We start from the raw sequence: 115,343 nt of genomic DNA, 5'->3' as shown, positions 1-115,343 counted from the left end.
GCTGCCCGGTCATGAGACGGTCGGCGCCGGGGAGGGGCCGGTGAGGCCCTTCTCCGCCCGCCAGCCGTCCACGATGGCCGCCTGGAGGCCGAACATCTCGGCCTTCTCGTCCGGCTCCTCGTGGTCGTACCCCAGCAGGTGCAGCACTCCGTGGACGGTCAGGAGCTGGAGCTCCTCGTCCATCGAGTGCCGCGTCGGCGCGTCCTCGCCCTGCTTGGTGGCGACCTCGGGGCACAGCACGATGTCACCGAGGAGCCCCTGCGGGGGCTCCTCGTCGTCCTTCATCGGCGGACGCAGCTCGTCCATCGGGAAGGACATGACATCGGTCGGGCCGGGCAGGTCCATCCACTGGATGTGCAGCTGCTCCATGGCCTCGGCGTCCACGACGATCACCGACAGCTCGGAGAGCGGGTGGATCCGCATCCGCGTGAGGGCGTAGCGGGCGATGTCGAGGATCGCCTGCTCGTCGACCTCGGTTCCGGACTCGTTGTTGACGTCGATCGACATGGTGCGCTCTGACTACTTCCCGTTGCGGTCCTGCTGGCTGTCGTACTTCTCGTACGCGTCGACGATACGGCCGACGAGCTTGTGCCGGACGACGTCCTGGGACGAGAGCCGGGAGAAGTGGACGTCCTCGACACCTTCCAGGATCTCCTGGACCTGGCGCAGTCCGCTCTTCGTGCCGTTCGGCAGGTCGACCTGGGTGATGTCACCCGTGATGACGATCTTCGAGTCGAAGCCGAGGCGGGTGAGGAACATCTTCATCTGCTCGGCGCTGGTGTTCTGCGCCTCGTCCAGGATGATGAACGCGTCGTTGAGCGTACGGCCGCGCATGTACGCCAGGGGCGCGACCTCGATCGTGCCCGCCGCCATCAGCCGGGGGATCGAGTCCGGGTCCAGCATGTCGTGCAGCGCGTCGTAGAGCGGGCGCAGATACGGGTCGATCTTCTCGTAGAGCGTGCCCGGCAGGAAGCCGAGGCGCTCGCCCGCCTCCACGGCGGGCCGGGTCAGGATGATCCGGGTGACCTGCTTGGACTGCAGGGCCTGGACCGCCTTGGCCATGGCGAGATAGGTCTTTCCGGTACCGGCGGGGCCGATGCCGAAGACGATCGTGTGCTTGTCGATCGCGTCGACGTACCGCTTCTGGTTGAGGGTCTTGGGGCGGATCGTGCGACCACGGCTGGAGAGGATGTTCTGGGTCAGCACGTCGGCCGGGGTCTCGTGGCCGTCCTCCGCTCTGCCGTTCTCGCTCGCCCGGAGCATGGCGATCGAGCGTTCCACTGCGTCCTCCGTCATCGGCTGACCGGTGCGGAGCACCAGCATCATCTGGTCGAACAGGCTTTGGATGAGCGCGACTTCCGCCGGGGTCCCCGTGGCACTGATCTCATTGCCCCGGACATGGATGTCGGCCGCCGGGAAGGCCTTCTCGATCACGCGCAGCAGCGAGTCACCGGATCCGAGCAGCATCACCATCGGGTGCTTGGCAGGGACCTTGATCTGGGCACTCGTCTGCGCCTGTGTGGGTGTCTGAGTCATGGGCCGGCTCTGTGGCCTGCACATACCTCCCGTTGCAGGGTTCTCGCTGCTCGACAACCTCTGGATACCCAGCGTACGACCTGGCGCTGACAGCGCCGAGAGGTTTTCACGGGGAAGCGCCCGTGGTGCCCGGTGCCGTCTCGCGCCTGCGGCCCGTGCATGGCTGGTCGCGCAGTTCCCCGCGCCCCTTTTGCGCCAGGGGTTCGTCTGCGGACCGGTGGTGGGTTGCTCGCGCAGTTCCCCGCGCCCCTAGGGGGTTGTGCCTGCTCCGGACCGCCAGGAGCGCCTTGAGGGATCGCCCCGAAGGGGCGCATTGAAGGGGCGCGGGGAACTGCGCGGGAAGAGGCCACCGGCCCGCAGACGAAGCCCGGGCACACCAGGGGCGCGGGGAACTGCGCGACCAGTCACCCACCGGGCCGCGGGCGAAGACCTACGCCGGGCGGCGGAAGCCGATCGTGGGGACCGCGCGGCGCAGGGGCCACGGCCGGGCCGCGCCCGGGAGCAGGGGCTCCAGGAACTCGTAGCGGCGCAGGGCCGCCGGGTCCTGCCCCGACCGCGTGCGCACGGCCTGCCACCACGCCGCGATCTCCGCCCACCCCGGCGCCGAGAGCGACCCCCCGAACTCCTGCACCGAGAGCGCCGCCGTCAGGCCCGCGAAGGCGAGCCGGTCCGCCAGCGGCCACCCCGCCAGCGTCCCGGTGACGAACCCGGCCACGAACACGTCCCCCGCCCCGGTCGGGTCGAGCGCCTCCACCGCGATCGCGGGCACCTCGGCGGTCTCCCCGGTCGAGCCGTCCACCGCGTACGCGCCCTCCGCGCCCAGCGTGACCACCGCGACCGGAACCTTCTCGGCCAGCGCGCGGGCGGCCGCGCGCGGGCAGTCGGTGCGGGTGTAGCGCATCGCCTCGCCCGCGTTGGGCAGGAACGCCTCGCAGTGCTCCAGACCGGTCAGCCCGGCCAGGTCCCAGTGCCCGGTGTCGTCCCAGCCGACGTCGGCGAAGATCCGCGCGCCGTGCCGGGCGGCGTCCGCGATCCACTCCTCGGTGCGGCCGGGCACCAGCGAGGCGATCGCGGCACGCGCGCGTGGCGGCACGGCGGGCGCGGACTCCTCCGGCGGCGCCTCGTGGCCGTGCGACACCATGGTCCGCTCGCCCTCGTACGCCATGGAGACGGTGACCGGCGAGTGCCAGCCGGGCACGGTCCGCGACAGCGAGAGGTCGATGCCCTCGCCCTGCTCCAGGGCGTCCCAGCAGTACTCGCCGTAGTGGTCGTCCCCGAAGGCGGCCGCCAGCGAGGTGTGCAGCCCGAGGCGGGCCAGCGCGATGGCCATGTTGGCGACCCCGCCGGGGCTGGACCCCATGCCGCGCGCCCAGGACTCCGTACCGCGTACGGGCGCGGAGTCGAGGCCGGTGAAGATGATGTCGAGGAAGACCGTGCCGGTCAGGAAGACGTCGCACTCCGGGTCGCGGGGCCGGCGCACCTTGTCCAGCGGGTCGACGCCCGCGGTGTGGCCCCACTGGTCGGCGCGGTCCTGCTGCTCTCTGCTGGATGTGGTCACGGCGAGCTCCCCGTTCGCGTACGGATGGGGCCAGTGTGCCCGATCCACCGCGCCGGGGAGCCGCGCCCGGAGGTCCGGTGAGCGGCGGGTGACCGCTCCTACCAGCGCGGCAGGGCCGGCGTACGCCACTGCTCGTGGCCCGGCGCCAGCCGCATCGCGGCGGCGTCGTCGCGGTCGCGGAAGGTGCCGTCGTCGGCCAGCCAGCGCCGGTGGAGGCGGTCGAGCGCGTCCCGGTCGAGGGTGACGCCGAGCCCGGGGGCGTCCGGGACGGCGAGCCGCCCGTCCCGGAAGACGTGCCGGTCGACGACGACGTCCTCGCTCTGCCACGGGTAGTGGCTGTCGCACGCGTAGTCGAGGTTGGGGACGGTCGCGGCGACCTGGGTCATCGCGGCGAGGCTGATGCCCATATGGGTGTTGGAGTGCATGGACAGGCCCACCCCGAAGGTCCGGCAGATCGCGGCGAGGTCCCGGGTGTTGCGCAGCCCGCCCCAGTAGTGGTGGTCACTGAGGACGACCTGCACGGCACCGCTGAGGAACGCCTCGCGGATCTCCGGGAACGTGGTCACGCACATGTTGGTGGCGAGCGGGACCGAGGTGCCCGCCGCGACCTCCGCCATCGCGCGCGTGCCGGACGCCGGGTCCTCCAGGTACTCCAGTACGTCCGCGAGCTCGGCCGCCACCCGCAGCGAAGTGGCCGCGCTCCAGCCGCCGTTCGGGTCGAGCCGCAGCGGACGCCCCGGGAAGGCCTCGGCGAGCGCCCGGACCGCGGCGACCTCCTGCTCGGGCGGGAAGACGCCGCCCTTCAGCTTGAAGGAGCCGAACCCGTACTCGCTGACGAACCGGCGGGCCTGCGCCACGATCCCGGCGGGGTCGAGGGCCGCCCCCCAGTCGTCCTTCTCGCCCGCCCCGCCCGGGTGTTCGGCCCACCGGTAGAAGAGGTACGCGCTGTACTCCACGCTGTCGCGGACCTTGCCCCCGAGGAGCCTGTGGACCGGCACGCCGAGCGTCTTGCCGAGCGCGTCGAGGCAGGCGACCTCGAAGGCGGAGACGACGGAGAGCCGCAGCTTGTCGGCGCTCTGCACTCCGCGCAGCCCGCCCACGTCGACGGAGTGGTCGACGCGGGCCTGATTCACGGGCAGCTCGTTCATGAGGGTGAACAGCCCATTGAGGTCGGAGAGCTCGTGCCGGGCGGCGAGGAGCACGTCGGCGTACGGCCGGGCCAGCTCAAGGTACGTGGTGTCGCCATAGGTCTCGCCGACGCCGGTGACCCCGCTGTCGGTGACGACTTCGACGACCAGGCGCGGGGTGTACGGCTGGTGCACGCCCTGGACGTTGAGGAGCGGCGGGTCGGAGATGAGGACGGGGGTGAGCCGGACGTCGACGATCGCGGCAGCGGCAGCCAGTGCATCCATGGGAACGCAGCCTAGATATGTGAACAAGAGGGGGTCAAGGGAGGGGAAGAGCGCGGCGAGCAGAGCCCAGGCCGACCAAAGGTCGGCAGCTACCCACCCACCCCACCCCCAAACAATTGGTGACTCAGATCACAAACGACTGTCTTTCGTCGGCTCGGGACGGCTTGATACAAATTGGGCCGCGTTCCCGTACGAGGCACTTCCGTGACAACACCGGGCGCATCCCCCCTCTTTGTACCTCCCCCGCACCTTCTGCCCGCTCGGGCACCGCTCCCTGGAACGCCCATGTCCGCACGCCCTCGTGCCGCCTGGCCTCTGGTCGCCGTCTTCACGGCCGGCTATCTGGCCGCGTATCTCCTCCCGACCGTCGTGGGCCGCCTCTCGTCAGGCCTCGGCCTGGCGCCCACCCAGGCCGGACTCATCGGCTCCACCCTGCTGTTGAGCTCGGCGGCGGCGGGCTTCACGCTGGCGGCGCGGGTGGAGCGGTACGGCGAGCGGCGCCTCGCCCGCCTGGGCCTGCTGCTGGCCCTGGCCGGTTACGGGTCGGCCGCGCTGACCACTCTCCTGCCGCTGGTGGTGGCGGGGGCGGTGGTCGGGGGCTTCGGGTCCGGTACGGCCACGGCGGTGGCGGCGTCGGGGATGGCCGCGCGGCGGGACCCGCACCGGCTGACCACGTTCGGGCTGCTGTCCGTCTCGGCGACGGCCGGGGCGCTGTATCTGACGATCCCGCGTCTCGGGGGCGGTCACGGGCTGCCGTTCGCGGCGATCGCGCTGGTGGCCGGGCTGGTGTGGCCCGCGACGACCCGTCTGCCGGGCCCGGGCCCGTCCCGTGCCACGGGCCCGCTCTCCACCCCCCTGCCGCACCGGCGGGCGGGCTCGGTGCTGGCGGGCGGGATGCTCTGCTGGTCGCTGGCGCAGAACGCGCTGTGGGGCGTGAGCGGCCGCATCGGCCTGACCCAGGCTGGCCTGACCGAGGTCACGGTGGGCGCGGTGTTCGCGGTGGCGCTGCTGGCGGGGCTGCTCGGGGTGACGGCGGCGGGGGCGCTGGGCGCGCGGCTGGGGCGGGCGGTGCCGATCGGGCTGGGCACGGTGGTGATCGCCGGGTGTGTGGTGCTGAGCTCGTCGGCGCGGGGCCTGGCGTCCTTCGCCACGGGCGAGATCCTGTGGAACGTCTGCTACCCGGTGGTGCTCTCGTACTTGATCGCCCTGGCGGCGTCCCTGGACCCGCGCGGCCGCTGGGCGGTCCTGGCGGGCTCGGCGTCGTCCCTGGGGGTGGCCTGCGGTCCGCTGACGGGGAGCGTGCTGTCTTCCGGGGCGGGGTACGGGGGGATGGGGGTGGTGCTGGGGGCGGCGCTGCTGCTTCTGGCCGCGCCTCTGACAACCCTGGCGTCCCGCCGCCCCCCGGTCCCCCCACTCACCCCTCAGCCCCTGCCGACCCCCACAGGCGGCGAGTTCAGCCTCTCGGTGTGACGAGCCTTCGTCCGCGGGCCGTCTGTGGCTGATCGCGCAGTTCCCCGCGCCCCTAGCCACCTAGGGGCGCGGGGAACTGCGCGAGAGGCGGCCACCGGCCCGCAGCCGACGAACTGCCCAGGGGCGCGAGGAACTGCGCGAGCGGCCCGCCACTCACCCGCAGACAAAGACCGGGCACAAACAGGGGCGCGGGGAACTGCGCGAGCGGCCCGCCACTCACCCGCAGACAAAGACCGGGCCCCGGGGCGGAGCCCCCGGCCGCCCGCCAGAGGGCTTCAGGAAACGGGCGGGGTGGGGAACTCGTACGCGGCCACCTCCGCCAGGTACCGCCCCCGTTCCCCCTCCCCCAGGAACGCCGCCAGGAACGAGTTCCGGGCCAACCCCCGCAGCTCCTCCGAAGACAGCGACAACGCCGCCCCGACCGCGTCGAAGTTGTCCCCCGCGTACCCCCCGAAGTACGCCGGATCGTCGGAGTTCACCGTGCACATCAGCCCCGCCTCCATCATCCGCCGCAGCGGATGCGCCGAAAGCGAGGACACGGCACGGAGCCGGACGTTCGACAGGGGGCACAGGGTCAGCGGGACGCGGTCGCGGACCAGCCGGGCCACCAGCTCCGGATCCTCCAGCGCCCGCAGCCCGTGGTCCACCCGCTCCACCCCCAGGACGTCCAGCGCCTCGGTGATGTACGACGGCGGCCCCTCCTCCCCCGCGTGCGCCACCTTCCGCAGCCCCAGCGAGTCCGCCATCGCGTACACCTCGCGGAACTTCGCCGGCGGATGCCCCACCTCCGCCGAGTCGAGGCCGACGCCCACGATCCGGTGCAGATGCGGCCGTGCCGCCTCCAGCGTCTCCAGCGCCGACTCGGCCGACTTGTCGCGCAGGAAGCACAGGATCAGCCGCGTCGTGACGCCGTGGCGCGACTCGGCGCGGTCCAGGGCGCGCCCGAGGCCCTCCACCACCGTCCCGATCGGCACACCCCGTGCCGTATGCGCCTGCGGGTCGAAGAAGATCTCCGCGTGCCGCACCCCCTGCGCCGCGGCCCGCGCCAGATACGCCTCCGCCAGCGCCTCGAAGTCCTCCTCCGTACGCAGCACCGCCATCAGCGAGTAGTACAGGTCGAGGAAGGACTGCAGGTCGTCGAAGAGGTACGCCTTGCGCAGCTCCTCGGTGTCCGCGTACGGCAGCCGCACACCGTTGCGCGCGGCCAGCTCGAAGGCCAGCTCGGGCTCGAGCGTGCCTTCGATGTGAAGGTGGAGTTCGGCCTTGGGGAGGGGCATGGCAGTGCTTTCTGAAGGGGCCGGGGGAAACGGCGAAGGTTCGTGATGCGAAAAAAAGGACTACGGCGTACGTCTCGGCAGCGGCACCCGCGTCAGATCCGCCGCGATCGTCAGCTCCCCCTCGAACCCGGCGCGCCGCGCCTGCCGCTCGAACTCCGCCGGGTCCGCGTACCGCTGCGAGAAGTGCGTGAGCACGAGATGGCGCACCCCGGCGTCCCGGGCCACCCCGGCCGCCTGGCCCGCCGTCAGATGCCCGTGGTCCTGCGCCAGCGTCACGTCCTCGTCCAGGAACGTCGACTCGATGACCAGCATGTCGCAGCCCTCGGCGAGCGCCGGCACGCCTTCGCAGAGCCGGGTGTCCATGATGAACGCGAACCGCTGGCCGCGCCGCGTCTCGCTGACGTCGTCGAGCGTCACCCCGCCGAGCGCGCCCTCGCGCTGGAGGCGGCCCACGTCGGGGCCCGCGATGCCGTGCTCGGCGAGCAGCGCGGGCAGCATCCGGCGCCGGTCCGGCTCGGTGATCCGGTAGCCGTACGACTCGACCGGGTGCGAGAGCCGCCGCGCCTGGAGCGTGTACGCGTCGGTCGCGGCCAGCACCGCCCCCTCGCCCTCGACCGGCGTCTGCGCCAGCTCGACCGTCTCGCGGTAGGCCGTCGCGTACCGCAGGCGGTCGAAGAAGTGCTGCCCGCTCGCCGGGTAGTGCGCGGTGACCGGGTGCGGCACCCGGTCGAGGTTGATCCGCTGGATCACCCCGGCGAGCCCCAGCGAGTGGTCGCCGTGGAAGTGCGTCACGCAGATCCGGTCGATGTCGTGCGCGGCCACCCCGGCCCGCAGCATCTGCCGCTGGGTGCCCTCGCCGGGGTCGAAGAGGATGCCCTCGCCGTCCCAGCGCAGCAGATAGCCGTTGTGGTTGCGGTGCCGGGTCGGGACCTGGCTGGCGGTGCCGAGCACCACCAGTTCACGTACGGACAAGAGGGGTTGCCCGCCCTATCCCGGCGGCCACTGGAGACCGCGGCCGCCCAGCAGGTGGGCGTGCGCGTGGAAGACGGTCTGCCCGGCGCCGCTGCCGGTGTTGAAGACGATCCGGTAGCCGCTGCCGTCGACGTTCTCGGCGGCGGCGATCTCCCCGGCCTCGCGCAGCACGTCGGCGGCGACGGCCGGCTCGGCGGCGGCGAGCGAGGCCGCGTCGGGGTGGTGGACGCGCGGGATGACGAGGATGTGCGTCGGCGCCTGGGGGTTGATGTCGCGGAACGCGACGACGGTCTCGGTCTCCCGGACGACGGTCGCCGGGACGTCCCCCGAGACGATCTTGCAGAACAGGCAGTCCGCCTGCGGCTCTCCGGCCACGGTCCTGAGCTCCTCGGTCACGGTGGGAACAATGGATCAGTCAGCTAGGTGCATGCTACTGACGTTTGCCCACCGGACCGCACGCGCCCCGGCCAGCCTGCCCCGGTTCGTCTTCGGCCCCGTCATGTGTTGTGTCCGGTCGTTCGCCCCGTCACTTGCCCCGGAACGACTCCGTCACGGTCACCGTGACCGTCACCGTCGGACGGCTGCCCGGTTTTCCGGGCGGCCTGGGCGTGTTCTTGGTGGGGGGCGGCGCGTTGCAGTCGCCCAGGACGCTCGCGTGGAAGACCGTCCGGTCGGCGACCTTCGCCGTCAGATCGCCCCGTACACAGCGGTCCTCGCGCTCCTCCGTCACCTTGCCGGTGACGCTGATCTTCTTGTTGTCGTCGGTGCGCCCCCGGCAGTCGACCGTGGCGACCGTACGGGTCGAACCGGCCGACGGGGTACGGGTCGACGAGCCGCCGTCGATCTTGGCGGTGCAGGTCAGATACCGCACCTTGAAGCCGTCGTGCTCCAGCTTGCTGGTCGCGACCTTGTCCGTGGTCACCGAGACGGTGACCGAGCTCATCCCGCCCACCGGGTCGCAGGCCGCGACCGTGACGGCGGCCGCCCCGGCCAGAGCGAGCGCGGCGAGCGCGCGCCGATGGCGCAGCGGCAACGTTACGTATCTCCTTGCCCCCATCGCGCCAGCGTCCCACCACCGCGCCGGACGCGGTAGACGGCTTTACGACGTCACGAGCGGTTCTGTGGTGTCACGACCAGCGGCCGGTGCGCCCCATCAGCAGCGCGGCCGCCGCCGTGCCCGCCGTGGAGGTGCGCAGCACGCTCGGGCCGAGCAGATACGGCTTGGCGCCCGCCGCCTCGAAAGCCGCCAACTCCTCGGGCGAGACGCCCCCTTCGGGGCCCACCACCAGGACGACCTCCCCCTGGTCGGGCAGGGCGGCGGTGGCCAGCGGCTCGCTCGGGATGTCGCGCCCCTCGTGCAGCACGGCGGCGAAATCAGCCGTGGCCAAAAACGCGACAACCTGCTTGGTCGTCATCGCGTCCCGTACCTCCGGGAACCGCACCCGGCGTGACTGCTTGCCCGACTCGCGGGCCGTGGCGCGCCACTTGGCCAGCGACTTGGCGCCCCGCTCGCCCTTCCACTGGGTGATGCAGCGCGAGGCCTGCCACGGCACCACGGCGTCGACGCCCACCTCGGTCATCGTCTCGACCGCGACCTCGCCCCGGTCGCCCTTGGGCAGCGCCTGGACGACGGTGATGCGCGGCTGCGGCTGCGGCTCCTCCCGCAGCGAGTCGAGCCGGACGACCAGGCGGTCCTTGCCCTCGGTGTCCAGGACCACGCACTCCGCCCAGGTGCCGTGCCCGTCGGTGAGGACGACGTCCTCGCCGGGCGCCAGCCGCTTCACCGAGACGGCGTGCCGGCCCTCGGGTCCGTCCAGGACGTAACGGCCGCCCGGCCCGGACGCGGGGAAGCGGTCGACGACGAAGACCGGGGCGGTCATGACGTACTCCTCATGTGGTTCGGTTTCTCGTTGCGGCCAACGCGGCGCGCGCCGCGTCCAGTTCGCCCGCCAGGACCTCCACCAGCTGCCCGGCGGGCAGTGTGCGGGCCAGCCGGTGCCCCTGCCCCGCCCACAGCGCCATGCCCTGGGCGTCGCCCGCCGCGGCGGCGGCCCGGCGCAGCCCGGCGGTGAGCTGGTGCACCTGGGGGTAGGCGGCCGGGGCGTACGGCCCGTGCTCGCGCATGAACCGGTTGACCAGGCCGCGGGCCGGGCGCCCGGAGAACGCCCGGGTCAACTCGGTGCGGACGAAGAGGGGGTTGGTCAGCGCCTGCTTGTGCAGCGCGTGCGCGCCGGACTCCGGGCAGGCCAGGAACGCCGTGCCGAGCTGCGCCGCGTCCGCGCCGGCCGCGAGCACCGCCGCGATCTGGGCGCCGCGCATCAGCCCGCCGGTCGCGATGAGCGGCAGCCGTACGCTCTCGCGGATCTGGGTGATCAGCGAGAGCAGCCCGATCCCGGAGCCGTCGGCCTGCGGGTCGTCGCGGTGCGTCGACTGGTGCCCGCCGGCCTCTATCCCCTGCACACAGACGGCGTCGGCCCCGGCGGCCTCGGCGGCCAGCGCCTCGTCGGGGGTGGTCACGGTGACGACGGTGTACGTGCCGAGGGCGGCGAACGCGGCGAGCACCTCGGGCTCGGGGCAGCCGAAGGTGAACGAGACGGCCGCGACCGGGTCCTCGCGCAGGATCGCCAGCTTGGCCTCATAGCCGTCGTCGCCGCCGGAGTCGGCGTCGCCGAGCGGGGTCCCGTACCAGGTGGCCTCGCCCGCCAGCTGGTTGCGGTAGACCTCGATGACGGCCGGGTCGGTGTGCGGGGGCTGCGGCATGAACAGGTTGACCCCGAACGGCCGCCCGGTGAGCCCGCGCAGCTGCTTGATCTCCTGGTACATGCCGTCGGCCGTCTTGTACCCGGCGGCCAGGAACCCGAGCCCGCCGGCCTCGCAGACCGCGGCGGCCAGACCGGGGGCGGAGACGCCACCGGCCATCGGAGCCTGCACGATCGGATACCGGCAGAGATCGGTCAAAGCCATGCCCGCATCGTGTCACGGGTGCGGCGTGGGGCCGAATCGCCCACCCCACCGCGGGCTGCGCCCGCGACCCCTCGGCCTGCGGCCGCCCCGGCCCGGTCTTCGTCTGCGGCCCGTGCTGGGTTGCTCGCGCAGTTCCCCGCGCCCCTAGGTAGTCAGGGGCGCGGGGAACTGCGCGCTCAGCCAGCCACTCAGCCGCAGACAAAGGCCGGGCCGAACAACGGTCACCGACCGTTGAACGCGTCCTTCAGGCGGGAGAACAAGCCCTGCTGCCCCGGCTGGAACTGCCCCATCGGGCGCTCCTCGCCGCGCAGCTTGGCCAACTGGCGCAGCAGGTCCTCCTGCTGGGGGTCGAGCTTGGTCGGCGTGGTGACCTCGACGTGGACGATCAGGTCGCCGCGCCCGCCGCCCCGCAGATGCGTCACGCCGCGCCCGTGCAGCGGGATGGACTGGCCCGACTGCGTGCCCGGGCGGATGTCCACCTCCTCCATGCCGTCCAGTGTCTGGAGCGGCACCTTCGTGCCGAGCGACGCCGCCGTCATGGGGATCGTCACCGTGCAGTGCAGATCGTCGCCACGGCGCTGGAAGACGTCGTGGTTGAGCTCGTGGATCTCCACGTACAGGTCGCCGGCGGGGCCGCCGCCGGGGCCGACCTCGCCCTCGCCCGCGAGCTGGATCCGGGTGCCGTTGTCGACACCGGCCGGGATCTTGACCGTGAGCGTGCGGCGCGAGCGGATGCGGCCGTCGCCGGCGCACTCCGGGCACGGGGTGGGCACGACGGTCCCGAAGCCCTGGCACTGGGGGCAGGGCCGGGAGGTCATGACCTGGCCGAGGAAGGACCGGGTGACCTGGGAGACCTCACCGCGGCCGCGGCACATGTCACACGTCTGGGCCGAGGTGCCGGGTGCGGCGCCCTCGCCCGAGCAGGTCGTACAGACGACCGCCGTGTCGACCTGGATCTCCTTGGTCGTACCGAAGGCCGCCTCGTTGAGGTCGATCTCCAGCCGGATCATGGCGTCCTGGCCCCGGCGGGTGCGCGAGCGCGGGCCGCGCTGCGCCGCGTTGCCGAAGAACGCGTCCATGATGTCCGAGAAGTTCCCGAAGCCACCCGCGCCGAAACCGCCCGCGCCACCGCCGCCGGAGGAGGACAGGGGGTCTCCGCCGAGGTCGTAGACCTGCTTCTTCTGCGGGTCCGAGAGGACCTCGTAGGCGGCGTTGATCTCCTTGAAGCGCTCCTGCGTCTTCGGGTCCGGATTCACATCCGGGTGGAGTTCACGCGCGAGGCGCCGGAACGCCTTCTTGATCTCGTCCTGCGATGCGTCGCGGCGTACGCCCAGTACGGCGTAGTAGTCCGTGGCCACTTACGACTCCGCCAGGATCTGTCCGACGTAACGTGCCACTGCGCGTACCGCTCCCATCGTTCCGGGGTAATCCATGCGGGTCGGTCCGACCACGCCGAGTTTGGCGACGGCCTCGCCGCCCGAACCGTAGCCGACCGAGACGACGGACGTGGAGTTCAGCCCTTCATGGGCGTTCTCATGCCCGATTCGTACGGTCATGCCCGATTCCTTGGCCTCGCCGAGCAGCTTGAGGAGCACGACCTGCTCCTCAAGCGCCTCCAGCACCGGCCGAATGGTCAGGGGGAAGTCGTGCCCGAAGCGGGTGAGATTGGCGGTGCCGCCGATCATCAGCCGCTCCTCGGTCTCCTCGACCAGGGTTTCGAGCAGGGTGGAGAGCACCGTCGAAACGGTTCCTCGGTCCTCCGGCTCGAAGGACTCCGGCAGATCCTGCACCAGCTGCGGGACGTCCGCGAAGCGGCGCCCCACCACCCGGCTGTTGAGCCGGGCCCGCAGATCGGCCAGCGAGGTCTCGCCGAACGGCGCCGGGCAGTCGACGAGCCGCTGCTCGACCCGCCCGGTGTCCGTGATGAGCACCAGCATCAGCCGGGCCGGGGCCAGCGACAGCAGCTCCACGTGCCGCACGGTGGACCGTGTCAGCGACGGGTACTGCACGACGGCGACCTGCCGGGTGAGCTGGGCGAGAAGGCGGACCGTGCGCGCCACCACGTCGTCGAGGTCGACGGCGCCGTCCAGGAAGTTCTGGATGGCCCGCCGCTCCGGCGACGACAGCGGCTTGACGCCCGCGAGCCGGTCGACGAAGAGCCGGTAGCCCTTGTCCGTGGGGATGCGCCCGGCGCTGGTGTGCGGCTGGGCGATGAAGCCCTCCTCCTCCAGGACGGCCATGTCGTTGCGCACGGTCGCCGGGGAGACGCCCAGCGCATGCCGCTCGGTCAGGGCCTTGGAGCCCACCGGCTCCTCGGTCCCGACATAGTCCTGGACGATGGCGCGCAGGACCTCGAGTCTGCGTTCGCTGAGCACCGCGCACACCTCCTGCTGTCGTCCCTAGGCACTCTGCCTGGCACTCTGTGCGTTCGAGTGCCAGCAATCCCCCGGCCAGTGTACGGCCGACCGGTACACCCCTAGCAAGGGCGGCCGCCCGTGACGCTCGCGGCGCGCTCGAACGCCGCCCCCGGCCGCCCGGGATAGCGTCACGTCATGGACGTCAGATGGGAAGAGTTCGGCTGGGAGCGCCTCGGCGACGGCGTGGGCCGCCGCCGGCTCCCGGGGTGGGACGCCACGGCCGGTCTGGTCGCGGGCGAGGACGCGGTCCTGCTGTACGACACGGGGTCGACGCTGCGCGAGGGCGCCGAGCTGCGCGCCCAGGCGCAGGCGCTGCTGGGGCGCCGGGTGACGCATGTCGCACTCAGCCATCCGCACTTCGACCATGTGCTCGGCACGGCCGCGTTCTCGGGAGTCGAGGTGTACGGGGCGGTGGGCATCGACCGGGTCCTCGACGGCGACGAACTGCGCGAGGACGCGGTCCAGCAGGGGGTGCCGCCCGCGCGGGCGGCCGAGGCGGCGGACCTGCTGGTGCTCCCGCAGCACTTCGTGAGCGGCGAGTGGACGCTGGAGCTGGGCGGGCGGCAGGTGCTGCTGGCGAACGTGGGCCCCGGCCACAGCGGCCACGACCTGGCGCTGCTGGTGCCCGCCTCGCCCGGCTCGCCCGAGGTGGTCTTCTGCGGCGACCTGGTCGAGGAGTCCGGGGAGCCGCAGGCGGGCCCGGACGCGGTCCGCACCCGCTGGCCCGCCGCCCTGGACCGGCTGCTCGAACTGGGCGGCGAGGACGCGGTGTACGTGCCGGGGCACGGGGCGGTGGTGGACGCGGCGTTCGTCCGGGCGCAGCGGGACCGGCTCGCGGCGCGATTCGGCGTGTCGTAACGCCGTACAGCCATATGGGCACATCACCCGCCCGTATTCTCATCCGAATGCGCAGCTACAGCCCGGACCTGACTCCGCCCTGGAAGAAGGGGACCCCGGCCCCCGAGGTGCCCGCCGAGCTCGACCTGGTCGTCGAGGAGGTGACGACGGGGTTCTGCGGGGCGGTGCTCCGCTGTGAGGCGGGGACGGTGACGCTGGAGGACCGCTTCGGCAAACAGCGGGTGTTCCCGCTGGATCCCCGCGGGTTCCTGCTGGAGGGCAAGGTGGTCACGCTGGTACGCCCGCCGGCGCCCGCGCCCGCGCGCCCGGCGCGTACGGCCTCGGGCTCCGTGGCGGTGCCGGGAGCGCGGGCGCGGGTGGCGCGCGCGGGGCGCATCTACGTGGAGGGGCGCCACGACGCGGAGCTGGTGGAGAAGGTCTGGGGCGACGACCTGCGCATCGAGGGCGTCGTCGTCGAGTACCTCTCCGGCATCGACGACCTCCCCGCGATCGTCGCGGACTTCGCGCCCGGCCCCGACGCGCGCCTGGGCGTCCTGGTCGACCACCTGGTCCCCGGCTCCAAGGAGTCGCGCATCGCGGCGGCGGTCACGGGCGAGCACGTCCTGGTGGCCGGGCACCCCTACATCGACGTGTGGGAGGCGGTGAAGCCGGGCTCCGTGGGGATTGGTTCCTGGCCGGTGGTGCCGCGCGGGACGGACTGGAAGACGGGGGTGTGCCGGGCGTTGGGGTGGCCGGAGAACACGGGGGCTGCGTGGCAGCGGATCCTGTCGGGGGTCCGCTCCTACCGGGACCTGGAGCCGGAGCTGCTGGGCCGGGTGGAGGAACTGATCGACTTCGTGACAGCCCCCACCCCGCCCCTTCCCTGAACCCTCCGGGGGTGGGTGGGGGTGAAGGTGGCCTCCCGGGGGCTACGCCCCCGGACCCCGTTCGCTTCGCGTTCGTCCGCGGCCCGGTGGTGGGCTGGTCGCGCAGTTCCCCGCGCCCCTGAAGGAACGGGGCCTCCGGCCCCTGTTCCCCGCACCTCTCACCGCCGCCCAAGCCGCACCCCCTAGGGGCGCGGGGAACTGCGCGACCAGCCGTCGGCGGCCCGCAGACGAACACGGGCCCGGGGTTTGGGGGCAGAGCCCCCGGCCGCCCGGCAGAGGGCTTTGGGGAAGGGGCGGGGAGGGGACGGGAAAGGTCAGTCCACCAGATCCCGCACCACCCCGTCCGCCAACAACCTCCCCCGCAGCGTCAGCACCGCCCGCCCCGCCCCGTACGGACCCGGCTCAAGGAGCCCGTCCGACAGGGCCCGGCGCGACGCCGCGAGACCCGCCGGACGCAGCAGCGACAGCTCGCAGCCCTCGCGGAGGCGCAGCTCCAGCAGGATCCGCTCCACGCGGCGGTCCCCGGCGGACAGAACCTCACGCCCCGCCCCCGGCGTACCCCCACCCGCCAGCGCCGCCGCATACGCGCCCGGATGCTTCACGTTCCACCACCGCACGCCCCCCACATGGCTGTGCGCCCCGGGACCCGCGCCCCACCAGTCCGCCCCGCGCCAGTACAGCTCGTTGTGGAGGCAGCGCCCCGCCTCCGTGGTGGCCCAGTTGGACACCTCGTACCAGTGGAAGCCCGCCTCCGCCAGCACCGAGTCCGCGATCAGATAGCGGTCCGCGTGGACGTCGTCGTCGGTCATCGGGACCTCGCCCCGGCGGATCCGGCGCGCCAGCTGGGTGCCCTCCTCGACGATCAGGGCATAGGCGGAGATGTGGTCGGGACCGGCCCCGACCGCCGCCGCCAGCGACTCGCGCCAGTCGTCGTCCGTCTCCCCGGGCGTGCCGTAGATCAGGTCGAGGTTGACGTGGTCGAAGCCCGCCGCCCGCGCCTCGGCGACGCACGCCTCGGGCCGGCCCGGCGTGTGCGTACGGTCGAGGATCTTCAGCACGTGCTGCTTGGCGCTCTGCATGCCGAAGGAGACCCGGTTGAAGCCCCCGGCGCGCAGCTCCTCCAGATACGCCCGGTCCACCGACTCCGGGTTCGCCTCCGTGGTCACCTCGGCGTCGTCCGCGAGACCGAACTCCTCGCGTACGGCCGAGAGCATCCGGACCAGGTCGGCGGCGGGCAGGAGGGTGGGCGTGCCGCCGCCGACGAAGACCGTGCGGACCGGGCGGGGGTCGTCGCCCAGGACCTTGCGGGCCAGGCGGATCTCGTCGGTCACCGTGGCCGCGTAGTTGTCCCGGGAGGCCAGGACGCCGCCGGAGCCGCGCAGCTCGGTGGCGGTGTAGGTGTTGAAGTCGCAGTACCCGCAGCGCGTGGCGCAGTAGGGAACGTGCAGGTAGAAGCCGAGCGGCCGCTCCCCCGCGCCCTCCAGGGCGGAACCGGGCAGCGCCCCGTCCTCGGGCATGGGCTCACCATCGGGCAGTACGGAAGGCATGGCCCCATTGTCCGCCACCCCGGGCGGTACCCGGGCACGCCCTCGGAGCCCGTCCGGCGTCGGGGGCGGACGGGGAGCGAGGACAGGCTCAGCGGGCCTGGAGCACCAGCAGCGCCAGGTCGTCCTCCGGGGGCGTCGTGCCGAACGCGTACACCGCGCGCTTGACGCTCTCCGCGACCCCCGTCGCCGTCATCCCCACGCACCCCGCGAGCACCTCCGCGAGCCCGTCGCCGTCGTCGAACATCCGGCGGCCGGAGCGGCGCTCGGTGACCCCGTCCGTGACGCACAGCAGGGTGTCCCCGGGCATCAGCCGGAAGCTCTCGCTCTCGTACGCCGCCCCCTCCACCACGCCGATCAGCACCTGCGGCACCGCCGCCGCCCGGACCGACCCCTCGGGCCGCAGCAGCAGCGGCAGCGGGTGTCCGGCGCTGGCCAGGGTGCACACCACGCCGCCGCCGCGCTCGGCCGGCACCGGCACCAGCTCCCCGTACAGCAGGGAGAGGAAACGCGCCTGCGGGCCCTCGGCCACCTCGCGGCCGCCCGCCGCCGCGACCATCCGCGCGGCCGCCTCGGCCGCCTCCACACCGTCGTCGACGAGCAGCTTGTTGAGGCGGTCGAGCACGTCGTGCACCGCGTACCCCTCGCGGGCGAGCAGCCGCAGCCAGGGCCGGACCAGGCCGGTGACGACCGCCGCCTCGGGGCCGCTGCCCTGGACGTCGCCGAGGGCGAAGCACCAGCGGCCGTCGGCGCCGGGGAACAGGTCGTAGAAGTCGCCGCCCGCCACGCCCTCGCCGCTGGGCTGGTAGACCAGCGCGCTGTCGACGCCGGGGATCTCCGCCACACCGGCGGGCAGCAGCCCGCGCTGGAGGACCCGGCTGATGGTGACCTGGCGGGTGTACTGGCGCGCGGCGCCGATCGCCAGCGCCACCCGGCGCACGAAGTCCTCGACCAGGCCGGTGACCTCGTCGGGGATGCGCGCCGTCCCGGCCCGCCCCAGCATGAGCACGCCGACGGCCCGGCCGCCCGCCACCATCCGGTACGCCAGCGCCGCCCCGTCCTCGTCCTCGCGCGGCCCCGGCCACGGCATCGGGACGGGCCCGCCGCGCGCCGACTCCGGCAGCCGGGGCGGCTCCTTCTCCAGAACCGCCCGCAGCTCCTCGATGCCGGACTCGCGGGCGTGCCACACCCGGGCGAGCCGGGGCTCGCCGACCGGGCCGCCGGCCTCCGGGTCGAGCCAGATGGCGCACCAGTCGCAGAGCCGGGGCACCAGCAGCTGTCCGGCGAGCGCCGCGATCATGTCCTCGTCGAACTGGCCCGCCAGCAGGTCGGAGGCCTCGGCGAGGAAGGAGAGGGCGCCCCGGTTCACCCAGTCGCGGTCCTGCCCCGGGGCGCCGCGCGGCGGGGCGGCCAGCAGCCCGGCGGCGCGCAGCCCGCGCTGGAGCCGCTCGTCGGAGCCGGGGTCCGCCTCGCGGCGGGCGGCCTCGTCCGCGTCGAGCAGGAGCCGCGCCCAGACGGTCTTGAGGCCGGTGCGGTAGGTGATCCCCCAGCACTCCGCGAGCGCGGCCACCAGATGCAGCCCCCGCCCGTGCTCCGGTGCGCCCGGCTCGCGCACCCCGCGCGGCTCGTTGCGTACGACCCGGGAGGGGTGGTGGTCGGAGACCTCGACCACCACCGCGCCCGGCTCGTCCCCGGCGGGCGGCTCCAGGCAACAGACCAGCTCGACGGTGGTGCCGGCGTGCACCACGGCGTTGGTGACCAGCTCGTTGACGAGTATCGCGGCGTCGTCGGCGGCCCGGTCGTCGAGCCGCTCGGCGCCGGGCGCCCCCTGGCCGGTCCAGTCGGCGAGCGCGGCCCGTACGAAGCGGCGCGCGGCGGACGGCGCGAGCGGGTTGCCGGGCAGGCTGGTTCGGGCGGCGCAGGCGGCGCCGCGCTCCGTCGCGTCGGGGGAGGGCGCCGGATGGAGCGGGCGGTTCCCGGTCTCCCGCTGCGTTGGAATGGACCCCACGGTGCGGCTCCTGATCGGTTCTCACATTGCGCACCTCATGACACCGACAGAGTGACAGACTGAGCGTGCGCATAAGCGCCGAGTCACTGAAGTGGGCCGAGATGAACAGAGACAGTGCCGTGCCGCCCGGGGGCGGGGAGTGGATCCGGGCACTGGAGTTGCGTCCGCTGCTGGCCGCGCTGACCGCGCTGCGGGACGGTGACTTCGGCGTCCGGCTCCAGGAGACCCACGAGGGGATACCCGCCGAACTGTCGGCGATCTTCAACCAAGTGGCGGTGCGCAACCAGCACTTCACCGACGAGCTGCAACGGGTGCGCCGCGAGGTGGTCCGGCACGGGCGGCTGGACGAACGGCTCGCCGCGAGCCCCGGGCAGGGCGCCTGGACGGCCGGGGTGGACAGCGCGAACACCCTGATCGACGCCCTGGTCGTACCGGCGGCGAACGCCACGCGGGTGCTGGACGCGGTGGCGGGCGGCGATCTGACCCAGCGGGTCGATCTGCACGACGGGAACCGGCAGTTGCGCGGCGATCTGCGCCGGCTGGGCCGGGCCGTCAACAAGATGGTGGACCAGCTCTCCCTGTTCACCGGCGAGGTGACGAGGGTCGCCCGCGAGGTCGGCACCGAGGGGCGGCTGGGCGGGCGCGCCAAGGTGCAGCGCCTGAGCGGCAGTTGGCGGGACGTGACCGAGGCCGTCAACACCATGGCCTCCCGGCTGACCGCGCAGGTCCGCGACATCGCCGCGGTGACGACGGCGGTGGCCCGCGGCGATCTGACCCGTACGGTGACGGTCGAGGCGACCGGCGAGCTGCTGGAGCTGAAGCTCACCGTCAACACGATGGTCGACCAGCTCTCCGCCTTCGCCGACGAGGTCACCCGGGTCGCCCGCGAGGTCGGCACCGAGGGTCAGCTGGGCGGGCGGGCCCAGGTGCGGGGTGTGTCGGGGGTCTGGAAGGACCTCACCGACAACGTCAACTTCATGGCCTCCAACCTCACCTCCCAGGTACGCAACATCGCCCAGGTGACCACGGCCGTCGCCAATGGCGACCTCAGCCAGAAGATCACCGTGGACGCCCAGGGCGAGATCCTGGAGCTGAAGTCGACCATCAACACCATGGTCGACCAGCTCTCCGCCTTCGCCGACGAGGTGACGAGGGTCGCCCGCGAGGTCGGCACCGAGGGCAACCTCGGCGGGCGCGCCCAGGTCCGCGGGGTCTCCGGGGTCTGGAAGGACCTCACCGAGAACGTCAACTTCATGGCGGACAACCTCACCTCCCAGGTGCGCAACATCGCGCTCGTCTCGACGGCGGTGGCCCAGGGCGACCTCGGCAAGAAGATCACGGTCGAGGCGAAGGGCGAGATCCTGGAGCTGAAGTCGACCATCAACACCATGGTCGACCAGCTCTCCGCCTTCGCCGACGAGGTGACGAGGGTCGCCCGCGAGGTCGGCACCGAGGGCAACCTCGGCGGTCAGGCGCAGGTGCGCGGGGTCTCCGGGGTCTGGAAGGACCTCACGGACAACGTCAACTTCATGGCGTCCAACCTCACCTCCCAGGTGCGCAACATCGCCCAGGTGACCACGGCCGTCGCCAACGGCGACCTCTCCAAGAAGATCACCGTCGACGCGCGCGGCGAGATCCTGGAGCTCAAGGACACCGTCAACACGATGGTGGAGCAGCTGCGGGCGTTCGCGGACGAGGTGACCCGGGTGGCCCGCGAGGTCGGCACCGACGGCCGGCTCGGCGGCCGCGCCCAGGTCCTGGGCGTCTCCGGGGTCTGGAAGGACCTCACCGACAACGTCAACTACATGGCGGACAACCTCACCTCCCAGGTACGCAACATCGCCCAGGTGGCGACGGCGGTGGCCCAGGGCGACCTCTCCAAGAAGATCGACGTGGACGCGCGCGGCGAGATCCTGGAGCTGAAGACCACCATCAACACCATGGTGGACACGCTCTCCTCGTTCTCTTCCGAGGTCACCCGGGTCGCCCGCGAGGTCGGCTCGGAGGGCCAGCTGGGCGGCCAGGCCCGGGTCGAGGGCGTGTACGGCACCTGGAAGCGGCTGACCACCAACGTCAACGAGCTCGCCCTCAACCTCACCACCCAGGTCCGCGCGATCGCCGAGGTCGCCTCGGCGGTGGCCCAGGGCGACATGTCCCGCTCGATCACCGTGGAGACCCGGGGCGAGGTCTCCGAGCTGAAGGACAACATCAACCTGATGGTGTCCAACCTGCGCGAGACGACCCGCGCCAAGGACTGGCTGGAGTCGAACCTGGCCCGGCTCGCGGGCCTGATGCAGGGCCACCGCGACCTGATGGAGGTCGCCGACCTGATCCTGCGCGAGCTGACCCCGCTGGTGAACGCCCAGTACGGCGCGTTCTTCCTGGCCGACCCCGGCAACGAGGGCACCCCGTCGCGTACGACGTCGACGACCAAGGGGCTCGCCTTCATCGCCGGATACGGCTCGGCCCAGGGCGCGACCGTGGACACCACCGGGATGCCGGGCCACGGTCTGGTGCGCCAGGCCGCCCTGGAGAAGAAGCGGATCCTGCTGGAGGAGGCACCGCCGGACTACATCAAGATCAACTCCGGGCTGGGCGAGGCCTCCCCGGCCAGTGTCGTGATCATCCCGATCCTCTTCGAGGACAAGCTCCTCGGCGTGATCGAACTGGCCTCCTTCTCCCGCTTCTCCGACGTCCACCTGGCCTTCTTCGACCAGTTCGTGAACACCATCGGCGTGGCGATCAACACCATCATCGCCAACTCCCGTACGGAATCGCTGCTCAGCGAGTCCCAGCGGCTCGCCGTCCAGCTCCAGGAGCGCTCCGACGAGCTCCAGCGCCAGCAGGCCGAGCTCCAGCGCTCCAACGCCGAGCTGGAGGAGAAGGCCGCGCTGCTGGCGACCAGCTCCCAGTACAAGTCGGAGTTCCTGGCGAACATGTCGCACGAGCTGCGCACCCCGCTCAACTCGCTGCTCATCCTGGCCCGGCTGCTCTCCGACAACCCGGACGAGCACCTCTCCGACCAGGAGGTCCAGTTCGCCACCACGATCCACCGCTCCGGCTCCGACCTGCTCCAGCTGATCAACGACATCCTGGACCTGTCGAAGATCGAGGCCGGCCGGATGGACGTACGGCCCAAGAAGCTGCCGCTCATCAAGGTCCTCGACTACGTCCACGCCACCTTCCGCCCCATCACCCTCGACCGGGGCCTGGCCTTCGAGGTCGCGGTGGGCGAGGACGTGCCGCGCGAGATGTTCTCGGACGAGCAGCGGCTCCAGCAGATCCTGCGCAATCTGCTCTCCAACGCGATCAAGTTCACCTCCTCGGGCCGCGTCGAGCTCCGCGTCAACCGGACCAGGGAGCCGCAGGAGGCGGTGCCGGGCGCGGACGACCTGATCGCCTTCGCGGTCAGCGACACCGGCATCGGCATCGCGCCGGAGAAGCTCCCGGTGATCTTCGAGGCGTTCCAGCAGGCCGACGGCACGACCAACCGCAAGTACGGCGGCACCGGCCTCGGCCTGTCCATCAGCCGTGAGATCGCGGGCCTGCTCGGCGGCCGGATCGTCGCCGAGAGCGAGCCCGGCCGCGGCTCCACCTTCACCCTGTACGTGCCGGTGCGCTACCCCGGCCACACGGGGGCCGAGCCGGAACAGCCCCCGGAGCTCACCGCCGACCCCGCGCACCCGGTCGCCGCCGAGCATGTGCTGCTGCCCGAACAGGACGACGCCTGGCCGACCACCACCAGGCTGGACCAGTGGAAGGAAGGCCGGGCGGGCCAGGTGCTGCCGGGCCGGCGGGTGCTGATCGTCGACGACGACATCCGCAACGTCTTCGCGCTCACCCATGTGCTCGGCCGGGTCGGCATGCCGGTGCTCTACGCGGAGAACGGCCGCGAGGGCATCGAGACCCTGGAGCGCAACCCGGACGTCGAACTGGTCCTGATGGACATCATGATGCCCGAGATGGACGGCTACGAGACGATCGAGGCCATCCGCCGCAGCCCCCTGTGGGCGGAGCTGCCCATCGTCGCCCTCACCGCCAAGGCGATGCCCGGCGACCGCGAGAAGTCCATCGCCCAGGGCGCCAACGAGTACGTGCCCAAGCCCGTCGACGTGGACCGGCTGCTCACCGTCGTCTGCGCCCTGCTCGACCCGGAGGGCGGGGCCGCCGGGCCCCCGGGCCCGGGCGCGTCCGTACCGGAGCAGTCGCGTGGCGGCGGGGAGCCCGCCACCGCTCCGCCGACCACGTAAGGCGGCACGATGAGCACAGCGGCACCGCCCGGCGACCGGGCGAGCATCCTCCTCGTCGACGACATGGAGGACAACCTGATCGCGCTGGAGGCGGTCCTCGGCTCGCTCAACGAGCCGCTGGTACGGGCGCGTTCGGGCGAGGAGGCGATGAAGGCTCTGCTGCGGCAGACGTTCGCGGTGGTGCTGCTCGACGTACGGATGCCGGGCATGGACGGCTTCGAGACCGCGAGCAACATCAAGCGGCTCGACCAGACCAAGAACGTGCCGATCATCTTCTTGACCGGCGCGGAGGGCGACAGCGACTACGCGTTCCGGGGATACGCCACGGGCGCGGCGGACTTCCTCACCAAGCCGTTCGACCCCTGGGTGCTGCGGGCCAAGGTCACTGTCTTTTTGGAGCTGCACCGCAAGAACCGCCAGTTGGAGCGGCTGCTGGCCCGCGAGCAGAAACAGCTCGCCGAGATCGCCCGGCTGCTGGCGGCGATCGAGGAGGAGCTGGTGCGCGGCGACCCCGTCCAGTCGGCGGACCTGCGCCGGCAGCTGACGGCCCTGGAGGAGATGATCCAGGACATGAGACGGGGGCGCTGCTGAGCGCCCCCGTCTTCCGTACGACTCCCGTAGAGGACTCGACTCCCGGAGACGACTCGACTCCCGGAGACGGCTCCCGTACGGCTAGGCCTCGCGCGAGCCCGAGTACATGTCCTCGATCAGGTCCTTGTACTGGCGCTCGACGACCGGCCGCTTCAGCTTGAGGCTGGGCGTCAGCTCGCCGTGCTCCACATCGAGGTCACGCGGCAGCAGCCGGAACTGCTTGATGGTCTGCCAGCGCTGAAGCCCCTCGTTGAGGCGCTTCACATAGCCCTCGATCAGGGCCACCGTCTCCTTGTCGGCGACGACTTCGGCGTACGAGCCGCTGATCCCGTGGTCCTTGGCCCAGCCCAGGATCGCGGGCTCGTCCAGGGCGATCAGCGCGGTGCAGAAGTTCCGGTCGGCGCCGAGCACCAGGATGTTGGAGACGAACGGGCAGACCGCCTTGAACTGGCCCTCGACCTCCGCCGGCGCGATGTACTTGCCGCCCGACGTCTTGATCAGGTCCTTCTTGCGGTCGGTGATCCGCAGATAGCCGTCCGGCGAGAGCTCGCCGATGTCGCCGGTGTGGAACCAGCCGTCCGACTCCAGCACCTCGGCGGTCTTCTCGGGCAGCTTGTGGTAGCCCTCCATGATGCCGGGGCCGCGCAGCAGGATCTCGCCGTCGTCCGCGATGCGCACCTCCAGGCCGGGCAGCGGCTTGCCGACCGTGCCGGTGCGGTAGGCCTCGCCCGGGTTCACGAAGGAGGCGGCGCTGGTCTCGGTGAGGCCGTAGCCCTCCAGGATGTGGATGCCGGCGCCGGAGAAGAAGAAGCCGATGTCGGGGGCGAGCGCGGCCGAGCCGGAGACGGCGGCGCGCAGCCGGCCGCCGAACGCCTCACGGATCTTGGAGTAGACCAGCGCGTCCGCGACCTTGTGCTTGGCGGCGAGACCGAAGGGGGCGCTCGCCCGGCCGGTGCGCCGGAAGTTGTCCTGGGTGGTCTTCGCGTACTCGCGGGCCACCTCGGCCGCCCACTGGAAGATCTTGTACTTGGCCCCGCCGGCCTCCCGCGCCTTGGCGGCGACGCCGTTGTAGACCTTCTCGAAGATCCGGGGCACCGAGGCCATATAGGTGGGCTGGACGACCGGCAGATTCTCGATGATCTTGTCGACCCGGCCGTCGACGGCCGTCACATGGCCGACCTCGATCTGCCCGGAGGTCAGCACCTTGCCGAAGACGTGCGCCAGCGGCAGCCAGAGGTACTGCACGTCCTCGCCGCTGATCAGCCCGGTCGCCGCGATGGCCTTCGCCATGTACGACCAGTTGTCCTGCGGCAGCCGCACGCCCTTGGGGCGGCCGGTCGTCCCGGAGGTGTAGATCAGCGTGGCGAGCTGGTCGGAGGTGATCGCCGCGATCCGCTCCTTGATCGCGTCCGGGTGCTTCTCCAGATACGCGGCGCCGCGCGCCTCCAGCTCGGCGAGGGTGAGCACCCAGCCCTCGGGGTCGGCCTCGACCGGCTCGGCGCCGGCCGCGTCGAAGACCACGACGTGCTGGAGCTCGGGCAGCTCGGCGCGGCGCTCCCGGGCCTTGGCCAGCTGGGCCGCGTTCTCCGCGAAGAGCACCCGGCTCTCGGAGTCGCCCAGGATGTAGGCGGACTCCTCGGCGTTGGTCTGCGGATAGATGGTGGTGGTCGCGCCACCCGCGCACATCGTCCCGAGGTCCGCGAGGATCCACTCGATCCGGGTCGAGGAGGAGAGCGCCACGCGCTGCTCGGAGGTCACACCCAGATCGGCGAGCCCGGCCGCGATGGCGTAGACCCGCTCGGCGGCCCGGCCCCAGCTCAGCGACTTCCACTCGTCGGGCCCCTGGCCGTCCGCCGCCGGCACCGGATAGCGGTAGGCCTCCAGGTCCGGGGTGGCCTCGACGCGCTGGACGAAGAGGGCCGCCACGGACGGTGGCCGGTTCTCGATCAAGGTGTGTGTATCGCTCACGACGTCCTCCGGGCTGGCCTGCGGCAGGGCTGCGGCTGCTTCTTGTTTAACTGGCGAGTAACCATCGGGCCGTGATCAGAGTAGAGCGCTCCCGCCCGGCGCGTAAGGGGCAGCGGAAGGTGGTTTCATAACGAACGGACCCCCACTCCGAAGAGCGGGGGTCCGTCGCGGCACAGGGTGGCTACTCGCCGGTCACTTCTTCTTGCTCGCAGACTCGTCGCTGGACAGCACCGCGATGAAGGCCTCCTGCGGAACCTCCACGGAACCGACCATCTTCATCCGCTTCTTGCCTTCCTTCTGCTTCTCGAGCAGCTTCCGCTTACGGGAGATGTCACCGCCGTAGCACTTGGCGAGGACGTCCTTGCGGATGGCGCGGATGGTCTCGCGGGCGATCACCCGGGAGCCGATCGCGGCCTGGATGGGCACCTCGAAGGCCTGCCTCGGGATCAGCTCGCGCAGCTTGGCGACGAGCCGCACCCCGTACGCGTACGCCGCGTCCTTGTGGGTGACGGCCGAGAAGGCGTCGACCTTGTCGCCGTGCAGCAGGATGTCGACCTTGACCAGGCTCGCGGACTGCTCGCCGGTGGGCTCGTAGTCGAGCGAGGCGTAGCCGCGCGTCTTCGACTTCAGCTGGTCGAAGAAGTCGAAGACGATCTCCGCGAGCGGCAGCGTGTAGCGGATCTCGACCCGGTCCTCGGAGAGGTAGTCCATGCCGAGCAGGGTGCCGCGCCGGGTCTGGCACAGCTCCATGATCGAGCCGATGAACTCCGAAGGGGCCAGGATCGTGGCACGCACGACCGGCTCGTACACGTCCGAGATCTTCCCCTCGGGGAACTCACTCGGATTGGTGACGGTGACCTCCTTGCCGTCCTCCAGGACGACCCGGTAGACCACGTTCGGCGCGGTGGCGATGAGGTCGAGCCCGAACTCGCGCTCCAGGCGCTCGCGGATCACGTCGAGGTGCAGCAGACCGAGGAAGCCGACGCGGAAGCCGAAGCCCAGCGCGGCCGAGGTCTCCGGCTCGTACACCAGCGCGGCGTCGTTGAGCTGGAGCTTGTCGAGGGCCTCGCGCAGGTCCGGGTAGTCCGACCCGTCCAGCGGATACAGACCCGAGAAGACCATCGGCTTCGGGTCCTTGTATCCGCCGAGCGCCTCGGTGGCGCCCTGGTGCAGGGAGGTGATGGTGTCACCGACCTTGGACTGGCGGACGTCCTTCACACCGGTGATCAGATAGCCGACCTCGCCCACGCCCAGCCCGTCGGCGGGCAGCATCTCGGGCGAGTTGGTGCCGATCTCCAGGAGCTCGTGCGTCGCCCCGGTCGACATCATCCGGATCCGCTCGCGCTTGTTGAGCTGCCCGTCGACGACCCGGACGTACGTGACGACGCCCCGGTACGAGTCGTAGACCGAGTCGAAGATCATCGCGCGGGCGGGGGCATCGGCCACGCCGACGGGCGCGGGCACGTCGCGCACCACTCGGTCGAGCAGCGCGTCCACGCCGACACCGGTCTTGGCGGAGACCTTCAGCACGTCCTCGGGCTGGCAGCCGATGAGGTTCGCCAGCTCCTCGGCGAACTTCTCGGGCTGCGCGGCCGGCAGGTCGATCTTGTTGAGGACGGGAACGATGGTGAGGTCGTTCTCCATCGCCAGATAGAGGTTGGCCAGGGTCTGCGCCTCGATGCCCTGAGCGGCGTCGACGAGCAGGACGGTGCCCTCACAGGCCGCGAGCGACCGCGACACCTCGTACGTGAAGTCCACGTGCCCCGGGGTGTCGATCATGTTGAGGATATGGGTCCGCCCCTGGTCGACCCCCTCGGTGGGAGCCCACGGCAACCGGACGGCCTGGCTCTTGATCGTGATGCCACGCTCACGCTCGATGTCCATGCGGTCGAGGTACTGGGCGCGCATCTGCCGCTGCTCGACCACACCGGTCAGCTGGAGCATCCGGTCGGCAAGGGTCGACTTGCCGTGGTCGATGTGCGCGATGATGCAGAAATTGCGGATCAGAGCCGGGTCGGTACGGCTCGGCTCGGGCACGTGGGGAGGAGTCGCGGGCACGCAGGGTCCTGATTCTTGAGACGCCGGGCGTCTCGTCTCGGGCGATGTCGGATCGATACGTAGCCCCCATCGTCCCATGGGAACGGGACTGCGCTCGGTTTGGGCCGCCAGCTGGACGGCTGGTAACCTGGGCAGCTGTGCCTCGTCTGCCCTCTCAGCGGCGAGCGCCACAGCTGTCTGACACATCTCTGATACATCGAACCTGAAAAGGCTCTTTCGTGGCGAACATCAAGTCCCAGATCAAGCGGAACAAGACCAACGAGAAGGCGCGCCTGCGCAACAAGGCCGTCAAGTCCGAGGTCAAGACCGCGATCCGCAAGGCCCGCGAGGCTGTCCTGGCCGGCGACGTCGAGGCGGCCGACACGGCTGTCCGCGCCGCCTCCAAGAAGCTGGACAAGGCTGTCAGCAAGGGTGTCATCCACAAGAACGCCGCCGCCAACAAGAAGTCGGCGCTGGCCTCCAAGGTCGCCACCCTCAAGGCTGCCTGAGCCCTGTCCCGAGTGACCGGCCCCCGGGCCGCTCGCCCGGCCGGCCTCCAAGGCTGACCACTTGATCAACCACCGGACGGGACCCAGCGGGCCCTCTCTTCCGCTCCCACCCGGTACCAGCACCACCGCCGCACGCGGCCTGCGTTCGCCACGCGGGTGCGGCGAACAGCTCCACCAGTTCCACCCGTTCCAAGCAGAACCCCGTTTCCGTCCGGCTGGGCGGGGGCGGGGTTTTGTGTTGGGGGGCGGGCGGCCGGGCCGTTGGGGTTCGGGCGGGAGGGTCGCGGCTGGCTATCTTGCTCGGCGGGGGTGCAGGGACGCAGCCCCGCCAGGGGTGCAGGGGGCGGAGCCCCCGCCGAGGTCCAGGGGCGAAGCCCCGACGAGGACGCGGCTTCGCAAGTTCCCCGCCCCCGCCCCAACCGGGGTGCAGGGGCGGAGCCCCGCCAGGGGTGCAGGGGGCGGAGCCCCCGCCGGGGTCCGGGGGCGGAGCCCCCGGGAAACCACCTCGACCCGCCCCCACCCCCGGAGGGTTCAGGGAAGGGGCGGGGAGGGGCATCCGTCGCCGTACAGCCATCGGCGCCGCCCTCGCCCTGGCCGCGGCCACCACCACCGCCGTCGTCCTGGCCGCCACCCACGACCCCGGCACGCCCGAGACCGCCCCCACCGTCGCCGGCACCTCCAGGCCCCCCACCACCCCGCCCCCCGGCACCAGGGGCGAGACCGGCTTCGCCTGGGCGCCCCCGCAGGGGTGGACGCGGACCGCGAAGAGCCCGTCCAACATCCACTACCACGCCCCCGGCGGAAAACAGGAGATCGCCGCCTCGTACGCACTCGTACGCGGCGGCGATCTCATGACCCAGTGGCAGGAGGCCGAACGCGGCTCCCACGACGTCCCGGGCTACCGGAACATCCGGCTGGAGCGGACCACCTTCAACGGCCGACCGGCCGTGGTCTGGGACTACTACTTCACGCAGGACGGCGACCCGTGGAAGGCCCGCCAGACGGGCTTCGACGAGGGCGGCAAGTCGTACCAGGTCAACATCTGGTACCTGGCCGCCACCGAGGACGAGGCCCTGCGCACCTACTCCGCGGTGACTTCCTCGTTCACACCGCTCTGAGCGACGGGCTGAGCCACGGGCTGGGCGGCGCCCGACGCCACCGCACCCCGCTGCACGAAGTCCCGCACCAGTGCGATGGCGACGACGACAGCCGCCACCAGCAGGGAAAGCAGCACCTGCTTGCGCCCGGCGTCATCGGTGAGCATGTACACCAGCACGAACGAGATCATCGCGATCGTCGCCCACGTCAGATACGGGAAGAACCACATCTTCACCGTCAGCTTCTCCGGCGTCTCGCGCAGGATGATCCCGCGCATCCGCAGCTGCGTGAAGCAGATGACCAGCCACACGAACAGCGCGACCGCGCCGGAGGAGTTGAGCAGGAAGTCGAAGACGGTGTCGGGCCACTTGTAGTTGAAGAAGACGGCGACGAAGCCGAAGAGGACCGAGCAGAGGATGGCCGCCTGCGGCACGCCCCGCGCGTTGGTACGGGCGAAGGCGCGCGGCGCGTCACCGCGCTGGCCGAGCGAGAAGGCCATCCGGGAGGCGGTGTACAGGCCGGAGTTGAGACAGGACAGCACCGCGGTCAGCACGATCACGTTCATGATCTGCCCGGCGTGCGGAATGCCGATCGAGTTCAGCGCGGCGACGTACGAGCCGTCCTTGACGATCGCCGGGTCGTTCCACTTCAGCAGCGTCAGCACGACGAGGATCGAGCCCAGGTAGAAGACGCCGATACGCCAGATCACGCTGTTCGTGGCCTTGGTGACGGCCCGCTGCGGGTCCTCGGACTCACCGGCGGCCAGGGTGACGATCTCGCTGCCCATGAAGGAGAAGACGACCATCAGGACGCCGGTGAGGATCGCTCCCGCGCCCTTCGGCATGAAGCCGCCCGCGTCCGTCAGATGCGCGAACCCGTCACCGGGGTTGTCGGAGCCGGGCAGGATGCCGAAGACGGCGAGCAGCCCGATCACCACGAACGCGCCGATGGCGACGACCTTGATCCCGGCGAACCAGAACTCGAACTCTCCGTACGAGGAGACGGAGACGAGGTTGGTGGCCGTCAGCACGACCATGACGATCAGCGCCCAGCCCCACTGCGGAACCCCGCCGACCCAGCCGTGCAGGATCTTCGCTCCGGCGGTCGCCTCGACGGCGAGCACCACGACCCAGAAGAACCAGTAGAGCCAGCCGATGGAGAAGCCGGCCCAGCGGCCGAGCGCGCGGTCGGCGTACGCGGAGAACGAGCCGGAGGTCGGCCGTGCGGCGGCCATCTCGCCCAGCATGCGCATCACGAACACGACCATCGTGCCGACGAGCGCGTACGAGAGCAGGATGGCGGGACCGGCGGCGGCGATGCCGGAGCTGGAGCCGACGAACAGCCCGGCTCCGATGACGCCGCCGATGGCGATCATCGACAGATGACGGTTCTTGAGACCGGCCTGGAGGCCGCCTGCGCCGTGCGGGGTGCCGACGGTGGAGTCAGACGTTCCGGGATCGCCCGGTCGGCCGTCTTCCTTCGCAAGGGAGGGTTGCGAGGTCATGGACGAATCCTTAGGTCTAAGGGTCGCTCGGGTTACGAACCAACGCATTGAAGCCCGGTACTCCCAGGTACGGAAGGCCTGACTCCGAATCGTGATGAGGGGCACAACGGCACAAGTCGGGAGGAACAAGGTCATCAGTCGTAGGGACGAAGGTCCTCACCCCGATGAACCCTGCCCGGCGGATCGCATGCCACACTCGGGGTCATGCGCGTGTACCTCGGTTCAGACCATGCCGGATACGAACTCAAGAACCACCTGGTCGAATGGCTCCAGGCCCATGGCCACGAGGCCGTCGACTGCGGTCCCCACATCTACGACGCCCAGGACGACTACCCGCCGTTCTGCCTGCGCGCCGCAGAGAAGACGGCCGCCGACCCGGACTCGCTGGGCATCGTGATCGGCGGCTCCGGCAACGGTGAGCAGATCGCCGCGAACAAGGTGAAGGGCGTACGGGCGGCCCTCGCCTGGAGCGAGCAGACGGCGGCGCTGGGCCGCGAGCACAACGACGCCAACGTGATCTCGATCGGCGGCCGGATGCACTCCCAGGAGGAGGCGACGAAGTTCGTCGAGATCTTCTTGAACACGCCGTACTCGGGTGAGGAGCGCCACACGCGCCGCATCGAGATGCTGTCCGAGTACGAGACGACGGGCGTGCTGCCGGAGATCCCCGCCCACCACCCCCAGCAGGACTGACCTGGCCTGATGCCCGAGGGTCACACGATTCACCGACTGGCCGCCGACCACGAGCAGTGGTTCGGCGGCCGTGTCGTACGCGCGTCCAGCCCGCAGGGGAAGTTCTCGGACGGGGCGGCGCTGGTGGACGGCCAGGTGCTGACGTCCGCCGAGGCGCACGGCAAGCACCTGTTCCTGGGGTTCGGCGGGGCCGGCTGGATCCACGTCCACCTGGGCCTGTTCGGCAAGTACGCGCTGGGGGCGGGGGCGCCGCCGCCGGCGACGGAGACGATCCGACTCCGCCTGGTCGCCGACACCGGTTACGCGGACCTGCGCGGTCCGACGACGTGCGCGCTGATCACCGCTCCGGAGAAACAGGCGATACACGACCGCCTCGGCCCGGATCCGCTGCGTCCCGCCGACGACGGCGAGAAGGCGTGGGCCCGGATCTCACGGAGCCGGACGACGATCGCGGCGCTGCTGATGGACCAGAAGGTGCTGGCCGGGGTGGGGAACGTGTACCGGGCCGAGGTCCTGTTCCGCCACGGCGTGGATCCGTACCGGGCGGGGCGGGATGTGTCGCGTGCCGAGTGGGACGCGATGTGGGCGGATCTGGTGGTGCTGATGCGGGAGGGGGTGCGGCTGAACCGGATCGACACGGTGCGGGACGAGCACACGCCCGAGGCGATGGGGCGGCCTCCTCGGGTGGACGACCACGGGGGTGAGGTGTACGTGTACCGCCGGGCGAACCTGCCGTGCCACGTGTGCGGTGCGCCGATCCGCACGGAGGCCTTGGCGGCCCGCAACCTGTTCTGGTGCCCCGGCTGCCAACCGGCCTGATTTTTCCCCACCCCGCCCCTTCCCGAAAGCTCTCCGGCGAGCGGCCTGTCTTTCGGCTGCGGACCGTGCTGGGTTGCTCGCGCAGTTCCCCGCGCCCCTAGGTAGTTAGGGGCGCGGGGAACTGCGCGACCAGCCACCCACGGTCCGCAGACGAACGACTCACCCCCGGAGGGTTTCGGGAAGGGGTGGGGTGGGGCCTAGAACCCGTGGGGGAGCCACGGCGCCACCGGCGTAGTGAAGGCCACGGACGCCTCCGTCAGGGCCCCCTCCCGGAGCTCCCTGACTCGGCCCGCCGCCGCGAGGGACGCCAGCGACACGCCTCCCAGGTACGCCGCACCAAGCTCGCGTACGGACAGCGAAACATCAGCCACATCCGCCGTGCGCGAGCACACCGCCCCCTTCGAGTCCCCGCTCAACCGCCACCGCCCCCCGTTCCACCCACAGAACGCATCCGCCACCTCGAACACCACATCCACCGGAACGGAATAGGTCCGGGAGGCCAGCGCGTCCCCCACCGACACCGGCCGCACATACATCCCGTCCCGCACCCGCACCCCGCACCGCCGCACATCGGACACGAGGTGCAGCAGCGGGTCGTCCACCGGCCGGTTGCCCGCTTTGACCGTCGACGTCAGGTCGATGTCGCAGAGGAAGCGCCACAGAACGGCGTACACCGCCGGGTCGTCCGCGCCGATGTCCCGCAGCGTCACGACCCCCTTCGGCCCCGCCGCGTCCCACACCGGCTTGGTGTGGAAGCGGACGTACCCCACGACCTCCCCGCCCCGCGAGGCGAGCACGCACTGGGCGGGCGAGCCGCCGTCCCGGAACCCCACGGGGTCGAGCAGCGGATGCCGCTCCCAGCCCGGCGTACGCAGGAACCGACCCGCGCGCGTGCCCGCCGCACGCCCGTAGACCGCCTCGCACACCGACGCGGCCTCGTCGACCGGCACGTACCGCAACGTGACGTCGTCCCCGTCCCCGGGCACCTCCACCCGGACCCGGGAGGAGTCGATCTCCAGTGCCATCTGCTGGGTGGCGAGCCCGAACCCGAACCGGCCGTAGATCCCGGCCTCCGACGCCGTGAGCACGGCGAGCGGCACGCCCTCCTCGTGCAGGACGTCCAGCTGCGCCCACATCATCGACCGCAGGATCCCGCGCCGGCGGTGCGTCGCCGCGACCCCCACCGCGCTGATCGCCCCGGTCGGTACGAGGCCACCGCCCGGCACCTCCACCGGCAGCGCGAAGGTCTGCGTGGTCCCGACGACCGTCGGCCCGTCGTACGCCGCCAGGCAGCGCGCCGGGTCGATCACCGTGCGCCAGAAGGCCTCCAGCTCCGGCTCCTCCGGTACGCCCCCGAACACTCTCTCCACCGCCCCGTACCACTGGTCGAAGTCGGCGGGGTCCAGAGCACGTACGTCCACAGTCATACGCCATGACTACCAGCGGGTATGTGATCCGGTCGACCCGATTTCGAACGTACTGCCAGAGGGGTCCCCCTGCGCACGCGCGCGTCCGCTGGATAGGGTCACCGGCAATGGCACGACGCGTGGGAGCGGATTCGTTCAGTGCCCGGTGGCGAAAGTCCGCGCACCGGGCACGCATAGCCCTGCGCAAGTCCGGGGTCGACTACTTCCGGGGCGACGGCTCGGACTGGATCGCCCTCGCGGGCCTCCTCCTCACCGTGCCCGCCATCGCCGCCGCGACCCTCGTCTCACCGGTCTGGTGCGCCCCCGGCGCGCTCGCCCTCCCGATCGTCGCGGGCGGCGTCCTGCTCCGCCCCGCGAGCCTGCTCGGTCTGTACGCGGCCGCGGCCCTGGCGCTGATCGTCGAGTCCGTCCAGCTCGGCCCGTACACCGAGGGCCCCGCCAGGGTCACCCCCGGCACGGTCCTGGTCGTCGCCGCCTGCGGCCTCTTCGGCCTCCTCATCGCCCAGTTCCGCGCCCGCGTCGGCGTGCCCTGGCGGCGCGGCGGCACCATGCTCTTCGACCTGCGCGAACGCATCCGCGTCCAGTCCGCCCTGCCCCGGCTGCCGCGCGGCTGGCACCGCGAGATGGCCCTGCGCCCGGCCGGCGGCCAGTCCTTCTCCGGCGACTTCGTGGTGGCCGCCCGTACGAACGGGAACCGCACCCTCGAAGTCGTCCTCACCGACGTCTCCGGCAAGGGCATGGACGCGGGCTCCCGCGCCCTTCTCCTTTCCGGCGCCTTCGGCGGCCTCCTCGGCTCGCTCCCGCCGCACGGCTTCCTGCCCGCCGCCAACGGCTATCTGCTCCGCCAGAACTGGGACGAGGGGTTCGCGACCTCGATCCACCTCGTCCTGGACCTGGACTCCGGCGACTACGAACTGCTCTCCGCCGGACACCTTCCCGCCCTCCACCTCCAGGCGGGCTCCGGCCGCTGGCGCGAGGTGTCGGGGGAGGGGCCGCTGCTCGGGGTGTACGACGGGGCCGAGTTCCACCCGGTGAAGGGTTCACTCGGCCCCGGCGACGTACTGATGCTGTTCACGGACGGCCTGGTCGAGACGGCCGAACGTGACATCGCGGAGGGCATCGACCGCCTCACGGGCGAGGCCGACCGCTATGTCACGACGGGCTTCGAGGGCGCGGCGTGGCACCTGATCGAGGCGGTGGCGAAGGACGTCAACGACGACCGTGCGCTGCTCCTGATCAGGCGTGACGCGTAAGGCTGTCGACGAACGCGCCGAACGCGCCCGGGCTGACGGTGAGGGCGGCGCCCTCGGGCCGCGTGGAGTCGCGGATGGCGACGAGGTGGGAGACCTCGGCGACCTCTACGCAGTCGCCGCCGCCACCGCCGCTGTACGAGGACTTACGCCACTGCACGTCCGCCAGGTCCTGACTGGTCCCCATAACGATCCTCCATTACGCGAGCGATCAGTGCAGCCGAGTCCTCGGGAGAGAGGGCAGCGGCTTGCAGGCGAGCGTATCCGACCGAACGCTCCCTGATCACTTGCGGGTTGGCGGTCATGTTCCCGGTGTCGTAGCTCTCCGCGTAGAACAGGTCTGGGTGGTCGTCAGCCCGTAGGAGGTTGAACGAGCCTCGGGTTGCCGGGTGTTCGCCAGCAGAGAAGGGCAGCACCTGGAGGTAGATCCACGAACGGCTGCAAACGCTCAGCAGGTAAGCGAGCTGATCTCGCATGACTGCTTTTCCGCCTACCTCACGGCACAGAACGGCCTCGTCGAGTACGACCCACAGCACCGGCGGACTGTCCCGTTCCAGGATCCGCTGGCGTTCGAGTCGAGCGGCCACCACTGTTTCGAGGTCTGTCGGATCGTGCGCGCCCAGCACGGCCCTCGCGTACCCCTTCGTCTGCAACAGGCCGTACACCACCTGCGCCTGGAAGGTGCTGATGTACGTCGCCTGCGACTCCATCTCTGCATACGGCTGGAACCACGTCGGCAGCTGGCTGCGCAACACCAGCCCCACTAGCCGCGAGAAGCGACCTTCCGTACCCAGCGCAGCGTCAATGCGCTCCGAAAAGTTCCTTGTCGGGACCTTGTTCGCCGTCTCGACCTGGCCGATCAGCGAAGCCGCGCAGAAGATGACCGAGCCCAACTGCTCCTGCGTCATCCCGGCCCGCTCCCGCTCCCTCCTCAACTCCGCCCCGTAATAGTCCAGCGGCGACGCGCTCGGATCCAGCGTGCGGATGTTCACCACGGCGGCCTCCCGGGGGCTCGCGGGTTACTTGGGTCACATTGCTGAGCGTAACCATTCGATCTCTCCCCGCGAGGGGAAACGGGTCAACTCCCGTACGGGGGTGGGGCTGGCCCCACCTCCGATCCGCCGGTCACCGCCATCGCCTCCGACCTGCCCGGATCCGTAACTTCGAGGCATCGGGCAACGGCTCGTACGAACGAGGAGAGGTCAGGGCGATGGCACTGCGACGGAGCAAGCGGCGGGCAACACCGGTCGAGGGCGTCGAGGGCGACCCCGGCTGGGCCGTGGAGTTGCGCGGGGTGCGGCGCCAGTACGGGAAGGGCGGCGCGGCCGTACACGCCCTGCGCGGGATAGACCTCCGGCTGCCGCGCGGCAGCTTCACGGCGGTGATGGGGCCCTCGGGCTCGGGCAAGTCGACGTTCCTCCAGTGCGCGGCGGGGCTCGACCGGCCCACGGACGGCTCCGTGCGGCTCGGCGGGACCGAGATCACCGGAATGAGCGAGAACAAGCTGACCGAACTGCGCCGGGCCCGGCTCGGATTCGTGTTCCAGGCGTTCAACCTGCTGCCGTCGCTGACGGTCGAGCAGAACGTCGTGCTGCCGATGCGGCTCGCGGGGCGGCGCCCGGACCACCGCCGAGCCGAGGAGCTGCTGGGGCAGGTGGGGCTGGCGGGGAAGGGGCGGCGACGGCCCGGTGAGCTGTCCGGCGGGCAGCAGCAGCGCGTGGCGATCGCCCGGGCGCTGGTGACCCGGCCGGACGTGGTGTTCGCGGACGAGCCGACGGGGGCGCTGGACACGACGACGGCGGCGGAGGTGCTGGCGCTGCTGCGGAACGCGGTGGACGGGCTGGGGGCGACTGTCGTCATGGTCACGCATGACCCTGGCGCCGCTGCCTATGCCGACCAGGTGCTGTTCCTGGCGGACGGCGGGATCGTCGACGCGCTCACGGGCGCCACCGCCGGGCAGATCGCGTCCCGGATGACGGCGCTGACGGCTCGACCGGCCGCGTACGCCGGGATGGCGGCGTAAGTCCCCCACCCCGCCCCTTCCCGAAAGTCCTCGGCGGACGGCCTGTCGTTCGTCTGCGGACCGTGGATGGCTGGTCGCGCAGTTCCCCGCGCCCCTAGGTGCCCAGGGGCGCGGGGAACTGCGCGAGCAACCCAGCACGGCCCGCAGACAAAAGACGTCCGCTGGGGCGAAGCCCCCGGCCGCCCGCCAGAGGGCTTTCGGGAAGGGGCGGGGTGGGGATTCGCCCGCCGCAGGCGCCCACGCACCCGCACACATCCACGCACAACAAGAGGTGACCCCCCATGACCCCCCGCCCCAACGGCCTCGCCCGCGCAGCGATCCGCTTCAAACCGTCCGCCTTCGTCGGCACCTTCGTCGCCCTCTTCATGGCCGCGATGATCGTGTCCGCGTGCGGGATCCTCCTGGAGACCGGGGTGCGCGCGTCCGTCCCGGCCGAGCGGTACGCGAACGCCCCCGTGATCGCCGCCGCCGACCAGCAGGCGCACTACACCACCGGCAGCGGCGAGGACCGCGAGACCGAGTCCGTCCCGCTGCCGGACAAGGCGCGGCTGGACGCCGCCCTCACCGCCCGCGCGGCCACCGCGCCCGGCGCCGCCAGGGCGATCGCGGACGTCTCCTTTCCCGTACGTACGGGAAATACGCCCGGCACCGCACACGGCTGGGGCTCGGCCTCCTTCACCGGTACCAAGCTCACCTCCGGCAAGGCGCCCCGCAGCGGCCAGGTGGTGACGGGGGGCGGCTCCGCCGTGGGGGACCGGGTCGCCCTCGACACCCCCTCCGGCACCCGCCAGTTCACGGTCTCCGGTACCGCCGACAGCCGCACCACTCACAGCCCCGGCACGGTGTGGTTCGACGACACCCAGGCCCTCGCCCTCTCCGGGCACCCCGGCAAGGCCGACGCCATCGCCGTGCTCGCCAAGCCGGGCGTCACCGCGTCCGCCCTCGCCGACCAGGTCGCCCAGCGGCTCGGGGACGCGGCCGAGGTGCACACCGGGGACGACCGGGGCGCCGTCGAGACGCGCGGGCTCGCCTTCGCCAAGGAGATGCTGAGCGGGCTCGGCGGCTCCTTCGGCGGCATGGCCACCATGGTCGCCGTCTTCACCGCCGCCGGAACCGTCACCCTCTCGGTCGGCCAGCGCCGCCGCGAGTACGCCCTGCTGCGCGCCATCGGCGCCACCCCGCGCCAGATCCGGCGCACCATCGCCACCGAGACCCTGCTGGTCGCCCCGCTCGCGGGCGCGCTCGGCTGCGTCCCGGGCGTGGCACTGGCCACCTGGTGGTTCGGGCAGCTGCGTGACAAGGGCGCGATCCCGTCGGCCGTGGACCTGTCGGTGTCCTGGATCCCGATGGTCGCGGCGGCCGGCGCGGCCGTGCTGACCTCGCTCTTCGCCGGGTACATGGCGGCCCGCCGCCCCTCCCGCGTCAAGCCCGGCGAGGCGCTGCGGGACGCGTCCGTGGAGCGGCTGCGGATCGGCTGGATCCGTACGCCGCTGGGCCTCGCGGCCCTCGGCGGCGGCATCGCCTTCGCGGGCGTGGCCGCCTCCGAGAAGGGCGAGGACTCCGCCAACGCGGCCCTCGGCGTGGTCATGCTCTTCATGCTGGCCGTCGCCCTGCTCGGCCCGCTGATCGCCCGCGCCTGCGCCACACTGTTCGGCCTGCCGCTGCGCGCGGCGGGCGCCCCGGCCTCGCTGGCCGCCGCCAACTCCCGTACCAACGCCCGTCGGCTGGCCTCCGCGATCACCCCGATCGTGCTGGCCATGGCGTTCTCCTCCACCCTCGTCTTCATGCACACCAGCGAGGACCACGTCACCGGGAAGCAGCAGCGGGCGGGCCTCGTCGCCGACCGGGTCGTCACCGGGCCGGACGGCCTCGCCTCGGACGCGGTGGCGCGGGCGAAGGCCACGCCCGGCGTCGACACGGCGGTCGGCCTGACCCGGACGTCCGTCCTGGTCCGCACCGGCGGCAGCCTCCAGTCGGTCTCCACCCAGGGCTTCACCGGCACCGGCGCCGACCTGGCCCGGGTCCAGGACCTGGGCGTGCGCACCGGCTCCCTGGACGCCCTGGTGCCCGGCACGGTCGCCCTCGACAAGACCCTGGCGGGCGATCTGAAGGCACGGGTCGGCGGCCGGGTCGACCTGGTCCTGCCCGACGGCGCCAAGGCCTCCCCGAAGCTCGTGGCCACGTACGACCGGGGCCTGGGACTGTCGCAGATCACGCTCCCGCAGCGCGATCTGGCCCCCCACACGACGACCGTCGGCGCCCCCACCGAACTCCTGCTCAAGGGGAGCGTCCGGGCCGCCGCGCTCGCCCCGCTCGGCACCGTCACGGACGCGGCCGGCTACGCCACCGCCAAGAGCGTCGACCGCGACCTGAACGCCTGGGCCAACACCACCATGGCGGCCGTCCTCGGCGGCTTCGCGGCCATCGCCGCCGCGAACACGCTGGTCATGACCGTCCTGGACCGCCGCCGCGAGCTCGGCACCCTGCGCCTGATCGGCACCACCCGCCGCCAGGTCATGGGGATGGTCCGCTGGGAGGCCCTGCTGGTGACCTCGGCGGGCCTGGTGCTGGGCACGGCGATCGCGCTGGCCACGCTCATCCCGATGATGAACGGCCTGACCGGCGAGAACCCGTACATCCCGCCCTTCCTGTACGCCTCGTTCGCGGCCGGCGTCCTGGGGCTGGGCCTCGCCGCCACGGCGCTGCCGGCCCGCGCGGCCCTACGCTGAGCCGCATGCTCACACTCCCCGAGATCGAGGCGCTCGCGCGGGCGGCCCACGCCGCCCAGACCGACAAGGCGGGCCGCCCGTACACCGAACACCTGGCGGCCGTCGCCGAGGGCGTACGCGCGCGTGGCGGCAGCGAGGCCCAGATCGCGGCGGCCTGGCTGCACGACTCGGTGGAGGACGGGGCGCTGACACGCCAGTGGCTGGCGGAGGCGGAACTGGCTCCCGGCGTACGGGAGATGGTCCTGGCGCTCACCAAGGAGCCCGGCGAGGACCTGGCGGCGTACACCGCCAGGATCCTCGCCACCCCCGGTGCGCTGCTGGTCAAGGCCTCCGACCTGGCCCACAACGCGGACCCCGCCCGCCTCGCCGCCCTCGACGGACCCACCCGTACCCGCCTCACCCACAAGTACGCCACCGTCCACGCACTCCTCGGACTCCCGGACCCGTACGCACGTTTGGGGTGATGCATACCTTGGCTATGTGTCAGGCGGCAGCATCTCAAGGGGTGTTGGTGGCACGATGGAGCGTGCGGGGTGTGCTCGGCGGCACATTCCGGGCCGGCAAGGCGGACCGACCAAGGGTGTGATCAGTTGTGGCCATTTCACTGTCTGTGGTGCTGCTGTTGGCGATCGTCCTCGTGGTGATGATCCGCGGCGGCTCCATCAAGACCGGCCCGGCCATAGTCGCCGCGCTCTTCGGGTTCTTCATGGCCTCGACCGGAATGGCGCCGTCGATACAGCGCTTCCTGAACTCACTGGCGGACACGATCAACCAGATCAAGTTCTGAGCCGAGGCGAGTTCCGGAAGGCACCGGGCCCGGTGCGGAAAACACTTCGGGCCCGGTGAGGAAGTCACCGGGCCCGAGGCCGTGGAGCGGGCGACGGGAATCGAACCCGCGTAGCTAGTTTGGAAGACTAGGGCTCTACCATTGAGCTACGCCCGCGTGCGTCGCGTCGCAGGTCAGGAATGACCGCGGCACGAAGAGCATCGTAGCGGTTCACCCCCCGCGCGTGCACACCGCCTCCGGCCGCGCGGCCCGCCGCGGAAAGCGGCCGACGTATTCCCCGCGGGCATGTACCCTACGTGTCGCACCGACGGGGTGTGGCGCAGCTTGGTAGCGCGTCCGCTTTGGGAGCGGAAGGCCGTGGGTTCAAATCCCGCCACCCCGACCAGCGCGTCCTACCCGCTCGATCAGCGCGGATCAGCGCGCCCTCCGAGATTGCCCGGCGCGCCCCGCGCACTCTCGCCATCAGCGCCTTCGCGATCTCCGCGCACAAGATCACATTGTGGGTGGCATCCCGCTTGCGGTTACTATGCAAGCTGCGTGCCCGTGTGTCTGACGAATCCGAGGAACCGGGCCCGATCCGCCCGCGGCCGTCGGCCACCGGGTAGAACCCCCAGAAGTCAGCCACAAGGAGACCGAACCGTGAAGAGCGCCGTGGAGACCCTGAACCCGACCCGGGTTCGGCTCACTGTCGAGGTGCCCTTCGAGGAGCTCAAGGACAGCCTCGACGCGGCGTACAAGAAGATCAACCAGCAGGTCACGGTCAAGGGCTTCCGCAAGGGCAAGATCCCGGCCCGCGTCATCGACCAGCGGTTCGGCCGTGGTGCTGTGCTGGAGGAGGCCGTCAACGACGCCCTCCCGAAGTTCTACACCGAGGCGGTCAACGAGGCCGAGCTGAACCCGCTCGGCCAGCCCGAGGTCGACATCACGGAGCTGAAGGACGGCGAGACGCTGAACTTCACCGCCGAGGTCGACATCCGCCCGACCATCGAGATCCCGGACTACTCGGGCATCGAGGTCACCGTCGACGCCGTCGAGGTCTCCGACGAGGACGTCGAGAAGGCCGTCTCGGACCTGCGTGAGCGCTTCGCCTCGACCTCCCCGGTCGAGCGCGCCGCCACCGACGGTGACGTCGTCACCATCGACCTGGAGGCCAAGGTCGACGGCGAGGTCCTGGAGGACGGCGTCGCCGAGGGCGTCTCGTACACCATCGGCTCCGGCGAGCTCCTCGACGGCATCGACGAGGCCGTCAAGGGCCTGGAGGCCGGTGGCGAGGCCACCTTCACCTCGCAGCTCAAGGGCGGCTCGGCCGAGGGCAAGGACGCCGAGGTCAGCGTCAAGGTCACCCAGGTCGCCGCGCGTGAACTGCCGGAGCTGGACGACGACTTCGCGCAGCTCGCCTCCGAGTTCGACACCCTCGACGAGCTCAAGGCCGACAGCCGCAAGCGCCTCGAGAACATGAAGCAGTTCGACCAGGCCACCCAGGCCCAGGAGCGCGTGCTCGACGAGCTGCTCAAGATCACCGAGGTGCCGATCCCGGAGAAGCTGCTCGCGGACGAGATCCAGACCCGCAAGCACAACCTGGAGCACCACCAGCTCGGCCAGATGGGCCTCGACCTCGCGAAGTACCTGGAGATCCAGGGCAAGACGCAGGAAGAGTTCGACGCCGAGACCGAGGAAGCGGCCGTCAAGGGCATCAAGACGCAGTTCATCCTCGACGAGCTCGTCAACAAGGAGAAGCTGAACGTCAACCAGGAGGAGCTCACCGAGCACCTGGTGCGCCGTGCCGCCTCCTCCGGCATGTCCCCCGACCAGTTCGCCCAGGCCGTCGTCGAGGGTGGCCAGGTGCCGATGCTCGTCGGCGAGGTCGCCCGCGGCAAGGCGCTGGCCGTGGTCGTCGAGGCCGCCAAGGTCGTCGACACCAACGGTGAGACCGTCGACCTGGAGGACGATGAGGACGAGACCGCCGAGGTCGAGGCCGCCGAGGCCGACGCCGCCGAGGCCGACGCCGAGGAGAAGACCGAGGCCTGAGCCCCGGTCCGACCCCGTCCGGCCGAGGCCCTGGCTTCGGTCGGACCCCGTCCGCCAGGCACCGTCTGACCACGGACGACGTACGTGAGGAGGGGCCCGTGACGCAGCAGCGTCCGGGCCCCTTCGCGTACCCGGACCAGCCGTCCGCCCCGCCGGGGCGTGGCCGGTTCCGTACGGGCCCGCGCTTCAACCACCTTGCGCTCCGAGCGAACAGTTCGGGAACCGGGATGGCGTTGTCCTACCTGCGCGTTAGGGTCCATGAATACGGGGGTGGAGTCAGCCGGTGACGAGTCGGCCCCAAAGGCCCCGCCCTCTGAACGAAGACGCTGAGACGGCCGAAGCCGTCAGAGACGAGCAGGTGGATACGTGACGAATCTGATGCCTTACGCCGCCGGCGAGCCGTCCCTCGGTGGTGGCCTCGGCGACCATGTCTACAACCGGCTGCTCAACGAGCGCATCATCTTCCTCGGCCAGCAGGTCGACGACGACATCGCCAACAAGATCACCGCGCAGCTGCTCCTCCTGGCCGCCGAGCCGGAGAAGGACATCTACCTCTACATCAACAGCCCCGGCGGCTCGGTGACGGCCGGCATGGCGATCTACGACACCATGCAGTACATCCCGAACGACGTGGTCACGATCGGTATGGGCATGGCGGCCTCGATGGGCCAGTTCCTGCTCACCGGCGGCACCGCCGGCAAGCGCTTCGCCCTGCCGAACACCGACATCCTGATGCACCAGGGCTCGGCCGGCATCGGCGGCACCGCCTCGGACATCAAGATCCAGGCCGAGTACCTGCTGCGCACCAAGACGCGCATGGCGGAGATCACCGCCCACCACTCGGGCCAGACGGTCGAGACGATCATCCGCGACGGCGACCGCGACCGCTGGTACACGGCGGAGGAGGCCAAGGAGTACGGCCTCATCGACGACATCATGGCCCACGCGGCCGGTGTTCCGGGCGGCGGCGGCACCGGGGCCTGAGCCCCTCTCCCCGGCTCCGTGCGAGCCGGGGGACCCCAGCCCCGGCCCCGAAGCCCCAGAGCCCACCGAACGCCACCAGGATGGTGAACCCCGACATGCAGAACAACCTCTCCGCAAGCGGCCTCTACACCGGCCCGCAGGTGGACAACCGCTACATCGTGCCGCGCTTCGTCGAGCGCACCTCGCAGGGCGTGCGCGAGTACGACCCGTACGCGAAGCTGTTCGAGGAGCGCGTGATCTTCCTCGGCGTGCAGATCGACGACGCCTCCGCCAACGACGTCATGGCGCAGCTGCTGTGCCTGGAGTCGATGGACCCGGACCGCGACATCTCGATCTACATCAACAGCCCCGGCGGCTCCTTCACCGCGCTGACGGCCATCTACGACACGATGCAGTTCGTGAAGCCCGACATCCAGACGGTCTGCATGGGCCAGGCGGCCTCCGCCGCCGCCGTGCTGCTCGCCGCGGGCACCCCCGGCAAGCGCATGGCGCTGCCCAACGCGCGCGTGCTCATCCACCAGCCGTCCTCGCAGACCGGCCGTGAGCAGCTCTCCGACCTGGAGATCGCGGCCAACGAGATCCTGCGTATGCGCACCCAGCTGGAGGAGATGCTCGCCAAGCACTCCACCACGCCCATCGAGAAGATCCGGGACGACATCGAGCGGGACAAGATCCTCACCGCCGAGGACGCCCTGGCGTACGGCCTGGTCGACCAGATCGTGTCGACCCGCAAGACGACGTCGGCCGCGGCAGCCTGACGCAGCCGGAGCCCCTGGCGCGGTGCACTCGACGGCCCCCGTCGAAGTGAACCGCGCCAAGGGGGGCCCGAACGGGGGGCCAGGCAAGGTACCGTCGGATATGAGGCACCAGGAGCCGCTGAACGTGGCGTCTCCCAGGCGAAGGGGAAGCACCTCGTGGCACGCATCGGTGATGGCGGCGACCTGCTCAAGTGCTCGTTCTGCGGGAAGAGCCAGAAGCAGGTGAAGAAGCTCATCGCAGGCCCCGGTGTGTACATCTGCGACGAGTGCATCGATCTCTGCAACGAGATCATCGAGGAGGAGCTCGCCGAGTCCTCCGAGGTGCGGTGGGAGGAACTGCCCAAGCCGCGCGAGATCTACGAGTTCCTGGAGAGCTACGTGGTGGGCCAGGAGCCCGCCAAGAAGGCGCTCTCCGTAGCGGTCTACAACCACTACAAGCGCGTCCAGGCCGGCGAGAACGGCGGCGCCCAGGGCCGCGACGACGCGATCGAGCTCGCCAAGTCCAACATCCTGCTGTTGGGCCCCACGGGTTCGGGCAAGACCCTGCTGGCCCAGACCCTGGCCCGGATGCTCAACGTCCCGTTCGCCATCGCCGACGCGACGGCGCTGACGGAGGCGGGCTACGTCGGCGAGGACGTCGAGAACATCCTCCTGAAGCTCATCCAGGCCGCTGACTACGACGTCAAGAAGGCCGAGACGGGCATCATCTACATCGACGAGATCGACAAGGTCGCCCGGAAGAGCGAAAACCCGTCGATCACGCGCGATGTCTCCGGCGAGGGCGTGCAGCAGGCCCTGCTGAAGATCCTGGAGGGCACCACGGCGTCCGTGCCCCCGCAGGGCGGGCGCAAGCACCCCCACCAGGAGTTCATCCAGATCGACACGACGAACGTGCTGTTCATCGTGGGCGGCGCCTTCGCGGGCCTGGAGAAGATCATCGAGTCCCGGGCCGGCGCCAAGGGCATCGGCTTCGGCGCGACGATCCGCTCCAAGCGGGAGATCGAGGCCAGCGACCAGTTCCAGGAGGTCATGCCGGAGGACCTGGTGAAGTTCGGGATGATCCCCGAGTTCATCGGCCGCCTCCCCGTGCTGACCTCGGTCCACAACCTCGACCGCGAGGCGCTCCTCCAGATCCTGGTCGAGCCGCGCAACGCGCTGGTCAAGCAGTACCAGCGGCTCTTCGAACTCGACGGCGTGGAGCTGGACTTCGACCGCCCGGCGCTCGAGGCCATCGCCGACCAGGCGATCCTGCGCGGCACGGGCGCGCGGGGCCTGCGCGCGATCATGGAAGAGGTCCTGATGTCCGTGATGTACGAGGTCCCGTCCCGCAAGGACGTGGCCCGCGTCGTCATCACCTCGGACGTGGTCCACAACAACGTCAACCCGACCCTGGTCCCGCGCGAGCCGCGGATCGTGAAGAACGACGGGCGCCACGAGAAGAGCGCGTAGCGCGCCTGGGGACGAACGAGAAGGGCGCCCGCCCGGTTGGAGACCAACCGGGCGGGCGCCCTTGTGTCACCAGCTACTTCACCGGAACGCGCGCGTCCTTGCGGACCTTCGCCGTCGTGTCGGCGTTCTCGTCGAGCGAGATGCCCTTCGTGCCGGCCATGAGCGCGGCCGGGTCGACCACGGTGACCATGCCGAGGGTGCTGTGGTCGGCCCAGATGCAGATCGGGAACTGCAGCTCCTTGCCGCCGGTGCTCTTGTCGGCGTTGATCTTGGCGGACTGGCACTTCATGACGGCGCCGTCCAGCCCCGCCGGGGACTTCTTCTCGGGGCTGCCGACAAAGCTGCCCTTGGCGTCCTTGTCCGTCTCGGCGTTCTTCTTGACCTGAGCGAAGACGGCGTCGACGGCCTTCTCCGGATCGGCGATCTGGCCCCAGACACCGTTGAAGCTCATCTGCTTGGCGGGCGTGACGCCCGACGCCTTGTAACTCGCCTTGACCGTCGTCGGGTTCTTGATACCCGCCGCCTCGAAGTCCTTCTTGTCCTTCTCGGTGGTCTTGTCGGACGGGTCCTTCTTGTTGATGCTGTACGCGCCCGCGGCCACGCTGTCCGGCGTGATCAGCTTGTGCGCGCCGTCGTCGGCGACACTGCTGCCCCCGTCGCCCTTCGTCAGGAAGTACACGCCACCGCCGACCGCCGCGATCGCGACCACCACGGCCGTCACGATCAGACCGGTCCGCTTCTTCTTCGGCGGTGCCGGCGGCGGCATCATGGGCGCGCCGTACGGCGGCTGCTGGCCGTACTGGGGCTGCTGGGCCGGGTAGCCGTAGCCCTGCTGGGGCGGGACGCCCTGCGGGGGCTGCTGCGGGTAGCCGTAGCCGGGCTGGGGCTGCCCGTACGGCTGCTGCGGCGGCTGCTGACCGTACGGACCGGGCTGCTGGGGCTGGCCGCCGTACGGGCCCGGCTGGTTGTAGCTCATTGCTGGGATTCCCCCTAGGGATGCTTATCCGATCCCGACATCCTGACGGACGGTCCGGCCGCAGGGCGCATCGGGGGGCCGACCGTTACCAAAGATTCCCGTTTCAGTACCGGCCCGTGACACCCCTAAACTGGGCCCCGTGACCGAGAACACTCAGCAGCAGAACCCAGCGCCCACCACCGAACTGCCGACCCAGTACGCGCCGGCCGAGGTAGAGGGGGAGCTGTATGAGCGCTGGGTAGAGCGCGGTTACTTCGAGGCGGACGCGAAGAGCGACAAGGAGCCCTTCACCGTCGTCATCCCGCCGCCCAACGTCACCGGTTCGCTCCACCTGGGCCACGCCTTCGAGCACACGCTGATCGACGCCCTGACCCGCCGCAAGCGCATGCAGGGGTACGAGACGCTGTGGCAGCCGGGCATGGACCACGCCGGTATCGCCACCCAGAACGTCGTCGAGCGTGAGCTGGCCAAGGAGGGCAAGTCCCGCCACGACCTGGGCCGGGAGGCGTTCATCGAGCGCGTCTGGCAGTGGAAGGGCGAGTCCGGCGGTCAGATCTCCGGCCAGATGCGCCGCCTCGGTGACGGCGTCGACTGGTCGCGTGAGCGCTTCACCATGGACGAGGGCCTGTCCGAGGCCGTCCAGACCATCTTCAAGAAGCTCTACGACGACGAGCTGATCTACCGCGCCGAGCGCATCATCAACTGGTGTCCGCGCTGTCTGACCGCGATCTCCGACATCGAGGTCGAGTACCAGGACGACGACGGCGAGCTCGTCTCCATCCGGTACGGCGAGGGCGACGCGTCCATCGTCGTGGCCACCACCCGCGCCGAGACGATGCTGGGTGACACGGCCGTCGCCGTCCACCCCGAGGACGAGCGCTACAAGCACCTCGTCGGCACCGAGATCGAGCTGCCGCTCACCGGCCGCCGCATCCCGGTCGTCGCGGACGAGCACGTCGACCCCGAGTTCGGCACCGGCGCCGTCAAGGTGACCCCGGCGCACGACCCGAACGACTTCGAGATCGGGCAGCGCCACGGCCTGCCCAACCTCGCGGTCATGGACGAGCACGCGGTCATCACCGCCCACGGCCCCTTCCAGGGCCTGGACCGCCTGGAGGCCCGGTCGGCCATCGTCGCCGCGCTGCGCGCCGAGGGCCGCATCGTCGCCGAGAAGCGCCCGTACACCCACTCCGTGGGCCACTGCTCGCGCTGCAAGACGACGATCGAGCCGCGCCTTTCGATGCAGTGGTGGGTCAAGGTCGGCCCGCTCGCCCAGGCCGCCGGTGACGCGGTCCGCGACGGCAAGGTCAAGATCCACCCGCAGGAGATGGAGAAGCGGTACTTCGACTGGGTCGACAACCTCCACGACTGGTGCATCTCGCGCCAGCTCTGGTGGGGCCACCGCATCCCCGTCTGGTACGGCCCGAACGGCGAGATCGTCTGCGTCGGACCGGACGAGGAGGCGCCGACGGGTGAGGGCTGGCGCCAGGACACCGACGTCCTGGACACCTGGTTCTCCTCCGGCCTGTGGCCCTTCTCCACCCTCGGCTGGCCGCAGCAGACCGAGAGCCTCGCGAAGTTCTACCCGAACTCCGTCCTGGTCACCGGCTACGACATCCTCTTCTTCTGGGTCGCCCGGATGATGATGTTCGGTCTGTACGCGATGGACGGCACCCCGCCGTTCCACACCATCGCCCTGCACGGCATGGTCCGCGACCAGTTCGGCAAGAAGATGTCGAAGTCCTTCGGCAACGCGGTCAACCCGCTGGACTGGATGGACACGTACGGCTCCGACGCCGTCCGCTTCACCCTGGCACGCGGCGCCAACCCGGGCGTCGACGTCCCGATCGGCGAGGACTGGGTCCAGGCGTCCCGCAACTTCGCCAACAAGATCTGGAACGCCACGCGCTTCGCGCTGATGAACGGCGCCACGGTCGAGGGCGAACTGCCGCCCGTCGAGCAGCTCTCGGCGGTCGACCGCTGGATCCTGTCGCGACTCAACAAGACCGTGGCCGAGGTCGACGCGTTCTACGAGGACTACCAGTTCTCGAAGCTGTCGGACTCCCTGTACCACTTCGCCTGGGACGAGGTCTTCAGCTGGTACGTCGAGCTGTCGAAGACCACGTTCTTCGCGGGCGGCGAGCAGGCCAAGGTCTCCGGCCGGGTGCTGGGCGAGGTCCTGGACGTCATGCTGCGGCTGCTGCACCCCGTGGTCCCGTTCGTCACCGAGACGCTGTGGACCACGCTGACCGGGCGCGAGTCCCTGGTGATCGCCGAGTGGCCGCAGGACAGCGGCTTCCGTGACGAGGCCGCCGAGGCCGAGATCGAGCAGGTCCAGGCCGTGGTCACCGAGGTCCGCCGGTTCCGCAAGGAGCAGGGTCTCCAGGACGGGCAGAAGGTCCCGGCCCGTCTGGACCTGGCCGGTACGACGCTGGCCGCGCACGAGGCCGCGATCCGGCAGCTGCTGCGCCTCCAGCCGGAGGGCGAGGCCTTCAGCGCCACCGCCACCCTGCCGGTGGCCGGAGCGTCGGTCGCGCTCGACCTGTCGGGCACCATCGACGTGGCGGCCGAGCGCAAGCGTCTGGCCAAGGACCTGGCCGCGGCGGAGAAGGAGAAGCAGCAGGCCGAGGGCAAGCTCGGCAACGAGGCCTTCCTGGCCAAGGCGCCGGACAACGTGGTCGTCAAGATCAAGGCCCGCCTCGCCAAGGCCGAGGCGGACATCGACCGGATCACGACGCAGCTGGCGAACCTGCCGCAGGCGTAACGAGGCCGTGGAGGGGCCCCGGACCGTTGGACGGTCCGGGGCCCTTCGCGTGCTCAGGCGTGCCCAGCTCCGCGTCACGTGGGTCAAATCACGCGATTAGCCCCCAACAAGGGTCGAAAGTCAGTCATGCGGGGCCGAAAGACCTTGCATGATGGAAGACATGTCCGCTCCGTCCCCCGCCTCCGCGCTGCGGCGCGCGCTGGGTGACGACCGGGCGCTGGACGTGCTGATCGCGCTGGCCGCCTTCGCGCTGATGATCATCGATGTGCCGGGCCTGGCGGCGGCGGACAACTCGCTGACCGGGGCGACCGTGCCGCCGGTGCTCGCGGCCGGCTCGGCGACGCTGCTGCTGCGCCGCCGCTGGCCGTGGATCCCGTATCTGGCCGCGCTGCTCTTCCTCGGCTGGCTGCACCAGCTGACCCTGATCCAGTTCGCCCTGTACTCGCTGGGGCGCTTCCGCGGCCGTCGTACGGCGGTGGTGTCGACCGTGCTGTACGTGGCGGTGGCGTGCGGCCTCTACTACGTCCCCGGCTGGATCGGGCACCGCGCCGAGACCCTCAGCTCGTTCCTGAGCATCGTGGTGCCGATCGGGGTGCTGTCGGCGGCGGTGGGCGTCGCCACGTACCGCCAGGACCTGGTGCGCGAGGTCGAGGCGCTCCAGGCCGTGCAGGCCGAGCGGGCGTCGGTGGCGCGGGACGTGCACGACATGGTGGGGCGCGAGCTGACGATGCTGGCGGTGACGGCGGAGGTACGGGCCCGGCGCGCCGTGGGCGGCCCGCACGAGCAGGACTTCGACTCGCTGGCGGCTACGGCGCGGCGGGCGCATCTGATGCTGAACGAGATCATCGTGACGCGGGCGGACGAGCGGCGCGCCACGCCGGGCCTCGAGGGCCTGCCGTCGCTGGCGGCGGAGACCCGCCGGGCCGGGACGCCGGTGCGGCTGGACGTGGCCTCGGGGGCGTACGGGGTGTCCCCGTTGCGCCAGGCGGCGGTCTACCGGGTGGTGCAGGAGTGCCTCACGAACGCGGTGAAGCACGCGCGGGGGGAGGAGGTCGAGGTGGCGATCGACGTCCGGGGCGGCGAACTCGTCGTCCGCGTCCGCAACCGGCTGTCGTCCGCCGTGCCGTCGGCGGCGCCGGTGTCTTCGGGGACGGGGACGTTTTCCATGCGGGAGCGGGTGGAGAGTATGGGGGGTGCGTTGCGTACGCGGCGTACGGCGACGACGTACGAGGTTGAGGCGACCCTGCCGTCCGGCACGCCGTAATCCAACCCGGCCCGGCCTTTGTCTGCGCCCCGGTGGGTGGCTGGTCGCGCAGTTCCCCGCGCCCCTGGGTAGGACGGGCCGTTCGGGCGGTGCTGCGCGCCCCCTTTTGGGCCCGGTCTTCGTCTGCGGGCCGGTGGCCGCTTCTCGCGCAGTTCCCCGCGCCCCTAAAAGATCTGTGGCTGAGCAGGTTTCCCCGACTCCCGCCAACCCCCTAGGGGCGCGGGGAACTGCGCGAGCAACCGACCACGACCCGCAGACGAAAGCGGGGTCAGGGGCGCGGGGAACTGCGCGAGAAGCGGCCACGACGTGCAGACGAAGGCGGGTTTAGGGGCGCGGGGAACTGCGCGACCAGCCGGCCACCGGCCCGCAGACGGAGACCGGGCCGAGAAGGGGCGCGGGGCGCAGCCCCGTTCAGGGGGCCGGGGCAGAGCACCGGGAAAGGCGCTTCGGCCACTCACCCGGCCCGGGGGGCGGCTCCGTAGACTGGGGGCGTGACCGAGCAGCCCGACCACCGCACCCGCCCCGACGACCCCTTCGACGACATCGTCGAGGCCGAGACCCAGCGCGACCCCGACCTCGCCGTGATCGAGGCCGGCAGCCGCACCCTGCGTACGCACGGCGGCGCGCCGCAGACCGACCCCGTCCCCGCCCGCCCCGCCGACCCCGAGGTCGACAAGGCGCTGCGCGCGGTCGAGGCGGAGCTGGCCGGCCGCTGGGGCGAGACCAAGCTGGAGCCCTCCGTGGCCCGGATCGCCGCGCTGATGGACGTCCTGGGCGAGCCCCAGCGGGCGTACCCCTCGATCCACATCACCGGCACCAACGGCAAGACCTCCACCGCCCGCATGATCGAGGCGCTGCTCGCCGCCTTCGACCTGCGCACCGGCCGGTATACGTCCCCGCACGTCCAGTCGATCACCGAGCGCATCAGCCTGGACGGCGCGCCGATCACGGCCGAGCGGTTCATCGAGACGTACGAGGACATCAAGCCGTACGTGGAGATGGTCGACGCCCAGCAGGAGTACCGGCTGTCCTTCTTCGAGGTGCTCACCGGCATGGCGTACGCGGCCTTCGCGGACACCCCCGTGGACGTGGCCGTCGTCGAGGTCGGCATGGGCGGCAGCTGGGACGCGACCAACGTCATCGACGCCTCGGTGGCCGTCGTGACCCCCATCTCCCTGGACCACACCGACCGGCTCGGCTCCACACCCGCCGAGATCGCCGTGGAGAAGTCCGGGATCATCAAGCAGGACGCCACCGTCATCCTGGCCCAGCAGCCGGTCGACGCGGCCCAGGTGATGCTGAAGAAGGCGGTCGAGGCGGACGCCACGGTCGCGCGCGAGGGCATGGAGTTCGGGATCGTCGCGCGCGAGGTCGCGGTCGGCGGCCAGCTGCTGACCCTGCGCGGCCTCGGCGGCGAGTACGAGGAGGTCTTCCTCCCGCTGTACGGGGCGCACCAGGCGCACAACGCGGCCGTCGCCCTCGCCGCGGTCGAGGCGTTCTTCGGCATCGGCTCCGAGCACGCCCGCCCGCTGGACGTGGACACCGTCCGCAAGGCGTTCGCCTCCGTGGTCTCGCCCGGCCGCCTGGAGGTCGTACGCCGCAGCCCCACCGTCGTCCTGGACGCCGCCCACAACCCGGCGGGCGCCCAGGCCACGGCGGAGGGCCTGACCGAGGCGTTCGGCTTCTCGCGGCTGATCGGTGTGGTCGCGGCCAGCGCCGACAAGGACGTGAAGGGCCTCCTCGAAGCCTTCGAGCCGGTCTTCGCCGAGGTCGTCGTCACCGCCAATTCCAGCCACCGCTCGATGGACGTCGACGAGCTGGCCGCGGTCGCCGTCGAGGTCTTCGGCGACGAGCGGGTGGTGGTCGAGCCCCGGCTGGACGACGCGCTGGAGGCGGCGATCACGCTGGCGGAGGAAGAGGACGAGTACGCCGGTGCGGGAGTCCTCGTCACCGGTTCCGTGATCACGGTCGGCGAGGCCCGGCTGCTCCTGGGAAGGGGCTGACGCCCGATGCGCACGCTCTGCGCTTCCACCCTCATCGGTGAATTCTTCGTCATCGGGTTCGCCGGTCTGGTCGCCATGAAGGACGACAGCCTCACCGTGTCCACGGTGTGGACGGTCAGCGGCATCGCGATGCTGTTCTCGGTGCTCCTGTGCGGTGTGCTGACCCGTCCGGGCGGGCTCCAGCTGGGCTGGGCGCTGCAGATCGCCCTGATCGCGAGCGGCTTCGTCGTCCCGCACATGTTCTTCCTGGGCGCGGTCTTCGCGGGCCTGTGGTGGGCCTCGATCCACTACGGCCGCCAGGTGGACGCGGCCAAGGCCCGCTTCGCGGCCCAGGAACCGGAGCCGCAGGCGTAGTCCTTCGTCCGCGGACAGTGCTGGGTTGCTCGCGCAGTTCCCCGCGCCCCTGGCGGGTACGGGCCGGTCCGGGTGCGAGCGCCTCCCGTACCCCCTGTAGCCTCGCCTCACCGCACACGTATGCCGCAAGGAGCCGTACACCATGACCCAGCGCACTCTCGTCATCCTCAAGCCCGACGCCGTCCGTCGCGGCCTGATCGGCGAGATCCTCGGCCGGATCGAGCGCAAGGCCGGCTGGACCATCCCGGCGATGGAGCTGCGCACCCTGGACCAGGAGACCCTGGAGCAGCACTACGGCGAGCACAAGGGCAAGCCCTTCTACGAGCCGCTGATGGGCTTCATGGCCTCCGGCCCCGTCGTCGTCCTCGTCGTCGAGGGCGAGCGCGTCATCGAGGGCGTACGCCAGCTGGCGGGCCCCACCGACCCGATCGCCGCCGCCCCCGGCTCCATCCGCGGCGACTTCGGCACGATCGTCCGCGAGAACCTCATCCACGCGTCGGACTCCGAGGAGTCGGCCGAGCGGGAACTGAAGATCTTCTTCCCGGGTCGGGTCTGATTCCCTGACCGGGTGTCAGCCATATAGCGCTCATGACCTGGGGCGACCGAAGGAATTTCGGTCGCCCCTCGGCATATGCGGGAAGAAGTCGGGAACGCATCGGTCCGACAGATCGTCACCATTACTAGAGGTGGACCAACGCGCCGTGTCCGTGCAGGCGGCACTACGATGGAGCCTCACGCCCACACAGCACCCACCTCGCCGACCTAAAAAGCCGTCAACGCTCGATTAGGGAAGGCCGGACGCATCCTCATGGGGAGCAACAACATGTCGTTCATCGGCCGTGACATGGCTGTCGACCTCGGGACCGCCAACACGCTGGTGTACGTCAGGGGCCGCGGAATCGTCCTGAACGAGCCGTCCGTCGTCGCCATCAACACCAACACCGGCGGCATCCTCGCGGTCGGCGCCGAGGCGAAGAAGATGATCGGCCGTACGCCGGGCAACATCGTGGCCGTACGACCGCTGAAGGACGGCGTGATCGCCGACTTCGAGATCACGGAGCGGATGCTCCGCTACTTCATCCTGAAGATCCACAAGCGGCGTTACCTGGCCCGCCCGCGTGTCGTCGTCTGCGTGCCCTCCGGTATCACCGGAGTCGAGCGCCGCGCCGTCATCGAGGCCTCCACCCAGGCCGGCGCCCGCCAGGTGCACATCATCGAGGAGCCCATGGCGGCGGCCATCGGCTCCGGCCTGCCCGTCCATGAGGCGACCGGCAACATGGTCGTCGACATCGGTGGCGGCACCACCGAGGTCGCGGTGATCTCGCTCGGCGGAATCGTCACGGCGCAGTCCATCCGCGTCGCCGGCGACGAGCTGGACAACGCGATCATCCAGCACATCAAGAAGGAGTACAGCCTCCTCCTCGGTGAGCGCACCGCCGAGCAGATCAAGATCACCATCGGTTCGGCGTACGACCTGGACAAGGACGAGCACACCGAGATCCGCGGCCGCGACCTGGTCTCCGGGCTGCCCAAGACCGTGGTCATCTCGGCCGCCGAGGTCCGCAAGGCCATCGAGGAGCCGGTCAACGCGATCGTCGACGCCGTGAAGACGACGCTCGACAAGTGCCCGCCGGAGCTCTCCGGCGACATCATGGACCGCGGCATCGTCCTCACCGGCGGCGGCGCCCTGCTGCGGGGCCTGGACGAGCGGCTGCGCCGCGAGACCGGTATGCCCATCCACATCGCCGAGGACCCGCTGGATTCGGTCGCTCTGGGCTCCGGCAAGTGCGTGGAGGAGTTCGAGGCCCTCCAGCAGGTCCTCGACGCGCAGCCGCGCCGATAAGCACGATCGGCAGCCGTCCCCCCAAGTCATCCGATGACCTGGGGGGACCGCCCGTACGGGCCACTGCCAACCCGTACGGCGGATCGTTGATATACAGATCGAACAGATTCCGACGAGGAAGGCACGGCCGCCGCACGTGAGGGACACACGAGAGAGCCGGCTGCTCCTGGTGCTGCTGATCGCCGTAGCGTTCGCGCTGATCACGGTCGACATCCGGGGTGGGGAGAATTCACCGGTGGACGGGGCCCGGCAGGCCGCCGCCACGGTGTTCGGGCCGGTCGAGAACGGCATGGCGGCGGCCGTCGACCCGGTGGGCAACGCCATCGGGGCGGTGCGCGACTCGGGGGAGCGGCACAACAAGATCGCCGACCTCCAGCGGGAGAACGAGACGCTGAAGCAGAAGCTCGGCAGCGACGCCCGCAACCGCTCGCGCCTGAACCAGCTCGACGCGATGCTCAAGACCGCCGGCGAGGGCCAGTACGGCATCAAGGCCGCGCAGGTCATCGGAATAGGAGCGGCCCAGGGCTTCTCCTGGACCGTCACCATCGACGCCGGCTCGCACGACGGCATCAAGCGCGACATGACCGTACTGAACGGTGAGGGCCTGGTCGGCCGGGTCACCACCGTCGGCCCCTCCACCGCCACCGTGCTGCTCGCCAACGACCCGGACTTCACGGTCGGCACCCGGATGGAGAACAGCGACGAGCTGGGCTTCGCCACCGGGCGCGGCGACCGGCCGCTGTCGGTGCAGCTGCTCAACGGCAAGGCCAAGGTCAAGGCGGGCGACCGGCTGGTGACCTTCGGCTCGCAGGCCGACAAGCCGTTCGTGCCGGGCGTCCCGGTCGGCGAGGTCGTCAAGGTCGACCCGTCCGGCGGCGACCTGACCCGGACCATCTACGTCCGTCCGTACGTCGGGTTCACCAAGCTCGACATCGTCGGCGTCGTCGTCCAGGCCCCGCGCACCGACCCGCGCGACCAGGTGCTGCCTGCCAAGCCCAAGCCGACCCCGACGCCCACGGTGACCGTCACGGTCACCCCGCCCCCGCCGGGGAACGGGGTGGGCCCCAACCAGGCCGACCCGAACGTCCCCATCCCGAACGGCGACCCCAACCCGAACCAGAACCAGAACCAGAACGCGGTCCCGGACCCCAACGCGGACCCCCAGCGCAAGCCCAACGCCGTCCCCGGCGGCGATCCGAACGCGAACAACGCCGCCGCCGACGGCGACCAGTAGGAGCTGATCCAGATGCGTATCAACAGGGTCATCCTCTCCTGCGCCCTCGTCGTCGTCGCCCTCGTCGTCCAGGTGAGCGTCCTCGCCCGGCTCCAGCTGCCGGGCGCCGTCCCGGACCTGGTGCTGCTCACCGTCCTCGGCCTCGCCCTCGTCTACGGCCACCTCGGCGGCGCCTTCGTCGGCTTCGGCGCGGGCCTGCTGTGCGACCTCGCCCCGCCCGCCGACCACGCCGCCGGACGCTACGCCCTGGTCCTGTGCCTGGTGGGCTATGCGGCCGGGCTCGCCAAGCCCGACCACGGCCGGCTCCGCTCGGCCACCGGCCCGATGGTCGTGGTGGTCTGCGCGGCCATCGGCTCCACGCTCCTCTACGCGGGCGTGGGCGCCCTCGTCGGTGACACCGCGGCCCGCCATGTCGGCCTGCTGAACCTGCTGTTCACGGCCGCCGTCTACGACCTGCTGCTGGCCCCGTTCACGGTGCCGCTGATCATGGCGCTGGCCAGACGGGCCGAGAACGACCCGCTCGGCGAGACCTCCGGGGGCGGCGGCGCGGCCAAGAACGGCACGAGCATCGCCTCCGGCTGGCTCTCCGGCGGGACCGGGCTGCGGATCGGCAACCAGAAGGGCGGCCTGCGCGTGAAGGCCGCCCGCAACCGCGCGGCCCGGGCCGGCCGCATCAAGGGCGTCAAGCGACTGTGAACGAGGGGGCCACGGCGTGAGCAACATCCCCGAGACGGGACGCACCCCCCGGGTGCAGATCCGGCTCATCATCATCCAGGTCCTCGTCTTCTCCCTGCTCCTCACCCTCGGCGGGCGCCTCTGGTACCTCCAGATCCGCAACGGGCAGGAGTACGAGGACGAGGCCAAGAACAACCATGTGCAGCAGGTCGTCCAGCCCGCGGTGCGCGGGGCGATCCTGGACGCGCGCGGGGTGCCGCTCGCGGACAACGAGACCCGCCTGGTGGTCTCCGCCTCCCGTACCGACCTGACGAAGATGCCCGACAAGGGCAAGGCGGTGCTGACCCGGCTGGCCGCGGTGCTCGGCATGAAGCCGCAGGACGTCATGGACAAGGTGCGCCTGTGCGACGCCAAGACGCCCAAGCCGTGCTGGAACGGCTCGCCGTACCAGCCGATCCCGGTCACCGACAAGGCCACCACCCAGCAGGCCCTCCAGATCCGCGAGCGCTCCGAGGACTTCCCCGGCATCACCGCCGACCCCACCGCCGTGCGCCGCTACACCGCGCCCGGCAAGGCCAACACCGCCCAGGTGCTCGGCTACCTCTCGCCGGTCACCGACGAGGAGATCGACAAGGCGAAGGACACCGACTCGCCGTATCTGCGCTCGGACATGGTGGGCCGCTCGGGCCTGGAGCGCACGTACGACAGGCAGCTGCGCGGCAAGGCGGGCGTGACCCGTTACGAGGTGGACAACCTCGGCCGGGTCATCGGGCAGGCGCAGAGCGACAAGGCCGAGCCCGGCTCCAACATCGTCACGTCGATAGACGCCCGGGTGCAGGCCGTCGCCGAGTACGAGCTGAACCACGCGATGGAAGAGGCCCGCAAGGAGTTCGACAAGAACACCAACGAGAACTACAAGGCCGACGCGGGCGCCGTCGTGGTCATGGAGGCCAAGACCGGCCGCGTCGTCGCCATGGCCTCGCTGCCCAACTACGACCCGAACGCCTGGGTCGGCGGCATCTCCGCCAAGGACTACCAGGCGCTCACCGGCAAGGACTCCAACTACCCGCTGCTCAACCGCGCCATCCAGGGCCAGGCCGCCCCCGGCTCGATCTTCAAGGTGGTCTCCTCGGCGGCCGCGGTCCGCGCCGGGTACCCCTTCAACAACACCTACCCCTGCCCCAGTTCGTACTCGGTCGGCGGCCAGGTCTTCAAGAACTTCGAGTCCCAGGGCCACGGCAGCATCACCATCGGCCAGGCCCTGGAGGTCTCCTGCGACACCGTCTACTACGGCCTCGCGCACGACCAGTGGCTCAAGGACGGCGGCATGAAGCCGAAGAAGGACGCCGCCGACTGGTTCTACAAGACGGCGCACGACTTCGGCCTCGGCTCCAAGACCGGGATCGACCTGCCCAGCGAGGTCCCCGGCCGGGTCCCCGACCGCCAGTGGAAGCAGCGCTTCTGGGCGGCCAACAAGGACGCCTGGTGCAAGCACGGCAAGAAGGACGGCGACTACGTCGAGAAGATCGAGTACGAGAACTGCCTCGAAGGCAACCTCATGCGCGCCGGTGACTCGGTCAACTACTCCATCGGCCAGGGCGACACCCTCGTCACCCCCATCCAGATGGCCACGATCTACTCGGCGATCTCCAACGGCGGCACCCTCTACAACCCCACCGTCGGCAAGGCGGTGATCAGCGCCGACGGCAAGTCGGTCAAGGAGATCAAGCCCAAGTCGCACGGCAGGCTGCCGATGACGCGGGAGACCCGCGACGACATAGACGAAGCCCTCGCGGGCGTCGCCACCCGCGGCACCGCCGCCTGGCGCTTCGGCGGCTGGCCGCAGAAGCAGATCCCGATGCACGCCAAGACCGGCACCGCCGAGGTCTACGGCAAGCAGACCACCTCGTGGTTCGCCACGTACACCAAGGACTACTCGATCGTCATGACGATCTCGCAGGGTGGTACGGGCTCCGGCGCGTCCGGCCCCGCCGTGCGCAACATCTACGACGCGCTCTACGGCCTCGACGACGCCGGCAACCAGGACCTCAAGCGGGCGCTGCTGCCCGAGCCGCAGCAGGCCCTGCCCAGGATCCAGGCCGACGGCTCCATCGACGCGCCGAAGATCGAGCCGTACGACCCGGACTCGCAGAAGGTGCCCGAGAAGAAGACCGGTGAGCAGCAGCTCGCCGCGGCCAACACCGACAACCGGAACGGCGGACGGGGGCGCAGGGACTGATGGCCGGCTTCTCCGTCCAGCGCTACGCGCCGGAGCGCTCCACCTTCGCCAAGCTCACCGCGCGCGACTCGGTGCTGCGCCGGCTCGACTGGTGGCTGCTGCTGTCCGCGCTGGCGCTGTCGTTCATCGGCTCGCTGCTCGTGTGGTCGGCGACCCGCAACCGCACCCAGCTCAACAACGGCGACCCGTACTACTTCCTGATCCGGCACGCCATGAACACCGGCATCGGCCTGGGGCTGATGATCGGCACCATCTGGCTGGGCCACCGCACCCTGCGGGGCGCGGTGCCGGTGCTCTACGGGATCTCGGTGGTGCTCATCCTCGCGGTGCTCACCCCGCTGGGCGCGACCGTCAACGGCGCGCACGCCTGGATCATCATCGGCGGCGGCTTCTCGCTCCAGCCGTCCGAGTTCACCAAGATCACCATCATTCTGGGGATGGCGATGATACTGGCGTCGCGGGTCGACGCCGGGGACACGCCCCACCCCGACCACCGCACGGTGCTCAAGTCCCTGGGCATCGCGGCCCTGCCGATCCTGATCATCATGATGATGCCGGACCTCGGCTCGGTCATGGTCATCGTGATCATAATTCTGGGCGTGCTGCTCGCCTCCGGAGCCTCCAACCGCTGGGTGCTCGGCCTGATAGGGGCGGGCGTGGCGGGCGCGGTCGCGGTGGCGGCGCTCGGGCTGCTCGACGAGTACCAGATCAACCGCTTCGCGGCCTTCGCCAACCCCAACCTCGACCCGGCGGGCGTCGGCTACAACACCAACCAGGCCCGGATCGCCATCGGCTCCGGCGGGCTGACCGGCACCGGCCTGTTCAAGGGCAGCCAGACCACCGGCCAGTTCGTCCCCGAGCAGCAGACGGACTTCGTGTTCACCGTCGCGGGCGAGGAGCTCGGCTTCGTCGGCGCCGGACTGATCCTCCTGCTGCTCGGCGTGGTCCTGTGGCGCGCCTGCCGCATCGCCCGCGAGACGAGCGAGCTGTACGGAACGGTCGTGGCGGCCGGGATCATCGCCTGGTTCGGCTTCCAGTCCTTCGAGAACATCGGAATGACCCTCGGCATCATGCCGGTGGCGGGCCTCCCGCTGCCCTTCGTGTCGTACGGAGGCTCGTCCATGTTCGCGGTCTGGGTGGCGATCGGACTGCTCCAGTCGATCAGAGTGCAGCGGCCGATAACGGCCTGAGCGGCCCTGAGCGCCCGAGGGATGCCGGACCGGCCGCGATGGCCGGTCCGGCGCTCTGTTTAGGTTCCGGATTCGCGTCTAGATTCACTTCATGGCGGAGACGAAGCGCGAGATCGAGCGGAAGTACGAAGCCACCGGCGACGACGTCCGGCTCCCCGACCTCACCAGGGTCCGGGGCGTCGCCGGCGTCGTCGACAAGGGCGTCGTCGAGCTGGACGCCGTCTACTACGACACCCCGGACCTGCGCCTGGCCGTGGACTCCCTCACCCTGCGCCGGCGCACCGGCGGCGACGACGCCGGCTGGCACCTGAAGTTCCCGGTCGCCACCGGCATCCGCGACGAGATCCGCGCCCCCCTGTCCCCGGAGGTGCCCCGCACCCTGACGGCCCTGCTGCGCTCCCGCGTCCGCGACGCCCGGCTCGACCCCGTCGTGCGGCTGACCTCCTCCCGTGACGTACGCCAACTGGTCGACGGGGACGGCACGCTGCTCGCCGAGGTGAGCGTCGACGCGGTACGGGCCGTGCGGCTCGGCCCCGGCAAGGCGGGCGCCACGGCCGCCTGGACCGAGGTCGAGGTGGAGCTCGCCGACGAGGTGGACCCCGACCTCCTGGACCGCGTCGAGAAGCGGCTGCGCAAGGCGGGCCTGCGCCCCTCCGAGAGCGCCTCCAAGCTGGCCCGGGCGCTCGCCGAGACGGCCCCCGACGTGCCCGGCCTGCCCGAGCCCGCCCCCGCGAAGACCTTGGACGAGCACACCGCGGGCGGCCACGTCCTCGGCTATCTGCGCGCCCAGCGCGACGCCCTCGTCGCCCACGATCCGGCCGTCCGGCGCGACCTGCCCGACTCCGTCCACCAGATGCGCGTCGCCACCCGCCGGCTGCGCAGCGCCTTCAAGTCGTACCGCAAGGTCCTGGACCGGACCGTCACCGACCCTCTCGGGGAGGAGCTGAAGTGGCTCGCGGCCGAGCTCGGCGTCGACCGCGACCAGGAAGTGCTCACCGCCCGCCTCCAGAACCACCTGGCGTCCCTGCCCCGCCCCCTGGTGCTCGGCCCCGTCCGGGGCCGGCTGCGGATCTGGAGCGTGGCCCGCCGCTCCGGCTCGCGCCGCAAGACCCTCGCCGTCCTCGACAGCAGGCGCTACCTCGTACTGCTCGACACCCTGGACGCGCTGCTGGAGAGCCCGCCGCTGCGCCCGGCGGCCCGGCGGCCGGTCACCGAGGTGCTGCCCAAGGCGGTGATCAAGGACTACCACCGGCTGGCGGGGCGGATGGCGCACGCCCTGGAACTCGACTCGGGCGAGGCGCGCGACGTGGCCATGCACGAGGCCCGCAAGGCCGCCAAGCGCGCCCGTTACGCCGCCGAGGCCGCCAAGCCCGCGCTCGGCGCCCCCGCGAAGAAGTTCGCCAAGAAGATGAAGTCGGTGCAGACGGTCCTGGGCGACCACCAGGACAGCGTGGTGGCCCGCGAGGCCCTGCGCGGCCTGGCCGTCCAGGCCCATCTGGCCGGGGAGTCCGCGTTCACCTGGGGACTCCTGTACGGACGGGAGGCCGCGGCCGCCGCCGACCGCGAGCGCGAGCTGCCGCAGGCCTGGCACAAGGCCTCCCGGCCGAAGCTGCGCGAGCGGCTGCGGGACTGAGCCGGGGGAGCCGCGGGACCGAGCCGGGGGGCCGCGGGCGGCCGGGGGTACCTCGTGAGCGGGTTACGCTAGAGAGTCGCCCCCTGCCAGCTCACGAAAGTTCGTCGAGATGACTGCCGCCGAGTCCGTCTTCCCACAGCTCGAAGCCCTGCTCCCGCATGTGCAGAAGCCGATCCAGTACGTCGGCGGTGAGCTCAACTCCACGGTCAAGCCCTGGGAGAGCTGCGACGTCCGCTGGGCGCTCATGTACCCCGACGCGTACGAGGTCGGGCTGCCCAACCAGGGCGTCATGATCCTCTACGAGGTGCTGAACGAGCGCGAGGGCGTCCTGGCCGAGCGCACGTACAGCGTGTGGCCGGACATGGAGGCCCTGATGCGCGAGCACAAGGTGCCCCAGTTCACCGTGGACAGCCACCGGCCCGTCGGCGCCTTCGACGTCCTCGGCCTCAGCTTCTCCACCGAGCTCGGCTACACCAACATGCTCACGGCCCTGGACCTGGCGGGCATCCCGCTTGAGTCCAAGGACCGCACCCTCGACGACCCGATCGTCCTCGCGGGCGGCCACGCGGCCTTCAACCCCGAGCCGATCGCGGACTTCATCGACTGCGCGGTGATCGGCGACGGCGAGCAGGCCGTGCTCGACATGACCGAGATCATCCGCGCGTGGAAGGCCGAGGGCCGCCCCGGCGGCCGCGAGGAGGTCCTCTTCCGCCTCGCGAAGACCGGCAACGTGTACGTCCCGGCGTTCTACGACGTGGAGTACCTGCCGGACGGCCGCATCGGCCGGGTCGTACCGAACAAGTCGGGCGTGCCGTGGCGGGTGTCCAAGCACACGGTGATGGACCTGGACGAGTGGCCCTACCCCAAGCAGCCCCTGGTCCCCCTCGCCGAGACCGTCCACGAGCGCATGTCCGTGGAGATCTTCCGCGGCTGCACCCGCGGCTGCCGTTTCTGCCAGGCCGGCATGATCACGCGCCCCGTGCGGGAGCGAAGCATCACCGGCATCGGCGAGATGGTCGAGAAGGGCCTGAAGGCGACCGGCTTCGAAGAGGTGGGCCTGCTCTCCCTCTCCTCCGCCGACCACACCGAGATCGGTGAGATCGCCAAGGGCCTCGCGGACCGGTACACGGAGGACAAGATCGGTCTGTCCCTCCCCTCCACCCGCGTGGACGCCTTCAACGTCGACCTCGCCAACGAGCTGACCCGCAACGGCCGCCGCTCGGGCCTGACCTTCGCCCCCGAGGGCGGCTCCGAGCGCATGCGCAAGGTCATCAACAAGATGGTCTCCGAAGAGGACCTGATCCGTACGGTCGCGACGGCGTACGGCAACGGCTGGCGCCAGGTGAAGCTGTACTTCATGTGCGGCCTGCCCACCGAGACCGACGAGGACGTCCTCCAGATCGGCGACATGGCGGTCAACGTGATCGCCAAGGGCCGTGAGGTCTCGGGCCAGAACGACATCCGCTGCACGGTCTCCATCGGCGGCTTCGTGCCCAAGCCGCACACCCCGTTCCAGTGGGCCCCGCAGCTCTCGGCGGAGCAGACGGACGCCCGTCTCGAAAAGCTCCGCGACAAGATCCGCGGCGACAAGAAGTACGGCCGCTCCATCGGCTTCCGCTACCACGACGGCAAGCCCGGCATCGTCGAGGGCCTCCTCTCCCGTGGCGACCGCCGCGTGGGCGCGGTCATCCGTGCCGTCTACGAGGACGGCGGCCGCTTCGACGGCTGGCGCGAGCACTTCAGCTACGACCGCTGGATGGCGAGCGCCGAGAAGACCCTGCCGTCCTTCGGCGTCGACGTCGACTGGTACACGACGCGCGAGCGCACCTACGAGGAGGTCCTGCCCTGGGACCACCTGGACTCCGGCCTCGACAAGGACTGGCTCTGGGAGGACTGGCAGGACGCCCTCGACGAGACCGAGGTCGAGGACTGCCGCTGGACGCCGTGCTTCGACTGCGGGGTGTGCCCCCAGATGGACACCCACATCCAGATCGGCCCCACGGGCAAGAAGCTGCTTCCGCTGACGGTCGTGAAGTAGCCCGCTTCATTTCCGGTTGATCACAGCAGGCCCCGCACCGCAACGGTGCGGGGCCTGTGGTGCGTCCTGAGGCACATGGAACTCCAGCAGCAGCCGAAGCAGCCCGAGGGCTGTCTGACCGTGGCGGTCCGGCTTCCCGTACGGATCGTGGTCCTGGTCCTGGTGCTCCCGGTCCGGCTGGTCTGGGACGCGGTCGCGGCGGCGGGCCGGGCGGTGTATCGCGGGGTGCTGCGGCCGGTGGGGCGGGCGCTGGGCTGGCTGTGGCGGTACGGGGTCGCCGTGCCGGCGGGGTGGGTGTATCGGTACGTACTCACCCCCGTGGGGCGCGGGGTGTGGTGGGTGGTCGCCGGCCTGTGGTCGGGCCTCGTGTGGGTCCTCTCCGGTGTGTGGGCCGGGATCGCCTGGGTCGGCTCCGGTGTGGGGATCGGGCTCGGGTGGGTCGGCGCGTGGGTGTGGAGGGGGCTGTCGTGGCTCGGGCGGGGGCTCGGTGTGGTCCTCTCCGTGCTCGGAACTGCCCTCGTACGAGTGGGTTTGATCTTGTTTGTGGTACCCGTCGGGTGGTTCTGCCGGCGGGTGCTGAGGCCCCTCGGGCACGCCGTCGCGGTCGTCGCTCGCGAGGTCGGTGCCGCGTTCGGGCACGCGTGGCGGATCGCCGGGCAGGTCTCGCGGGCCGTCGGGCGCGCGCTGAAGTGGCTCGGGTGGCAGCTGGTGGGGCGGCCCGTGCGCTGGGTGTGGCGGACCGTGTGCGCACCCGTCGCGCACTGGGTGCGGGCCGTGCTGTGGGCCCCGGTGAAGCGGATCGCCGCCGAGGCAGGACGCACCGCGCGCGAGGCCCTCGTCTCGGCCCGCGAGACCGTGCGGCGGGCGCTGCGGGCCTGACGCCTGGACAGGTGGGTGCTTCGGCTGCGGACCGTGCTGGGCTGGTCGCGCAGTTCCCCGCGCCCCCGAAGACGCGCCCCTGCGGGGAACCGCGCGACCAGCCCCCTTCGAGCCGCAGCCGAAGTGCCCGCTCCCGCCCGTGCGGAACCCCGCAGCCCGTCCGACGCGTACTCTGGGTAGTACAACTACTGCCTCCGGCGCGGTGCCCGCCCCCGAGATCTCCCTCCGTACGACGGAGGGATGAGCCGGGTGGCGCGCGGGCCGTGACCGGAGGGCCCCCACAGGACAGGTGGGCGGCGCCCACCGCGCCCGCCCCGCACGAGGAGAAGAACCACTGGGCAAGCGACAGCCCGAAGGCCCGCCGCCCGCACCCGCGGTGCAGCGCATCCGACTGCGCTACACCAAGCGCGGCCGCCTCCGGTTCACCAGCCACCGTGACTTCCAGCGCGCCTTCGAGCGCGCGCTGCGCCGCGCCGAGGTGCCCATGGCGTACTCGGCGGGCTTCACCCCGCACCCCAAGGTGTCGTACGCGAACGCCGCCCCCACCGGCACCGGCTCCGAGGCCGAGTACCTGGAGATCGCGCTCACCGAGCACCGCGACCCGGCGACGCTGCTCGCGCTGCTCGACGAGTCGCTGCCCACCGGGCTCGACATCACCGACGCCGTGGAGGCCCGCACCTCGGGACTCGCCGACCGGCTCACCGCCTCCGTCTGGGAGATGCGGCTCGACGGCGTGCCCGTCGAGGACGCCGAGAAGGCCGTCGAGGCCTTCCTCGCCGCCGAGACCGTCGAGGTCCAGCGCCGCACCAAGAACGGCATGCGCACCTTCGACACGCGCGGCGCCGTCGCCGGGCTCCAGGCACTTCCTCCACAGGCTGATAGGCCGGTGGACAAGCCCTGTGCGATACTGCGCCTGGTGGTACGGCACCTGACACCTGCCGTGCGACCCGACGACGTCCTGTCCGGTCTCCGAGCTGTGGCCGACCTGGCGCCGCCGGTCCCCGCAGCGGTGACCAGGCTGGCGCAGGGGCTCTTCGACGAGGAGTCCGGCACGGTGACCGACCCGCTCGCGCCCGACCGCGAGGCAGCCCCGGCCGCTCCACCCAAGGCCGCCGGGACCGCTTCTGCGACGGCGCCTGAGGGAACCTCCCTGGCCCTTTAGGCCTTGGGGGCGGTCCTGCCGCGCAAGGGCACGTCGTTGTAGCGCAGCCCTGGTACTCGGGAGCCACCTGGGTCGGGCCGCGCACTGACCAGGAGACTTTCGCCAGGCCGTACGTACATCGCGTACGGAACCGGCGAGCCGGACATATCAGCTCCCGTGCGGCGCCCGCGCCCCGGACGGCGGCACCCGCGCTCATCGCGCGGACGTGCCGCCGGACCGGAACCAGGCGCGGCGCCCGGGAGCGTGACGGGAGCTACGCCCGCATGCTTGAGAACGAGAAGAACGAACCCGGCGTGACCGGGGACGACAACAACAGCCCCAGCGACACGCTGCCGCCGCGCCGCCGACGCCGCGCCGCGTCGCGGCCCGCCGGTCCGCCGGGAGCCGCCGGCGCCGACGCGCCCGAGACGCCCGCCGCGGCCACCGAGGCCCCGGCCGCCGAGGCCCAGGCCGGGACGCCCGCCGCCGAGGAGGCCGCTCCGGCCCGTCCGCGTCGCCGCGCCACCCGCAAGGCGACCGCTCCCTCGGGTGCGCCCGCCGCTGCCGCCGCCGAGGAGACCCCGGCCGAGGCGCCTGCCTCCGCCGAGGCCCCCGCCGCCGAGGAGGCGGCCCCCGCCCGTCCGCGGCGCCGTGCCACCCGCAAGGCGACCGCCCCGGTCGGCGCGCCCGCCGACGCGGTCGAGGCCGTCGAGGCCCCGGCCGCCGCCGAGCCCGAGGCCGAGGCCGCTGCCGAGGAGCCGGCCGCTCCGGCGCGTACGCGTCGTCGTGCGACCCGTAAGGCGACGGCTCCGGCCGGTGCGCCCAAGGCCGCCGAGGAGGCGGAGGTCGTGGTGGCGGCCGAGCCCGCGGAGGGCCCGGCTGCCGTTGAGCCCGAGGCCGTCGAGGAGAGCGCCGCCCCGGCTCGTACCCGCCGCCGCGCCACCCGCAAGGCCACCGCGCCCGCCGGCGCCCCCGCCGCCGAGGAGAGCCCGGCGCCCATCGGCGCGCCGCCGGCCGTCGCCGCCGAGGACCCGGTCGCCTCCCCGGCCGAGGAGGCCGCCGTCGTGGCCGCTGCCGAGGAGCCGGCCGCTCCGGCGCGTACGCGTCGTCGTGCGACCCGTAAGGCGACGGCTCCGGCCGGTGCGCCCAAGGCCGCCGAGGAGGCGGAGGTCGTGGTGGCGGCCGAGCCCGTGGAGGCCCCGGCCGCCGTTGAGCCCGAGGCCGTCGAGGAGAGCGCCGCCCCGGCGCGCACCCGCCGCCGCGCCACCCGCAAGGCCACCGCGCCGCAGTTCACCCCGGCCGCCGCCGAGGAGGCGGTGAAGGAGCCCGCGAAGGCGGCGGCGCCCGAGGCGCCGCAGGCCGAGGAGAAGCCGGAGACCGGCCGGTCCCGCCGCCGCGCCACCCGCCCCGCCGTCGCCGTCTTCCAGGCGCCGGTCTTCCACGAGCCGATGTTCCAGACCCCGGAGACCGCCGCCGCGGCCGCCGCCCAGGCCGCCGTCGAGGTGCCGGAGGAGGCCGAGGACGAGGAGGCGGTGGAGACCGTCGCCGAGCCCGTCGTCGAGCAGGCCGAGCCGCAGGGCGGCTCGCGCCGGCGCCGCCGCCGTCGCGGCGAGAGCGCCGAGGCCGCGCCCGAGCCGCAGGCCCCCGCCGCCGAGGAGGAGCCGGAGGCGGAGTCCGCCGAGGACGAGCCGGAGGGCGCCGAGGCCGAGGAGCACGAGGACGACCGTCCCTCGCGCCGTCGCCGCCGCGGTGGCCGCCGCCGTCGCCGGGGCGAGTCCGCCGAGGCCGAGGAGAACGAGGCGGAGGAGTCCGCGGAGGCCGAGGCCTTCGAGGACGAGGACGAGGAGTCCGAGGACACCCCGTCCGCCGCCGGTACCAGCAGCAGCCGTCGCCGTCGCCGGCGCCGCCGTCGCAGCGGTGACGGGGGCGACCACGAGACGGGCTCGGACGACCCGGAGCGCACCGTCGTCAAGGTCCGCGAGCCGCGCCCGGCCCGCGAGAAGGCCGAGCCGTCCGACGAGGTGCAGTCCATCAAGGGCTCGACCCGTCTGGAGGCGAAGAAGCAGCGCCGCCGCGAGGGCCGCGAGCAGGGCCGCCGCCGGGTGCCGATCATCACCGAGGCGGAGTTCCTGGCGCGCCGCGAGGCCGTCGAGCGCGTGATGGTCGTCCGGCAGAGCGGCGAGCGCACCCAGATCGGCGTCCTGGAAGACAACGTGCTGGTCGAGCACTACGTCAACAAGGAGCAGGCCACCTCGTACGTCGGCAACGTCTACCTGGGCAAGGTCCAGAACGTGCTGCCGTCGATGGAGGCCGCCTTCGTCGACATCGGCAAGGGCCGCAACGCCGTCCTGTACGCCGGTGAGGTCAACTTCGAGGCGCTGGGCATGGCCAACGGGCCGCGCCGCATCGAGGCCGCGCTCAAGTCCGGCCAGTCGGTCCTGGTGCAGGTCACCAAGGACCCGATCGGCCACAAGGGCGCCCGTCTGACCAGCCAGGTCTCGCTGCCCGGCCGCTACCTCGTGTACGTGCCCGAGGGCTCGATGACCGGCATCAGCCGCAAGCTCCCGGACACCGAGCGGGCGCGGCTGAAGACCATCCTCAAGAAGATCGTCCCCGAGGACGCGGGCGTCATCGTGCGCACCGCCGCCGAGGGCGCGAGCGAGGACGAGCTGCGCCGTGACGTCGAGCGTCTGCAGGCCCAGTGGGAGGAGATCTCCAAGAAGGCCAAGCAGATCACGACCTCCTCGCCGAGCCTGCTGTACGGCGAGCCGGACATGACCGTCCGCGTGGTGCGCGACATCTTCAACGAGGACTTCACCAAGGTCATCGTCAGCGGCGACGAGGCGTGGGAGACCATCCACGGCTACGTCTCGCACGTCGCCCCGGACCTCGCCGACCGCCTCCAGCGGTGGACCTCCGAGGTCGACGTCTTCGCGACGTACCGGATCGACGAGCAGCTCGCCAAGGCGCTGGACCGCAAGGTCTGGCTGCCGTCCGGCGGCTCGCTGGTGATCGACAAGACCGAGGCGATGATCGTCGTCGACGTCAACACCGGCAAGTTCACCGGCCAGGGCGGCAACCTCGAGGAGACCGTCACCAGGAACAACCTGGAGGCGGCCGAGGAGATCGTGCGCCAGCTGCGGCTGCGCGACCTGGGCGGCATCGTCGTCATCGACTTCATCGACATGGTCCTGGAGTCCAACCGGGACCTGGTGCTGCGGCGCCTGCTCGAATGCCTGGGCCGCGACCGTACGAAGCACCAGGTCGCGGAGGTCACCTCGCTGGGCCTGGTCCAGATGACCCGCAAGCGGGTCGGACAGGGTCTGCTGGAGTCCTTCTCCGAGACCTGTGTCCACTGCAACGGGCGCGGCGTGATCGTGCACATGGAGCAGCCGACCGGCGCCGGTGGCGGCGGCAACGGCAAGCGCTCCAAGAAGCGCGGCCGGGGCGGCGACGGGCACGACCACGAGGTGCACGAGCACGAGGTGGCTGCGGCCGGGGTCGTCGAGACGGGCGTCTCCGTCGACGCCGACGCCGACGCCGATGCCGACGTCGACGTCGTCGAGACCGAGGCGGAGGTCGCGGCCGAGGTCGCGGCTCCCGTCGCGCTCGCCGAGCCGGCGTTCGTGCCGGACGAGGAGCTGTACAGCAGCGCCGCCGAGGCGGAGGCGGCGGCCCGTGGCGGCCGTTCGCGCCGCCGCGCGACCCGTAAGGCGTCGGCCCCGGCCGGTGCGCCGCGGCGGGCCGCCGAGCCGGTCACCGAGGCGGAGCCCGTGGTGGCCGAGCCGGAGCCGCAGCCGGTGACGGTGGCGTCGTTCATCGAGGACGAGGCGCCGCGTGGGCGTACCCGGCGCCGGGCCACCCGCAAGGCGTCCGCCCCGGCGGGCCCGCCGGTCGCGGCCGAGCCGGTCGTGGTCGAGCCCGAGCCGGTCGTGGTCGAGCCCGTGGTGGCCGAGCCGGTGGCGGCCGAGCCCGCTGTCGAGGAGGCGCCGGTCGCCGCCCCGCCGAGGGCGCGTCGCCGGGTGACCCGCAAGGCCACGGCGCCTGCCGGTTCGCCGTCGGGCGCGGAGGAGGCGGCGGTCCTCGTGGTCGAGACCGCGCCCGCTCCTGCGGCCGCCGAGCCGGAGGAAGAGGCCCCGGCCCCGGCCAAGAAGACGGCTCGCAAGACGGCCAAGAAGGCCACGACCGCGAAGAAGGCCGTCGCGAAGAAGGCCGTCGCGAAGAAGACGGCGGCCAAGAAGACGGCGGCGAAGAAGACCGCGAAGAAGGCGGTGGCCGAGCCGGTGTCCACGGAGAGCTGATCTCTGCCGGTACGACGAGGAGGCCCGCCCCGGCCAAACCCGGGCCGGGCCTCCCCGTTTCCCCGGCCTTCGTCTGCGGCCCGGTGGCCGGTTGCTCGCGCAGTTCCCCGCGCCCCTGGGGGAGTCGGGCCGGAGTTCGTCTGCGGGTCGTGTCGGGCTGAGCGCGCAGTTCCCCGCGCCCCTAAAAGCCGGGGGTTGGCTCCCTCGGCGTGCCGGGAGCGGGGGAGAACAGGGCCGTAGGCCCGTTCCTTCAGGGGCGCGGGGAACTGCGCGACCAGCCCGCCACCGGCCCGCAGACGAAAGCGACTCACCCCGGCAGAGCCGCACCGAGCTGAACCGGTGCCCTACAGGGGCGCGGGGAACTGCGCGAGCGACCACCCACCCAGCCGCACACAAAGTCCGGGCACAGTCAGTCGCGGTGGGCTCGCCGCGCCGTGCGTAGCTGGTTCGCCAGGAACAGGGACGCCAGGGTCGGGATCGTGGCCCGGTAGCAGTCCGGGGTCGTGGCCCAGGCGTACACCGACGCCGGGACCAGCACAGCGAGCCCTCCCACCCGCACCCGCCACCAGCCACGGCTGCGCGGAACCGGGATCGCCGGAGTCCCCAGGTCCGTGGAGAGGGAGTCCCGGATGCCCCGCAACACACCCCGGCGGGCGAGGAGTTGCGCGCCCGGGACGGAGCGCAGCACCTCGTCCTGGGAGCCGAAGCCCGCAGGGAGCGGCGGCAGCCCGAGCGCCGCCACCAGGTCCGCCTGGCGCGCCCCGGGCGAGTCCGCCCCCCGCAGCAGCGCCACCAGCGGCCGGGCGTCCCGTACCGAGAAGGCCGCCGCCAGCGCCTGCGCCGTCGCGGAGGCCGCCGCGTGGTCGGTGACCGGGGCCACCGGGTCCCACTGGTGGGCCGCGGTCTCCGTGCCCTTCTGGAGGAGCGAGAGCCCGTACCGGGGCCCGCTGCGGCGCAGCACCAGCGCGGGCCACTTCTCGCCCGTGGTGAAGCTGCCGGCCGCCGCCGTCAGCCGGTCCTCGCGGGCCAGCGCGGCCCGCCGCCCGGGAGCCGGGTCGGGGACGAGCTCCACGTAACTCGTACCGGGCCGCGCGGGCGCGATCCGCAGCGAGACCCCGCACATCAGCGCGGCCTCCGCGACCTGGTGCGGCGGCGCGGCGGCTATCACGAGGGCGCGCGGCTGCCCGGGGCCACCTGCCGAGGAGTCGCCTGCCGACGGGCCGCCCGAGGGGCCGCCCGAGGGGGCGGCGGGCGCGGCCGGGGCGCGGCCGGGCCGCGAGAACAGCGGCGTACGCGAGGCCAGCTGCATCCGCACCCCCGACCGCAGCTCCACGAACTCGGTGCGCGGCTCGCCCAGATAGGCCCACGGATACGTCCGCGCCCGCACCCCGATCGCCCGGAACACCTCCAGCGCCTCGGCCCACCGCTCGTGCAGGATCAGCATCAGGACGAGGTGGTTGCGGAAGTCCGCCGCGTCCGGGTCGCCCGGCTCGTACCAGGTGGACAGCTCAAGGCCGCGCTCGACGGCCGCGTCGATCCTGGCCCGCTCGACGGGGCTCTGGCGCGGGTCGTCGGAGACCACCACGTACTCGACGGCCGCCAGCAGCGGCAGCGCGTGCAGCTTGGAGCCGGGCAGCGCGCTCTCGGCGGCCCGCTCGGCGAAGGCGAACATCTCGCCGTGCGAGCCGTACCACTTCTCGGAGAGGTACTGCAGGGCCGCCGCGTGGCAGCCGTAGTGGTGCGGCGAGCGGGCGACGGCCTCCGCCCAGTACGCGTCGAACACCTCCCGGGAGGCCTGGCTGCCACGGGCGTGGGTGAGCGCGATCTGCCAGGGCACCGGGTCGGTGGGGTTGAGCCGGGCGGCCGCCGACGCCACCGGGACCGCGTCGCCCAGCAGCGCGAAGAACGCCTGGAACTGCTCGGGCGCCACGTCCCTGGCGCGCGCCGCGCTGCGTATCTCCCACGCCTGGTGGACACAGAGCTCGGCCTTGACCAGCACGGCGTCGGGGTCCTCGGGCGACTCGTCGAGCCAGTCGTCCAGCCAGCCGGGGCTGTGCAGGGCGGCCGCGGCGAGCTGGGTGACATAGGTGCTGCGGCGCTCCCACTCGGCCCGCTCGCGGGTCCCGGCGAGCAGGGCGGCGGCCGGGCCGCGGTCGCCCGCGTGCAGGGCGGCCAGGGCGTCGGCCATCGGGCCGTCCGGGGCGTCGACGGTGACGGCCTCGTCGGGCGGCAGGTCCGCGCCCACGGACGAGCCGTGGCGGAGCATGCGGGGCATGGAGAGCAGCGAACGCAGGTGCACGAGTGATTATTGAATCAGTGACCGCCGGGGGCCGGGCCCCGGGCCCGGGGCAGCGAGGAGCGGGGGCCCGGGGCGGCGGGGCCCGGGCGGCGGGCCGGAGTCCTGGTTTGACCCCTGGGAGGGCGGCCCGTAACCTTGACCCTCGGCGTGTTTCCATGCGCGCCCACCCCTGAGCACCTCCCTCCCGGCGGCCGTCCGCGGCTGTGGGGAGAGGCCGCTCGTCCATTCCGGATCAGCACGGGTTCGCCCGTGTGACGCGGCTGGCTTCAGGGGTTCCGTTCCGAGCGAGAGAGAGATCCGCGTGTACGCCATCGTGCGCAGCGGTGGTCGCCAGCACAAGGTTGCTGTCGGCGACATCGTTGAGGTTGACAAGATTTCCACTGCCAAGGTTGGCGACACGGTCGAGCTCTCGACCCTGCTCGTTGTCGACGGCGACGCTGTCACCAGCGACCCGTGGGTGCTGGCCGGCATCAAGGTCACGGCCGAGGTCGTCGACCACCACAAGGGTGCCAAGATCGACATCCTTCGGTACAAGAACAAGACCGGTTACCGCCGTCGCCAGGGCCACCGCCAGCAGTACACGGCGATCAAGGTCACCGGCATCCCCGCGGCTGCGAAGTAAGGGACTGAGGAGACATGGCACACAAGAAGGGCGCATCGTCCACCCGGAACGGTCGCGACTCCAACGCTCAGCGGCTCGGTGTGAAGCGCTTCGGCGGTCAGACCGTCAACGCCGGTGAGATCCTGGTCCGCCAGCGTGGCACCCACTTCCACCCGGGCGCCGGTGTCGGCCGCGGTGGCGACGACACGCTGTTCGCCCTGGAGGCCGGCGCGGTGCAGTTCGGCACCCACCGTGGCCGCAAGGTCGTGAACATCGTTCCGGTCGCCTGACCGGTTCTTACGTGAGGCGGACCTCACTTCCCGTACGGACGCCGTACGGGAAGCAGGTCCGCCTTTCGCGTGTTTCTAATGAAACACGGCATTACAACGACATTCCGTACTCCCCCGGCCTCCCGCCGGGGGGACCCCCAGGAGGCAAAGCCCATGACCACCTTCGTGGACCGCGTCGAGCTGCACGTCGCCGCGGGTAACGGAGGCCACGGCTGCGCCTCCGTGCACCGGGAGAAGTTCAAGCCGCTCGGCGGCCCCGACGGCGGCAACGGCGGCCGCGGCGGCGACGTCATCCTGGTCGTCGACCAGTCGGTGACCACGCTGCTCGACTACCACCACAGCCCGCACCGCAAGGCCACCAACGGCGCGCCCGGCGCCGGTGACAACCGCTCCGGCAAGGACGGCCAGGACCTGGTCCTGCCGGTCCCGGACGGCACCGTCGTCCTCGACAAGGACGGCAACGTGCTCGCCGACCTGGTCGGCCAGGGCACCACCTTCGTCGCCGGCCAGGGCGGCCGCGGGGGCCTCGGCAACGCGGCGCTCGCCTCCGCCCGGCGCAAGGCCCCTGGCTTCGCGCTGCTCGGCGAGCCCGGCGAGGCCCGCGACGTGGTCATGGAGCTCAAGACCGTCGCGGACGTGGCCCTCGTCGGCTACCCGAGCGCCGGCAAGTCCTCGCTGATCTCGGTGCTCTCCGCCGCCAAGCCCAAGATCGCGGACTACCCGTTCACCACCCTGGTCCCCAACCTCGGCGTGGTCACCGCGGGCTCCACCGTCTACACCATCGCCGACGTCCCCGGCCTCATCCCCGGCGCCAGCCAGGGCAAGGGCCTGGGCCTGGAGTTCCTGCGGCACGTGGAGCGCTGCTCGGTCCTGGTGCACGTCCTGGACACCGCCACCCTCGAGTCCGACCGCGACCCGGTCTCCGACCTCGACATCATCGAGGCCGAGCTCAAGCAGTACGGCGGGCTCGAGGACCGGCCCCGTATCGTCGTCCTCAACAAGATCGACATCCCGGACGGCCAGGAGCTCGCGGACATGATCCGCGGCGATCTGGAGGAGCGCGGCTACCAGGTCTTCGAGGTCTCCGCGGTCGCCCGCACCGGTCTCAAGGAGCTCTCCTTCGCGCTCGCGAAGATCGTGGGCGAGGCGCGGGCCGCCAAGCCCGTCGAGGAGGCCACCCGGATCGTGATCCGCCCCAAGGCGGTCGACGACGCGGGCTTCACCGTCACCTACGACGAGGCGGCCGAGGTCTACCGGGTGCGCGGCGAGAAGCCGGAGCGCTGGATCCGCCAGACCGACTTCAACAACGACGAGGCCGTCGGCTACCTCGCCGACCGCCTCAGCCGGCTCGGCGTCGAGGACCAGCTGATGAAGGCGGGCGCCCGCGCGGGCGACGCCGTCGCCATCGGCCCCGAGGAGAACGCGGTCGTCTTCGACTGGGAGCCGACGATGATGGCGGGCGCGGAGATGCTGGGCCGGCGTGGTGAGGACCACCGCCTGGAGGCCCCGCGCCCCGCGGCGCAGCGCCGCCGGGACCGCGAGGCGGAGCGGGACGAGGCGCAGCAGGAGTACGACGACTTCAAGCCGTTCTAGCCGAGCGGCTCGGTCCGGCTGCGGGCGGGTTGCCCAGGGGCGCGGGGCTGTGACATGTGCGGCTCCGCCGCGCGGGCGCGAGCAACCCGGCACGGTCCGCAGCCGGACGGCGGCTTTCGTCTGCGGACCGTCGTGGCTGAGCGCGCAGTTCCCCGCGCCCCCAACTACCTAGGGGCGCGGGAAACTGCGCGACCAGCCATCCACGGCCCGCAGCCGAATCCGCACCGGGAAAACCCCTCTTCGGAGGCCGGAGGCCGCAGCGGCATACTGGACACGTTCAGCAAACGTACGATGTCCACCGAACGTCAAGGAGTAGCCCCCCGTGCGTAATCCCGAGGCACCGAGACTGCTGGGGGTCTACCGGCGGGCCGTGCCCGAGAGCGTCCGCAAGGCGATCGTCTCGCAGGTCGACGCCGATATGCGACGCCGCGTCAAGATGCGCATCGCCGGCGGCGCCGCCGTCGCCGAGAAGATGCGCGCCGCCCGCGTCACCAAGCGCTACCAGGCCCTCGCCTCCGGCGCCGACCGCGCCGTCGTGCACGTCGGCAAGGACCCCAAGGTCGCCCTGGTCACGCCCGGGGTCACCCCGCTCCAGGCCCGCCGCGCCAACCTCGACACCGTGCTGCGCGCCCTGCACGCGGCCGGTCTCGACCACTTCTGTGTGCGCGGCCGCTCGGAGACCGCCTCCGCCGTCGCCGTCCGCGAGGACGACCGTACGGCCGTGCTGAAGGTCCTCGAAGCCCTCTGCGGCGACCAGCCCGGCTACGTCACCCACGTCAAGGGCAACAACCCGGTCCCCGAGACCTCGCTGCCCGGCTACGAGGACGCCACCTGGCGCCGGTTCAAGAGCGCCGGGACCGTCCGCGTCACCTGGTACCGCACGGACGACACGCACCGCCTCATCCTCGGCAACCGCTACGGCTGCGACGTCGAGTTCTGGCACGAGGAGGACGGGCAGCTGGTGCCGCCGCGCGTCGGCAAGCTCGCCGAGACGCTCGCCCTGACGGGCCCCACCACCCGCGTCTCCGAGGCCTACTTCACCTACCTCGCCCCGCGCGAGGCCCCCGACGCCGCCCAGGTGCCGACCCGCGCCGAGTTCGCTATCCACCCCACCGACGAGATCACCTTCCCGATCGACGTCGTCTACACCTGGGTGAACGGCGCCGACCCCGACTGGCTGCGCCGCCGCGCGGCCTTCACCGGCGAGACCTACCACGCCGAGGCCGCCAACGCCGCGCGCTACCTCAGCCGCGACGAACTGCGCTACTCGCTGCGCTCGTTGCACATGTACGCGCCCTGGGTGCGCACCATCTACCTCGTCACCGACGACCAGACGCCGGAGTGGCTGGACACCAGCCAGCCCGGCATCAAGGTCGTCAGCCACAAGGAGATCTTCCGCGACCCGGGCCTGCTGCCCACCTTCAACTCGCACGCCATCGAGAGCCAGCTCCACCACATCGACGGCCTCGCCGAGCACTTCCTGTACTTCAACGACGACGTGATGCTCGGCAACGAGGTCACCCCGCAGGACTTCTTCCTCTCCAGCGGCCTCACCAAGTTCTTCCCGTCGCCCGCCCTCGTCCCGCTGGGCGCGCGCACCCCCGAGGACCCGCCGGTCGCCGCCGCGGGCAAGAACAACCGCCGCCTCATCGAGGAGCGGTACGGGGCGGTCGTCGTGCAGAAGATGAAGCACATGCCGCACCCGCTGCGGCGCAGCCTGCTCACCGAGATCGAGACCGAGTTCGAGCCGGAGTACCGCTACACCGAGGCGAGCCGGTTCCGCTCCGAGGACGACATCTCCATCTCGTCGTCCCTGCACCACTACTACGCGTACCACACCCAGCGCGCGGTGCCCTCCGAACTCCCGTACACCTACCTGGACCTGACCCACCCGTGGACGGAGACCCGGCTCGGGCGCCTGCTCGCCAACCGGGACAAGACGGTGTTCTGCGTCAACGACACGGTGTCCACGGAGCAGGACGTGCACGAGCAGAAGGACCTGATCACACCGTTCCTGGACGCGTACTTCCCGGTGCCCAGCCCGTTCGAGAAGTAACGCCCGCCCGAGCGGGTGGCAGAAAGGGGCTCGCCCCGGACCACGAGGTCCGGGGCGAGCCCCTTTTCCGTATCCGACGCGACAGGCGCGTCAGTCGCGCTCGAAGCGGGACTTCACCGGGAAGTACGCGCTCAGGAACGCCCGCAGTACGCGGTCCTGCTCCTCCACCGACACCTCCGCGTCGGCGGACTCGCCGATGCAGAACGTGTCGTGGGCGCGCTCGGCGAGCAGCCGGGTCAGCACCGTGTGGTGCTCGTAGTTGCCCACGTTGATGTAGCTGCACGAGATCGCGCTCGGCACCGAGCTGCCGATCAGATAGCCGTAGTGGTGGTGCAGCGACGACGTGATCGACAGGTCCGAGTTGGCGCGGAACGGGTTCGCCGCCGTACGGCCCACCTCGTCCGGGAACTTCTCGGCGATCTCGGTCAGCACACTGCGGCGCAGCGGGTGCGGCGCGTGCAGGAAGCTGGTCGTCGTGGTCCGCCCGAACGCCTTCTCCAGCAGTGCCCGGTTGTTCTTCGCGGCCGCGAAGTAGCCCTCGTCGTCCGGGGACGGCTCGGTCGGCGGGACGGCCGTGGGCGAGCGGAAGAACTTGGCCACGCCGTTGCTCAGGAAGAACGACGACGGGTTGAGCGGGCGGCCGATGAACACGTCGTCGTTGAGGTAGAGGAAGTGCTCGGCCAGACCGTCGATCCGGTACAGCTGGCTCTCGATGGCGTGCGAGTTGAACGTCGGCAGCCAGGCCTGGTCCTTGAAGATCTCCCGGTGGGTGACGACCTTGATGCCGGGCTGGGTGGTGTCCAGCCACTCCGGCGTCTGGTCGTCGGTGACCAGGTAGATGGTGCGCACCCAGGGCGCGAACATCTCCAGGGAGCGCAGCGAGTAGCGCAGCTCGTCGCGGTTGCGGAAGCGCACGTCGCCGCTGTCGGCGTCGTTGGTCGGCATGTCGCGGCTGCGGCGCACCGAGTCGCGGCGCTGCTGCCAGGCCGGGTCGGTGTCGTCGACCCAGGTGTAGACGACGTCGATCGGATAGTCGACGTCCCACATCAGCTGCTTGGTGAACTGCGCGAGCGTCGGGTAGTCGCGCTCGCCGACCCGCAGCTTGGCGGTGGCCTCCAGGTTCGGCAGCCGGCGCCCGAGCAGCGTGGTCAGGCGGGGCGTCTCCCGCCAGCCGTCCTCCTCCGACTCGGCCCAGAACTCCAGGCTGCAGCCGTAGGCCGGGCCGTAGCGCAGGGTGCGGCTCTCGGAGGTGATCGGCTTGAACACGCGCAGACCCGCGACCTCACCGATGTCGGCGAGGCGCTCGGCCAGCACCGCGCCGGGCGCGGCGCCGCGCGGGGTGACCAGCTCGGCGTAGACCGGCTTGCCGTGCAGGGCCGTCGACATGGCCTCCAGGACCCGTCGGCGCATCTCGACGGGGACGGCGACGCGATGGGCGACACCGGCGTCGTGGCGCAGCAGGATGTACGGGATCCCCGCGTCCTCCAGGACCTTGGCGGTGATCTCCAGGTTGATCTGCGCCATCCGCGGACCGGTGATGTCGTCGCGCTGCTCGGCGAGCCGGCCCGCCGAGCGGATCAGCGTCCCGGTGCGGTCCTGCGCCTGGATCATCACCTCGCGGGCCTTCTGCTCGTCCGCCGAGTTCGACAGGGCTGAGACGGGCGCGGCGACGCTGAAGCTGCGGGTGCCGCCGGCGGCGATGCGCAGCGCGGTGCGGTCGGCGCGCTGGGCCAGGCGCTCGGGGGTGTCGCGGCGGGCGACCAGCTTGGCGAAGAGCTGCTCCCAGCGGGCGGTGATGTCCTCGCCGCCGAACCGCTCGTACACGCCCTTGCGGGCGGCCTTGCCGAAGGCGTGCCGGGTGTCGTCCTCGCCCATCAGGCGGGACATCGCGGCGGCCAGCGAGTCGATGTCGCCGGGCGGCACCAGCAGGCCGTCCACGTCGTGGCGGATGATCTCGGCGGGCCCGGTGACGATGTCGTACGCGATGACCGGCACACCGGCCGCGAACATCTCCAGGAGCACCAGCGGGAAGGCCTCGTTGCGCGAGGGCAGCAGACAGACGCTGGCCTTGGCCCACTCCTGCTCCATCTGCGAGGAGCGGCCCACCAGTTCGATGCGCGAGTGCATGCCCAGGCCCTCGACCAGGCGGCGCAGACGCACCTCCTGCGGGCCGTCGCCGAAGATCCGCAGCTGCCACTCGGGGAAGTCCGCGGAGATCCGGTGGAAGGCGTGGATGGCGTGGTCCAGCTGCTTCTCCGGGGTCATCCGGGCAGCCAGGACGATCGTCTTGGACTCCAGGTCGGCGCGCGGACGGTAGCCGTCGGGCACCGCGTTGGGGATCGCGGCGAGCTCGGGGGCCGCCTCGCGCAGCGAGTCGGAGAACCAGTCGTTGGTGCGCTCGGTCAGCGACACCAGCGCGTCCACGCGCGGGCCGTAGACCAGCAGCGGCTCACCGGAGACCCCGCGCAGCTGGGAGGCGCGGTGCTCCTGGTGCACGGTGACGACGCGCGAGGGCGCCAGCTCCGCGGCCGCGGCCAGCAGCGCCGGAGTGGTGGTGACCAGCACGTCCGAGTCGAGGGAGCCGAGGGCGGCCGTCATCTCGATGTCGGAGAGCCGGTCGAACGTCGACTCCCAGGACGGCTTGATGATCTCGCTGGGCAGCGACTCCAGCGTGCGGCAGGCGTTCTCGTCCAGCGCGCTGGGGCGCACCGGGCGTCCGTACGATTCGGTCCTGTCCACCAGGTAGCGCCGCTTGACCTGCTGGGCCGCCGAGAAGAACGGCTCCGGGCGGGTCTTGAAGACGCTCAGCACCTCGACGTCGTGCCGCGGAGCGAGATGGATCGCCTGGGTGTAGGCGGCCATCTCGGTGCCGCCCATCTCGTCGCCCCAGGTGAGCAGAAACGTGATCTTCATGCAACTTCCTCTGCGCCACGGGGGGCGGTTCCGAATCCGGTACAGGACACGGCGAGCACGCCGGCCGGGGTCACATAGGCGTGCACCCGCGCCAGCGAACCGTTGTCGAGAGCGACGATACGGAACGGTGTCCGGTAGACCTGCTTGGGGTGACGCACATCGGTCAGCTTCCGGGCGATCTTGATCCGGTTCCCGCCGGCCTTCAGATGCATGTCCCAGGTGCGCGTGGAGCGGCCGACCGCCATCTCGGCGAGCGGCACGTCGAAGGTGAAGCGGTCGCCGTCCCAGACGGGCACGGCCGAAGCCGCCTTGCTGCTGCGCCGCAGCACCGCCTCCGCCACGTACTCCTCGACGGGGGCCTGGGGCGCGATGAGCCGGCCGTGCACCGTGATCCGGTCCCAGCGCAGCTCGAACGAGGTCAGCTCGGCCTGGTGGCGCGGGCCGCGCACGCTCAGCATCGAACGGCCGTCGACCGAGCGCACCGGACGGAAGACGGCGCCGCTGGAGGGTGACGGCGACGTGGACAGCGTGGGGCCGTCGGACGACTCCGCGGGAGCCGAGGCGATCTTCGCCCGCAGCTCACGGCCGTCACTGTCGGTGACCACGACCTCCATGCGCCACATCCCGGACGAGAGCACCGGACCGCGCGTGCCGGTCTCCGACGGATCGTCATGACGCAGCGGGGCGGTCGCCGTCAGAAGGAGACTTCCGTCACTCTGCGGCTCCTGCTCCAGCTCCACATGGACGACCTTGCGCCCGCGCGACATCTCCAGATGCGCCGCGCTCACCGCCTCCGGGCGGCGCGGGAACGTCACCGCGAAGTTGAGGGTGCGCCCACCGGAGACCGAGAAGTGCACGGGCTGCAGCAGCGGCCGCGGCTTGACTCCGTCGATGGCCGGTACGGTATGCATCTGCTCGACACGTCGGCGCATACGTACTGCCGCGCGGCGCGCCCGCTTGGCGGCGCCCACCGCATAGGGCAGCAGTGAGTCACTCACGGTGAACCTAGCTCTCGTCTGGGCTAATGGTCAGCGTTGCATGGTGCCAATAATGAGTAAGATCGGCAAGTTGCTTCGTAATTCTATCGATGCATCACGATTGCTTCATCGAGTGGAACCCAAATGAAGTTTCCGCCCTCTCCTCGTGTGGCGGTCTGCTTGATCGCAGATGAACGTGAAGCGGGGAGTGGGAGAAGGACATGGGACGCTGGCCGATGATGGGACGCCAGGTGGCCTCCCGGCGTACCGTGCTGGCTTCGCTGGCGGGGGTGGTGGCAGCGGGCGCGATCGCCGGCTGCGACAGCAAGCACCCCTCGGCCCGAGGCGCTGCCGTCACAAGTGAACCACCGAAGCCGGTCTCGCTGCTCCCGGTCGACCACCGCAGCAGCTTCGACACCCCCGGCCGCCCGCTCGCCATGGCGATCGTCGCGCACCCGGACGACGACCTGTTCTTCATGAACCCCGACACGCTCAACACGATCGAGCGAGGCGTGCCCGTCGTCTCCGTGTACGTCACCGGCGGCGGCTCCTTCGGCGTCAACCAGGCACCCGGCGAGCCCAAGGCCCGCCCCGACGTGCCCGCCTACGTCTCCGCGCGCCAGCAGGGACTGCGCCAGGCGTACGCCCGGATGCTCGGCGCGACCCTGTTCACCCCGTGGACCCGCACCGCCCTCAAGCTGCCCGGCGGCCGCGAGGCCGAGCTCAACGTCCTGGAGTACAACGGCCGCCGCGCCGAACTGATCTTCCTCGGGCTGCGGATGCACGAGAAGACCGGCCGCGGCTGGGTCGGCATGACCCAGCTGTGGAACACCCCCGGCGTGGTGCTGCGCACCCAGCCCACCCCCGAGTCCCCGGTCCGCGAGAAGTACACCTTCAGCCGCGACGAGCTCACCGACACGCTGCTCTTCCTGATGCGCAAGTACCGGCCCACGCTGGTGCGCACCCTCGACCCGGACCCCGACGCCCAGGTCCACGACAAGCTCCACCCGCGCGGCAGCGACCAGGTCGGCTACTCCGACCACCCCGACCACACCGCCGTCGCCCTGTTCACCTGGCGCGCGCTGGCCCAGTGGGGGAGCAGCCAGGGCGCCCGCACCCCCGGCTTCCTCACCGAGGCCTTCCGCGGCTACTACAACCAGCGCTGGCCGTACAACCTCCCCAACGACACCGTCCACCAGAAGACCGAGTACCTCAACGCCTACGGCGGCGCCTCCACCTGGCAGTGCGGCAACGGCTCCGGCTGCGGCGACTACTCCGTCGGCCTCAACGGCGTCCTCAAGTCCAAGAAGGGCTGGGTCCGCTCCACCCACCGCCGCTACCCCACCGCCGGCCCCAAGGTCGTCGTCGACAAGGACGGCCGGATGAGCGCCTACGCCGTCCTCGGCACCCGCGCCGCCCGCTGGCGCGAATCCGGCCCCTTCAGCGGCGGCTGGGGCGCGGCCGAGGACCTCGGCGGCGGCCCCCTCGCCCCCGCCCTCAGCGCGGTCGTCGCCGCCGACGGCCGCCACCTCGTCCTCGGCCTGCGCTTCACCGACCTCGGCTCCGCCGACAAGGACGACACCCGAGAGATAGTGGTGCTCCAGCAGAAGAGCGCCGGCGGCGACTTCGAGGACCGCTGGACCAGCCTCGGCAACCCCGAGACCGACCCCCGCCGCTCCCGCCTCACCGGCCCGCCCACCGCCGTCGCCGCCCCCGACGGCACCGTCCACGTCTTCGTGCGCAACGCCGCCAAGGGCATCAGCACCCGCGTCCGCGACAAGCAGGGCGTCTGGTCGCCGTGGCAGAAGCTGCCCGGCGGCGGACAGATCCAGGAAGGCCTCAGCGCCGCCGTCGACGGCGACGGCCGCGTCCACGTCTTCGGCTCCGCCTTCGGCTGGGTCGAGCACTGGACCCAGAAGGACGCCGGCGGCGCCATGGTCCGCGGCGCCCGGGGCCTCAAGACCCGCCCCGGCGACGCACCCGACGCGGTCGCCGCCAAGGACGGCTCCGTACTGCTCGCCTATCACAAGCCCTCCAGCGACCAGGTCAACGTCGCCCAGCTGCGCGGCGGCCAGGCCGGGCGCTGGACCGAACTGCCCGACCAGAAGGTCACCGGCTACGGCCCGGTCGCCCTCGTCGCCGGCCAGGACCTCGCCACCGGCGGCGTCATGCTCTCCTCCCGCAGCGGCACCGGCACCATAGAAATGGTCGACAGCGGCAAGCAGGTCACCCTCCACGGCGACGCGTCCTCCGGCTTCATGGTCGGGGCCCCCGCCGTCGTCCAGGACGCCGGCGAGGGCGTCGCCCTGGTCACCCTCGGCCTCAACACCACCCCCGCCGTCACCAGGGTCCCGCCGCGCGCCGGCACCGTCTGACCGACACACCGGTCCGCCCCGCCGAGCCGGGGCGGACCGGAGGCGCACGGGGGCGTGCGGACACCTCACGTACGCCTCATATGTCCCTACGTACGCCTCTTGCGCCTCGTAGGCCTCGTACGCCTCGGACATCCGGCCCCGCACACCCCGCGGCCCTTCGCGCCCCCACACCCCCGCACGTTCCTTACCGCGCTCTCACCTTCGTACGAAAAGTCACAGGAGTACCGGCGCCCGGCCCCGCCGACGGCCCCCGGACGCCTCCTAGACTGTCCGCATGACTTGGATGATCACAGGCGGTGCCGGCTACATCGGATCCCACGTGGTGAAGGCCCTCGTCGACAGCGGCGAGCAGGTCGTCGTCCTCGACGACCTCAGCACCGGCGACCCCGCCCGGCTCCCCGAAGGCGTCCGCCTGGAGCGCGGCACCGTCCTCGACCGCGACGTCCTCGACCGCGTCCTGCGCGAGAACGACGTCGACGGCGTCATCCACATCGCCGCCAAGAAGCAGGTCGGCGAATCCGTCGAACGCCCCCTGCACTACTACCGCGAGAACGTCGAAGGCCTGCGGACCGTCCTGGAAGCCGCCGCCGAAGCCGGCGTACGCCGCTTCCTGTTCTCCTCCTCCGCCGCCGTCTACGGCATGCCCGACGTCGACCTCGTCACCGAGCAGACCGCATGCCTGCCCATGAGCCCCTACGGCGAGACCAAGCTCGCCGGCGAGTGGCTCGTCAGCGCCGTCGGCAAGGCCCACGGCATGGCCACCGCTTCCCTGCGCTACTTCAACGTCGCGGGCGCCGCCAGCCCCGAACTCGGCGACCCCGGGATCTTCAACCTCGTCCCGATGGTCTTCGAGCGCCTCACCGAGGGCAAAGCCCCGCTGATCTTCGGCGACGACTACGCCACCCCCGACGGCACCTGCGTACGCGACTACATCCACGTCGAGGACATCGCCACCGCCCACCTCGCCGCCGCCCGCCGGCTCGCCGCCGACCCCACGGCCGCCCTCATCCTCAACATCGGCCGCGGCGAAGGCGCCTCCGTCGCCGAAATGGTCGACATCATCCGCGACGTCACCGGCATCACCGAACCCGCCCCCGAAGTCGCCCCCCGCCGCCCCGGCGACCCCGCCCGCGTCGTCGCCTCCGCCGAGCTCATCACCAAGGAACTCGACTGGAGCGCCCGCCACGACATCCGCGCCATGATCACCTCCGCCTGGGCAGGCTGGCAGCTGCGCCACCCGCGGGACTGAGACGGTTCCGGGCCGGCCGGCCGCGTGTGCCTCTACGCGCGGCCGGGCGGGCCCCGGGACGGCCGCCCCCTCCCGGACGGCCGCCCCCTTCCGGCCCCCCCCGGACGGCCCCGCCGCCCGGATCCCACAGGCCCCGCCCCATAGGGCGGAGGCGCGTCCAACGCTCGAAACGACCGTGCGCCCAGGCCCCCGCCTGGCATAGATTCCCCGGTGTGACAGTGGCAAGGCAGTACGTGACCCAGGCCCGCAGGATCGTCGTCAAGGTGGGCTCGTCCTCCCTCACCACCGCCTCCGGCGGCCTCGACGCCGACCGCGTCGACGCCCTCGTCGACGTCCTCGCCAAAGCCCGCAGCGGCGGCGAGAAGGAAATAGTGCTGGTCTCCTCCGGCGCCATCGCCGCCGGACTCGCCCCCCTCGGCCTGCGCCGCCGCCCCACCGACCTCGCCCGCCAGCAGGCCGCCGCCAGCGTCGGCCAAGGCCTCCTCGTCGCCCGCTACACCGCCTCCTTCGCCCGCTACGGCGTACGCGTCGGACAAGTCCTCCTGACCAGCGACGACACCAGCCGCCGCGCCCACTACCGCAACGCCTACCGCACCCTCGACCAGCTCCTCGCCATGGGCGCCCTGCCGGTCGTCAACGAGAACGACACCGTCGCCACCGACGAGATCCGCTTCGGCGACAACGACCGCCTCGCCGCCCTCGTCGCCCACCTCGTCCGCGCCGACCTCCTCGTCCTGCTCTCCGACGTCGACGGCCTCTACGACGGCGACCCCGCCCAGCCCGGCACCACCCGCATCGACGAGGTCCGCGGCCCCGACGACATCGCCCACGTGACGATCGGCAGCGCCGGCAAGGCAGGCGTCGGCACCGGCGGCATGGTCACCAAGGTCGAAGCCGCCCGCATCGCCGCCGCCGCGGGCGTCCCCGTCGTCCTCACCTCCGCCAGCCACGCCGCCGACGCCCTCGCCGGACGCGACACCGGCACCTACTTCCACCCCACCGGCCGCCGCTCCGCCGACCGCCTCCTGTGGCTCGCCCACGCCTCCACCCCCCAGGGCCACCTCGTCCTCGACGACGGAGCCGTCACCGCCGTCGTCGAACGCCACTCCTCCCTGCTGCCCGCCGGAATCGCCGCCGTGGAAGGCGAGTTCAGCGCCGGGGACCCCGTCGAACTGCGCGACACCAACGGCCGCGCCGTCGCCCGCGGCCTCGTCAACTTCGACGCCAAGGAGATCCCCCAGCTCCTCGGCCGCTCCACCCGCGAACTCGCCCGCGAACTCGGACCCGAATACGAGCGCGAAGTCGTACACAGGGACGATCTGGTCGTCCTGAACCCCTGAAACGGCTGAAAGTCCGGCCTTCGGACCGACACCTTCACGAAAACCACCCCGCGACCCTGCCCGGACTGGTCAACTTTGTTTCGGGGTACTCGCGGGGGTGACCCCGCGGGGGGTACGACACCGCATCACAGCATCACAGGAGGCCGCCGGTGAGACGAGCGCGCCCGGGGGCGGCGCCCCGAGTTGGGGGAACCCACGCCCGCAGGGCCGTGGGGGAGGACGGGCGGACCCTGACCAGCGTGGGCACGGGAACCGACGTAGCGCAGACCGAAGAGCGGGAGAAGCCCGGGGACACCCCCAGGCTCTGGCACATCACCCTCAGCGTCTCCGGCGCCGAGGCCCCGCTCAAAGAAGTCCGGCGCGGCCTCGAACAGCTCGCCCATGACCACCCCTTCTTACTCACCAGCAGATACGCAGGCGACCACGCCGAGATCCGCTACTGGGAAGAAGCCCGCGACCTGCACGACGCCGCCGCCGTCGCCCTGCGGCTGTGGGGCGAACACCGCTCCACCGCGAAACTCCCGCCCTGGGAGATCGTCGGCCTCGAAGTCATCGACCGCGAGACCTACCACCAGCGCCTCGCCGAAGGCTACGGACCACCACCGGCCGCACCCGTCGGCGTCCATCCCTTTTGACGCGGTCGCGTTTGACGCGGTCGCGTTTGAGGGAGCTGCGGAGGGGGGCCCGGGGGCCAGCAGGTGTGGCCGGGAGGGCTTGGGGGGCGTCGAGGGCGTGGAGGGTCTGGATGGGCCGGGCGGTCGGCAGGGCCTGGGCGGCCTAGACGGCCTGGATGGCCTGGGTGGCCCGGACGGCCTGGAGGGCCTGGAGGGCCTGGATGGCCGAGGTGGCCCGGACGGCCTGGACGGGCCGGGCGGCCTGGAGGGGCCGGTTCCGGGGGCTCGGGCTCCACGGGGCGCGGGGCCGACCGACCGAGCGGCGCCACCGGATCGCCCGGACCGACTGGCCCGTCCGGGCCCACAGTCCCGCGCGGACAGCCAGGACCGCGCGGCTCCGTCGGATCCGCCGGACCGTGAGAACGCCGTCTCGGAGAGTGGAATCCATGCGGAACGCGCCCGCCCGGCGCACTACCCTTCCGACATGAGCGCGTTCTCCCCCAACGACAACCAGTCCCCGGTCACCCAGGCCGCCCACCGGGCCCGCACGGCCGCCGCCGAAATCGCGCCATTGCCGCGCGCGGCCAAGGACGACGCGCTCCTGGCCATCGCCGACGCCCTCGAAGTGCGGACCAAGGAGATCGTCGAGGCCAACGCCGTCGACATCGCCAAAGCCCGCGAGGCCGGGACCAGCGAGACCGTCATCGACCGTCTCACCCTCACCCCGGAACGCGTCCGCGCCATCGCCTCCGACGTACGCGACGTCGCCGCCCTCCCCGACCCCGTCGGCGAAGTCGTCCGCGGCTCCACCCTCCCCAACGGCATCGACCTGCGCCAGGTCCGCGTACCCCTCGGCGTGGTCGGCATCATCTACGAAGCCCGGCCCAACGTCACCGTCGACGCCGCCGCCCTCTGCCTCAAGTCCGGCAACGCCGTCCTGCTGCGCGGCTCCTCCTCCGCGTACGAATCCAACACCGCCCTCGTCCGCGTCCTGCGCGACGCCGTCGGCGGCGCCGGACTGCCCGCCGACGCCATCCAGCTCGTCCCCGGTGAATCCCGCGACTCCGTACGCGAGTTGATGCGCGCCCGAGGCCTCGTCGACGTCCTCATCCCGCGCGGCGGCGCCTCCCTCATCCGCACCGTCGTCGAGGAATCCACCGTCCCCGTCATCGAGACCGGCACCGGCAACTGCCACGTCTACGTCGACGCCCAGGCCGACCTCGACATGGCCGTGGAGATCCTGATCAACTCCAAGGCCTCCCGGCCCTCCGTCTGCAACGCCGCCGAGACCCTCCTCGTCCACCAGGACATCGCCGACGCCTTCCTGCCCCGCGCCCTCGACGCCCTCGCCGAATCCGGCGTCACCGTCCACGGCGACGCACGCGTCCAGAGCTACGCCGACGCCACCAAGGCGACCGTCGTCGCGGCCACCGCCGAGGACTGGGAGACCGAATACCTCTCCTACGACATCGCCGCGGCCGTCGTCGACTCCCTCGACGCGGCCGTCACCCACATCCGGCGCTGGACCTCCGGCCACACCGAGGCGATCGTCACCACCTCCCAGGCCGCCGCCCGCCGCTTCACCCAGTTGGTCGACTCCACCACCGTCGCCGTGAACGCCTCCACCCGCTTCACCGACGGCGGCCAGTTCGGCTTCGGCGCCGAGATCGGCATCTCCACCCAGAAGCTCCACGCCCGGGGCCCGATGGGCCTGCCGGAGCTCACCTCCACCAAATACATCGTCACCGGCGACGGCCACGTGCGGTGACCGGGACCTCCACCGCGCTCCTCCGAAGGCCGCCCGAGGCATGCCCTGAGGCGTCACCCGAGGGGGAGAGTTCGGACACTCCCTGCCCAAAACGGCCGCGCCGGGGCTAGGCTGAATCCGTGCCGGACGACGTGGGGGGCAGGCCGTTCCCGGACGGCTGGGAGCCCGACGACGACCGCGGGGGCGCGGACGACCCATTCGCCTCCGTGGTCTTCGACGAGGACTTCGTACGAGCCGCCGAGATCCACGAACCGAGCGCGGTGGAGCGGCTGTTGGCCGCCGCCCAGGCCCGCGCCGAAGCCGAAGCGGCCAGAGCCCGCGCGGGCGCCGGAGCCGACGACGACTTCCCCTACCCCGCCCGCGACCCCGACGCCTACGGCTCCACCCTCCCCGGCGGCGCCGAGACCGGCCCCTACGGCCCGCACGGCGGCGCCCTGCGCCCCTACCGCGGCCGGGCCCGCTGGCACCGCCCCGTCGCCTGGCTGCTCGCCCTGATCATGGGCATCGGCATGGTCACCCTGGCCTTCGCAGCCGTCTACCGAGGCGCCTCCGGCAGCCGCGACGACCCCGCCCCGCCCCCGGCCACCAGCAACGTGGACAAGTCCGGGCTACCCGTGCCAGCCACGGTCGGCCCCACCGCCTCGGCGGACTATTCACCGCCGGCGGTGGCAGCCGTGCCTCGGAGGCCTTGAGGGGGGTGGGGGGCCTCCCCCCCCGCCCCCACCCCACCCCGCCCCCGCCCCCCTGACCGGATTCTGACCATGCTCTGACCCCGCCCTGCACAACCGCGTGGGAACTCGTCAGAACTTGTCGCGTAGCAGCGCGTTTATCGGCCCCTCCCGCGACCTACCCTGAAGGTATGGCAGGGCGTGGAGAGCCACCCGAGGGGACACCGGAGGGCCTCCCCGGCGGAGGTGAGGACGAGTACCGATCCGTCGTCTTCGACGAATCGTTCGTTCGTGCTGCCCGCCTCCAGGAGTTCTCCGCCCAGGAGCGGATGCGTGAGCACGCGCGTGCGGTCCGCAGCCGTTCCAGCTGGTCCTTCCGGCCCTTCACCAAGCAGATAGTCGCGCTGGTCGTCCTCCTCTTCATCGCCTTCGGTACCGCCGTCTACATGGGCCTGCGCCACCCCTACCAGCCCGGTGGCGGCAGCGTCGCCGCCGAGCCGCTGCGGATGACCGTGATACCCCTGGCCCCCCAGACCGTCGTGCCCGGTATCGACGTCGCCCGCCTCTTCGACCACAGCCCGGCCGCCCAGTTCCGCACCGGCGCCGACGGCATCAACCTCCCCGCCGTCCGCAGGACCGCCCACTTCTCCGAGAGCCAGATCATCGCCGGTGTCACCACCGCCAAGGAGTATCTGGTCCAGTCCTCCCTCGATCCCCAGGTCCTGACCGGCAAGTCCGTGCACCAGGTGCGGGCGCTGCTCGACCCGGAGCTGATCGCCCAGTTCGACCAGAGCATCGACAGCCCGGCCGACGACGGCCGCCACGCCGCCACCGGCTGGCTGGTGCGCTTCGATCCGGCCAAAGTGGCGCTGGCCGACCCCCAGGTGCGGGTGCAGGGCACCTTCCACTACGCCGAGTCCGGCCGGGACACCCTGGATGTGACGTCCGACCACACCTTCACGTACGCCCTGCGCCCGGCGGCCGCCGGCCCGGACAAGCCGGCCTCCCTCTTCACCGTCCGCCGTGAGCTGCACTTCCGCTTCGACCGCGACGACCTGCGGCTGCACCGGGTCGAGCTGCAGACCAGCTATGTGATGGCCGGACCGCAGGCCTGCTCGGCCGATGTCTCCGCGCAGCTGCGGCCGCTGCTCGCGGGTGAGCGGACCAGCGCGACCGGCCCGGCGGGCACCGACCCGTACGCGACCGGTCCCGCCACCGCCGCTCTCTGCGGCACCCTCGCCACCAGCGCCCAGCCGACGCCGTAACTCCGCCGCCGCCTCCTCCCTGGGCTCAGACGGTCGCAGCCCGGGCACCGCAGACCCTTCCGCGCGTCCACGCGTGCCTTCCCGGCGCCGACCGGATCCTCCTAGGCGTCCCGCCCCGGCTCGTCCCGAGGCCCGTCGCCGTCCGCCGCCGGGCCGGACGAGCCACCCTGCGGTCCGTCCTGCGGCTGGCCCTTCGGCCGGTCCGCGGTGCGCGAGGAGGAGCCCGCGCCCGTGAACTTGCCGTACAGCTTGCCGCCCAGGTCCGCTGTGCCGCCGGCTATGTCGCCGACCAGCTTCATCAGCGGGTCCTTGCTCGTGCGGACCGTCTCGGCGTACGAGGAAGCGGACTCGCGGAACGAGTCGGAGACCGAGGTGTCCTTGTCCTCCTCACGACGGGGGTAGTGACCGTCCATCAGGCGCTGGTAGTCACGGCTGGCGGCCCACTTCTTCAGCTCGGCCGCGCGCACGGTGGTGAACGGGTGCGAGCGGGGCAGCACGTTCAGGATCTTCAGGACGGAGTCGCGCAGGTCGCCGCCCGCCTCGTACTCCTCGGCCTGCTCCAGGAACGCGTCCACGTTCATCTCGTGGAGGTGGTTGCCGCCGGCTATCTTCATCAGGCCCCGCATCGACGCCTGGAGGTCCTGGCCGACGAGCAGTCCGGCCCGGTCGGCGGAGAGCTCCGACTTGCGGAACCATTCCCGCAGCGCGGTCACGATCGCCATCACCGCCACATTGCCCAGCGGGATCCAGGCGACCTTCAGTGCCAGGTTGGTGAGGAAGAGCAGGATCGTGCGGTAGACCGAATGGCCGGAGAGGGCGTGGCCGACCTCGTGGCCGACGACCGCGCGCATCTCCTCCTCGTCGAGCAGCTCCACCAGGCCGGTGGTGACGACGATGATCGGCTCGTCGAGGCCGATGCACATCGCGTTGGGCCGGGGGTCCTGTGTCACGTACATCGGGGGGACCTTCTCCAGGTCCAGGATGTAACAGGCGTCCCGCAGCATGGAGTTGAGGTGCGCGAACTGGGCGTCGCTCACGCGCACGGAGTCGGAGAGGAACAGCAGGCGCAGGCTGCGCTCGGGCAGCAGCCCGCTGAGCGCCTTGAAGACCGTGTCGAAGCCGCTGAGCTTGCGGAGCGCGACCAGCGCCGACCGGTCCGCGGGGTGTTCGTAGGCCCGGGAGGAGATCCCGGGGAAGCGCCGGCGCTGCCTGCTCGGCATGCCGTCCTGGTGGTCGTCGGTCATGGTTCCCCCTGTCGGAGAGTCTCGGCTCGTCCCCCTGACGACATCCACCCTAGGCGGTGGGGCTACCGTGGGGCGGGGGCCTGTGGATAACCAAGGAGACACCTGCCATGACGGATGCCGTCACGCTTCTCGCCGCCGCCTCGGACCAGCAGGGACCCGGCAACGTACTGCGGATCCTGCTGCTGGTGTCGATCCTCGGTGCGGGCGGCCTCGCCTGGCTGCTGCTGCGCGGCTACCGCTCGAACGACGGCGGCGACGCGGCGTCGGCCGGGCCGGACGGCGAGCCGGGCCGGGGCGTGCGCCCCGACGCGGAGGGCGTCGTCAAGGACTGAACGGCTGAGTCGGCGTGAGAGTGCCCGGGCGGCCCGCATACGATGTGCCCGAAGTCTCCGCTCCGACTCCCGGATAGGTCCTGCTGACGATGAGCCTCACCAGCACCGCCGCCACGCACCTGGTCACCCTCGCCGAGGGCACCGAGCACGGCGGCAACCACGAAAGCCTCAGCCCGTACGTCACCGGTGGCGGCGCCCTGTTCGCGCTGCTGCTCCTGCTGTGGATCACCACGCGCTTCAACCGCGACCGCTGAGTCGGGGCGTTTCCACCGGGCCAGTAGGCTCTGCACGCATGGGAGAGCAGGAAGTGCCTACCGGTCCGGTCAAGCGGCGCCTCGGCGTGATGGGCGGAACGTTCGACCCGATCCACCACGGACACCTGGTGGCCGCCAGTGAGGTGGCCTCTCAGTTCCATCTGGACGAGGTCGTGTTCGTGCCGACGGGGAAGCCGTGGCAGAAGAGCCACAAGAACGTTTCCGCGCCGGAGGACCGGTATCTGATGACGGTCATCGCGACCGCGTCGAACCCCCAGTTCTCGGTGAGCCGGATCGACATCGACCGCGGCGGCGCGACGTACACCGTGGACACGCTGCGGGACCTGCGGGCCCTCAACAGCGACGCGGACCTGTTCTTCATCACCGGCGCCGACGCGCTCTCGCAGATCCTCACCACCTGGCGTGACGTGGACGAGCTGTTCTCGCTCGCCCACTTCATCGGGGTGACCCGGCCCGGCCACATACTGACGGACGACGGTCTGCCCGAGGGCGGGGTGTCGCTGGTGGAGGTGCCCGCCCTGGCCATCTCGTCGACGGACTGCCGGGCGAGGGTCGCGCAGGGCGACCCGGTCTGGTATCTGGTTCCGGACGGTGTGGTGCGCTATATCGACAAGCGCCAGCTCTACCGCGGCGAGTGAGAGAAGGGCACCCGGTGAACGACCGACAGGACCCGTACGACCCCTATGCGCCGCAGGTGCAGCTTGTCGGTTATGACGAGTACGGCCAGCCGGTGTACCAGCAGGTGCCCCAGCAGGCTTCGTACGACCCGTATGCCCAGGCCCAGCCGCAGCAGTCCCACCAGTCTCAGCAGGACCACCAGGGTCAGCAGGGCCAGCAGCAGGCCGGTTACGGGTACGACCCGTACGCCCAGCAGCAGTCCTCGTACGACTACGGCTACGACGCGTACGGCCAGTCCGCGCAGCCGTCCGTGCCCCAGCAGCAACAGGGGTACGGCTACGACAGCACCCAGCAGTGGGGCCGCGAGCAGGCCCCGGTCCAGCAGGGCGCTCAGACACAGGCCCAGACCCAGGCCCAGGCTCCCGTGCGGGAGGCCGAGCCCGAGGCGGAGCCGGTGGCCGAGCAGGTTCCGGTGCTGCCGCAGCAGCGCAAGGACGAACGCGACTACCGCACCGAGCAGTTCTCGTTCATCGAGGAGCCCGACGAGGACTCCGAAGACGTCATCGACTGGCTGAAGTTCACCGAGAGCCGCAGCGAGCGGCGCGAGGAGGCCCGCCGCCGCGGCCGCAACCGGGTGGTCGCGCTCGTCGTCGTCCTCGCCCTGGCGGCGCTCGGCGGCGTCGGCTACCTGTGGTCGGCGGGCAAGCTGCCGGGCCTGTCGTCGTCCTCGGACTCCAAGAAGCCGGCGGTCGCGGTCGGGGCGCAGAAGCGCGACGTGATCGTCGTCCATCTGCACAACACCCAGAAGGGCGGCACCTCCACGGCGCTGCTCGTCAACAACGCGACCACCAAGCAGGGCACCACCGTCCTGCTGCCCAACACCCTCGCCGTCTCCAACGACGACGGCACCCGCGCCACGCTCGGCAAGTCCGTCGACGGAGACGGCTCGCAGGGGACCCGGGAGGCGCTCGGCAACCTGCTCGGCACCAAGATCACCGGAACCTGGCGGCTGGACACGCCCTTCCTGGAGAACCTGGTCGACCTGGTCGGAAACATCGACATCAGTACGGATGCCGACGTACCCGGCGCCAAGGCGGGCGCCGCCCCCGTGGTGAAGAAGGGCGAGGACCAGACGCTGACCGGGCAGATGGCCGTGGCGTACGCCACGTACAAGGGTCCGGGTGAGGCGGAGGCCAAGCAGCTGCAGCGGTTCGGGCAGGTGATGTACGGGGTGCTGCGCAAGATCTCGGACGACCCCAAGGCCGCGACGATCACCGTGCAGACGCTGGCGCAGATCCTGGACCCCTCGCTGCCGGAGGCCGACCTCGGCGCCGCGCTGGCCAAGCTCGCCGAGCACGCCAAGGTAGGCGCCTACAAGACGGCGCTGCTGCCGGTCCAGCCGGACGGCACGCTCAGCGCGCAGGCCGGCGACAGCGTGGTCAAGGACATCCTGGGCGGCTCGGTCACGGCGCCCGACAAGGGCGCGGCCGTACGCATCGGCGTCAGCAACGCCAGCGGCAACCCCAAGGCGGCCGACAAGGCCCGGGTCGACCTGGTCAACGGCGGCTACGCCGTCATCGACGCGGGCAGCGCGAGCACGGCGTCGTCGTCCTCGGTCACCTACGGTGACGCGGCCCAGAAGGCGAAGGCCGAGGAGGTGGCCAAGACGCTGGGGCTGCCGGCCGGAGCGGTCAGGCAGGGCAAGGCCGCGGCGAACGCGGACGTCACCGTGGTGCTGGGCAAGGACTACAAGGTCAAGTAATCCTTTCGGGGCTGTCGGCGGTCCGTGAGATCCTGGATGACGATCTGAATCGATCTGACCGCCGACGAAAGCCAGCTTGTGACCGCCACGGACCGTTCCATCGAGCTCATCACCGCCGCCGCCCAGGCGGCCGCCGACCGGCTCGCGCACGACATCATCGCGTACGACGTCAGCGATGTGCTGTCGATCACCGACGCCTTCCTGCTCGCCTCCGCCCCCAACGACCGCCAGGTCAAGTCCATCGCGGAGGAGGTCGAGGAGCGCCTGAACAAGGAGCTCGGCGCCAAGCCGGTGCGCCGTGAGGGCGACCGCGACGCCCGCTGGATCCTGCTGGACTACGTGGACATCGTCGTGCACGTCCAGCACAGCGAGGAGCGCGTCTTCTACGCCCTGGAGCGGCTCTGGAAGGACTGCCCCGAGCTGCCCCTTCCCGAGGACGCGGTGAAGACCCGCGGCAAGGCCGCCGAGCACGCCCAGCTGCACGGCGGGACGGAGGACGGTGAGCTGAGCTGAACGGCAGCGACACGAAGCCGGGCCGGGGCCGCCGGGTCGTCCTGTGGCGGCACGGCCAGACCGCGTGGAACCTGGAGCGCCGCTTCCAGGGCTCCACGGACATCGAGCTGACCGAGGCCGGTCTCGGCCAGGCGCGCCGCGCGGCGCGCCTGCTGGCCGCCCTGAAGCCGGACGCGATCGTCGCCTCCGACCTCAGCCGGGCCGCGGCGACCGCCAATGAGCTGGCCGCCGTCTGCGGGCTGCCGGTGACCCACGACGCCGCCCTGCGGGAGACGTACGCGGGCGCCTGGCAGGGCCTGACCCACGAGGAGATCGTCGAGCGCTACGGCGAGCAGTACGCGGCGTGGAAGCGCGGCGAGCCGGTGCGCCGGGGCGGCGGCGAGCTGGAGACCGAGGTGGCCGACCGGGCCGCCCCGGTGGTGCTGGCGCACGCCGACAAGCTGCCCGACGACGGCACCCTGGTCGTGGTCAGCCATGGCGGGACGATCCGTACGACCATCGGCCGCCTCCTCGGCCTGGAGGCGCGCCACTGGGAGGGCCTGGGCGGGCTCTCCAACTGCTGCTGGTCCGTCCTCGGCGAGGGCGCCCGCGGCTGGCGCCTGCTGGAGCACAACGCCGGGACGCTCCCCGAGCCGGTCCTCGGCGACGACGACTGAGGCGGCCGCCCGGCCCCCCACGGGGCCGCCGCCGGGGCGCGCGGAGTGCCCGCCCGGGCGGTGCGACCACCGGATTTCACTTTCCGGCAGGTCACAGGCTAAAGTTCTTCTTGTTCGCGGCGCGGAAACGCGGGAAACAAAGCGAACAGCGGGGCTATAGCTCAGTTGGTAGAGCGCCTGCATGGCATGCAGGAGGTCAGGAGTTCAATTCTCCTTAGCTCCACAGGTACGGGATCCCGTCCGGTCGATGCGACCGGGCGGGATCTCGCGTTTGCGGGCGGTGTCGCGCGCGGCCCCGGCGCGGGCCGGGCGGCGGCGGGAGTGAGGCGGCCGCCCAGCCCCGTGCCCGCGCGGCCGCCTCACGTCCAGATCTTCTCCCGCATCTCCCGCAGCGCCGCCGTGCGCGCGCCGCTCTCCTCGTCGTTCGGGGTGTACGTCACGATCCGGCACTCCGGCATCCCGTTGATGGACAGCGACACCGACGTCATCCGTATCTCACCGACCGCCGGGTGCCGGAACGTCTTCACCCTCGGCCCGGGCGGTACCACGTCGCCGTTGCGCCACAGCCGGGCGAAGTAGGGGCTCGCCTCGGAGAGCCTGGCGATGAACGTCTCCCAGGCGGGCTCCCCGGCATGGCGGCCGTACTCCGAGCGCAGGGTCGCCACCATCACCGGCAGCTCCTTCTCCCGGAACATCACCGGGCAGGCGGGCTCCGGCACCGTGAACAGCGCCCACAGCACGTTGCGCACGCCCATCGACCGGATCTCCGGGATGTCGAACAGGTCCCGGTAGGCGGGGTTGGTCGCCAGGATGTCGTAGCGCCCGTTGTAGACCACCGCCGGATGCGGGTCCAGGGCGTCGAGGATTCCCTGGATCTCCGGACCCACCTCCGCCGGCAGGGCCTCCCGGTCGGGCTCGCAGGGCACGTCCGCCAGGTGGTACAGGTGCTCGCGCTCCGGCTCGTCCAGGCGCAGGGTGCGCGCCACCGCGTCCAGGACCTGCGGCGAGGCGTTGATCGGGCGGCCCTGCTCCAGCCACGTGTACCAGGTCACGCCGACCCCGGAGAGCTGGGCGACCTCCTCCCGGCGCAGCCCGGGAGTGCGCCGCCGCAGACCCGGCGGCATGCCGACGTCGGCCGGTGTGACCCGCGCGCGTCTGCTGCGCAGGAACGAGGCGAGTTCCGGTCTGCGGCGTCCGCTCGGTGCGCTCACTATGGTCACGTCCCCCATCGTCGATTCCGTCGCCCGCCGCTGCCAGGTGCTGTCAGTACCAGCATCAGCGGGCTCTCGTTACCCGTATCCGTACGGGTCCAGGCTGGCTGCCATGACCACCGCGCTCTCCACGGGCCCAAGTCCCTTACTCAGTAAAGACCGTGCCACTGACAACCGGCCCACGCTGCTGCTCGCGATCGTGCTCGCGGCGCAGTTCATGGCACTCCTCGACGTCTTCATCGTCAACGTCGCCGCCCCCACGATCCGCACCGAACTGCACGCCTCCGGCGCCGCGTTGCAGCTGGTCGTCGCGGGTTACACCATCGCGTACGCGGTGCTGCTGATCACCGGGGCGCGCCTGGGCGACCTGCTCGGGCACCGGCGGCTCTACCTGGCCGGCCTCGCCGTCTTCACCGCCGCCTCCCTCGCCTGCGGCCTGGCCGGGACGGCCGGCCAGCTGATCGCCTTCCGGCTGGTGCAGGGCGCCGGGTCGGCGCTGATGATCCCGCAGGTGCTCAGCCTCATCCAGCGCAACTTCACCGGCGAGGCACGCGTGCGCGCCCTCGGGGTCTACTCCGCCGTGCTCGCCACTGGCGCCGCCGCCGGACAGGTGCTGGGCGGCATCCTGGTCAGCGCCGACCTCTTCGGCACCAGCTGGCGGCCGGTGTTCCTGGTCAACGTGCCGCTCGGGCTCGCCCTGCTGGTGCTCGGCATGCGCCATCTGCCCGGGGAGCGGCACGAGCACCGGGGCGCGGCCCGCTGGGTGCGCGACCTCGACCTGCCCGGCCTGGTGCTGCTCGGCTCCTCCGTCTCGCTCCTCACGGTGCCCCTGGTGCTCGGCCAGGAGGAGGACTGGCCGCTGTGGGCCTGGCTGTCACTGGCGTCGAGCGGGCTGCTGTTCGCCGCGTTCTGGGCGTACGAGTCGCGCCTTGCCCGGCGCGGTGGCGCGCCGCTGATCGCGCCGAGGGTGCTGCGGCTGCCCGGCATGGGCCTGGCGGTCGTCCGGATCGCCGTGGTGATGGCCATCAACGCGGGCTTCCTGTTCACCCTCACCCTGCACATCCAGGGCGGCCTCGGCTACAGCGCGCTGCGCGCGGGGCTGACCTTCGCGCCGACCGCCGTGGTCTTCGGTACGGTCGGGCTGACCTGGCGGCGCTGGCCGGCGCGTGCGCAACGCGCCCTGGTGCCGGGCGGGTTCGCGCTGACCGCGCTGTCCGCGCTGGCCACCGGAGCGCTCCAGCGCGACGGCGGTACGGGCGGACCCGTCATCTACCTGGCGTACGCGGGCGTGGGCGCCGGTCTTGCGCTGGCTTTCAGCCCCACCTTCGCGGGCGCGCTCGCGGGCGTGCGGCCCGAGGACGCCTCGGACGCCAGCGGGCTGCTCGCCACCGTCAACCAGCTCGGCCAGCTGATCGGCGTCGCCGCCTTCGGGACGCTCTTCCTGAACCGGCTCACGGCGGGGGCGCACGGCTCCGCCGACGCGCTGTGGGCGTGCTCTCTGGCGCTGTCCGCGGCGGCACTGGTGGGAGCGCTGACGGGTCTCGTATCACGACGTCGCTGACCCTCTTGCGCGACCATGGCAGAATCGTGACGGCCGGAGGGGGACGACGGACCGAACGGGAGGGAGACCGCGATGCCTGCGAGCCGCGACGGCGTCCCGGACCTGCCCGGTGCGCCGCGGACAGCGACCCGGATCAGCTGCCCTTCCTGCGGTTCCTCCCGTGTCGCGCAGATGCTCGGCGACAGCGGGGGAGTCTCCTACGTGTGCACGGCCTGCGGCCACAGCTGGAGCTGAGATGGGTGCACACAGGCGGAAGTGCGACTGGTGCGGCAGCGGTACGCCGATCGTCCGGGACATGGAACCGGTCAACGCCGACTACCAGTACTGGTGCGAGGAGTGCGCACGGGCGCTGATCATAAAAGGCGACCCCATCGAGACCTACCGGGAGCTGGAGGGAGAGCCGATCTACGGCCGCCTCCTGGAGGCGCACTGCACCCTCAAGAGGTTCTACTCGTTCGCGACGGCCTGACGGGCCTCCCGTCCGCCACCCCCGGCCCGAGAGGCCGACGGGTCCGCCGCCGCCCGGGCCGCGTCCCGCGTCGCGGGCCCAGCGCCACCGCCGCCACAAAGGCGGCCCCGGCCAGCGGATAGAGGGCCGACAGCGCCATCTGCGGCGCGCTCTGGGCGAGTTCGGGGCGGCCCGCCCCGTGAGGCACCCACCACAGGGCGTACGAGCCGAAGACCAGCGCCACCACGGCCCCGCCCATCCGGTCCGCCCCCAGCAGGACCAGTCCCGGCACACACCACACCCAGTGGTGCGACCAGGAGACCGGGCTCACCAGGAGCGCCGTCGCCGCGCAGCACAGCGCCGCCCGGGCCCGCTCCCCGCGCAGCTCGGCCCGTACCGCCGCGCACAGCCCCAGCGCCGCCGTGAGGGCCGCGGCGGCCACCCACCAGGCCCCCGGGTCGGCGGTGTGCAGCAGCCGGGCCAGCACCCCGCGCAGGCTCTGGTTGGCGGTGTCCTCGGCGTGGCCCACCCGGCTCGTCTCGAACACGGCCGACGTCCAGAAGCGGCGCGAGTCGGCGGGCAGCACCAGAGCCGCCGTGAGCGTCGCCCCGGCGAACACGGCCAGCGCCGTCGCCGCCTGCCGCAGCCACGGGTTCCAGCCCCCACGCGCGCGTACGAGACCGGTGAGCAGCAGGAACATCGCGAACAGGGCGGGTGTGAGCTTCACCGCAGCCGCGAGCCCGATACCCGCGCCCGCGCCCCGGTGGCCGGCGCGCCGGGTCAGGTCCCACAGGACCGCGACCGCCAGCAGCAGATTGATCTGGCCGTAGCGCAGGGTCGTCCACACCGGCTCGCACCACACCGCGAGCGCCGCCGCCCACAGGGCCGCGCCCGGCCGCTCCCGCCCCGCGAGGCGCAGCGAGAGATGGGCGAGCGCGACAAGGAGGGCGAGGTTCGCGGCCGTGGCGAGGGTGCGCATCTCGGGCACGCCGAGCAGCGTCAGCGGTGTGAACAGCAGCGCGGCGAACGGCGGGTAGGTGGTGGGCAGCCTCGCGCGCGTGGCGCGCATCGCGTACAGGTCCGCCCCGGCCCGTACGGCCCCGCCCTCCGCCCGGTAGACCATCAGGTCGATCATCGAGACCCCGGCGGCCCGCTGGGCGGCCCAGAAGGCGCCGAAGGAGAGCAGGCAGGCCGCGGCGGCGAGCGCCACCGGGCGGCGGGCGGAGGTGAGACGGGCGGCGGTGTGCGCGAGCACGTTCACGGTCACGAAAGGGGACGTTACCGGCCCTGTCCGTACAGAACGGCAATCGATTTGGTGGAGTGCCGGGGGGACCGTGTAATGTTCTCGATGTCGCCAGGGAAACCGGGCGGAAAACAGAACAAGGGGCTATAGCTCAGTTGGTAGAGCGCCTGCATGGCATGCAGGAGGTCAGGAGTTCAATTCTCCTTAGCTCCACAGTGAAGAAGGTGGCCACCCGATCCGGGTGGCCACCTTCTTGTTGTCACGGCTCAGCGGGTCAACCGCGGCCGCTGCCCAGGGCCTTGCGGGCCGGGGCGGCCAGCGCGGGCAGCTCGGCGGGCGCGCCCTCGATCCGCAGCGCCAGCGCGGGGCACCGGCGCACCGCCCGCTGCGCGCGCCCCCGCAGATGCATCGGGACGGTCGCGTCGGCCACCGCCGGGTAGCCGTCGGCGCCCAGCCGGATCAGCTCCGGGATGAGGTCCGCGCACAGCCCGTGCCCCTCGCACAGCGTCCAGTCGACCAGCACCTTCTCGCCGCTGGGGATGCCCTCCTCCTGGTAGCCGTCGCCCGGCAGCGGCAGCAGGCCCAGCGTGGGGCGGCCGCAGCCGCCGCCCAGGACGTGCGCCGCCAGGTCGTCGGTGAACGCGTTGACGGTGGACGCCAGGAAGCGGGCCGAGCCGTCCGGGTGCTTGCAGGCGCCGCGGCCCTTCACCGCCCCTGTCACCTCGCGCAGCGCCTCCAGGGCGGCCGGGCCGCCGCCGTTGAGGACGTCCGCCAGACCGCCCGCGGCGGCCGGCAGACCGAGCCGGCACGGGCCGCACTGGCCCGACGTCTCGGCCGCCAGCCAGTTGGCGATCCGCAGCGCCTCGCCCAGCGGACACGTCTCCGGCCCGATCGGCAGGATCGCGCCCGCGCCGAGCGCGCCGCCGAGCGCGGCCAGCGAGTCCCGCGAGATGACCGCGTCGTGCGCGGCGGCCGCGTCCAGCCAGCTGCCGTGGTAGCCGCCGGTCAGCACGCCCTGCGGCACCGGCGGGGCCCCGGCCAGCTGGAGCACGTACCGCAGCGGCACACCCGTCGGCACCTCCACCACCATGGGGCGGGCCACCGCCCCGGAGAGCGTGAGCAGGACCGTGCCGGGCTCGGTGGGCAGCCCGGAGTGGCTGTAGCGGCGCGGGCCCACCCGGGCGGCCACGGCGAGCTGCGCGTACGTCTCCGCGTTGGACAGCAGCGTCGGCGCGCCGCCGATGCCGGTGTCCGAGGCGCGTACCTTGCGCCCCGGCGGCAGCGCGGGTCCGCCGCCCGCCGCCCGGATCACGGACGAGGCCTCGCCGGAGACCATCCGCTCCGGGGTGCGCACCACACGCGCGCGCAGCGCGCTGCCGCGCCGGTCGGCGAGACCCCGCTCGGCGAACGCCGCCCGGATCGAGGCCTCCGTGGAATCCCGGGTCACGGCGACGACCAGAGTGCGGGCTCCAAGGGCCTCAGCGGCCAGCAGAGCGCCGTCCAGGACCAGATGGGGGGCACGGTTCACCAGCACCGTGTCCTTGCGGCAGGCGGGCTCTCCCTCGCTCGCGTTGACCACGACGACCGGACGCACTCCCCGCCGGATCGCGGACTTGGCGACCGCCCGCAGCTTGCGGGCGAACGGGAACCCGGCCCCGCCGCGCCCGTTGAGCGAGACGTCCTCGGCGAGCTGGGCCAGCTGCTCGCCGGGCACCGGCTCCAGCGGGCCGTGCACCTTCAGGTGCATGTCGAGGCCGAGCCGCTCGACGAGGTCGAACCCCGCGGTCAGTTGCGGGAGTCCGACGACCCGCACCTCGGGGACGTCGGGCAGTGGCGCGTTCACGGGCGGTCTCCTGCGGGGCTGTTCCAGGGCTCACCGGCGACGGGCTGGTGGAACGGGCTGGGCTGGGGGGAGGGGTCGGTCTGCGGCGCGGGGGCCTGGTAGGCGGCGCCGTCGTCTCCGTAGGGGACGGTCGGCAGCGGCGCGGTCTCGTCGAAGCCGCCGAAGTCCTGGCGGCCGAGGCCGTCGCCGCCGAGGCCAGGGCTGCCGAGGTCAGGGCCGCCGAAGCCGGCGCCTCCGTAGTCGGCGGAGCCGTAGTCCGCGCTTCCGTAGTCGGCGCTGTAGGCGGTGCCCGTGAGATCGGTGCCCGTGAGGTCGGTGCCGTCGAGGCCGCTGCCGCCGAGATCCGCGAAGCCGTTCTCCTGGAGCGGCATGTTCTCCGGCGGACGCGGGGTGGGCGTCGGCCAGCTCGGGGCGTACTGGGGCGGGGCGGGCGCCAGGGAGACCGCGCGGTAGGCGGCCGAGATGCCGGACGCGGGCGCCGGCCCGGACACGGCACGCGGCTGTTCGGCCCCGCGGAGCTCCTGGCCGCCGTACGGGTCGGCCGGGAGCGGGTCGGCCGGTTCGCGCTCGGCGGTGAAGCGGTCGGTCGCGAACGCGTCCGTCGGGTACGGATGCGGCGCGGGCGCCTCGTAGCGGGTCGAGGCGGGGTCCGCCGGGTGCGCCTGGGGGGTGGAGGCGTCCGGGGCGATCGCCTGGGCCGTCTCCACGCGCGCGAGGAGCGGCGCCAGCCAGCGGGTGACACGGCGGCGCGCCGGGCGCGGCAGGGACCGCAGCACCAGGGCGCCGGCCACCCCGGCCAGCGAGAGGCTGTACAGCGTGACGACCCAGCCGGCCGCCTGACGGCCCGCGTACAGGCCGTGGACCAGCGCGAAGCACCAGGCCGGGTAGGCCAGCATGTGCACCGAGCGCCAGTGGCCGGCCACCCGGTCGGGGTTGGCGAAGGCGCTGCGCAGGGCTCCGGTGGCGGCCGTGACGACCATGAGGACGGCGGCGAGCGAGCCGAGGCCGATCAGGCCGTCGGAGCCGGTGACGCCGAGCCCGAAGGGGACCAGGGCGCCGAGCAGGCCCACATGACCCACCGCGATCTTGACGGTGATGTGGACCAGGAGGAAGCCGATGGAGGACACCGCGGTCGCGCGGTGCACGGCCTGGGCGACGAGCCGGTGGCGCGTCGTCATCAGCAGCCGGTCGGTGGCGAGCAGGCCCCAGGCGACCGAGGCGGTCAGGCAGACCAGCGACAGGACGCCGGTGGTGAAGTCCAGCGCGGCACGGAAGCCGCCGCCGGTCGCGGCGGCGAGCACCGGTATGAGCACCGCCGAGGCGACCAGCAGCGCGCCGGACGCCCCTCCTTTCACCCGTCCCTTCAGGGACGGGATTTTCAGTGTCGGGGTGGAGCGGGGACTGTGAGGGTTCATGGGGCGACTCCGAAACGTTCAGCAAAGTGGTCCCGTGGCCGCATGCTAGGTCGCCTCATACCAAGCAGTACGGCGTTTGATTGGTTGCCCCAGAAGAGGTCGGTACGCGGAGTAACCTCTTCCGGCCGCGCTCGTTGGGGCGCCTCGTGAACGCTCAGTGCGGGCCGTGCGGGGCCTGCGGTACCCTGACGCCATGCGTGCCGTACGCCTTCTGCTTAGCGAGCCGCGCTGATCAGTCCCGACCGTGGATAGAGCCGGTCGGAATCGGCGCGGCGTCCCCTCCTGTGCGAGGGGCTTTTTCGTTTGGTGAATGTCGCAGCCGCTGGCAGAGACGATCGATGGAGCTTCAAAATCATGAGCGAGACGAACCCCGCTGCCGCAGAGCCGGTAGCGCCGCACCGCTACACGGCCACCCTGGCCGCCGACATCGAGGCACGCTGGCAGGACTTCTGGGACGCCGACGGCACCTACGCGGCGCCGAACCCCAGCGGTGACCTGGCCGGGGACCCGGCGGTCGTCGCCCGGCCCAAGAAGTTCATCATGGACATGTTCCCGTACCCCTCGGGCGCGGGGCTGCACGTCGGCCACCCGCTGGGCTACATCGCCACGGACGTCTTCGCCCGCCACCAGCGCATGACCGGCCACAACGTGCTGCACACGCTGGGCTTCGACGCCTTCGGCCTGCCCGCCGAGCAGTACGCGGTGCAGACGGGCACGCACCCGCGCGTGTCCACCGAGGCCAACATGGAGAACATGAAGGCGCAGCTGCGCCGGCTGGGCCTGGGCCACGACCGGCGCCGCTCCTTCGCGACGATCGACCCGGACTACTACAAGTGGACCCAGTGGATCTTCGTCCAGATCTTCAACTCCTGGTACGACACCGAGGCGAAGAAGGCCCGCCCGATCTCCGAGCTGGTCGCGCAGTTCGAGAGCGGTGAGCGCCAGGCTCCCGGTACGCGCGCGTGGAGCGAGCTGAGCGCCGCCGAGCGCTCCGACGTTCTGGGCGGCTACCGCCTGGCGTACGCCTCTGACGCGCCGGTCAACTGGTGCCCGGGCCTGGGCACCGTGCTGGCCAACGAGGAGGTCACCGGCGACGGCCGCTCCGAGCGCGGCAACTTCCCCGTCTTCAAGGCCAAGCTGCGCCAGTGGAACATGCGGATCACCGCCTACGCGGACCGCCTGCTGGACGACCTGGACGCGCTGGACTGGCCCGAGGCCATCAAGCTGCAGCAGCGCAACTGGATCGGCCGCTCCGAGGGCGCGCGCGTGGACTTCGCCGTGGGCGACGACGCGATCACCGTCTTCACCACCCGCCAGGACACCCTGTTCGGCGCCACCTACATGGTGCTGGCGCCCGAGCACGAGCTGGTCGACACGATCGTCCCGGCCGCCTGGCCCGAGGGCACCCACGAGGTGTGGACCGGCGGGCACGCCACCCCGGCCGAGGCCGTCGCCAAGTACCGGGCGTTCGCCGCGTCCAAGTCCGACGTGGAGCGCCAGGCCGACGCCAAGGAGAAGACGGGCGTCTTCACCGGCGCGTACGCGGTCAACCCGGTCAGCGGCGCCAAGGTCCCCGTCTTCATCGCGGACTACGTCCTGATGGGCTACGGCACCGGCGCGATCATGGCCGTGCCGGCGCACGACACCCGTGACTTCGCCTTCGCGCGCGCCTTCGAGCTGCCGATGCGCTGTGTCGTCGAGCCGTCCGACGGCCGCGGCACCGACCCCACCACCTGGGACGACGCCTTCGCCTCGTACGAGGCGAAGCTGGTCAACTCCGCCAACGAGGAGATCTCCCTGGACGGCCTGGGCGTCACCGACGCCAAGGCGAAGATCACCGAATGGCTGGCCGAGCGCGGCATCGGCGAGGGCACCGTCAACTTCCGGCTGCGCGACTGGCTGTTCAGCCGCCAGCGCTACTGGGGCGAGCCCTTCCCGATCGTCTACGACGAGGACGGCGTCGCCCACTCGCTGCCCGCCTCCATGCTGCCGCTGGAGCTGCCCGAGGTCGAGGACTACTCGCCGCGCACCTTCGACCCGGACGACGCGGACACCTCTCCGGAGACCCCGCTGTCGCGCAACGAGGACTGGGTGAACGTCACCCTGGACCTGGGCGACGGCCGCGGCCCGCGCGCGTACCGCCGCGAGACCAACACCATGCCCAACTGGGCCGGTTCCTGCTGGTACGAGCTGCGCTACCTGGACCCGCACAACAGCGAGAAGCTGGTCGACCCGGAGATCGAGCAGTACTGGATGGGCCCGCGCGAGGGGCAGCCGCACGGCGGCGTCGACCTGTACGTGGGCGGCGCCGAGCACGCCGTGCTGCACCTGCTGTACGCGCGCTTCTGGTCCAAGGTCCTGTTCGACCTGGGCCATGTCTCCTCCGCTGAGCCGTTCCACAAGCTGTACAACCAGGGCATGATCCAGGCGTACGTCTACCGGGACGCGCGCGGCTTCCCGGTGCCGGCCGCCGAGGTCGAGGAGCGCGACGGCACGTTCTTCTTCGAGGGCGAGCCGGTCAAGCGCGAGCTGGGCAAGATGGGCAAGTCCCTGAAGAACGCGGTCACTCCGGACGAGATTTGCGCCGAGTACGGCGCCGACACCCTGCGCCTGTACGAGATGGCGATGGGTCCGCTGGACGTGTCGCGGCCGTGGGACACGCGCGCGGTGGTCGGCCAGTACCGCCTGCTGCAGCGGCTGTGGCGCAACATCGTCGACGAGACGACCGGCGAGGTCACCGTCACCGACGCCGAGCCGGACGAGGCGACCCTGCGCGCTCTGCACAAGGCGATCGACGGCGCCGGCGGCGATCTGGCGGAGATGCGCTTCAACACCGCCATCGCCAAGATCACCGAGCTGAACAACCACCTGACCAAGGCGGGCGGCCCGCTGCCGCGTTCGGTCGCGGAGCCGCTGGTGCTGCTGGTGGCGCCGCTGGCCCCGCACATCGCCGAGGAGCTGTGGCGCCGGCTGGGTCACCAGGAGTCGGTCGTCCACCAGGACTTCCCGGTCGCCGACCCGGCGTACGTCGTCGACGAGACCGTGACCTGCGTCGTGCAGATCAAGGGCAAGGTCAAGGCGCGTCTGGAGATCCCGCCGACCATCTCCGACGAGGAGCTGGAGAAGCTGGCCCTGGCCGACGAGGCGGTCGTCGCGGCGCTGGGCGGCGCCGGGATCCGCAAGGTCATCGTCCGGGCGCCGAAGCTGGTGAACATCGTTCCCGCGTAACGGCTGAGCGGCACTGGGGGATTTCCCCTACGGGCAGGTTGGGGGTTCCCCGGGAACCCCCAACCTGCCCGCGCCGTTTACGGTGGAGAGAAGCCGGTGCGGGAAGCCGGCGTGGGAAGCCGACCGACGACGAGAGGCCGTTCATGGAAGCCGCGATCACGATCATGGCTCTGCTGTTCGTGGCCTTCGTCGTGCTGGGCGTCTATCTGACGGTGAAGGCGGTCGGCGCCGCCAGGCGCGGAGTGGAGCGCACCGTCACCCAGGCCCGCAAGGCCGTCGAGGACACGACGCTGCGGGCCAAGAGCATGGGGCAGGTCGGGGTGGGCGGCGAGCTCGCCCAGCTGCGCCTCGCCCTGCGTACCTCCATGCGGGCCACTCAGGACTCGCTGCACGCACGCGTGGAGCAGGACGAGTCCCTGAAGGAGTCGCTGAGCCTCTTCGAGCGGCTCAGCGGCCACGGCCACGAGCTGGACGACGAGCTCAAGCGCCTGGAGCGCGAGCCCGACAAGCGGCGCATAGCCGAGCGGATGCCGGAGCTGCGCGAGCGCACGGAACGGATCACGCACGCGGCGGACTCGCTGCGCTGGGCGGCCCGCGACCGGGCACGGCAGTTCGCCGACGACGACCTGGCGGCGTTGAGCGCGGAGATCGAGGTCGAGTCGGGCGCGCTGCGCGACTGGGCGACGAAGGGGCCCACCACGGGAGCCCCCACCGGCGCCCCGGGACCGGCGTCCGCTGCCCCGGCCTCCTCGGCACCGGTCGAGGATGCCGCGCGCGCCCCGTGGCCGGAGGCGATCGGTGCCGCGAAGCCCGCGCCCGTGTATCCCTGGCAGACGGCGGCCAAGCCGGAGACGACGAACTGAGGCGTGCGGGGCGAACGGTGAGCGGTCGCCCGCGGCGGCCCGCCCCCGCACGGGCGCCTGCGCGCGTCCGAACCGGTCAAGCCAGGTCCGAACCGATCATTGGACCGGGGCCGGGCTGCCGTGCGGCGGCCCCGGCGGGTAACCTCCCGCTCATGTCCCGCCATGTCGCGATCGTCACCGATTCAACGGCCTACCTGCCGCCGCAGACGATGGAGCGGCACGGCATCACAGCGGTGCCGCTGACCGTCGTCCTCGGCAACCAGGCGCTGGAGGAGGGCACCGAGATCTCGGCCCGCTCCCTCGCCCTGGCCCTGCAGAAACGCCGCTCCGTGACGACCTCGCGGCCCAGCCCGGACGTGTTCGCCGCCGCCTATCGGGCCGCGGCCGAAGCCGGTGCCACCGGGATCGTCTCACTGCACCTGTCGGCCGAGTTCTCCGGCACCTACGACGCCGCCGTGCTGGCGGCGAAGAGCGCGCCGGTGCCGGTACGGGTGGTGGACACCGGGATGGTCGCGATGGCGCTCGGCTTCTGCGCGCTCGCGGCGGCCGAAGCGGCGGAGGCGGGCGGCACCCTCGACGAGGCGGTGGCCGCGGCCGAGAAGCGCGCGGCGGGCACCTCCGCCTTCTTCTACGTGGACACGCTCGACTATCTGCGCCGGGGCGGCCGGATCGGCGCGGCGCAGGCGCTGTTCGGCTCGGCGCTCGCGGTCAAGCCGCTGCTCCAGCTGGACGGCGGCCGCATCGAGATGCTGGAGAAGGTGCGTACGGCGTCGCGGGCCATCGCCCGCCTCGAGGAGATCGTCGTCGACCGGGCCGGGGCGAGCCGGGTGGACATCGCCGTGCACCACCTCGCGGCACCCGAGCGCGCGGCGGTACTCGCGGACCGGCTGCGGGAGCGGGTGCCGGGCCTCGCGGACCTGCACGTCAGCGAGGTCGGCGCGGTGATCGGGGCGCATACGGGGCCGGGGTTGCTGGGGGCGGTGGTTTCGCCGCGCTGAGTTTTCGGCGGGCGGGGCGGGTTGCGGGCGCCGGGTTGCGGGCGTCTATGACGGTGGCCGTGGCCGTGGCCGTGTCTGTGGCCTTGGTGCCGGTCCCGGCCGGAGGCGGGGTGCGGCGGGCCGGGCAGGCCGGGGTGCGGCGGCGGGGGGGCGGACTCCGGCGGTTGGGCAGCTTGGGGAGGCGAGGGGGTCGGCCGAGCTCGGCGAGCCCGGGCGGGCACCGGTTCCCCGGGCGGAGACGGCCTTAGCCACCCGTTCGAGTGGCGGAGTTATCCACAACGGCTGGGATATCCACGGGAATTGAGCCTGCTCAGCGAGGTCGGCAGGAGCTGCCTACCGTCGAGACATGGCTATCCGATCACCACGCATCGCAACGAGCGGGCCGGGCCGCGCCGCGGGTTCGGACGGCCGTGCCCGCCATGGTCACGGCCGTCGCCCACGCGGCGCCCAGGTCCGGGCCTCCGCCGGAGCGGCCGCGCGGCGGCGGGCGGAGGCGCTGCTCCCGACGCCCCCGAGCACAGAACCGCTCTCATCGACCGATCTGTCCCTCCCGACTGATCCGCCCGCGCTGCTCGCGGGGGCTCCACCGGCCGACCCGCCCGCGCTGCTGCCGGCGGCTCCACCGACTGATCAGCCCGCACCGCTTGCGGCACCCCCACGGGTCGATCCCCCCTCGCCGTCAGTCACGCGGTCAACCGCACCCGCCCGACCCGCATTTCCAGGCGTACGGGAGCGGGCCTGGACGGCGTTGTGGGAGCGGCTGCCCGTGTGGGTGCAGGTGCGGTGCGGGCTCACGCCGAGGAGCCTGGCCGCGCTGAGCGTGGTGCTGGTCATCGCCGTGGGGTTCGCCGTGCAGCACTTCTGGTCGGGGCGGCCCGAGCCGGTGCGAGCCCCGGAAAGGGTGACGGGACCAGCGCCTCCCGCCCGCGCGCCTGCCCCAAGTCCGGGGCGGACGCCTGCTCCGGTGGCTGGCGCGAGCGGGGCGCCCGGGCTCTCCCCGGGCGGGGGCATCGTGGTCGACGTCAGCGGCAAGGTGCGGCGGCCTGGCATCCGACGGCTGCCCCCGGGCTCCCGCGTCGCGGACGCGCTGGCTGCGGCGGGCGGGGTGCGGGACGGCGTGGATGTCACGGGGCTCAACCGGGCCCGGTTGCTCACGGACGGCGAGCAGGTGGTCGTGGGCGTGCCGGGTGCGACACCGGACGGGGCCGCACCGGTGGCCGGCGGCGCAGGAACGGCCGGGGCGGGGGCGGGAGCGGGTGCGCCGGTCAGTCTCAGCTCCGCCACGGTGGACCAGCTCGACACCTTGCCGGGGGTCGGTCCCGTGCTCGCCCAGCACATCGTCGACTACCGCGCCGAGCACGGCGGCTTCCGGTCCGTCGACGAGTTACGGGAGGTCAACGGGATCGGGGACCGCCGGTTCGAGGACCTCCGGCCCTTGGTGCGGCCATGAACAGGGCCGTGGTCCACGTCGAGTCGGACAGCGCGCGCGGCGCCGCGAACCCGCACCAAGAGGGCCCGCCGGACCTCCGCCTGGTTCCACCGGCACTGGGCGCCTGGGCCGCTGCCGCAGTGGCGCTCAATGCGCCTGCTCGATGGGTGACTTGGGGGATCGTCGCCATGCTCACGGCGGCCGGGGTCTTGCTGGGGCCGACGGTTCGGCGCTGGAGGAGCGGGGCGCGGCCCGGCCGTGCCGAAGGCGCGACCGGAGCCGGACCGGCGCCGCCCGCGGCGCGGGCGGGACGCCCCGGGCCCTGGTGGGCGAACCGGGTCGCCGTCGCCGCCGTACTGCTGTGCGCGGCCGCCGGGGCCACCGCGAGCGCTCTGCACGTGGCCGAGGCGCGACGGGGGCCGGTCCCCGGACTGGCCCGGCAGTACGCGCACGCCACCGTCGAGTTGACCGTGACCTCCGACCCGAGGCCGATCCGGGCGCGGGCGGCGTGGGGCGGGCGGTCGGTGGTGATCCAGGCCGTGGTCACCCGGGTCGCGGGCCCGGCCGGAAGTGCCGACCGGGTGCGGACGCCGGTTCTGGTGATCGCGCCGGAGCCGTGGCAGCGGCTGCTGCCCTCGGCGCGGGTGCGGGTGTCCGCCCGGCTCGCGCCGCCGAGGCCGGACGACAAGTGGGCGGCGGCCGTGGTGCGGGTGCCCGAGCGGGCGGCGCCGCAGGTCGTGGGGGAGCCGACCGCCGTGCAGCGGACGGCGGCCGGGTTGCGGGCTGGGCTGCGGAAGGCGGCCGAAGGGCTGAGCCCGGACGCCCGGGCGCTGCTGCCGGGGCTGGTCATCGGGGACACCTCGCGGGTGACGCCCGAGCTGCGGGACGCCTTCGAGGCGACCGACCTCACGCATCTGATGGCGGTGTCCGGCAGCAACCTGGTGATCGTTCTCGTGCTGCTGATCGGACCACCGGGCCGGGCCTCACTTGCCGAACGGGGCGGACTGGCCCCGCGCCTGGGCATCTCGCTGCGGGCGACGGCGCTGCTCGGCGGGGTGATCACCGTGGCGTTCGTCGTGGTGTGCCGACCGGAGCCGAGCGTGCTGCGCGCGGCGGCCTGCGGACTCGTCACGCTGCTCGCCATCGCCACGGGCCGGCGCAGATCGCTGGTCCCGGCGCTGGCCGCCGCCGTACTGGTCCTGGTGCTGTACGCGCCGGAGCTCGCGGGGAGTTACGGGTTCCTGCTCTCCGTCCTGGCCACGGGGGCGCTGCTCACGATCGCCCCGGGGTGGAGTGAGGCGCTGCGGCGGCGCGGGGTGCCGGGCAGGCTCGCGGAGGTGCTGGCGGCGGCGGGGGCGGCGCAGGCGGTGTGCGCGCCGGTGGTGGCGGTGTTCGCGGCGCGGGTGAGCCTGGTGGCCGTGCCGTGCAATCTGCTGGCGGAGCTGGCGGTGGCGCCGGCCACGGTGCTGGGGTTCGCGGCCCTGGCCGTGGCCCCGGTCGCGATGCCGGTCGCCGAGCTGCTGGCCCGGTGTGCGGGCTGGCCCGCGGGGTGGATCGCCGATGTCGCCCGGACCGGGGCGGCGTTGCCGGGGGCGCAGACGGGTTGGCCGGGCGGCTGGGGCGGCGGAGCGCTGCTGGCCGGGGTGACGGTCGGCGTGGTGTTCCTGGCCAGACGGCTGCCCCGCTATCCGTGGGTGGCCGCCGGGTGTGCGGTGCTCCTGCTGCTCGCGGTGGTGCGGCCCGCCCCGCTGACCAGGATCGTCACCGGCTGGCCCCCGCCCGGCTGGGTGTTCGCGATGTGCGATGTGGGGCAGGGCGACGCCACGGTGCTCGCGGCCGGGGACGGGTCGGCGGTGGTGGTCGACACAGGGCCCGACCCCGTTCCGGCCGACCGCTGCCTCAGGGCGTTGGGCGTCACCCGGATTCCGCTGCTCCTGCTCACCCACTTCCACGCCGACCATGTGGCCGGGCTGGCCGGGGTGTTGCGGGACCGGGCCATCGGGGTGATCGAGACGACGACGTTCGAGGAGCCGCCGGAGCAGGCCCGGTTCGTGCACAGAGCCGCCGCCGAGGCGGGGGTGGCGGTCGTCCCGGTGCAGCCGGGGGAGCGGCGGGCGGTGGGCGGCCCGGACGGGCTCTCCTGGGAGGTGCTGTGGCCGCTGCCGCCGCCGGCGAGCACGCCCGACGGGCCGAACGACGCCAGCGTCACGCTGCTGGTGCGGGTCAAAGGGCTCACCCTGCTGCTCCCGGGCGACCTCGAACCGCCCGCCCAGCAGGCCCTGTTGCGGGCACATCCGGAGCTGCCGCCGGTGGATGTGCTCAAGGTCGCCCACCACGGCTCGGCCCACCAGGACCCCGCGCTGCTGCGCGCGATCCGGCCCCGGTTGGCGTTGATCTCGGCGGGCCGGGGCAATCCGTACGGCCATCCGGCGCCCGCCACGGTGTCGCTGCTCGGCTCGTCCGGGGCGCGGGTGCTGCGTACGGACAGGGACGGCGCCATTGCGGTGACCGGAAGGGGGAATGGAGCGGGAAGCGGGTTGACGGCGGTGCCGTTGGGGCGGAGCCCGTGAGGGCGGACACGGGGCGCGCCCGTGGGCCACCTCGCGCCCCTGGACCGCGAACCCATCGACCCCGCACATCTGTTGATCCGTGAGCCCAGGGCATGACGGGGCATTCAGGGCGCGCTATGTGGGGCTTCGTCGGGTGTAACTCGGGGTAGCAATTCGGGCCTCTCTGGACAGTGTTGCTCAACACGTCATATGGGTCTCGTTTGCCTCGAACGGGTCATCAGTGATCGAATGCATCTTCGTCAAGGGTCGCAAGTCCTGCCGTGACGAGGATGTCCTGGCCGGGCGCGGCCCGGAAGTTCCTTCTCGCACGGGAGTGTGTGCACCGTGTTCAGCCGCTGGTCCGGCAGGCGTTCGACCGATTCTTCCCGTACGGCCCGGAGTGGCCCGCTCGCGGCGGTCGCCGTTCCGCCGACGGCCGGGGTGCTCAGCTGCCGGGTCCTGGACCCGGTCAGCGAGCCGGTCCGGCAGGCCGAGTTCGTGGTCAGCGACAGCGCGGGCCGCAAGGTCCTCGCGGGGGAGACCGATCCGTACGGCAGTGTCATGGCGACGGTGCCGGCGGGGGAGTACCGGCTGGCGGTGACGGCGGAGGGGTATACGCCGTTCCACAGCAACGCGGTGGTGGCGCAGAACACGCTCGCTGGGCTCGGGGACGTCAAGCTCCAACTCGCGCAGCCGCCCGCGTTGCCCGAGCCGGGGGAGTGGGAGCTCGACCCGGCGCACTCCCAGATCGGCTTCACGGCACGGCACATCGGGCTGGCGCGGATCCACGGGCGGTTCAACACGTTCGCCGGGGCCATTCGGATCGGGGAGCGGATGGAGGAGTCCGCGATGCATGTCGTCGTCGACGCGGCGTCCATCGATACGGGGGTCCGGCTGCGCGACGACCATCTGCGGTCCGGGGACTTCCTGGACGTGGGGCGGTGCCCGACGCTGGAGTTCTACAGCGACCGGTTCGTGCACCGGGGCGGCAGTCGCTGGGCGATCATCGGCGGGCTGACGCTGCACGGGGTGAGCCGTACGGTCACGCTCGACACGCAGTACCTGGGGCTGGGGACCGGGCTTGAGGGCGAGACGCGGGCGGCCTGCCGGGCGACGACGGAGCTGCACCGGGAGGACTTCACGCTGACCTGGCAGACCATGCTGGCGCGGGGGATCGCGGCGATCGGGTCGTCGATCTCCATCGACATGGATATTCAGGTCGTACCGAAGGCGGGCTGAGCCCCCGGGGTGCGGGTGGGGGTGTCTGCGGGTGGCTCTGCCTGGGGCGCGCCCGCCTCCCGGGGCTCCTGCCTACCCCGCCTCCCGGGGCCCGGGCCTTACGGCGCCTCCAGCCAGCCCTCGTACTCCTCGGCGAGTTCGTTCAGGGCGGCGGGGTCGAGGCGGTGGTCGGGGTCCTCGATGACGACCAGCCACTGGGCGTCCTCGGCGTCGTCCTCGCCGGCCAGGGCGTCGCGTACGAGCTGGGGCTCCTCGGCCACGGCGAAGCGGGCGGGGAGTTCCTCGGCCACCTCGTCGGCGGCGTCGCGGTCGGGCAGGACGAGTACGTGTCGGGTCACATCGCTCACCTGGACATTCTCCGGTATCGGGAGGGGTGAGGGGGACAGAGGGGGACAGTCGGCGGGGGAGCGGACGGGGGGAGCGGACGGGGAGGGGGCCGGGGTGCCTCCGGCCCTGGGGGAGTAGGGGGAGTAGCCGGGGGTTGTCAGTGGGGCGTGGGATGCTGGACGGCGATGGCCACCAGGAAGAATTCCACCGACGATCCGCTCGCCCCCGTCACGCTCGCCGTGGGGCAGGAGGACCTGCTGCTCGACCGCGCCGTGCAGCAGGTGGTGGCGGCCGCTCGGGCCGCCGACGCCGACACCGATGTGCGCGACCTCGCCTCCGACCAGCTCCAGCCCGGCACGCTGGCCGAGCTGACCAGCCCTTCGCTGTTCGCGGAGCGCAAGGTCGTGGTCGTACGGAACGCGCAGGATCTGTCGGCGGACACGATCAAGGATGTGAAGGCGTATCTCGATGCGCCTGCCGAGGAGATCACGCTCGTGCTGCTGCACGCGGGCGGCGCCAAGGGCAAGGGGCTGCTGGACGCGGCGCGCAAGGCGGGGGCGCGGGAAGTGGCGTGCCCCAAGACGACGAAGCCGGCGGAACGGCTGACGTTCGTGCGGGGGGAGTTCCGGGCGCTGGGGCGTTCGGCGACGCCCGAGGCGTGCCAGGCGCTGGTCGACTCGATCGGCAGCGATCTGCGGGAGCTCGCCTCGGCGGTGTCGCAGCTGTGCGCGGACGTGGCGGGGACGATCGACGAGGCGGTCGTCGGGCGCTACTACACCGGGCGGGCGGAGGCGTCGAGCTTCACCGTCGCCGACCGGGCGGTGGAGGGGCGGGCGGCCGAGGCGCTCGAGGCGCTGCGGTGGTCGCTGTCGACCGGGGTCGCGCCGGTGATGATCACGAGTGCACTGGCTCAGGGGGTGCGGGCGATCGGGAAGCTGTCGTCGGCCCGGGGTGGGCGGCCCGCCGATCTCGCTCGTGAGCTGGGGATGCCGCCGTGGAAGATCGACCGGGTGCGGCAGCAGATGCGGGGGTGGACGCCGGACGGGGTCGCCTTCGCTCTGCGGGCTGTGGCTGAGGCGGATGCGGGGGTGAAGGGCGGGGGGGACGATCCTGAGTACGCCCTGGAGCGGGCGGTGGTGGCTGTGGCTCGGGCCGCGCGTAGTCGTGGGTGAGGGGGGTTGCCCCTCCCCGCCCCTTCCCTAGACCCTCCGGGGGTGGGTGGGGGTGAAGGTGGTTTCCCGGGGGCTCCGCCCCCGGACCC

The 115,343-nt window shown here is 71.9% G+C and carries 91 protein-coding genes and 4 tRNA genes (1 of these 95 running past the window's edge); 62 read left to right on the top strand and 33 right to left on the bottom strand.

Annotation, left to right across the window (positions count from 1 at the left end):
• From ABD236_RS09875 to ABD236_RS09855, 5 genes are all read right to left on the bottom strand, one after another.
• Positions 1–13: the start of a hemolysin family protein gene (locus tag ABD236_RS09875; RefSeq protein WP_344072516.1), read on the bottom strand. It extends 1,280 nt beyond the left edge of the window; only the first 13 of its 1,293 coding nucleotides appear in the window; it begins with the start codon at positions 11–13; the stop codon falls past the left edge of the window.
• Positions 10–507 carry an rRNA maturation RNase YbeY gene (gene ybeY / locus ABD236_RS09870; RefSeq protein WP_344072514.1) on the bottom strand — a complete coding sequence of 166 codons (498 nt, stop codon included), beginning with the start codon at positions 505–507 and terminating at the stop codon, positions 10–12. Before ybeY ends, ABD236_RS09875 begins: the two co-directional genes overlap by 4 nt.
• A 12-nt stretch (positions 508–519) precedes the next feature.
• On the bottom strand, positions 520–1,536 hold the full coding sequence (locus ABD236_RS09865; RefSeq protein ID WP_344072512.1) for a PhoH family protein: 1,017 nt from the start codon (positions 1,534–1,536) through the stop codon (positions 520–522).
• Positions 1,537–1,966: 430 nt separating this feature from the next.
• Positions 1,967–3,094, bottom strand: coding sequence for a carbohydrate kinase family protein (locus ABD236_RS09860; RefSeq protein WP_344072510.1), 1,128 nt, complete (start codon positions 3,092–3,094; stop codon positions 1,967–1,969).
• A gap of 98 nt (positions 3,095–3,192) precedes the next feature.
• On the bottom strand, positions 3,193–4,506 hold the full coding sequence (locus tag ABD236_RS09855; RefSeq protein WP_344072508.1) for a glucarate dehydratase family protein: 1,314 nt from the start codon (positions 4,504–4,506) through the stop codon (positions 3,193–3,195).
• A gap of 285 nt (positions 4,507–4,791) precedes the next feature.
• Here ABD236_RS09855 and ABD236_RS09850 point away from each other — a divergent pair, with 285 nt between their 5' ends.
• On the top strand, positions 4,792–5,976 hold the full coding sequence (locus tag ABD236_RS09850) for an MFS transporter (RefSeq protein WP_344072506.1): 1,185 nt from the start codon (positions 4,792–4,794) through the stop codon (positions 5,974–5,976).
• A gap of 275 nt (positions 5,977–6,251) precedes the next feature.
• Here the strand turns inward: ABD236_RS09850 and ABD236_RS09845 are convergent, their stop codons facing one another.
• The 8 genes from ABD236_RS09845 to hrcA form a co-directional block, all read right to left on the bottom strand.
• Positions 6,252–7,253 (bottom strand): adenosine deaminase, encoded by a 1,002-nt coding sequence (locus tag ABD236_RS09845; protein WP_344072504.1) that lies wholly within the window; start codon positions 7,251–7,253, stop codon positions 6,252–6,254.
• A gap of 60 nt (positions 7,254–7,313) precedes the next feature.
• Positions 7,314–8,225, bottom strand: a complete 912-nt coding sequence (locus ABD236_RS09840; protein ID WP_344072502.1) for a ribonuclease Z — start codon at positions 8,223–8,225, stop codon at positions 7,314–7,316.
• 15 nt (positions 8,226–8,240) lie between these two features.
• Positions 8,241–8,600, bottom strand: coding sequence for a histidine triad nucleotide-binding protein (locus tag ABD236_RS09835; RefSeq protein WP_344072572.1), 360 nt, complete (start codon positions 8,598–8,600; stop codon positions 8,241–8,243).
• Positions 8,601–8,751: 151 nt separating this feature from the next.
• Complete coding sequence (locus ABD236_RS09830) at positions 8,752–9,258, bottom strand: hypothetical protein (RefSeq protein ID WP_344072500.1); 507 nt, start codon at positions 9,256–9,258, stop codon at positions 8,752–8,754.
• A gap of 94 nt (positions 9,259–9,352) precedes the next feature.
• Entirely contained in the window at positions 9,353–10,105 is a 753-nt protein-coding gene (locus tag ABD236_RS09825) for a 16S rRNA (uracil(1498)-N(3))-methyltransferase (RefSeq protein ID WP_344072498.1), read from the bottom strand.
• 10 nt (positions 10,106–10,115) lie between these two features.
• Complete coding sequence (locus ABD236_RS09820) at positions 10,116–11,189, bottom strand: nitronate monooxygenase (protein WP_344072496.1); 1,074 nt, start codon at positions 11,187–11,189, stop codon at positions 10,116–10,118.
• Positions 11,190–11,410: 221 nt separating this feature from the next.
• Positions 11,411–12,547 carry a molecular chaperone DnaJ gene (gene dnaJ, locus ABD236_RS09815; protein WP_344072494.1) on the bottom strand — a complete coding sequence of 379 codons (1,137 nt, stop codon included), beginning with the start codon at positions 12,545–12,547 and terminating at the stop codon, positions 11,411–11,413.
• Complete coding sequence (gene hrcA / locus ABD236_RS09810) at positions 12,548–13,564, bottom strand: heat-inducible transcriptional repressor HrcA (RefSeq protein WP_190092499.1); 1,017 nt, start codon at positions 13,562–13,564, stop codon at positions 12,548–12,550.
• A gap of 177 nt (positions 13,565–13,741) precedes the next feature.
• On the opposite strand from hrcA, the gene ABD236_RS09805 reads away from it, so the two are divergent.
• Entirely contained in the window at positions 13,742–14,464 is a 723-nt protein-coding gene (locus tag ABD236_RS09805; RefSeq protein ID WP_344072491.1) for an MBL fold metallo-hydrolase, read from the top strand.
• 47 nt (positions 14,465–14,511) lie between these two features.
• A complete protein-coding gene (locus ABD236_RS09800; protein WP_344072489.1) occupies positions 14,512–15,330 on the top strand; it encodes a DUF3097 domain-containing protein in 819 nt (272 codons plus the stop codon).
• A gap of 314 nt (positions 15,331–15,644) precedes the next feature.
• Here the strand turns inward: ABD236_RS09800 and hemW are convergent, their stop codons facing one another.
• Both hemW and ABD236_RS09790 read right to left on the bottom strand, forming a co-directional pair.
• Positions 15,645–16,877, bottom strand: a complete 1,233-nt coding sequence (gene hemW / locus ABD236_RS09795) for a radical SAM family heme chaperone HemW (RefSeq protein WP_344072487.1) — start codon at positions 16,875–16,877, stop codon at positions 15,645–15,647.
• An 88-nt stretch (positions 16,878–16,965) separates the two neighbouring features.
• Positions 16,966–18,882, bottom strand: a complete 1,917-nt coding sequence (locus ABD236_RS09790) for a SpoIIE family protein phosphatase (RefSeq protein WP_344072485.1) — start codon at positions 18,880–18,882, stop codon at positions 16,966–16,968.
• A gap of 101 nt (positions 18,883–18,983) precedes the next feature.
• Between ABD236_RS09790 and ABD236_RS09785 the strand changes: the two genes are divergently transcribed.
• Both ABD236_RS09785 and ABD236_RS09780 read left to right on the top strand, forming a co-directional pair.
• On the top strand, positions 18,984–23,132 hold the full coding sequence (locus ABD236_RS09785; protein ID WP_344072483.1) for a HAMP domain-containing protein: 4,149 nt from the start codon (positions 18,984–18,986) through the stop codon (positions 23,130–23,132).
• A 9-nt stretch (positions 23,133–23,141) separates the two neighbouring features.
• Positions 23,142–23,723, top strand: coding sequence for a response regulator (locus ABD236_RS09780; protein ID WP_344072481.1), 582 nt, complete (start codon positions 23,142–23,144; stop codon positions 23,721–23,723).
• 81 nt (positions 23,724–23,804) lie between these two features.
• Here the strand turns inward: ABD236_RS09780 and ABD236_RS09775 are convergent, their stop codons facing one another.
• The gene (locus tag ABD236_RS09775) at positions 23,805–25,691 is read right to left on the bottom strand and encodes an AMP-dependent synthetase/ligase (protein WP_344072478.1); all 1,887 of its coding nucleotides are present in this window, start codon (positions 25,689–25,691) and stop codon (positions 23,805–23,807) included.
• 192 nt (positions 25,692–25,883) lie between these two features.
• A complete protein-coding gene (gene lepA / locus ABD236_RS09770) occupies positions 25,884–27,749 on the bottom strand; it encodes a translation elongation factor 4 (protein WP_344072476.1) in 1,866 nt (621 codons plus the stop codon).
• Between the two features lie 218 nt (positions 27,750–27,967).
• On the opposite strand from lepA, the gene rpsT reads away from it, so the two are divergent.
• Together rpsT and ABD236_RS09760 are read left to right on the top strand one after the other, a co-directional pair.
• Entirely contained in the window at positions 27,968–28,237 is a 270-nt protein-coding gene (gene rpsT / locus ABD236_RS09765; RefSeq protein ID WP_344072473.1) for a 30S ribosomal protein S20, read from the top strand.
• Between the two features lie 449 nt (positions 28,238–28,686).
• The gene (locus ABD236_RS09760) at positions 28,687–29,355 is read left to right on the top strand and encodes a hypothetical protein (protein ID WP_344072471.1); all 669 of its coding nucleotides are present in this window, start codon (positions 28,687–28,689) and stop codon (positions 29,353–29,355) included.
• Here ABD236_RS09760 and ABD236_RS09755 read toward each other — a convergent pair.
• A complete protein-coding gene (locus ABD236_RS09755) occupies positions 29,319–30,839 on the bottom strand; it encodes an amino acid permease (protein WP_344072469.1) in 1,521 nt (506 codons plus the stop codon). The two genes, ABD236_RS09760 and ABD236_RS09755, sit on opposite strands and share 37 nt — an antisense overlap.
• A gap of 204 nt (positions 30,840–31,043) precedes the next feature.
• Between ABD236_RS09755 and ABD236_RS09750 the strand changes: the two genes are divergently transcribed.
• Together ABD236_RS09750 and ABD236_RS09745 are read left to right on the top strand one after the other, a co-directional pair.
• Positions 31,044–31,532, top strand: coding sequence for a ribose-5-phosphate isomerase (locus ABD236_RS09750; protein WP_344072467.1), 489 nt, complete (start codon positions 31,044–31,046; stop codon positions 31,530–31,532).
• Between the two features lie 9 nt (positions 31,533–31,541).
• Positions 31,542–32,351: an Fpg/Nei family DNA glycosylase gene (locus tag ABD236_RS09745; protein WP_344072465.1), complete on the top strand. Its 810-nt coding sequence runs from the start codon at positions 31,542–31,544 to the stop codon at positions 32,349–32,351.
• Between the two features lie 197 nt (positions 32,352–32,548).
• Here ABD236_RS09745 and ABD236_RS09740 read toward each other — a convergent pair whose 3' ends face one another.
• The gene (locus ABD236_RS09740) at positions 32,549–33,778 is read right to left on the bottom strand and encodes a GNAT family N-acetyltransferase (protein ID WP_344072463.1); all 1,230 of its coding nucleotides are present in this window, start codon (positions 33,776–33,778) and stop codon (positions 32,549–32,551) included.
• Positions 33,779–33,885: 107 nt separating this feature from the next.
• Here ABD236_RS09740 and ABD236_RS09735 point away from each other — a divergent pair, with 107 nt between their 5' ends.
• A complete protein-coding gene (locus tag ABD236_RS09735; protein ID WP_344072461.1) occupies positions 33,886–35,031 on the top strand; it encodes a PP2C family protein-serine/threonine phosphatase in 1,146 nt (381 codons plus the stop codon).
• Here ABD236_RS09735 and ABD236_RS09730 read toward each other — a convergent pair.
• Both ABD236_RS09730 and ABD236_RS09725 read right to left on the bottom strand, forming a co-directional pair.
• Positions 35,015–35,215, bottom strand: coding sequence for a DUF397 domain-containing protein (locus tag ABD236_RS09730; RefSeq protein ID WP_344072459.1), 201 nt, complete (start codon positions 35,213–35,215; stop codon positions 35,015–35,017). The genes ABD236_RS09735 and ABD236_RS09730 overlap by 17 nt on opposite strands.
• Complete coding sequence (locus tag ABD236_RS09725; protein ID WP_344072457.1) at positions 35,175–36,023, bottom strand: helix-turn-helix domain-containing protein; 849 nt, start codon at positions 36,021–36,023, stop codon at positions 35,175–35,177. Before ABD236_RS09725 ends, ABD236_RS09730 begins: the two co-directional genes overlap by 41 nt.
• Positions 36,024–36,238: 215 nt before the next feature.
• Between ABD236_RS09725 and ABD236_RS09720 the strand changes: the two genes are divergently transcribed.
• The 4 genes from ABD236_RS09720 to ABD236_RS09705 all read left to right on the top strand — a co-directional run bounded on the left by ABD236_RS09720 (position 36,239) and on the right by ABD236_RS09705 (position 40,567).
• On the top strand, positions 36,239–37,051 hold the full coding sequence (locus ABD236_RS09720; protein WP_344072455.1) for an ABC transporter ATP-binding protein: 813 nt from the start codon (positions 36,239–36,241) through the stop codon (positions 37,049–37,051).
• Positions 37,052–37,332: 281 nt separating this feature from the next.
• The gene (locus tag ABD236_RS09715; RefSeq protein ID WP_344072453.1) at positions 37,333–39,780 is read left to right on the top strand and encodes an ABC transporter permease; all 2,448 of its coding nucleotides are present in this window, start codon (positions 37,333–37,335) and stop codon (positions 39,778–39,780) included.
• Between the two features lie 5 nt (positions 39,781–39,785).
• Positions 39,786–40,244, top strand: coding sequence for an HD domain-containing protein (locus ABD236_RS09710; RefSeq protein ID WP_344072451.1), 459 nt, complete (start codon positions 39,786–39,788; stop codon positions 40,242–40,244).
• 128 nt (positions 40,245–40,372) lie between these two features.
• Entirely contained in the window at positions 40,373–40,567 is a 195-nt protein-coding gene (locus ABD236_RS09705; RefSeq protein WP_067159004.1) for a hypothetical protein, read from the top strand.
• 82 nt (positions 40,568–40,649) lie between these two features.
• On the opposite strand, the gene ABD236_RS09700 is transcribed toward ABD236_RS09705, so the two are convergent.
• Positions 40,650–40,723, bottom strand: a tRNA-Gly gene (locus ABD236_RS09700).
• Between the two features lie 152 nt (positions 40,724–40,875).
• Between ABD236_RS09700 and ABD236_RS09695 the strand changes: the two genes are divergently transcribed.
• From ABD236_RS09695 to clpX, 5 genes are all read left to right on the top strand, one after another.
• Positions 40,876–40,952 (top strand) — tRNA-Pro (locus tag ABD236_RS09695).
• Between the two features lie 254 nt (positions 40,953–41,206).
• The gene (gene tig / locus ABD236_RS09690) at positions 41,207–42,595 is read left to right on the top strand and encodes a trigger factor (protein ID WP_344072448.1); all 1,389 of its coding nucleotides are present in this window, start codon (positions 41,207–41,209) and stop codon (positions 42,593–42,595) included.
• A gap of 366 nt (positions 42,596–42,961) precedes the next feature.
• On the top strand, positions 42,962–43,579 hold the full coding sequence (locus ABD236_RS09685; RefSeq protein ID WP_101388308.1) for an ATP-dependent Clp protease proteolytic subunit: 618 nt from the start codon (positions 42,962–42,964) through the stop codon (positions 43,577–43,579).
• 95 nt (positions 43,580–43,674) lie between these two features.
• Complete coding sequence (locus tag ABD236_RS09680; RefSeq protein WP_188278089.1) at positions 43,675–44,337, top strand: ATP-dependent Clp protease proteolytic subunit; 663 nt, start codon at positions 43,675–43,677, stop codon at positions 44,335–44,337.
• 156 nt (positions 44,338–44,493) lie between these two features.
• Positions 44,494–45,786, top strand: a complete 1,293-nt coding sequence (gene clpX / locus ABD236_RS09675; protein ID WP_067158960.1) for an ATP-dependent Clp protease ATP-binding subunit ClpX — start codon at positions 44,494–44,496, stop codon at positions 45,784–45,786.
• Between the two features lie 73 nt (positions 45,787–45,859).
• Here clpX and ABD236_RS09670 read toward each other — a convergent pair whose 3' ends face one another.
• A complete protein-coding gene (locus ABD236_RS09670) occupies positions 45,860–46,762 on the bottom strand; it encodes a hypothetical protein (RefSeq protein ID WP_344072442.1) in 903 nt (300 codons plus the stop codon).
• A gap of 139 nt (positions 46,763–46,901) precedes the next feature.
• Here ABD236_RS09670 and ABD236_RS09665 point away from each other — a divergent pair, with 139 nt between their 5' ends.
• The 15 genes from ABD236_RS09665 to ABD236_RS09595 all read left to right on the top strand — a co-directional run bounded on the left by ABD236_RS09665 (position 46,902) and on the right by ABD236_RS09595 (position 70,320).
• The gene (locus ABD236_RS09665; RefSeq protein WP_344072440.1) at positions 46,902–49,526 is read left to right on the top strand and encodes a valine--tRNA ligase; all 2,625 of its coding nucleotides are present in this window, start codon (positions 46,902–46,904) and stop codon (positions 49,524–49,526) included.
• A gap of 160 nt (positions 49,527–49,686) precedes the next feature.
• The gene (locus ABD236_RS09660) at positions 49,687–50,790 is read left to right on the top strand and encodes a sensor histidine kinase (protein ID WP_344072438.1); all 1,104 of its coding nucleotides are present in this window, start codon (positions 49,687–49,689) and stop codon (positions 50,788–50,790) included.
• 491 nt (positions 50,791–51,281) lie between these two features.
• Entirely contained in the window at positions 51,282–52,793 is a 1,512-nt protein-coding gene (folC, locus tag ABD236_RS09655) for a bifunctional tetrahydrofolate synthase/dihydrofolate synthase (RefSeq protein ID WP_344072435.1), read from the top strand.
• A 6-nt stretch (positions 52,794–52,799) separates the two neighbouring features.
• Positions 52,800–53,147: a DUF4233 domain-containing protein gene (locus ABD236_RS09650; protein WP_344072433.1), complete on the top strand. Its 348-nt coding sequence runs from the start codon at positions 52,800–52,802 to the stop codon at positions 53,145–53,147.
• A 142-nt stretch (positions 53,148–53,289) separates the two neighbouring features.
• Positions 53,290–53,703 (top strand): nucleoside-diphosphate kinase, encoded by a 414-nt coding sequence (gene ndk, locus ABD236_RS09645; protein ID WP_344072431.1) that lies wholly within the window; start codon positions 53,290–53,292, stop codon positions 53,701–53,703.
• 267 nt (positions 53,704–53,970) lie between these two features.
• The gene (locus ABD236_RS09640; RefSeq protein WP_053727412.1) at positions 53,971–54,990 is read left to right on the top strand and encodes a rod shape-determining protein; all 1,020 of its coding nucleotides are present in this window, start codon (positions 53,971–53,973) and stop codon (positions 54,988–54,990) included.
• 136 nt (positions 54,991–55,126) lie between these two features.
• Positions 55,127–56,224, top strand: a complete 1,098-nt coding sequence (gene mreC, locus ABD236_RS09635; RefSeq protein WP_344072429.1) for a rod shape-determining protein MreC — start codon at positions 55,127–55,129, stop codon at positions 56,222–56,224.
• Between the two features lie 12 nt (positions 56,225–56,236).
• On the top strand, positions 56,237–56,920 hold the full coding sequence (gene mreD / locus ABD236_RS09630) for a rod shape-determining protein MreD (RefSeq protein WP_344072427.1): 684 nt from the start codon (positions 56,237–56,239) through the stop codon (positions 56,918–56,920).
• A 16-nt stretch (positions 56,921–56,936) separates the two neighbouring features.
• Complete coding sequence (gene mrdA / locus ABD236_RS09625) at positions 56,937–59,138, top strand: penicillin-binding protein 2 (protein WP_344072425.1); 2,202 nt, start codon at positions 56,937–56,939, stop codon at positions 59,136–59,138.
• A complete protein-coding gene (gene rodA / locus ABD236_RS09620) occupies positions 59,138–60,328 on the top strand; it encodes a rod shape-determining protein RodA (protein WP_344072423.1) in 1,191 nt (396 codons plus the stop codon). Before mrdA ends, rodA begins: the two co-directional genes overlap by 1 nt.
• A gap of 91 nt (positions 60,329–60,419) precedes the next feature.
• Positions 60,420–61,961 (top strand): CYTH and CHAD domain-containing protein, encoded by a 1,542-nt coding sequence (locus tag ABD236_RS09615; RefSeq protein ID WP_344072421.1) that lies wholly within the window; start codon positions 60,420–60,422, stop codon positions 61,959–61,961.
• Between the two features lie 109 nt (positions 61,962–62,070).
• Positions 62,071–63,999, top strand: a complete 1,929-nt coding sequence (locus ABD236_RS09610) for a TIGR03960 family B12-binding radical SAM protein (RefSeq protein WP_344072419.1) — start codon at positions 62,071–62,073, stop codon at positions 63,997–63,999.
• 75 nt (positions 64,000–64,074) lie between these two features.
• Complete coding sequence (locus ABD236_RS09605) at positions 64,075–64,878, top strand: hypothetical protein (RefSeq protein WP_344072417.1); 804 nt, start codon at positions 64,075–64,077, stop codon at positions 64,876–64,878.
• Positions 64,879–65,254: 376 nt separating this feature from the next.
• Entirely contained in the window at positions 65,255–66,040 is a 786-nt protein-coding gene (locus ABD236_RS09600; protein WP_344072415.1) for a TIGR03936 family radical SAM-associated protein, read from the top strand.
• A gap of 263 nt (positions 66,041–66,303) precedes the next feature.
• Positions 66,304–70,320, top strand: coding sequence for an Rne/Rng family ribonuclease (locus ABD236_RS09595; protein WP_344072413.1), 4,017 nt, complete (start codon positions 66,304–66,306; stop codon positions 70,318–70,320).
• 409 nt (positions 70,321–70,729) lie between these two features.
• Here the strand turns inward: ABD236_RS09595 and ABD236_RS09590 are convergent, their stop codons facing one another.
• Positions 70,730–72,595: a hypothetical protein gene (locus tag ABD236_RS09590; RefSeq protein ID WP_344072411.1), complete on the bottom strand. Its 1,866-nt coding sequence runs from the start codon at positions 72,593–72,595 to the stop codon at positions 70,730–70,732.
• Positions 72,596–72,920: 325 nt separating this feature from the next.
• Here ABD236_RS09590 and rplU point away from each other — a divergent pair, with 325 nt between their 5' ends.
• The 4 genes from rplU to ABD236_RS09570 all read left to right on the top strand — a co-directional run bounded on the left by rplU (position 72,921) and on the right by ABD236_RS09570 (position 77,159).
• A complete protein-coding gene (gene rplU / locus ABD236_RS09585; RefSeq protein ID WP_015033583.1) occupies positions 72,921–73,241 on the top strand; it encodes a 50S ribosomal protein L21 in 321 nt (106 codons plus the stop codon).
• 14 nt (positions 73,242–73,255) lie between these two features.
• On the top strand, positions 73,256–73,510 hold the full coding sequence (gene rpmA, locus ABD236_RS09580; RefSeq protein ID WP_108955339.1) for a 50S ribosomal protein L27: 255 nt from the start codon (positions 73,256–73,258) through the stop codon (positions 73,508–73,510).
• Positions 73,511–73,663: 153 nt separating this feature from the next.
• On the top strand, positions 73,664–75,103 hold the full coding sequence (gene obgE, locus ABD236_RS09575) for a GTPase ObgE (RefSeq protein ID WP_344072404.1): 1,440 nt from the start codon (positions 73,664–73,666) through the stop codon (positions 75,101–75,103).
• Between the two features lie 322 nt (positions 75,104–75,425).
• Positions 75,426–77,159, top strand: coding sequence for a stealth family protein (locus ABD236_RS09570; protein ID WP_344072402.1), 1,734 nt, complete (start codon positions 75,426–75,428; stop codon positions 77,157–77,159).
• A 90-nt stretch (positions 77,160–77,249) separates the two neighbouring features.
• Here ABD236_RS09570 and ABD236_RS09565 read toward each other — a convergent pair whose 3' ends face one another.
• Entirely contained in the window at positions 77,250–80,072 is a 2,823-nt protein-coding gene (locus tag ABD236_RS09565) for a stealth conserved region 3 domain-containing protein (protein ID WP_344072400.1), read from the bottom strand.
• Positions 80,069–81,070, bottom strand: a complete 1,002-nt coding sequence (locus tag ABD236_RS09560) for a hypothetical protein (RefSeq protein ID WP_344072398.1) — start codon at positions 81,068–81,070, stop codon at positions 80,069–80,071. The genes ABD236_RS09565 and ABD236_RS09560 overlap by 4 nt, the downstream gene beginning before the upstream one ends.
• 200 nt (positions 81,071–81,270) lie before the next feature.
• On the opposite strand from ABD236_RS09560, the gene ABD236_RS09555 reads away from it, so the two are divergent.
• The 4 genes from ABD236_RS09555 to ABD236_RS09540 all read left to right on the top strand — a co-directional run bounded on the left by ABD236_RS09555 (position 81,271) and on the right by ABD236_RS09540 (position 86,648).
• The gene (locus ABD236_RS09555) at positions 81,271–83,424 is read left to right on the top strand and encodes a PIG-L family deacetylase (RefSeq protein WP_344072395.1); all 2,154 of its coding nucleotides are present in this window, start codon (positions 81,271–81,273) and stop codon (positions 83,422–83,424) included.
• Between the two features lie 274 nt (positions 83,425–83,698).
• On the top strand, positions 83,699–84,673 hold the full coding sequence (gene galE / locus ABD236_RS09550; protein ID WP_344072393.1) for a UDP-glucose 4-epimerase GalE: 975 nt from the start codon (positions 83,699–83,701) through the stop codon (positions 84,671–84,673).
• Between the two features lie 212 nt (positions 84,674–84,885).
• Entirely contained in the window at positions 84,886–86,013 is a 1,128-nt protein-coding gene (gene proB / locus ABD236_RS09545) for a glutamate 5-kinase (RefSeq protein ID WP_344072391.1), read from the top strand.
• Positions 86,014–86,162: 149 nt separating this feature from the next.
• Positions 86,163–86,648 (top strand): hypothetical protein, encoded by a 486-nt coding sequence (locus ABD236_RS09540; RefSeq protein ID WP_344072389.1) that lies wholly within the window; start codon positions 86,163–86,165, stop codon positions 86,646–86,648.
• Between the two features lie 142 nt (positions 86,649–86,790).
• Here the strand turns inward: ABD236_RS09540 and ABD236_RS09535 are convergent, their stop codons facing one another.
• Positions 86,791–87,075, bottom strand: a complete 285-nt coding sequence (locus ABD236_RS09535) for a hypothetical protein (protein ID WP_344072387.1) — start codon at positions 87,073–87,075, stop codon at positions 86,791–86,793.
• A gap of 36 nt (positions 87,076–87,111) precedes the next feature.
• On the opposite strand from ABD236_RS09535, the gene ABD236_RS09530 reads away from it, so the two are divergent.
• From ABD236_RS09530 to ABD236_RS09520, 3 genes are all read left to right on the top strand, one after another.
• Complete coding sequence (locus tag ABD236_RS09530; protein WP_344072385.1) at positions 87,112–88,395, top strand: glutamate-5-semialdehyde dehydrogenase; 1,284 nt, start codon at positions 87,112–87,114, stop codon at positions 88,393–88,395.
• Positions 88,396–88,514: 119 nt separating this feature from the next.
• Complete coding sequence (locus ABD236_RS09525; RefSeq protein WP_344072383.1) at positions 88,515–89,087, top strand: SCO2584 family spore wall biosynthesis protein; 573 nt, start codon at positions 88,515–88,517, stop codon at positions 89,085–89,087.
• Between the two features lie 167 nt (positions 89,088–89,254).
• On the top strand, positions 89,255–90,328 hold the full coding sequence (locus ABD236_RS09520) for an SCO2583 family membrane protein (RefSeq protein ID WP_344072382.1): 1,074 nt from the start codon (positions 89,255–89,257) through the stop codon (positions 90,326–90,328).
• A gap of 101 nt (positions 90,329–90,429) precedes the next feature.
• Here ABD236_RS09520 and ABD236_RS09515 read toward each other — a convergent pair whose 3' ends face one another.
• On the bottom strand, positions 90,430–91,572 hold the full coding sequence (locus tag ABD236_RS09515) for a M48 family metallopeptidase (RefSeq protein ID WP_344072381.1): 1,143 nt from the start codon (positions 91,570–91,572) through the stop codon (positions 90,430–90,432).
• Positions 91,573–91,679: 107 nt separating this feature from the next.
• Here ABD236_RS09515 and ABD236_RS09510 point away from each other — a divergent pair, with 107 nt between their 5' ends.
• From ABD236_RS09510 to ABD236_RS09480, 7 genes are all read left to right on the top strand, one after another.
• Positions 91,680–91,904 (top strand): hypothetical protein, encoded by a 225-nt coding sequence (locus tag ABD236_RS09510; protein ID WP_344072577.1) that lies wholly within the window; start codon positions 91,680–91,682, stop codon positions 91,902–91,904.
• Between the two features lie 89 nt (positions 91,905–91,993).
• Positions 91,994–92,158 (top strand): hypothetical protein, encoded by a 165-nt coding sequence (locus ABD236_RS09505; protein WP_180357169.1) that lies wholly within the window; start codon positions 91,994–91,996, stop codon positions 92,156–92,158.
• Positions 92,159–92,196: 38 nt separating this feature from the next.
• Positions 92,197–92,817: a nicotinate-nucleotide adenylyltransferase gene (gene nadD / locus ABD236_RS09500; protein ID WP_344072379.1), complete on the top strand. Its 621-nt coding sequence runs from the start codon at positions 92,197–92,199 to the stop codon at positions 92,815–92,817.
• Positions 92,818–92,831: 14 nt separating this feature from the next.
• The gene (locus tag ABD236_RS09495; protein ID WP_344072377.1) at positions 92,832–94,559 is read left to right on the top strand and encodes an LCP family protein; all 1,728 of its coding nucleotides are present in this window, start codon (positions 92,832–92,834) and stop codon (positions 94,557–94,559) included.
• A gap of 78 nt (positions 94,560–94,637) precedes the next feature.
• Positions 94,638–95,072 carry a ribosome silencing factor gene (gene rsfS / locus ABD236_RS09490; protein ID WP_067158886.1) on the top strand — a complete coding sequence of 145 codons (435 nt, stop codon included), beginning with the start codon at positions 94,638–94,640 and terminating at the stop codon, positions 95,070–95,072.
• Positions 95,069–95,728 carry a histidine phosphatase family protein gene (locus ABD236_RS09485; RefSeq protein ID WP_344072566.1) on the top strand — a complete coding sequence of 220 codons (660 nt, stop codon included), beginning with the start codon at positions 95,069–95,071 and terminating at the stop codon, positions 95,726–95,728. The genes rsfS and ABD236_RS09485 overlap by 4 nt, the downstream gene beginning before the upstream one ends.
• Positions 95,729–95,878: 150 nt before the next feature.
• Positions 95,879–95,951, top strand: a tRNA-Ala gene (locus ABD236_RS09480).
• Between the two features lie 136 nt (positions 95,952–96,087).
• Here ABD236_RS09480 and ABD236_RS09475 read toward each other — a convergent pair.
• The gene (locus ABD236_RS09475; protein ID WP_344072375.1) at positions 96,088–96,957 is read right to left on the bottom strand and encodes a helix-turn-helix transcriptional regulator; all 870 of its coding nucleotides are present in this window, start codon (positions 96,955–96,957) and stop codon (positions 96,088–96,090) included.
• A gap of 181 nt (positions 96,958–97,138) precedes the next feature.
• Here ABD236_RS09475 and ABD236_RS09470 point away from each other — a divergent pair, with 181 nt between their 5' ends.
• Together ABD236_RS09470 and ABD236_RS09465 are read left to right on the top strand one after the other, a co-directional pair.
• Positions 97,139–98,500 (top strand): MFS transporter, encoded by a 1,362-nt coding sequence (locus ABD236_RS09470; protein ID WP_344072564.1) that lies wholly within the window; start codon positions 97,139–97,141, stop codon positions 98,498–98,500.
• A gap of 235 nt (positions 98,501–98,735) precedes the next feature.
• On the top strand, positions 98,736–98,969 hold the full coding sequence (locus ABD236_RS09465; RefSeq protein ID WP_067158879.1) for a hypothetical protein: 234 nt from the start codon (positions 98,736–98,738) through the stop codon (positions 98,967–98,969).
• Here ABD236_RS09465 and ABD236_RS09460 read toward each other — a convergent pair.
• Positions 98,938–100,215 (bottom strand): glycosyltransferase 87 family protein, encoded by a 1,278-nt coding sequence (locus ABD236_RS09460; RefSeq protein ID WP_344072371.1) that lies wholly within the window; start codon positions 100,213–100,215, stop codon positions 98,938–98,940. The two genes, ABD236_RS09465 and ABD236_RS09460, sit on opposite strands and share 32 nt — an antisense overlap.
• Before the next feature lie 116 nt (positions 100,216–100,331).
• Between ABD236_RS09460 and ABD236_RS09455 the strand changes: the two genes are divergently transcribed.
• Positions 100,332–100,404, top strand: a tRNA-Ala gene (locus ABD236_RS09455).
• 61 nt (positions 100,405–100,465) lie between these two features.
• On the opposite strand, the gene ABD236_RS09450 is transcribed toward ABD236_RS09455, so the two are convergent.
• Together ABD236_RS09450 and ABD236_RS09445 are read right to left on the bottom strand one after the other, a co-directional pair.
• Positions 100,466–102,034 (bottom strand): ferredoxin, encoded by a 1,569-nt coding sequence (locus ABD236_RS09450; RefSeq protein WP_344072369.1) that lies wholly within the window; start codon positions 102,032–102,034, stop codon positions 100,466–100,468.
• Positions 102,031–103,449 (bottom strand): ferric reductase-like transmembrane domain-containing protein, encoded by a 1,419-nt coding sequence (locus tag ABD236_RS09445; RefSeq protein ID WP_344072366.1) that lies wholly within the window; start codon positions 103,447–103,449, stop codon positions 102,031–102,033. Before ABD236_RS09445 ends, ABD236_RS09450 begins: the two co-directional genes overlap by 4 nt.
• A gap of 354 nt (positions 103,450–103,803) precedes the next feature.
• Here ABD236_RS09445 and leuS point away from each other — a divergent pair, with 354 nt between their 5' ends.
• From leuS to ABD236_RS09415, 6 genes are all read left to right on the top strand, one after another.
• A complete protein-coding gene (gene leuS, locus ABD236_RS09440) occupies positions 103,804–106,677 on the top strand; it encodes a leucine--tRNA ligase (RefSeq protein ID WP_344072364.1) in 2,874 nt (957 codons plus the stop codon).
• A 143-nt stretch (positions 106,678–106,820) separates the two neighbouring features.
• Positions 106,821–107,540 carry a hypothetical protein gene (locus ABD236_RS09435; protein ID WP_344072362.1) on the top strand — a complete coding sequence of 240 codons (720 nt, stop codon included), beginning with the start codon at positions 106,821–106,823 and terminating at the stop codon, positions 107,538–107,540.
• 152 nt (positions 107,541–107,692) lie between these two features.
• Entirely contained in the window at positions 107,693–108,538 is an 846-nt protein-coding gene (locus ABD236_RS09430) for a DegV family protein (RefSeq protein WP_344072360.1), read from the top strand.
• Positions 108,539–109,502: 964 nt separating this feature from the next.
• Complete coding sequence (locus ABD236_RS09425) at positions 109,503–109,988, top strand: ComEA family DNA-binding protein (RefSeq protein WP_344072358.1); 486 nt, start codon at positions 109,503–109,505, stop codon at positions 109,986–109,988.
• Entirely contained in the window at positions 109,985–112,537 is a 2,553-nt protein-coding gene (locus ABD236_RS09420; protein WP_344072356.1) for a ComEC/Rec2 family competence protein, read from the top strand. The genes ABD236_RS09425 and ABD236_RS09420 overlap by 4 nt, the downstream gene beginning before the upstream one ends.
• Before the next feature lie 324 nt (positions 112,538–112,861).
• Positions 112,862–113,755, top strand: coding sequence for a YceI family protein (locus ABD236_RS09415; RefSeq protein WP_344072354.1), 894 nt, complete (start codon positions 112,862–112,864; stop codon positions 113,753–113,755).
• Between the two features lie 98 nt (positions 113,756–113,853).
• Here the strand turns inward: ABD236_RS09415 and ABD236_RS09410 are convergent, their stop codons facing one another.
• A complete protein-coding gene (locus ABD236_RS09410) occupies positions 113,854–114,102 on the bottom strand; it encodes a hypothetical protein (RefSeq protein ID WP_344072352.1) in 249 nt (82 codons plus the stop codon).
• A 165-nt stretch (positions 114,103–114,267) separates the two neighbouring features.
• Between ABD236_RS09410 and holA the strand changes: the two genes are divergently transcribed.
• Entirely contained in the window at positions 114,268–115,254 is a 987-nt protein-coding gene (gene holA, locus ABD236_RS09405) for a DNA polymerase III subunit delta (protein ID WP_344072350.1), read from the top strand.
• Positions 115,255–115,343 lie beyond the last annotated feature (89 nt).

The organism is Streptomyces crystallinus, assembly GCF_039521265.1.
In the GTDB taxonomy this organism is placed as follows: Bacteria; Actinomycetota; Actinomycetes; order Streptomycetales; family Streptomycetaceae; genus Streptomyces; species Streptomyces crystallinus.
The sequence above is the reverse complement of the archived record's forward strand: the minus strand, read 5'-3'. Positions and strand labels throughout refer to the sequence as shown.

What these genes read in the sequence shown, in the direction of transcription:
- ybeY (WP_344072514.1), bottom strand. Translation starts at nt 507, where the DNA reads ATGTCGATCGACGTCAACAACGAGTCCGGAACCGAGGTCGACGAGCAG.
- ABD236_RS09865 (WP_344072512.1), bottom strand. Translation starts at nt 1,536, where the DNA reads ATGACTCAGACACCCACACAGGCGCAGACGAGTGCCCAGATCAAGGTC.
- ABD236_RS09855 (WP_344072508.1), bottom strand. Translation starts at nt 4,506, where the DNA reads ATGGATGCACTGGCTGCCGCTGCCGCGATCGTCGACGTCCGGCTCACC.
- ABD236_RS09850 (WP_344072506.1), top strand. Translation starts at nt 4,792, where the DNA reads ATGTCCGCACGCCCTCGTGCCGCCTGGCCTCTGGTCGCCGTCTTCACG.
- ABD236_RS09845 (WP_344072504.1), bottom strand. Translation starts at nt 7,253, where the DNA reads ATGCCCCTCCCCAAGGCCGAACTCCACCTTCACATCGAAGGCACGCTC.
- ABD236_RS09825 (WP_344072498.1), bottom strand. Translation starts at nt 10,105, where the DNA reads ATGACCGCCCCGGTCTTCGTCGTCGACCGCTTCCCCGCGTCCGGGCCG.
- ABD236_RS09820 (WP_344072496.1), bottom strand. Translation starts at nt 11,189, where the DNA reads ATGGCTTTGACCGATCTCTGCCGGTATCCGATCGTGCAGGCTCCGATG.
- ABD236_RS09805 (WP_344072491.1), top strand. Translation starts at nt 13,742, where the DNA reads ATGGACGTCAGATGGGAAGAGTTCGGCTGGGAGCGCCTCGGCGACGGC.
- ABD236_RS09800 (WP_344072489.1), top strand. Translation starts at nt 14,512, where the DNA reads ATGCGCAGCTACAGCCCGGACCTGACTCCGCCCTGGAAGAAGGGGACC.
- hemW (WP_344072487.1), bottom strand. Translation starts at nt 16,877, where the DNA reads ATGCCTTCCGTACTGCCCGATGGTGAGCCCATGCCCGAGGACGGGGCG.
- ABD236_RS09785 (WP_344072483.1), top strand. Translation starts at nt 18,984, where the DNA reads ATGAACAGAGACAGTGCCGTGCCGCCCGGGGGCGGGGAGTGGATCCGG.
- ABD236_RS09780 (WP_344072481.1), top strand. Translation starts at nt 23,142, where the DNA reads ATGAGCACAGCGGCACCGCCCGGCGACCGGGCGAGCATCCTCCTCGTC.
- ABD236_RS09755 (WP_344072469.1), bottom strand. Translation starts at nt 30,839, where the DNA reads ATGACCTCGCAACCCTCCCTTGCGAAGGAAGACGGCCGACCGGGCGAT.
- ABD236_RS09750 (WP_344072467.1), top strand. Translation starts at nt 31,044, where the DNA reads ATGCGCGTGTACCTCGGTTCAGACCATGCCGGATACGAACTCAAGAAC.
- ABD236_RS09745 (WP_344072465.1), top strand. Translation starts at nt 31,542, where the DNA reads ATGCCCGAGGGTCACACGATTCACCGACTGGCCGCCGACCACGAGCAG.
- ABD236_RS09740 (WP_344072463.1), bottom strand. Translation starts at nt 33,778, where the DNA reads ATGACTGTGGACGTACGTGCTCTGGACCCCGCCGACTTCGACCAGTGG.
- ABD236_RS09735 (WP_344072461.1), top strand. Translation starts at nt 33,886, where the DNA reads ATGGCACGACGCGTGGGAGCGGATTCGTTCAGTGCCCGGTGGCGAAAG.
- ABD236_RS09730 (WP_344072459.1), bottom strand. Translation starts at nt 35,215, where the DNA reads ATGGGGACCAGTCAGGACCTGGCGGACGTGCAGTGGCGTAAGTCCTCG.
- ABD236_RS09720 (WP_344072455.1), top strand. Translation starts at nt 36,239, where the DNA reads ATGGCACTGCGACGGAGCAAGCGGCGGGCAACACCGGTCGAGGGCGTC.
- ABD236_RS09715 (WP_344072453.1), top strand. Translation starts at nt 37,333, where the DNA reads ATGACCCCCCGCCCCAACGGCCTCGCCCGCGCAGCGATCCGCTTCAAA.
- ABD236_RS09710 (WP_344072451.1), top strand. Translation starts at nt 39,786, where the DNA reads ATGCTCACACTCCCCGAGATCGAGGCGCTCGCGCGGGCGGCCCACGCC.
- ABD236_RS09680 (WP_188278089.1), top strand. Translation starts at nt 43,675, where the DNA reads ATGCAGAACAACCTCTCCGCAAGCGGCCTCTACACCGGCCCGCAGGTG.
- ABD236_RS09670 (WP_344072442.1), bottom strand. Translation starts at nt 46,762, where the DNA reads ATGAGCTACAACCAGCCGGGCCCGTACGGCGGCCAGCCCCAGCAGCCC.
- ABD236_RS09660 (WP_344072438.1), top strand. Translation starts at nt 49,687, where the DNA reads ATGTCCGCTCCGTCCCCCGCCTCCGCGCTGCGGCGCGCGCTGGGTGAC.
- ABD236_RS09650 (WP_344072433.1), top strand. Translation starts at nt 52,800, where the DNA reads ATGCGCACGCTCTGCGCTTCCACCCTCATCGGTGAATTCTTCGTCATC.
- ndk (WP_344072431.1), top strand. Translation starts at nt 53,290, where the DNA reads ATGACCCAGCGCACTCTCGTCATCCTCAAGCCCGACGCCGTCCGTCGC.
- ABD236_RS09640 (WP_053727412.1), top strand. Translation starts at nt 53,971, where the DNA reads ATGTCGTTCATCGGCCGTGACATGGCTGTCGACCTCGGGACCGCCAAC.
- mreD (WP_344072427.1), top strand. Translation starts at nt 56,237, where the DNA reads ATGCGTATCAACAGGGTCATCCTCTCCTGCGCCCTCGTCGTCGTCGCC.
- rodA (WP_344072423.1), top strand. Translation starts at nt 59,138, where the DNA reads ATGGCCGGCTTCTCCGTCCAGCGCTACGCGCCGGAGCGCTCCACCTTC.
- ABD236_RS09615 (WP_344072421.1), top strand. Translation starts at nt 60,420, where the DNA reads ATGGCGGAGACGAAGCGCGAGATCGAGCGGAAGTACGAAGCCACCGGC.
- ABD236_RS09610 (WP_344072419.1), top strand. Translation starts at nt 62,071, where the DNA reads ATGACTGCCGCCGAGTCCGTCTTCCCACAGCTCGAAGCCCTGCTCCCG.
- ABD236_RS09605 (WP_344072417.1), top strand. Translation starts at nt 64,075, where the DNA reads ATGGAACTCCAGCAGCAGCCGAAGCAGCCCGAGGGCTGTCTGACCGTG.
- ABD236_RS09595 (WP_344072413.1), top strand. Translation starts at nt 66,304, where the DNA reads ATGCTTGAGAACGAGAAGAACGAACCCGGCGTGACCGGGGACGACAAC.
- ABD236_RS09590 (WP_344072411.1), bottom strand. Translation starts at nt 72,595, where the DNA reads ATGCCCCGCATGCTCCGCCACGGCTCGTCCGTGGGCGCGGACCTGCCG.
- rpmA (WP_108955339.1), top strand. Translation starts at nt 73,256, where the DNA reads ATGGCACACAAGAAGGGCGCATCGTCCACCCGGAACGGTCGCGACTCC.
- obgE (WP_344072404.1), top strand. Translation starts at nt 73,664, where the DNA reads ATGACCACCTTCGTGGACCGCGTCGAGCTGCACGTCGCCGCGGGTAAC.
- ABD236_RS09565 (WP_344072400.1), bottom strand. Translation starts at nt 80,072, where the DNA reads ATGAAGATCACGTTTCTGCTCACCTGGGGCGACGAGATGGGCGGCACC.
- ABD236_RS09555 (WP_344072395.1), top strand. Translation starts at nt 81,271, where the DNA reads ATGGGACGCTGGCCGATGATGGGACGCCAGGTGGCCTCCCGGCGTACC.
- galE (WP_344072393.1), top strand. Translation starts at nt 83,699, where the DNA reads ATGACTTGGATGATCACAGGCGGTGCCGGCTACATCGGATCCCACGTG.
- ABD236_RS09535 (WP_344072387.1), bottom strand. Translation starts at nt 87,075, where the DNA reads ATGGATTCCACTCTCCGAGACGGCGTTCTCACGGTCCGGCGGATCCGA.
- ABD236_RS09530 (WP_344072385.1), top strand. Translation starts at nt 87,112, where the DNA reads ATGAGCGCGTTCTCCCCCAACGACAACCAGTCCCCGGTCACCCAGGCC.
- ABD236_RS09520 (WP_344072382.1), top strand. Translation starts at nt 89,255, where the DNA reads ATGGCAGGGCGTGGAGAGCCACCCGAGGGGACACCGGAGGGCCTCCCC.
- ABD236_RS09515 (WP_344072381.1), bottom strand. Translation starts at nt 91,572, where the DNA reads ATGACCGACGACCACCAGGACGGCATGCCGAGCAGGCAGCGCCGGCGC.
- ABD236_RS09510 (WP_344072577.1), top strand. Translation starts at nt 91,680, where the DNA reads ATGACGGATGCCGTCACGCTTCTCGCCGCCGCCTCGGACCAGCAGGGA.
- ABD236_RS09505 (WP_180357169.1), top strand. Translation starts at nt 91,994, where the DNA reads ATGAGCCTCACCAGCACCGCCGCCACGCACCTGGTCACCCTCGCCGAG.
- nadD (WP_344072379.1), top strand. Translation starts at nt 92,197, where the DNA reads ATGGGAGAGCAGGAAGTGCCTACCGGTCCGGTCAAGCGGCGCCTCGGC.
- ABD236_RS09475 (WP_344072375.1), bottom strand. Translation starts at nt 96,957, where the DNA reads ATGGGGGACGTGACCATAGTGAGCGCACCGAGCGGACGCCGCAGACCG.
- ABD236_RS09465 (WP_067158879.1), top strand. Translation starts at nt 98,736, where the DNA reads ATGGGTGCACACAGGCGGAAGTGCGACTGGTGCGGCAGCGGTACGCCG.
- ABD236_RS09445 (WP_344072366.1), bottom strand. Translation starts at nt 103,449, where the DNA reads ATGAACCCTCACAGTCCCCGCTCCACCCCGACACTGAAAATCCCGTCC.
- leuS (WP_344072364.1), top strand. Translation starts at nt 103,804, where the DNA reads ATGAGCGAGACGAACCCCGCTGCCGCAGAGCCGGTAGCGCCGCACCGC.
- ABD236_RS09435 (WP_344072362.1), top strand. Translation starts at nt 106,821, where the DNA reads ATGGAAGCCGCGATCACGATCATGGCTCTGCTGTTCGTGGCCTTCGTC.
- ABD236_RS09430 (WP_344072360.1), top strand. Translation starts at nt 107,693, where the DNA reads ATGTCCCGCCATGTCGCGATCGTCACCGATTCAACGGCCTACCTGCCG.
- ABD236_RS09420 (WP_344072356.1), top strand. Translation starts at nt 109,985, where the DNA reads ATGAACAGGGCCGTGGTCCACGTCGAGTCGGACAGCGCGCGCGGCGCC.
- holA (WP_344072350.1), top strand. Translation starts at nt 114,268, where the DNA reads ATGGCCACCAGGAAGAATTCCACCGACGATCCGCTCGCCCCCGTCACG.